At 35.0% G+C, this 91875-nt stretch carries 86 protein-coding genes, 6 tRNA genes, 1 rRNA gene, 2 pseudogenes, 1 riboswitch and 3 other annotated features; of the genes and pseudogenes, 13 read left to right on the forward strand and 82 right to left on the reverse strand.

The window, feature by feature from the left end:
* Positions 1–1280: 1280 nt before the first annotated feature.
* The 9 genes from glnA to ERK18_RS07685 all read right to left on the reverse strand — a co-directional run bounded on the left by glnA (position 1281) and on the right by ERK18_RS07685 (position 9281).
* Positions 1281–2618: a type I glutamate--ammonia ligase gene (glnA, locus tag ERK18_RS07645; protein ID WP_187154965.1), complete on the reverse strand. Its 1338-nt coding sequence runs from the start codon at positions 2616–2618 to the stop codon at positions 1281–1283.
* Between the two features lie 171 nt (positions 2619–2789).
* The gene (locus ERK18_RS07650) at positions 2790–4040 is read right to left on the reverse strand and encodes a methionine gamma-lyase family protein (RefSeq protein ID WP_187154966.1); all 1251 of its coding nucleotides are present in this window, start codon (positions 4038–4040) and stop codon (positions 2790–2792) included.
* Positions 4033–4953, reverse strand: coding sequence for a tRNA (adenosine(37)-N6)-dimethylallyltransferase MiaA (gene miaA, locus ERK18_RS07655; protein WP_187154967.1), 921 nt, complete (start codon positions 4951–4953; stop codon positions 4033–4035). The genes ERK18_RS07650 and miaA overlap by 8 nt, the downstream gene beginning before the upstream one ends.
* Before the next feature lie 67 nt (positions 4954–5020).
* Positions 5021–5425 (reverse strand): rhodanese-like domain-containing protein, encoded by a 405-nt coding sequence (locus tag ERK18_RS07660; RefSeq protein WP_187154968.1) that lies wholly within the window; start codon positions 5423–5425, stop codon positions 5021–5023.
* A gap of 54 nt (positions 5426–5479) precedes the next feature.
* The gene (locus ERK18_RS07665; RefSeq protein ID WP_187154969.1) at positions 5480–5698 is read right to left on the reverse strand and encodes a YqgQ family protein; all 219 of its coding nucleotides are present in this window, start codon (positions 5696–5698) and stop codon (positions 5480–5482) included.
* A complete protein-coding gene (locus ERK18_RS07670) occupies positions 5698–6378 on the reverse strand; it encodes a rhomboid family intramembrane serine protease (protein ID WP_187154970.1) in 681 nt (226 codons plus the stop codon). The genes ERK18_RS07665 and ERK18_RS07670 overlap by 1 nt, the downstream gene beginning before the upstream one ends.
* An 11-nt stretch (positions 6379–6389) precedes the next feature.
* Positions 6390–6968: a 5-formyltetrahydrofolate cyclo-ligase gene (locus ERK18_RS07675; protein ID WP_187154971.1), complete on the reverse strand. Its 579-nt coding sequence runs from the start codon at positions 6966–6968 to the stop codon at positions 6390–6392.
* Between the two features lie 53 nt (positions 6969–7021).
* Positions 7022–7171: a 50S ribosomal protein L33 gene (gene rpmG / locus ERK18_RS07680; protein WP_081945351.1), complete on the reverse strand. Its 150-nt coding sequence runs from the start codon at positions 7169–7171 to the stop codon at positions 7022–7024.
* Positions 7172–7253: 82 nt separating this feature from the next.
* Entirely contained in the window at positions 7254–9281 is a 2028-nt protein-coding gene (locus ERK18_RS07685; RefSeq protein ID WP_390885865.1) for a peptidoglycan D,D-transpeptidase FtsI family protein, read from the reverse strand.
* A gap of 283 nt (positions 9282–9564) precedes the next feature.
* On the opposite strand from ERK18_RS07685, the gene ERK18_RS07690 reads away from it, so the two are divergent.
* A complete protein-coding gene (locus tag ERK18_RS07690) occupies positions 9565–10479 on the forward strand; it encodes an N-acetylglucosamine kinase (RefSeq protein WP_187154973.1) in 915 nt (304 codons plus the stop codon).
* A gap of 107 nt (positions 10480–10586) precedes the next feature.
* Here the strand turns inward: ERK18_RS07690 and greA are convergent, their stop codons facing one another.
* From greA to ERK18_RS07715, 5 genes are all read right to left on the reverse strand, one after another.
* Positions 10587–11063, reverse strand: coding sequence for a transcription elongation factor GreA (gene greA / locus ERK18_RS07695; RefSeq protein WP_034980198.1), 477 nt, complete (start codon positions 11061–11063; stop codon positions 10587–10589).
* A 75-nt stretch (positions 11064–11138) separates the two neighbouring features.
* Complete coding sequence (gene pheT / locus ERK18_RS07700) at positions 11139–13556, reverse strand: phenylalanine--tRNA ligase subunit beta (RefSeq protein ID WP_187154974.1); 2418 nt, start codon at positions 13554–13556, stop codon at positions 11139–11141.
* Positions 13557–14606: a phenylalanine--tRNA ligase subunit alpha gene (pheS, locus tag ERK18_RS07705; RefSeq protein WP_187154975.1), complete on the reverse strand. Its 1050-nt coding sequence runs from the start codon at positions 14604–14606 to the stop codon at positions 13557–13559.
* Between the two features lie 40 nt (positions 14607–14646).
* Positions 14647–14849: a binding site (T-box leader), on the reverse strand.
* A gap of 48 nt (positions 14850–14897) precedes the next feature.
* Positions 14898–15248, reverse strand: coding sequence for a winged helix-turn-helix transcriptional regulator (locus ERK18_RS07710; protein WP_046332312.1), 351 nt, complete (start codon positions 15246–15248; stop codon positions 14898–14900).
* An 80-nt stretch (positions 15249–15328) separates the two neighbouring features.
* A complete protein-coding gene (locus ERK18_RS07715; protein ID WP_187154976.1) occupies positions 15329–16099 on the reverse strand; it encodes a TrmH family RNA methyltransferase in 771 nt (256 codons plus the stop codon).
* Between the two features lie 93 nt (positions 16100–16192).
* On the opposite strand from ERK18_RS07715, the gene ERK18_RS07720 reads away from it, so the two are divergent.
* A complete protein-coding gene (locus ERK18_RS07720; RefSeq protein WP_187154977.1) occupies positions 16193–16525 on the forward strand; it encodes an acylphosphatase in 333 nt (110 codons plus the stop codon).
* A gap of 33 nt (positions 16526–16558) precedes the next feature.
* Positions 16559–17524: a membrane protein insertase YidC gene (gene yidC / locus ERK18_RS07725; protein ID WP_187154978.1), complete on the forward strand. Its 966-nt coding sequence runs from the start codon at positions 16559–16561 to the stop codon at positions 17522–17524.
* Positions 17525–17650: 126 nt separating this feature from the next.
* Here yidC and ERK18_RS07730 read toward each other — a convergent pair whose 3' ends face one another.
* From ERK18_RS07730 to ERK18_RS07885, 32 genes are all read right to left on the reverse strand, one after another.
* Positions 17651–19234 carry a HAMP domain-containing sensor histidine kinase gene (locus ERK18_RS07730; protein WP_187154979.1) on the reverse strand — a complete coding sequence of 528 codons (1584 nt, stop codon included), beginning with the start codon at positions 19232–19234 and terminating at the stop codon, positions 17651–17653.
* A complete protein-coding gene (locus ERK18_RS07735; RefSeq protein WP_045928304.1) occupies positions 19212–19925 on the reverse strand; it encodes a response regulator transcription factor in 714 nt (237 codons plus the stop codon). Before ERK18_RS07735 ends, ERK18_RS07730 begins: the two co-directional genes overlap by 23 nt.
* Positions 19926–20077: 152 nt before the next feature.
* Positions 20078–20632 carry a DUF177 domain-containing protein gene (locus ERK18_RS07740; protein ID WP_187154980.1) on the reverse strand — a complete coding sequence of 185 codons (555 nt, stop codon included), beginning with the start codon at positions 20630–20632 and terminating at the stop codon, positions 20078–20080.
* Positions 20633–21787 (reverse strand): nucleotidyltransferase, encoded by a 1155-nt coding sequence (locus tag ERK18_RS07745; RefSeq protein WP_187154981.1) that lies wholly within the window; start codon positions 21785–21787, stop codon positions 20633–20635.
* 6 nt (positions 21788–21793) lie between these two features.
* A complete protein-coding gene (gene rsfS, locus ERK18_RS07750; RefSeq protein WP_045928307.1) occupies positions 21794–22141 on the reverse strand; it encodes a ribosome silencing factor in 348 nt (115 codons plus the stop codon).
* 9 nt (positions 22142–22150) lie between these two features.
* Positions 22151–22747 (reverse strand): bis(5'-nucleosyl)-tetraphosphatase (symmetrical) YqeK, encoded by a 597-nt coding sequence (yqeK, locus tag ERK18_RS07755; protein WP_187154982.1) that lies wholly within the window; start codon positions 22745–22747, stop codon positions 22151–22153.
* Positions 22740–23381 (reverse strand): nicotinate-nucleotide adenylyltransferase, encoded by a 642-nt coding sequence (locus ERK18_RS07760; RefSeq protein WP_045928309.1) that lies wholly within the window; start codon positions 23379–23381, stop codon positions 22740–22742. Before ERK18_RS07760 ends, yqeK begins: the two co-directional genes overlap by 8 nt.
* A gap of 8 nt (positions 23382–23389) precedes the next feature.
* Entirely contained in the window at positions 23390–24505 is a 1116-nt protein-coding gene (yqeH, locus tag ERK18_RS07765; RefSeq protein WP_187154983.1) for a ribosome biogenesis GTPase YqeH, read from the reverse strand.
* On the reverse strand, positions 24498–25022 hold the full coding sequence (locus ERK18_RS07770; RefSeq protein WP_187154984.1) for a YqeG family HAD IIIA-type phosphatase: 525 nt from the start codon (positions 25020–25022) through the stop codon (positions 24498–24500). Before ERK18_RS07770 ends, yqeH begins: the two co-directional genes overlap by 8 nt.
* 106 nt (positions 25023–25128) lie before the next feature.
* Positions 25129–25485 carry a 50S ribosomal protein L20 gene (rplT, locus tag ERK18_RS07775; protein WP_187154985.1) on the reverse strand — a complete coding sequence of 119 codons (357 nt, stop codon included), beginning with the start codon at positions 25483–25485 and terminating at the stop codon, positions 25129–25131.
* Positions 25486–25521: 36 nt separating this feature from the next.
* Positions 25522–25722 (reverse strand): 50S ribosomal protein L35, encoded by a 201-nt coding sequence (rpmI, locus tag ERK18_RS07780; protein WP_034980158.1) that lies wholly within the window; start codon positions 25720–25722, stop codon positions 25522–25524.
* Positions 25723–25743: 21 nt separating this feature from the next.
* The gene (infC, locus tag ERK18_RS07785) at positions 25744–26256 is read right to left on the reverse strand and encodes a translation initiation factor IF-3 (protein ID WP_034980154.1); all 513 of its coding nucleotides are present in this window, start codon (positions 26254–26256) and stop codon (positions 25744–25746) included.
* Positions 26257–26293: 37 nt separating this feature from the next.
* Positions 26294–26405 (reverse strand) — a sequence feature (ribosomal protein L20 leader region).
* A gap of 63 nt (positions 26406–26468) precedes the next feature.
* A complete protein-coding gene (locus ERK18_RS07790) occupies positions 26469–27122 on the reverse strand; it encodes an amino acid ABC transporter permease (RefSeq protein ID WP_187154986.1) in 654 nt (217 codons plus the stop codon).
* A 12-nt stretch (positions 27123–27134) separates the two neighbouring features.
* Positions 27135–27773 (reverse strand): amino acid ABC transporter permease, encoded by a 639-nt coding sequence (locus ERK18_RS07795; protein ID WP_187154987.1) that lies wholly within the window; start codon positions 27771–27773, stop codon positions 27135–27137.
* Entirely contained in the window at positions 27770–28588 is an 819-nt protein-coding gene (locus ERK18_RS07800) for a transporter substrate-binding domain-containing protein (RefSeq protein WP_187154988.1), read from the reverse strand. The genes ERK18_RS07795 and ERK18_RS07800 overlap by 4 nt, the downstream gene beginning before the upstream one ends.
* A gap of 14 nt (positions 28589–28602) precedes the next feature.
* Positions 28603–29340 carry an amino acid ABC transporter ATP-binding protein gene (locus tag ERK18_RS07805; RefSeq protein WP_045928316.1) on the reverse strand — a complete coding sequence of 246 codons (738 nt, stop codon included), beginning with the start codon at positions 29338–29340 and terminating at the stop codon, positions 28603–28605.
* A 204-nt stretch (positions 29341–29544) separates the two neighbouring features.
* Positions 29545–31479, reverse strand: coding sequence for a threonine--tRNA ligase (gene thrS / locus ERK18_RS07810; protein ID WP_187154989.1), 1935 nt, complete (start codon positions 31477–31479; stop codon positions 29545–29547).
* Positions 31480–31798: 319 nt separating this feature from the next.
* Positions 31799–32698: a primosomal protein DnaI gene (dnaI, locus tag ERK18_RS07815; protein WP_187154990.1), complete on the reverse strand. Its 900-nt coding sequence runs from the start codon at positions 32696–32698 to the stop codon at positions 31799–31801.
* 10 nt (positions 32699–32708) lie between these two features.
* Positions 32709–34070: a DnaD domain protein gene (locus ERK18_RS07820; protein ID WP_187154991.1), complete on the reverse strand. Its 1362-nt coding sequence runs from the start codon at positions 34068–34070 to the stop codon at positions 32709–32711.
* Positions 34071–34072: 2 nt separating this feature from the next.
* Complete coding sequence (gene nrdR, locus ERK18_RS07825; RefSeq protein ID WP_187154992.1) at positions 34073–34540, reverse strand: transcriptional regulator NrdR; 468 nt, start codon at positions 34538–34540, stop codon at positions 34073–34075.
* Entirely contained in the window at positions 34527–35144 is a 618-nt protein-coding gene (gene coaE / locus ERK18_RS07830) for a dephospho-CoA kinase (RefSeq protein ID WP_187154993.1), read from the reverse strand. The genes nrdR and coaE overlap by 14 nt, the downstream gene beginning before the upstream one ends.
* A complete protein-coding gene (gene mutM / locus ERK18_RS07835) occupies positions 35141–35971 on the reverse strand; it encodes a DNA-formamidopyrimidine glycosylase (protein ID WP_187154994.1) in 831 nt (276 codons plus the stop codon). The genes coaE and mutM overlap by 4 nt, the downstream gene beginning before the upstream one ends.
* Before the next feature lie 12 nt (positions 35972–35983).
* On the reverse strand, positions 35984–38662 hold the full coding sequence (polA, locus tag ERK18_RS07840; protein WP_187154995.1) for a DNA polymerase I: 2679 nt from the start codon (positions 38660–38662) through the stop codon (positions 35984–35986).
* 254 nt (positions 38663–38916) lie between these two features.
* Complete coding sequence (locus tag ERK18_RS07845) at positions 38917–39654, reverse strand: DeoR/GlpR family DNA-binding transcription regulator (protein WP_187154996.1); 738 nt, start codon at positions 39652–39654, stop codon at positions 38917–38919.
* A gap of 66 nt (positions 39655–39720) precedes the next feature.
* Positions 39721–41094 carry a PTS transporter subunit EIIC gene (locus ERK18_RS07850; RefSeq protein ID WP_187154997.1) on the reverse strand — a complete coding sequence of 458 codons (1374 nt, stop codon included), beginning with the start codon at positions 41092–41094 and terminating at the stop codon, positions 39721–39723.
* Between the two features lie 38 nt (positions 41095–41132).
* Entirely contained in the window at positions 41133–42062 is a 930-nt protein-coding gene (locus ERK18_RS07855) for a sugar phosphate isomerase/epimerase family protein (RefSeq protein ID WP_187155039.1), read from the reverse strand.
* Between the two features lie 187 nt (positions 42063–42249).
* The gene (gene murC / locus ERK18_RS07860; protein WP_187154998.1) at positions 42250–43560 is read right to left on the reverse strand and encodes a UDP-N-acetylmuramate--L-alanine ligase; all 1311 of its coding nucleotides are present in this window, start codon (positions 43558–43560) and stop codon (positions 42250–42252) included.
* Between the two features lie 156 nt (positions 43561–43716).
* Positions 43717–44364, reverse strand: coding sequence for a YtpR family tRNA-binding protein (gene ytpR / locus ERK18_RS07865; RefSeq protein WP_187154999.1), 648 nt, complete (start codon positions 44362–44364; stop codon positions 43717–43719).
* A gap of 21 nt (positions 44365–44385) precedes the next feature.
* Positions 44386–44706 (reverse strand): thioredoxin family protein, encoded by a 321-nt coding sequence (locus ERK18_RS07870; protein WP_187155000.1) that lies wholly within the window; start codon positions 44704–44706, stop codon positions 44386–44388.
* A gap of 35 nt (positions 44707–44741) precedes the next feature.
* Positions 44742–45401, reverse strand: coding sequence for a tRNA (guanosine(46)-N7)-methyltransferase TrmB (gene trmB, locus ERK18_RS07875; protein ID WP_187155001.1), 660 nt, complete (start codon positions 45399–45401; stop codon positions 44742–44744).
* Between the two features lie 8 nt (positions 45402–45409).
* Positions 45410–46606, reverse strand: coding sequence for an ABC transporter permease (locus ERK18_RS07880; RefSeq protein WP_187155002.1), 1197 nt, complete (start codon positions 46604–46606; stop codon positions 45410–45412).
* Complete coding sequence (locus ERK18_RS07885) at positions 46599–47339, reverse strand: ABC transporter ATP-binding protein (protein ID WP_187155003.1); 741 nt, start codon at positions 47337–47339, stop codon at positions 46599–46601. Before ERK18_RS07885 ends, ERK18_RS07880 begins: the two co-directional genes overlap by 8 nt.
* Before the next feature lie 90 nt (positions 47340–47429).
* Between ERK18_RS07885 and ERK18_RS07890 the strand changes: the two genes are divergently transcribed.
* The 3 genes from ERK18_RS07890 to ERK18_RS07900 all read left to right on the forward strand — a co-directional run bounded on the left by ERK18_RS07890 (position 47430) and on the right by ERK18_RS07900 (position 49226).
* Complete coding sequence (locus ERK18_RS07890; protein WP_045928332.1) at positions 47430–47861, forward strand: HIT family protein; 432 nt, start codon at positions 47430–47432, stop codon at positions 47859–47861.
* Positions 47862–47870: 9 nt separating this feature from the next.
* Positions 47871–48212 carry a hypothetical protein gene (locus ERK18_RS07895; protein ID WP_187155004.1) on the forward strand — a complete coding sequence of 114 codons (342 nt, stop codon included), beginning with the start codon at positions 47871–47873 and terminating at the stop codon, positions 48210–48212.
* A 114-nt stretch (positions 48213–48326) separates the two neighbouring features.
* Positions 48327–49226, forward strand: a complete 900-nt coding sequence (locus ERK18_RS07900; protein WP_187155005.1) for a peptidylprolyl isomerase PrsA — start codon at positions 48327–48329, stop codon at positions 49224–49226.
* A gap of 48 nt (positions 49227–49274) precedes the next feature.
* On the opposite strand, the gene ERK18_RS07905 is transcribed toward ERK18_RS07900, so the two are convergent.
* Genes ERK18_RS07905 through ERK18_RS07925 form a run of 5 tightly spaced genes read right to left on the reverse strand, consistent with a single transcriptional unit; the run spans position 49275 to position 56369 of the window.
* Positions 49275–50252, reverse strand: coding sequence for a 3'-5' exoribonuclease YhaM family protein (locus tag ERK18_RS07905; protein ID WP_187155006.1), 978 nt, complete (start codon positions 50250–50252; stop codon positions 49275–49277).
* Positions 50245–52743 (reverse strand): ATP-binding protein, encoded by a 2499-nt coding sequence (locus ERK18_RS07910; protein WP_187155007.1) that lies wholly within the window; start codon positions 52741–52743, stop codon positions 50245–50247. The genes ERK18_RS07905 and ERK18_RS07910 overlap by 8 nt, the downstream gene beginning before the upstream one ends.
* Positions 52730–53941, reverse strand: a complete 1212-nt coding sequence (locus ERK18_RS07915; RefSeq protein ID WP_187155008.1) for a metallophosphoesterase family protein — start codon at positions 53939–53941, stop codon at positions 52730–52732. The genes ERK18_RS07910 and ERK18_RS07915 overlap by 14 nt, the downstream gene beginning before the upstream one ends.
* 2 nt (positions 53942–53943) lie before the next feature.
* Positions 53944–54297, reverse strand: a complete 354-nt coding sequence (locus ERK18_RS07920; RefSeq protein ID WP_187155009.1) for a YlbF family regulator — start codon at positions 54295–54297, stop codon at positions 53944–53946.
* Positions 54298–54311: 14 nt separating this feature from the next.
* On the reverse strand, positions 54312–56369 hold the full coding sequence (locus tag ERK18_RS07925; RefSeq protein WP_187155010.1) for a PBP1A family penicillin-binding protein: 2058 nt from the start codon (positions 56367–56369) through the stop codon (positions 54312–54314).
* 84 nt (positions 56370–56453) lie between these two features.
* Here ERK18_RS07925 and ERK18_RS07930 point away from each other — a divergent pair, with 84 nt between their 5' ends.
* Complete coding sequence (locus ERK18_RS07930) at positions 56454–57323, forward strand: RluA family pseudouridine synthase (protein ID WP_187155011.1); 870 nt, start codon at positions 56454–56456, stop codon at positions 57321–57323.
* A gap of 180 nt (positions 57324–57503) precedes the next feature.
* Here the strand turns inward: ERK18_RS07930 and ERK18_RS07935 are convergent, their stop codons facing one another.
* Together ERK18_RS07935 and ERK18_RS07940 are read right to left on the reverse strand one after the other, a co-directional pair.
* Positions 57504–58418, reverse strand: coding sequence for a proline-specific peptidase family protein (locus ERK18_RS07935; protein WP_187155012.1), 915 nt, complete (start codon positions 58416–58418; stop codon positions 57504–57506).
* A gap of 19 nt (positions 58419–58437) precedes the next feature.
* Positions 58438–60203 (reverse strand): annotated as a pseudogene (locus tag ERK18_RS07940) (oligopeptide ABC transporter substrate-binding protein).
* 183 nt (positions 60204–60386) lie between these two features.
* Here ERK18_RS07940 and ERK18_RS07945 point away from each other — a divergent pair.
* A complete protein-coding gene (locus tag ERK18_RS07945) occupies positions 60387–61754 on the forward strand; it encodes a serine hydrolase domain-containing protein (protein ID WP_187155013.1) in 1368 nt (455 codons plus the stop codon).
* Positions 61755–61833: 79 nt separating this feature from the next.
* On the opposite strand, the gene ERK18_RS07950 is transcribed toward ERK18_RS07945, so the two are convergent.
* From ERK18_RS07950 to ERK18_RS07985, 8 genes are all read right to left on the reverse strand, one after another.
* Positions 61834–62613 (reverse strand): alpha/beta hydrolase, encoded by a 780-nt coding sequence (locus tag ERK18_RS07950; RefSeq protein WP_187155014.1) that lies wholly within the window; start codon positions 62611–62613, stop codon positions 61834–61836.
* A gap of 171 nt (positions 62614–62784) precedes the next feature.
* Positions 62785–63684, reverse strand: coding sequence for a ketose-bisphosphate aldolase (locus ERK18_RS07955; protein ID WP_187155015.1), 900 nt, complete (start codon positions 63682–63684; stop codon positions 62785–62787).
* A gap of 88 nt (positions 63685–63772) precedes the next feature.
* Positions 63773–64891: a PTS fructose transporter subunit IIC gene (locus ERK18_RS07960; RefSeq protein WP_187155016.1), complete on the reverse strand. Its 1119-nt coding sequence runs from the start codon at positions 64889–64891 to the stop codon at positions 63773–63775.
* 5 nt (positions 64892–64896) lie between these two features.
* On the reverse strand, positions 64897–65226 hold the full coding sequence (locus tag ERK18_RS07965; protein ID WP_046332352.1) for a PTS fructose transporter subunit IIB: 330 nt from the start codon (positions 65224–65226) through the stop codon (positions 64897–64899).
* Positions 65227–65232: 6 nt separating this feature from the next.
* Positions 65233–65709 (reverse strand): PTS sugar transporter subunit IIA, encoded by a 477-nt coding sequence (locus ERK18_RS07970; RefSeq protein WP_187155017.1) that lies wholly within the window; start codon positions 65707–65709, stop codon positions 65233–65235.
* 13 nt (positions 65710–65722) lie between these two features.
* Positions 65723–66160: a PTS sugar transporter subunit IIA gene (locus tag ERK18_RS07975; RefSeq protein ID WP_187155018.1), complete on the reverse strand. Its 438-nt coding sequence runs from the start codon at positions 66158–66160 to the stop codon at positions 65723–65725.
* Positions 66141–67631: a BglG family transcription antiterminator gene (locus tag ERK18_RS07980; protein WP_187155019.1), complete on the reverse strand. Its 1491-nt coding sequence runs from the start codon at positions 67629–67631 to the stop codon at positions 66141–66143. Before ERK18_RS07980 ends, ERK18_RS07975 begins: the two co-directional genes overlap by 20 nt.
* Positions 67632–67960: 329 nt before the next feature.
* Positions 67961–68824 (reverse strand): aldo/keto reductase, encoded by an 864-nt coding sequence (locus ERK18_RS07985; RefSeq protein WP_187155020.1) that lies wholly within the window; start codon positions 68822–68824, stop codon positions 67961–67963.
* 125 nt (positions 68825–68949) lie between these two features.
* Between ERK18_RS07985 and ERK18_RS09635 the strand changes: the two are divergent.
* Positions 68950–69061: pseudogene (locus ERK18_RS09635) on the forward strand (histidine phosphatase family protein); the annotation flags it as partial.
* A 180-nt stretch (positions 69062–69241) separates the two neighbouring features.
* Here the strand turns inward: ERK18_RS09635 and fba are convergent.
* The 5 genes from fba to ERK18_RS08015 all read right to left on the reverse strand — a co-directional run bounded on the left by fba (position 69242) and on the right by ERK18_RS08015 (position 75008).
* On the reverse strand, positions 69242–70156 hold the full coding sequence (fba, locus tag ERK18_RS07995) for a class II fructose-1,6-bisphosphate aldolase (RefSeq protein ID WP_187155022.1): 915 nt from the start codon (positions 70154–70156) through the stop codon (positions 69242–69244).
* Positions 70157–70253: 97 nt separating this feature from the next.
* The gene (argS, locus tag ERK18_RS08000; protein ID WP_187155023.1) at positions 70254–71939 is read right to left on the reverse strand and encodes an arginine--tRNA ligase; all 1686 of its coding nucleotides are present in this window, start codon (positions 71937–71939) and stop codon (positions 70254–70256) included.
* Between the two features lie 255 nt (positions 71940–72194).
* Positions 72195–72842 carry a L,D-transpeptidase gene (locus ERK18_RS08005; RefSeq protein WP_187155024.1) on the reverse strand — a complete coding sequence of 216 codons (648 nt, stop codon included), beginning with the start codon at positions 72840–72842 and terminating at the stop codon, positions 72195–72197.
* A gap of 41 nt (positions 72843–72883) precedes the next feature.
* Positions 72884–73726 (reverse strand): NAD(P)H-hydrate dehydratase, encoded by an 843-nt coding sequence (locus tag ERK18_RS08010; RefSeq protein WP_187155025.1) that lies wholly within the window; start codon positions 73724–73726, stop codon positions 72884–72886.
* 1 nt (position 73727) lies between these two features.
* On the reverse strand, positions 73728–75008 hold the full coding sequence (locus tag ERK18_RS08015) for a serine hydrolase (RefSeq protein ID WP_187155026.1): 1281 nt from the start codon (positions 75006–75008) through the stop codon (positions 73728–73730).
* Between the two features lie 101 nt (positions 75009–75109).
* On the opposite strand from ERK18_RS08015, the gene ERK18_RS08020 reads away from it, so the two are divergent.
* The 3 genes from ERK18_RS08020 (at position 75110) to ERK18_RS08030 (ending at position 77086) form a co-directional block, all read left to right on the forward strand.
* A tRNA-Leu gene (locus ERK18_RS08020) sits at positions 75110–75193 on the forward strand.
* Between the two features lie 408 nt (positions 75194–75601).
* Positions 75602–75826, forward strand: coding sequence for a PspC domain-containing protein (locus ERK18_RS08025; RefSeq protein ID WP_045928355.1), 225 nt, complete (start codon positions 75602–75604; stop codon positions 75824–75826).
* Positions 75827–75982: 156 nt separating this feature from the next.
* On the forward strand, positions 75983–77086 hold the full coding sequence (locus tag ERK18_RS08030; protein WP_187155027.1) for a pyridoxal phosphate-dependent aminotransferase: 1104 nt from the start codon (positions 75983–75985) through the stop codon (positions 77084–77086).
* Positions 77087–77311: 225 nt separating this feature from the next.
* Here the strand turns inward: ERK18_RS08030 and ERK18_RS08035 are convergent, their stop codons facing one another.
* Together ERK18_RS08035 and leuS are read right to left on the reverse strand one after the other, a co-directional pair.
* The gene (locus ERK18_RS08035; protein WP_187155028.1) at positions 77312–78955 is read right to left on the reverse strand and encodes a putative polysaccharide biosynthesis protein; all 1644 of its coding nucleotides are present in this window, start codon (positions 78953–78955) and stop codon (positions 77312–77314) included.
* Positions 78956–79050: 95 nt separating this feature from the next.
* Entirely contained in the window at positions 79051–81465 is a 2415-nt protein-coding gene (gene leuS / locus ERK18_RS08040) for a leucine--tRNA ligase (RefSeq protein WP_187155029.1), read from the reverse strand.
* A 39-nt stretch (positions 81466–81504) separates the two neighbouring features.
* Positions 81505–81695, reverse strand: a binding site (T-box leader).
* 26 nt (positions 81696–81721) lie between these two features.
* Here leuS and ERK18_RS08045 point away from each other — a divergent pair.
* The gene (locus ERK18_RS08045; RefSeq protein WP_187155030.1) at positions 81722–82414 is read left to right on the forward strand and encodes a phosphatase PAP2 family protein; all 693 of its coding nucleotides are present in this window, start codon (positions 81722–81724) and stop codon (positions 82412–82414) included.
* A 59-nt stretch (positions 82415–82473) separates the two neighbouring features.
* Here the strand turns inward: ERK18_RS08045 and ERK18_RS08050 are convergent, their stop codons facing one another.
* The 14 genes from ERK18_RS08050 to rrf form a co-directional block, all read right to left on the reverse strand.
* On the reverse strand, positions 82474–82962 hold the full coding sequence (locus tag ERK18_RS08050) for a cupin domain-containing protein (protein ID WP_187155031.1): 489 nt from the start codon (positions 82960–82962) through the stop codon (positions 82474–82476).
* 230 nt (positions 82963–83192) lie between these two features.
* The gene (locus ERK18_RS08055) at positions 83193–83945 is read right to left on the reverse strand and encodes a tyrosine-protein phosphatase (protein WP_187155032.1); all 753 of its coding nucleotides are present in this window, start codon (positions 83943–83945) and stop codon (positions 83193–83195) included.
* 122 nt (positions 83946–84067) lie between these two features.
* Positions 84068–85522, reverse strand: a complete 1455-nt coding sequence (locus ERK18_RS08060; protein ID WP_187155033.1) for an MDR family MFS transporter — start codon at positions 85520–85522, stop codon at positions 84068–84070.
* A 29-nt stretch (positions 85523–85551) separates the two neighbouring features.
* A complete protein-coding gene (gene metK, locus ERK18_RS08065; protein WP_187155034.1) occupies positions 85552–86751 on the reverse strand; it encodes a methionine adenosyltransferase in 1200 nt (399 codons plus the stop codon).
* Positions 86749–86829: riboswitch (SMK box riboswitch) on the reverse strand. (Overlaps the previous gene by 3 nt.)
* A gap of 83 nt (positions 86830–86912) precedes the next feature.
* A tRNA-Val gene (locus ERK18_RS08070) sits at positions 86913–86985 on the reverse strand.
* A 4-nt stretch (positions 86986–86989) separates the two neighbouring features.
* A tRNA-Glu gene (locus ERK18_RS08075) sits at positions 86990–87061 on the reverse strand.
* A gap of 119 nt (positions 87062–87180) precedes the next feature.
* A tRNA-Val gene (locus ERK18_RS08080) sits at positions 87181–87253 on the reverse strand.
* A gap of 991 nt (positions 87254–88244) precedes the next feature.
* Positions 88245–89198 (reverse strand): hypothetical protein, encoded by a 954-nt coding sequence (locus ERK18_RS08085; RefSeq protein WP_187155035.1) that lies wholly within the window; start codon positions 89196–89198, stop codon positions 88245–88247.
* A gap of 27 nt (positions 89199–89225) precedes the next feature.
* The gene (locus ERK18_RS08090; RefSeq protein ID WP_187155036.1) at positions 89226–89843 is read right to left on the reverse strand and encodes a hypothetical protein; all 618 of its coding nucleotides are present in this window, start codon (positions 89841–89843) and stop codon (positions 89226–89228) included.
* Between the two features lie 3 nt (positions 89844–89846).
* Positions 89847–90335 carry a hypothetical protein gene (locus ERK18_RS08095; RefSeq protein WP_187155037.1) on the reverse strand — a complete coding sequence of 163 codons (489 nt, stop codon included), beginning with the start codon at positions 90333–90335 and terminating at the stop codon, positions 89847–89849.
* A 597-nt stretch (positions 90336–90932) separates the two neighbouring features.
* Positions 90933–91172, reverse strand: coding sequence for a hypothetical protein (locus tag ERK18_RS08100; protein ID WP_187155038.1), 240 nt, complete (start codon positions 91170–91172; stop codon positions 90933–90935).
* 404 nt (positions 91173–91576) lie between these two features.
* Positions 91577–91666, reverse strand: a tRNA-Ser gene (locus ERK18_RS08105).
* Between the two features lie 8 nt (positions 91667–91674).
* Positions 91675–91747 (reverse strand) — tRNA-Asn (locus tag ERK18_RS08110).
* A 10-nt stretch (positions 91748–91757) separates the two neighbouring features.
* Positions 91758–91874: ribosomal RNA gene (gene rrf, locus ERK18_RS08115) — 5S ribosomal RNA — on the reverse strand.
* Between the last annotated feature and the right edge of the window lies 1 nt (position 91875).

Below are 91875 nucleotides of genomic sequence, written 5' to 3' on the forward strand. Positions count from 1 at the left end.
AGCTAAAGAGGTTTGGTGGGATAAGTATTTACTGCAAATTTCCATTTTCAAAGTAGTTGAATATTTAGTCATGAAAAAAGTGCTCCTAATAGTCAGATTAATGTCTAACTATTATGGAGCACTTCAATGGATTTTTGTCCAATCTCGAGGGTTAACTTCATTAAGTTAAAACATGCAATTATATGTGACTAAGAGTTATTTGCATAATATTAGACATTCCTTTTAAAGTTATATGATTTGGCCAAAAAAGGTTGTATGAGAGTTCAGTACAACCTTTAAGCTAGTGTATATGTGATTTTAAGATGTTTATTCATAGAAATTTTATAATTAAATCTACATGCTTGTTATCTTTTTACTTCATTGAAGGTAAAAATTTCACAACAGTAAATTTCTTTCTTTAATATTATTAATTTTAGTAGTGAGTTGAATTTACCATATTTAATTTTTCTCGCTACTAATTTTCTGCGTTAAGAATAAATATAATCTTTAGCATGATGAAATACCTTGTAAATTTATTCATAACTTTTCATCGCGGAAAGCAAATTCAATTGATCACTAAATTGAAGTAGCTTTTTTTATTATATAACATTTCCTTTCTTAAACTATTAATTAAATTTTTTAATTCAAATAACCTAAATTATTTAAAATAACACTACCTCTCTGAAACTATGTCTAATATATGGTTAAATTTATTAGATAATATAATCCTAGTAAATGTAGTCATAAATGTCAATAAATTATTTAATTTTAAAAATAAGTTTTTATTGCAAAAGGTTATAACAGCACTCACATAATATTTAAATAACAAATAATACTATTAATGTGAATAGTTATAAAAAAGCAAAGTATATTTTATAAAGTTTAATTGCATATATTTTTATTATAAATAACGTTAATAATATTATATTTAATTAAAACAATTTAAATAAAGTTATTTATTTTTGAAAGTGCACACAAAAAAACGTATATGTTATTAACTCATATTTTATTTATATTATTTTAGCAATAAAATGAAAAAACAATTACATAGCAACACTTAATAAGTATCTATAATTTGTTATCAAATAAAATATAGTTAGTCCTTTTAAATAGTAAAATTAATTCGTACGGTTAAAATTTTTCTAAAATAAAAAAAGTCAAGCTAATGTGTAGCTTGACATTATAATTATTGGTTACGTACAAGAAAAATAAATCTGTCCGCTCTTTATCAGACTTTACATTATTTCCTTATCAAAAATTTACAGTTTTTAAATTTTACTCTTATCATAAAACAAATTGTTTTAGTAGCCCATATAACGATTTCTTTCCCAAACAGAAACAGTTTGAGTGTATTGCGACCATTCTAACTCTTTAGAATCAATAAAGCTCTGAGTTAAATGTTCTCCTAAAGCATTTTGAATTAATTTATCTTTCTTAAAAGCTTTTAATGCATTGTGCAATGTAGAAGGAAGAGGTTTGATTCCCATTTCATTAAGTTGTTCTTCACTTAAATCAAATAAGTTGCAGGTGACTGGGTCCATAGGCATCTTTTCTTCCTTAATTCCAGCCATCCCTGCACTTAAACATGCGGCTAAAAGTAAATAAGGGTTAGCTGTAGGATCAGCAGAACGCATTTCAAGACGAGTATTTAATTCCCCTGCAGAAGGTACCCTAACCATAGGTGAACGATTCTTTGAAGCCCAAGAAATATATACTGGTGCCTCAAAACCGGGGATTAAGCGCTTATATGAGTTAACAGTTGGATTTCCAACTGCCGTAATTGCTCGTGCATGCTCCAAAATGCCATTTAAAAAGTACAAAGCAGTTTTGGATAAATGATATTTATTATTTTTATCATAAAATGCATTTTTATTACCTTTGAATAAAGACATGTTGGTATGCATTCCGTTGCCAGCTTGACCTTGCAAGGGCTTAGCCATAAATGTAGCAAATAACCCATGTCTTTTAGCTATCTCACGCACAATCATCTTAAAAGTTTGCACACGATCGGCTGTTGACAAAGCGTCGTCAAATCTAAAGTCAATTTCTTGTTGGCCGTCACCAACTTCGTGGTGAGCAGCTTCCACTTCAAAGCCAATGCTTTCCAAAGTTTCAACAATATCTCGGCGGCAACTGGCACTTTCGTCATTAGAAGTGAGATCAAAATAAGATGCATGATCTGGAACTTGAGTTGTCCAATTTCCGTCACTATCAAGTTTGAGCAAATGAAATTCAGCCTCAAACCCAATATCAAATGCAGTGAAACCCATATCCTTCATTTGACCAATGATTCTTTCAAGATTATTACGAGGATCGCCTGCAAAAGGCTTGCCATCTGTAGTATGAACAGAACAGGTTAAGCAGCCGATTTTGCCCCCAGTCTTATCACTCCATGGCAAAACGGACCAAGTGGAAAAATCAGGATATAATACCATATCACTCTCTTCCAAACGCACGAATCCATCAATTGAAGAACCATCAAACCGGACATCATTGCTTAAGACTTTGTCTAACTGGCTATTAGGGACTTCAACTGCTTTCAATGTCCCGTTAATGTCTGTAAAAGCCAGCCTAATAAATCTGACATCTTCTTCTTTGACACTTTTCCTTATGTCATCTGCTGAAATTTTCTTTGTCATGCTTCTCCACCTAAAAAATCATACAATAATTGGTACAGTCTAAACCAAATAATTTTTTCTGGTTTAAAACTAGACTTAAGATTAGCAAATGATTAAAACCTTGTAAAGTGGTCTAACAAAAAATAGCAAAACTTTACCAAACTTTTACTTTACATTTATAAATATCTTTGATTATTTCTGAAAAAATAATTCATTGACTGCATTTGTAATCGCTATTTTCACATGGGCATAAGTCAGACCGCCTTGCATATATAAAGCATACGGTGGTCTAATTGGACCATCTCCTGAAAATTCGATGCTTGCTCCTTCAATGAATGAGCCGTCAGCCATAATTACTTGATCTTCATAACCAGTGTCATTACTTGGAATAGGATCGACAAATGAATTAATCGGTGAGTTTTTCTGTAAAGTTTTGGCAAATCTGATCATTTTGTCCTTATCATGGAAAATTACTGTTTGAATTAAGTCAGTTCGATCTTCATTCCATTTTGGTGAAACCTCTAAGCCCATCTTTTCTAATAATGCCGAGGCATAAACTGCACCTTTAATGGCATTACCAGTCACACTTGGTGATACAAAAAGTCCCTCAAAATAATCAAGATTATTGTTTAAGCTGGCTCCTTCTTCGCGACCTATGCCACCGGCCGTAAGCTTTGCCGCAGTATTTTCAATTAATTCATGTTTGCCAACAACATAGCCACCTATTTTTGCTAAGCCACCACCAGCATTCTTAATTAAAGAACCAGCCATTATGTCCACACCATATTCAGTAGGTTCATGTTGCTCAGAAAATTCTCCATAGCAATTATCAACAAAGACAATGCTCTTAGGTGAAACTTCCCTAATCATTGCAATCATTGGCTTGATTTTTGCCACTGTAAAGCTTGGTCTTGTATTATAGCCTCGTGAACGCTGGATAACTACCATTTTAGGCTGATGTTCTGCCAACAATTTTCGTGCAGAAGCAAAATCAACACTGCCGTCAGACAACAAATCAACATAAGAAAACTTAATGCCATATTGTTTCAAGCTGCCACGACCGTTGCCAGCAATTCCAATCACCTGTTGCAAGGTATCATAAGGCATCCCAGTTAAATAGGTTAGTTCATCACCCGGCAGCAAATTTCCTGCCATTGCAGTGGCTAAAGTATGGGTACCAGAAACAAACTGTGAACGGACTAAGGCATCTTCAGTGTTAAAAATTTGGGCGTAAATACGATCTAGCTTATCTCTACCACTGTCATCAGACCCGTAGCCAGTACTACCAATTAAATCAGATTCAGCAACGGCTTTATCTTTGAATGCCTGTAACACTTTATTTTGATTAAATAAGATATTTTGATCAATTTTTGCTAATTGGGGTGCTATTTGCTTGTCTGTTTCAGCTACTAATTTATTTAATTTTTCTGGCCAATCATTCATTTAACCATTCCTCAACTTTCTGTGTAATTTTATTTAAACAATTCGGATCTTTAAGCGGATCAAACCAAGTAACAGGTAATTGGTGGCGAAAATACGTCAGCTGCCTCTTAGCATATCTTCTTGAAGCTGTTTTTAAATTTGAAACGCAATTTTCAAGGTTATTTTGTTTTGCAAAATAAGGAAAAAACTCTTTATAACCAATAGCCTGCAGGATTGTATATTCTTGAGCACGATTTTGATAAACAAATTTTGCTTCTTCAAGCAAGCCTTGTTCCATCATTTGATCAACACGCTCATTGATCCTACGATAAATTATAGGACGGTCAGAATTGAGTCCAATGATGAGGTAATCATATCTTGCTTCAATGGTTTTTTGCTGTTGAGAAAACTTTTTCCCCGTACGCTCTATAACTGTTAGTGCCCTTAAAACGCGTCGGGTATTATTTAAAGGAATTTTTTGAGCAGCATCTGGATCTCGCTTAGCTAATTCTGCCCATAATTTATTTTTCCCCTGTTCCTGCAAAAATTTTTCCCATTTATCTGTAATCACTGATTTTTGGCGAGTTGGTTCTCCTAATTGCATTTTGTTTAAAAGTGCATTGACATAAAAACCGGTACCACCTACTAAAAGTGGCAGCTTACCTTTGGCAGCGATTTGCTCAATGGCTTTCTCAGCCTGATCAATAAAATCTATCACGGAATAGGGCTCAAAAACTGATTGAGTATCAACAAGGTAATGTCGAATCGTCTTTTGCTCGGTTGGAGTTGCTTTAGCTGTTCCAATTGCCACTTCTTTATAGACCTGCATTGAATCACCCGAAATTATTTCAGCTTTTACTTTTTGAGCGAGCTGAATTGCCAAGGAAGTCTTTCCAATTGCGGTTGGGCCAATGATTGCCAGAACTTTCTGCATCTTTTTCCTCATTCAATTAATAATATAGAAAAAACACGTTTGAAAAATCAACAAACATGTTTTCTAATCAATATTTGGATTTTTTAGTACGTCCGTTCCATTCATCAAAGCCATTTTTTAACCATTTGATAGAAGAAAAGTTTTTTTTCTGTAAAAATCTGGCAGCACGTAAAGTAACTGATAAAGAATCGGAGTATAAATAAACCGGAAGATCAGACCTTAATTCAGTATATTGATACTTAAGCATTGTATAAGGTAAGTTTCTGGCGCCATCAATATGTTTTCTTTTGAAAGGTTCTTTTTCACGTAAATCTACTACCTGTGCTTTACGCATTCCCTTATTAAATTCATCGTTGGACAAGTCTCCACCGCCCAAGCGCTTAGTCTGTATTTTATTCCATAACCAGACTGCCACAAAGGCTAAAATTATTATAATTAAAACTGCATCTAGAATAAATAAAAAAGTTGACATAAATTGTATTTCTCCTACTAAAAGTTTCTAAAAACAATATACTCTTAATATAGCTTAAGAGCCAGGCTTATTGCCATTTCTGCGTTCTTCATATTCGTATTCTCGCCGCAGTATTATTTTTGCAACTAAATAATCATGTTTATCGATTAAATGTGAACGGTTGATGTTATCTAGTTCAAGAGCCATCAGTTCAATGTCCCAAATTCTCTTGCCGACATGGACAAAAATGCCGTATTTTTCCAAAAGTTGTTGCACATCATACAAAGTTTTCATTATAAACTGATTACCATACCCATTCTGACAGCTGCCACACAATAAATTATTAGAGCACATACTGCAACAACACGCATTTTCATTGAATACTTTCTTAAGTTTCTTTCACCCAAAATCACAGCAATTAAAAATCCGGTTATAAAACCGCCAATATGTCCTGGGATATCGATATTAGGAGCAAAAAGGTCAAGGCCTATATTAATCAATGCCAGCCAAAATGATTGTCTGCCGAGATAAACAAGAATAGGGTTCGCACGATTTTGCAATGCAATAGCTGTCATTGCTCCAAAAAGACCAAATAAAGCAGTTGAAGCACCAGCACTAATAGCGTTATCGTTTCCCCAAGCTAGGCTTAAGAGGTTTCCGCCGATGCCTGAAAGCAAATAGATAGCTAAAAAGCGCCAATGACCTATTATTGTTTCCATATAAACTCCCAGATAATAGATCATCACTGCATTTGATATTAAGTGCATAATTCCAATATGCAAAAATTGTGCAGTAAACAGGCGCCACCATTGATTACCTATAACGATAGCATCATTTTTCATAGCTCCTAATTTCATTAGAACATAGATGTTTTCGGAGCCACCTATTGCAGTTTCAATTAAAAAAACCAAAAAAAGAACAACCAATATACTGACAGTTATATAACAATTTTTCAGGTTTTGTCGCTGGTTCATAATAGCCTCAATTATTTCGATAAAATTGATTCAGGAGTGATAATTGTTTGAATTGGAACATCAGTAGATTCTATTTTCCAAGCTGCAGTTTCAAAAATCATCTTTGAATTGACCAAGGCTACTGTCTTTGAACTAGGATGTTTTGCCAAAAAACGATCATAATAGCCTCCGCCAAAGCCCAAACGTTGATGTGAGTCTAAAGCAAAAGCCAGTCCAGGCACAATAATTAAGTCCAGATCATTATTGATCTGAGCGTCAGGTTCACTTACTTCTTCAACACCAAATTTAGACTTAGTTAACTTGGTCATATAACTATAATAAATAAAATCTTGTGAACGTTCACTGTTATCATTAGCCCGTGCTAAAAAAACATCTTTTCCTTGATCCCATAGCTGAGCAATTAGGCCTGAAGTATCTACCTCATAAGTAAGAGAAGAAGTTATCCCAATGCTTTGGCATTTGTCAAGGAGTTCAGAATTCATAATATTTTTGAGCAGAATTTGATCTTCAGTACTTTTTTGAGATGTTTCCGCAAAACTACTTAGTTTTTCTACTTGTTGTTTTCTAATTTCTTTTTTTGCTTTTGTCATGATTCTTCCATATAAAAAATAGCAGGAGCATAGGCTCCTGCCATATTGGTTAATTACTTAGTTTCACGATGAAGAGTAGTATGTCTTTCAACTGGGCAATACTTCTTCAAACTTAAACGTTCCGGATGCTTACGCTTGTTTTTCTTAGATAAGTAACTTCTATCGCCACATTCGGTGCATTCCAAAATGATGTTATCTGCCATTTCTTTCACCACCTACGCTTTTATTCTGACTGTATTATCTTAGCATTTTTCCATTATTATTACCAGTAATATTCACAAAATTCTATTTTTTATGTAATTTGAAGTAGTCCTGTACCATCGCTTTAGTCATTTGCAGAGTGTAGGAACCTTCGAGTTCGGGATCAAGTCCTGGAAATATTACCGCTGTTGCTATTTCAGGATTATTTGATGGCGCATAGCCAACAAAAGTAGCATTAACTAGCTCAGGTGGATTTTTTTGGTTAGTATTATCAGGATCGTAATAAAATGTTTGAGCAGTTCCCGATTTGCCGGAAATAGAAGGCTTTACATTTTTTAGTTTATGCGCTGTACCCCAAGAATTTGTACCATGAACAACGCGCCAAAAACCTTGTTTGACAATATTCAGCTCATCTGATGTCCAGGGTATACGTAACTGAACTTCTGGTTTTTTATTATAATCTACATAAACTTTTTTGCCATTATTTGAAGTTCGTCCAATTGACTGCACCACATAAGGCTGCATTCTATAGCCACCATTTGCAATCGTAGAAACGTACTGAACCATTTGAATTAAAGTATAAGCATCATAGTTACCATAAGACAGGTCTAACACAGAACCCGAAAGAACCAATCCTTGATCATTAAATGATTTGCCCTGAATTCCGGAAATTTCTCCCGGTAAGTCAATGCCAGTTTTTTGACCTAATCCAAACATATTAAAATTATGTCGTAAAGGTTCAAACGCCGTTTGTGGCATATAAATTTTTGTTTTAGGAACATATGAAGCTTTAACCCATTTCATTGCTAAATGCATCATGTAAATATTACTTGAAACTTCAAGTGCCGTTTCTGCATCAAGGGCTCCAAAAGTACCTATTGGATAAACAGACTTTTTAACAGGAGTACTGGGCAAGTAAACCGGTGTATCGGGCATTACATTATTTGTGGGAGTGATTACCTTATTAATCAATCCTCCACCTACCATTGCGCCTTTAACAGCTGACCCCATTACAAAAGACTGATTAATTACCCCTAATGCGTTATTAGTAGTTTTATTCTTCTTTGGGTCACGACTAATACCAGCAATAGCCAAAATCGCACCAGTTTTGGGATTCATGGCAACAGCATAAGCTCCATTTGAATAGCGAGCCGCTCCTGAACCAACAGCTGACGCATAGATATTTTCTAATGAACTTTGAACCTCTTTTTGATATTTAGCATCAAGCGTTAAAACCAAACTTGCACCAGCTTGACCAGAATAAACCGATTTCGATTGTTCAATATCGCCTGAATTTTTAGTCCAAACTTTACTTGTTGCTTTCGTTCCTTTAAGCAGTGGCTCATATTTTTCTTCTAAATATGATGTACCGACTCGATCATTCCTGGAATAGCCGTTAGTTAAATAATATTGTAAATTATCACTAGGCAAGCCGGCTTTTTCAGTTGATACGGAACCAATAATGCTGCGAATTGATGAACCATTAGGATAAGAACGTTGCCAGTCAGTACCAATGCCTACACCGGGCAAATCAGAAAGATGCTCGCCTACTTCCGCAATTTCTTTGTCTGTCAGATGATTATTTTTTATATAAATTGTAGAAAGAGTATAGGCTCCAGAAATCTTGTTGTAAATTAAAGCCGCTGTTTTCTCACGTGCACTTAATTTAACATGTTCAGAACCAACCTGCTCTTGGATTCTTTTATTAATTAAATTATCATCCTGAGTTTCTCTGACAGATTTAGGAACTTTAGCAGCTTCTTTAGCACTATTTTTTTTATTAGCCAAATAGTAATCAATTACTTGCTGCTGTGTCGGTTTTTCATCTTTAATTGTAATATATTGACTAAGAGAATTTGAAATTGCATAAATGTCTTCACTCGTAGTAGAAACACTTTTGGTATAAGTAATAGCATTTTTAGCTTTATTTCCAACCAATACACGTCCCTTGCTGTCATACATCACTCCGCGAGGAACCTGACTAGAAACTACAGCAGAATTAGATTTTTGCACTTCAGCCTTGAAGCGTGAACCATAGCCAATTTGCAAATAAGCCAGTTGCCCAATTAATGTAGCAAAAAGGACAAAAATAATTCCCAAAATTATCTTCATCCTAATTGGAGTAGAAGCCTGTTTTTTGGAATTATTATTTTTCGTCTTCAGTTTTTTCTTAAAAAAATTCAATTAGACTCATCCTCACTAAACTAGTGTAATTTTAGCAAAAACTAGATAACAAATCTATCGAGATGTTAACGTTTTGAAAAAACTTTAATAGATAACGTGTAAATGACAAGCAATAAACTAGTTATAAACACTTTATGAAAAAATCTTCTGTTAGTTATTCATTTGTAATAAAATATTGGTGGGATAAAAATTATAGAAAGAAGACCAAACTATGACACTTAAATTTCAAATTGGAGTTGACGCTGGCGGAACCCATACTATAGCAATTGCTTATGACTTAGAAGGTCAGGAACTGGCACGTGCTAAAGCTGGACCAGGTCAGGTAAATACAAATTATGACAATGCAATAACCAATATTACCAATGCTATAAACAAGTTAATTGATGAAATCGATGGTGATTGCCAACGTATTTTATGCGGAATAGCTGGCTTATCTGTGATTGGTCATGCTCCGGAAATAGCAGCTGAAATTTCGGCAAAAGCTAATAACTTACCGACTAGAGCAATTACTGATTCCCTTTTAGCTCTTTATAATGGTCTTGAAGGTGAAGATGGTGGTTTAGTAATTGCAGGAACTGGTTCTGTTTTTAATGGTTTGCAAAATGGCAGAATTATCACAACGGGTGGATATGGCTCCATTTTAGGTGATGAAGGATCCGGATATGCCATTGCTCTGTCTGCCTTGAAATCAGCTCTGCTTAGTTGGGACAAACGAGAAGAAAATGAACTAATTCCTATGTTCAATAAATTGTTCAATGTTGACAACCTCAACGACGCTACTGCTAAATTTTATAAAACAGCAAACGCTGACTTTGCTTCTATGGCAGTGAATGTAGCTCAATTAGCCGATAACGGCAATCCTTTTGCATTAAAGGTAATTAAGGAGCAAGCAGAACTTCTTGCGCGTGATATTATTATTGGCATGAATCGTTATGAAAACCCTAAACCAATGAAAATTGCATTAACCGGGTCTGTACTAGCTAACAATCACATGCTGCGAGATTTTCTTGAAGATAAAGTTCGGGAAAAATATCCAGACGCACAGTTTTCAATTTCTAACGGTGAGAATGCACGCGGAGTAATCTTTGATAGAAGCAAAGATTACCGCTATTTCACCAGTCACTAAATCTGCCACAAAAAAGACCAGAACTTTACGTTTTTCATTTTAAGAAAACGTATATGCTCTGGTCTTTTTTATCGAAAATAGTAAAACATTTTTGTAAAGACTGCTAACTATTCCTCTACTTTATTGATCACTACATCAAATTTACCACCAGGTGTTGATATAGTTACTGTTTCGCCTTTTTTCTTGCCTAAAATTGCTTGGGCAATTGGCGAATCATTAGAAATTTTACCATTCATCGGATCTGATTCATCGCTACCAACGATAGTATAGGTTTCTGGTTCATCTTCACCAACTTCCGTATAAGTTACTGTTTTACCCACTGCAACTTCATCTGGATCGCTAGAGTTAGCGTCAACCACATGAGCATATTTAAGCATTTCTTCAACAACGCTAATACGATCTTCTAAATGGCTCTGTTCGTCTTTGGCAGCGTCATATTCAGAGTTTTCAGACAAGTCACCGTATGAACGGGCGACCTTAATTCTTTCAATCACTTCAGGGCGTTTCACGACTTTTAGATTTTTTAATTCTGCTTCCAGTTTTTCTTTTCCTTCAGCAGTCATCGGATAAGATTTTTCAGGCATTAAATTTCCACTCCTTAAAGTTAAATTTCTTTTTGCAAAGATCTATGATATTACTTTAACGATTAATGTCAACCATTAGCGTATTTCTGCTTTAAGCTGCTTTGTGAGACTTGAATCAATAGAATTCACTGCCTCGTTAACAACTGAATCAGTTAATGTATCATTTTCATTTAAAAACGTTAGACGATATGCGAAGCTCTTTTTATCATCGGCAATATGAGACCCACGATATACATCAATGATACGCAAAGCATGAAGGTACTTGCCGCCATTTGCTTTGATAACATCTTCAACTGTTTGATTAGTAACATCTTGATCTACTAGGATAGAAAGATCACGCTCAATCGCAGGGAATTTTGGTGCAGTTTGTGCAGTTGTTTGCGGGTTCAATATTAGTGGCACGATAATATCAAGATCTAATTCATAGCCGTAGATCTCATTTCCTTTCATTGTTTTGCTGGTTTCAGTTACTGGGCGACCAATCATTCCAATCATACCCACATAATTGCCTTTAATATAAATACCAGCTGTTCTTGTAGGGTGCATAGCCATTATTATTTCAGCTTTATATTCAACATCATTTAAATCAATGCCCATTGCTAAAAATAAATTTGTCAGTTGACCTTTAACAAAGAAAAAATCAATTTTTTCATTATCGTGTTGCCAATTTTCAAAGAAAGCGTTACCAGTATAAAGTGTAGCCAAATGCTCATGTTCATTATAGGTATTATTGTCGAAATCATAGACGCGTCCTTGCTCAAAAATTGCCAGTTGATTTTGTTTACGAGCCATATTGTAACCAGCAGCATCAACCAAGCCTGTCATTAAATTTTGCCTTAGAGTTGATCGACTTGAATTCAAAGGCATTTGCACTTTAACAAGTTTCTTGGGTTCTTTTGTAAAAGCAATTGCTTTTTCAGGTGATGTTAATGAATATGAAATTGCTTCTATTAGTCCTTGACCACGAACAATATCTTTAATATGCCTGATTGTTTCTTCAGTCTTGGAATAGCCTCCATGGGTCTCAGCTAAAACTGATTGTGTAGACTTGATATTGTCATAGCCATATAAGCGCCCAACTTCTTCAACCAAATCAGCCGGAATAGAAATATCCCAACGCCTTGCAGGAACATCAACAGTTAAGTCATCACTATTAATTTCTGCCTTGAAATTCAAGCGGGAAAAAATTGTAGCAATTTCTGATGAAGAAATATCGGTACCCAAAACTTTATTTATGTAAGAAATAGTTGTTTTAATTTGTATTGGTTGCCTTTTTTCAGAACTTCCCGTAATCACACCCTCATTTATTTTTCCTGAAGCATCGTTACGTAATAAAAAGGCAGCCATATCTAATGCTTTTGTCGTCGCATCCCAGTTAACGCCTTTTTCATAACGACTAGAAGCTTCTGTCCTGTTAGCGTGACGCAGAGCCGCTTTTCTAATTAAGGTTGGATCAAAAATAGCAGACTCTAACAAAACATCAGTAGTATCAGCTTCAATTTCAGAATTAAGACCGCCCATAACTCCGGCCATCATCACAACTTCTTCACCATTTGTTATAACAATGTCATTAGGATCAAGATCAACTTCTTTATTGTTTAAAAGTGTCAATTTCTCGTTCTTATTAGCTTTTCTAACCACTAACTTATTTGTTTTAAAAGCACGAGCATCGTAGCTGTGCATTGGCTGGCCGGTTAAAAGCATAATATAATTTGTTACGTCAACAACATTATTAATGGGTCTAATGCCGGCATTCCAAAGCCGCCTTTGAAGCCAAAGCGGGCTGTCCCCTATTTTCACATTACTGATTTTGCGTAAATAGAACTTAGGTGCAAGCTCAGGATCAACATCTACTGTAAAATCTTGGGTCCAGTCCGGACCATCTTCTTTGAGAGTTATGTCTTCAACTCTGACAGGTGTGTCAATAATAGCACCAACCTCATAAGCTGAGCCTTCCATTGATAACGTATCAGCGCGATTAGGAGTAATGTCAAAGTCAAAAATATAGTCATCCATTCCTAGAGGTTCAAAGGCTGATTGCCCCGGTTTTAAGTCTGCATCTTGCGGAAAAACATAAATACCATTGGCATATTTTTCAGGGACGACATTATCAGGAAATCCTATTTCCTGTAAACCGCAAATCATTCCATTTGATTCAATTCCACGTAATTTACTTTTTTTAATTTTTACATTATTGGCAATCCTGGCTCCAGGTAAAGCCACCACTACATCTTCTCCTGCGGCAACATTTGGTGCACCACAAACAATTTGATGAGTCTCACTTTCACCAACATCAACATGAGTTAAATTTAGATGAGTACCAGCAACAGGTTCACAGTCAATAATATGGCCCACAACCATTTTTTTCATACCTTCTTCAGGATGTTTGACTTCAGCTATTTCAACACCTGTACGTGTTATCTTTTCAGCTAAATCCTTGGGATCTTGGTCTAACTCAATAAAATCTTTTAACCAATTGTATGAAACTAGCATTTATCTTTCCTCCCTGCTGAATTGTTCTAAGAAACGGACATCATTAGTATAGAAATCACGGATATCATCTATACCATATTTAAGAATGGCAAAACGATCTAATCCCACGCCAAAGGCAAAACCGCCATAAACATTAGGATCAACTCCAGCATTTTGCAAAACGTTGGGGTGAACCATTCCAGCACCTAAAACTTCTATCCAACCAGTATATTTACAAATGGAGCAGCCTTTGCCATTGCAATTAAAGCAGGAAACATCCATTTCAACTGATGGCTCAGTAAAAGGAAAGTAGCTGGGACGCAATCGGGTTTCACGATCTTGACCGAAAATATGCTTAGCCATTAACTCTAAAGTTCCCTTTAAATCACCCATTGTAATATTTTTATCAACTACCAGACCTTCCATTTGCATAAACTGATGTGAGTGAGTAGCATCATCGTCATCACGGCGATACACTTTACCTGGTCCTACCATCTTTAAAGGACCCTTGGCAAAGTCATGTTTTTCTAATACACGAGCTTGGTCTCCAGAAGTCTGAGAACGTAATAAATCTTCAGCATCTATATAAAAGGTTTCTTGCATGTCTCTTGCCGGGTGATCTTTTGGTAAATTCATCATTTCAAAGCAGTAGTGGTCTGTTTCAATTTCTGGTCCTTGTACTACTTTATAACCCATACCAATAAAATATTTTTCAAGGTCATCCAAAATAATATTGATGGGATGCTTGGCACCTAAGTGCATTTCCCGTCCAGGTAAAGTGACATCTATTTTTTCTTTTTCCAGCTGCTCTTCGACTAAGGCCTCTACAATCTCAGTTTTAGCATCATCAAGCTTATTGTTAAAAAGATCACGCAGTTTATTAACTCTTTGTCCAACTTCACGGCGATCACTGGGATCAATATCTTTCATGGAATGAAGAATGGTTGTCAATTCACTTTTACGACCAGTTAATTTAACGCGAACGTCATTTAACTTTTCTTCATTTTTAGCCTTATCGATCTCATCAAGACCTTTTTCACGCAGTTCTTTTAACCTGTCAAATAAGTCCATAAAACTTTTCCTTTCAAATCAAACAAAAAAGCTTCATCCCTAAAGGGACGAAGCTTCGCGGTACCACCCTAGTTTGGACTCAGAAAGCCCACACTCATGTTTCGATAACGGTGAATACCGGAATGGATTAGATTCTACTAGTAAGATGAAATTCACAGTTCCGTTTAAACCTTTCTTTCAGCTCAATAAAAAGGTCTCTCTGACTAAATGATCGCTGCTACTAGTCTTACTCTTTGTAATTAGTTAATAGAATATATCTTTTTTAAAAAACATGCAAGAGGATTAGACAAATTAGACCCATTTATCGGCCCAACCATGAATTTGATCAAAAACGGGCTTTAATTCTTCACCCTTTTGTGTCAGACTGTAAGAAATAATCTTTGTTTTACCATCAACTGAACGGTTAACAATATCTTCTTTTTCTAATTCTTTTAATCTTTCAACTAAAACACGGTCAGAGCAAGGCAACACGCATTGTGCTAAGTCTTTAAAGCGCATATAATCTCCGGCACAGAGTGAACTAATAATTAAACCGTTCCACTTTTTACCAATAATTTTAAATGCGTTAATAAAATGTTTACAGTACTCATAATTAGGAGCACCACAACCAGCACAATTTTTGTCCTTAATACCTTGAGGCATGATACTGTCCCTCCCACAAGAAAGTGTCTGTTTCGCCTTTTATTATATTAAATATACTTACTAAAAACAAGCATTAAGAGTTAAGAGAAATAGTAAATAATGATGCCTGCAGCCACAGCAGCGTTTAAAGATTCGGCTTGACCTTTGATGGGAATATATAGTTTCTGATCACAGATTTCTGCTACCTCTGAAGTAACGCCATGTGCTTCGTTACCAATAACAATACCAACTTGCGGTACTTTTTTAAATTCTGGTAATTCCTTGGCGTTTTTATCTAACATACTTGAATAAATTGGTATGGTATTATCTTGCATTTCTTTTATAACTGTTAACAAGCTTTCCGTAATTACATTGATATGGAATTGACTGCCCTGCATTGCGCGCTGAGTTTTGGGATTATAGATGTCAACACTTTCAGGGGATAAAACAACACCATTAAATCCCGCTGCATCTGCAGTTCTAATGATTGTTCCCACATTTCCAGGATCTGCCAGATGATCTAACAATACCCACTTACCAAAATCAAAATGGTAGTTTTGCGGTTGACCAATTTTTAATACCATGAAAATATTTTGAGAATTTTTTGTACTTGCAAGATGGTGAGCAACGGACAAATTGATTATGACGGTTTTTTTGCTGGTCACTAGTTGGGGAAAAATATCTTTGATCTCAGCTAAAGCTTCCTCAGTCCCTAAAAGATACTCGTGGCTTTTTTTGGCTTTGAAAGCCTCTGTAACCAAGTGAAAGCCTTCAATCATATATAAGCCATTTTCTTGTCGATATTTTTTTTGTTTTAATTTAGTTAAATTTTTTATTAGCTTATTATTTACGGAACTTATTTGTTCAGACATCTAAATCTCTTCTTTCATCTTTATCAATATATTATTTTAATTTCAAGCTGATAAAATGTTAAAATCAAGAAAGCAGGACTAGGAAGGATTATTATGGGATTTTTTAACAAGCACAAGAATAAAAGAAAAAGCAATCCGACCAATGATTTAAGAGAAACTTGGCAACTAACCGTTTCAGGTATTGTCCAGGGCGTGGGTTTTCGTTGGAGTGTTTTAAATCTTGCGCAAAAAATGGAAATGACTGGCAATGTTCGTAATAACAATGACGGAACAGTCACAATTACTTTACAAGCTGAATTAAACCGAGTCAATCAATTTTGTGCTGAATTACCCAAAAATATTTCTCAATTTGCGCGCATTTCAAATATTAAAAAAGAAAAACTAACAAAAGTAAGCAAAATGAATGGTTTTCATGTATCATATTAGTTATTGGCAAAAAATAATAATTGGGTGAATTTAATGAAAAAATTTCGCAGATATATCGGATTAATTAGTGTTTGTCTGGCAGTCATGCTGTTTGTGACTGCTTGTGCACAAAATGGTGGAGTTAACAAGCCTCCAACAGGCTTTATATACGGGTCAATCTATAAATTTATCGGTAAACCCATGCAAAACATCATGCTCTACTTCTCAAATATCATAGGTGGAGCTAATGGGGCTGGCTGGGCCATTATCATAATGACATTTGTAGTGAGAATGATTCTCTTGCCCTTAATGCTTAATCAGCAAAAGAAATCAACTACCCAGCAAGAAAAAATGGCGCGCTTGCAACCGCAGATGAAGCTAATCCAGGATACTATGAAGCGCAAAGATCTAAGCCAGGACCAACAAATGACATTGGCTGGCTGGCAACGTGAACTATATTCCAGTAATCACTTGTCATTAACAGGTGGGATGGGGTGTTTGCCATTAATTATCCAGTTTCCAATTATGATTGGAATTTATGATGCAGTGATGTACTCACAAAGCTTAGCTAGTTCTTCATTCTTTGGCATTTCATTAAGTAGCAGATCCATCTCGGTGACTGTTATCGCAACTATTTTTGCATTCTTACAAGGTTACCTTTCACTTGTTGGCATACCGCAGGAGCAAAAAAAGCAAATGCAGTCAATGATGCTCATGAATCCTATTATGACGCTCTTTATTTGCCTCTCGGTTTCTGGATCCGTTGCTTTATATTGGGCAGCTGGTAACGTGTTCTCTGTCATCCAGCAACTGATTGTATCCTTTATCATTATGCCTAAAGTTAAAAAAGAAGTTGATGAGGAATTAAAACGTGAACCTATCAAGGAAGTAGTAACAAAAGAAAAAGTAGACGAGCTTCTTAATGTTAAAACGGCTTCTCCGGTTCAGTCTGAGCAAACAAAAGAATTACACAAAAACTTGCGTAATCGCAACAAAGGAAAGCAGCAAAGACGGCCCTAGTTGTTTTATTGGGTTCCAAAAGCGATCCAACTTTCAGGCTCATATATAAATTAAGAAGTAAAAAGACCTTTTAAGTCTATATTTGATTACAATGAACAAATAATCAATAGACTTAAAAAGGTCTTTTTACTTAGTTTCTTTTTTATCTTCCTTTGCTTTTTCAGCTTGTTCACGGTTATGAAGTTTTTTGGATTGAGCTTTTGTAAGTGCCGGAAATTCCATTATAAACTGACTGCCTTGACCTTCTACGGATTCAACACTGATTTTTCCATGATAACTGGTAACCAATTTTTGAGCAATTGATAAACCTAAACCATTGCCACCTTTTTCTCTTGTTCTGGCTTTATCAACTCTGTAAAATCTGTTGAAGATTTTGCTTTGCTCCTTTTCAGAAATACCTTCACCAAAATCTTGGACTATAATATGTACATCATCTTGTGATAATCCAGCCGAAACGTTCATTTCCTTGCGGTCTGTGGAATATTTAACACCATTATCAATTAAAATAACAAGTAATTGCTCCAGGTGTCCTTGATAAATCTGGATTTCCGTGTCGAGAGGTAAATCGTCCATGTCCAGTCTGATAATAAAATCCTTGTGAACAAGTGACATATCACCGACAACCCGCTTAAGGACATCAGAAACCTTGGTAACAGCATTGGGATACTGCACATTGATTTGTTCTGCACGCGTTAAATCCAGCATTTCTTGAATTAAATGTTGCATTCTTTTAGCTTCTTGTAAAGAGGCATCTATTGATTCTTCCAAAATCTCCGGATCATCTTTACCCCAACGTTTGAGCATGTTTAAATGACCTTCAATTACTGCAACAGGAGTGCGGAGCTCATGAGAAACATCACCCACGAATTCTTTTTGCTGATCAATATAACGTTGCATTCGATCTAACATTTGGTTAAAAGAAACTGCTAATTCTTGCAATTCATCATGACGATGAAAATCCTTGATTCTCACTGTACTATTGGGATCATCATTAACTTCCATAGCAACTCGTGACATTTCTTTCACAGGCTTAACAATGTCCCTAACAATTATATAAGCTACCAAGGTAAAAAATACAATGGCGATTAAAGAAATTCTCACCATCCACTTTAAAAGGTCTTTCATTAACCCATTATAGTAGGTCATTTTATTAGCAACAACAATATATCCTGTCACTTTTCCTGAATGAGCAGCCCTAACCTTTTGATAAGTGATTAATTCTTGTTTATGATTTTTATTAACGCGCGTCATCTCATAGTCACTTTTTATTTTTTTAAAAGGTAAAAGTTTGCCACCATTATCAAAGACATCCTCTTGTCTAAGATTATAAACGACTACGCTCAAATCAGGGTTTGTTAGTGATGACAACAAGTCGTCATTAAAAGCACTGCTTTTGCGTTCGTCAGAACCTATCGGAGGATTGCCTTTTAATACTTCTCTGGTCGATGGTGTTAATGCAGGAACAACGTTTGCAATTTCTAATTGATTTGGAATTCTGTTCAAACTACTATTGAGTTTGCTTACCATCTCATTTGATGTTTCCTTTTGCTGGACCATAGATTGCTGTCCAACAAATGAATATATTATTACGGAAAATACAATAAAAGAGACCATAATCGTCAAGGCAACGACACTTACCCACCGTAATACAAGCGATGAGTGCTTGGTCTCTTTTTGTGATCTCTTTTTACTTCTTTTCATCATCCTCATCTCTTACCATGTAGCCAGTTCCACGAACCGTCTTGATATATGATTGTCTGCCAGGAACGTCTATTTTATTGCGTAAATATCGTACATAAACTTCGACAACGTTAGTTTCGATATTTGAACCGGGTCCCCAAATTTTTGCGAGCAACTGATCACGGCTAACAACGTTGTTCTTATTCTTAATCAAGGTCATGAGCAAGTTATATTCACGCTTAGTTAAATCAACAGCTTTACCATCGCCACGACGAACAATTCTATTAGCAGTTTCGATAGTAAGATCCTTAAATTTTACCACCTTCTTCTCAACGGAATCGTCTGAAGCGTCTTTCTCAATTTTTACTCTGCGTAAAACTGCGCGTAAGCGAGCTAAAAGTTCTTCAATTGCAAATGGCTTAACAATATAATCGTCAGCTCCATGATCAAGACCAGAGACACGGTCAATGACAGAATCGCGTGCAGTCATCATAATGATTGGTGTGCTCTTAACTTGACGGACTCGACGGGCAATTTCTAAACCGTTAAGATCAGGAAGCATAAGATCTAGCAGAATAGCATCAAAATCTTCTTTCAAAGCTAAATCTAAGGCCTTGCGACCATTACTTTCAACCACAGTATCATATTTTTCATGTTTTAATTCCAATTCCACAAAACGCGCCAAATTTTTTTCATCTTCAACAATTAATATTCTTGCCATTTTTCGTCATCCTTTTAAAACTTAATTTTGATTAATTTAATTTAATTCTTGTCAACAAGTAAAGCATACTTTAAAAATGCTTTTAAAACAAGATTAAAAACCAGCATTTCAACAATACTGATTTCTAATTATATTTAATTATTCTTATTTAACTAATTGTGGTTCTCATTATTTTCTTTAAATAAATCTTTTAATTTAGCAAAGGCAGGGTTTATTTGTTCCTTTTCTTTCTTATCAAATTCATCTTCTGAAATCACAGCCCAACCTTTTCCTTCGGGATAAATATTTTGTTCTCTTTCTTCTGCAGTCAAAATTGTAGTTGGGATATGTAGTAAAATATTGTCTTCAATTGCTTTTTGCAAGTTAATAACTTCATTTTTCACTTTTACGATCGGGATGTCACTTTCATCAATTTCTTCTTTAGCCACATCTATATCAGTATAATTTTCACTAAAGTGAAAATTTTCTGTATATTCAACGGGATTCAAACTGCGGCTAGAAGGAACAATCAAACTGGCTTGCACTTGAAAGTCTCCGGTAACATATGGTTGATTGTAAAACGCATCACCTGAGACTATTACATTATCAACTTGATAAACTAAACCGTGACTTCGCTTAATAAATTCCTCTGTTAATTCAAGCTCGCATTCAATATGAGTCAGAGGTTCATTACTATTTTTTATTTGAGTAAAATTTAAAGTTAACATTTAGACCTCCAGCGGACGTTGTCCAAAGTTTTGATCAACCGCCATAAGTTGTTCAAAAAAGCGATCAACACGTAATTGTAATTTCATCGAACCATTTTTAGTATTTTTTTGATCAACCTTCGAAATAATATTTGCGGAAGTCTTTTTTCTGATTTCTTTAAGATATTTTCTCCCGAGTCTGCTGTAGCCTAGAAGTAAAAGCGATTCATGGTTAAAACTGTCAATCATGTCTTCCTGAGTTACATTTAAAAGCGTATACAGGCTTAGACGGCGCAAGCGAGAATACGTATAACGCTTTGACTTAACTCTTCGCAAAAATTCCGTAAAAGTTTGTGCTGCATGAATTTCATGTTTCATTTTATACTCAAGGCCTTCACTCATTTGGTATATTTTTCTCAATTCTGAAACTGAAGAAGATTCCAACTTATACTTCAAGAATGGAAACAACAGATTCCAATTTGGATAATTTTTCTGCTGAAATAAAAGCTGTACCTCTTTTTTAGGAAGCCATTGTTCTAAAGTATAATTAGTTTCATTATGGAGAATCATATTTCGAATTGCACTGGCGCTTTGAACAACTTTATTGCTCTGCAAGACATCATCATGACCGGCACCAATCCGATTAACTGGATGCAAAACTATGGGCGTACCCAAATTATGATTAGCAACAGCATAAGCCAAAGCAAGAATCGCATTGGGCTCACTAACTTCATGACCAACTTCTCTTGCGACCATTTGATTATATTGGGTTGAATAAGTTTGACTGTAATCATTAAAGTCCATGTGACTTTGTGGAATTTCAGCAATCTTACTACCTAAATAAGCATAATTTTGTGTAGCGTCTTCAACACCAAAAATTAAGTCAGTGACGCCGACTTTGACTAATTGGTCGATACTGCCAAGTGCAAACAAATCAGCTGGTTCAACCGAAGTGGAAAATGGCAGTTCAAGTACTACATCAGCACCACTTTCAAGCGCTGCCTGCGCACGAGACCATTTATCCATAATTGCCATTTCTCCACGCTGAACATAATTGCCTGACATGACAACAATGATCGGGTCTTTACTGCCTGCAATATAGCGAGCCTGATTCATTAAAAATTCATGCCCACTATGGAAGGGATTGTATTCCGCAATGATCCCTACTACACTCATGGTTAGCTAATCTTCCTTTAATTCTAATTTTTTGCCGTTAACCCACAGTTTTTCAACATTGTAAAAATCACGTGCATCTTCAGTAAAAACATTTACAACTACATCGCCTAAATCGAGCAGAAGCCAATTTGATTCACTCGTGCCTTCAACGCGATAATCATAATAATTAACCTTATGAGCTTCATCAATGATAGCATTAGCTATAGCATGTAATTGTCTGTTTGAACCAGCACTGGTCACAACATAGTAATCAGCTAAAATACTATGTCCTTGCATATCGTAAGCCGCAGTATCTTCTCCATGCCGATCACTAATTGCCTTTAGAGTAAAAGCCAATATTTCTTTACTAGTCAATTTTTCTCCTTATTCTTTAATACCCCAAACATTATAAGCGTCTAAAGTACGTGGATAAATTTTATTTCTTTTCTCAATTAAAAATTCAAGAGTATGTGCTAATTGATAGCCGACTCCCCTGTCAATATTAGCATAAGTTATTTTACGCGCTTCTTCAACTCCTGGAAACGACCTGCCAGGTTCAATATAATCAGCCATAAAAACAATTTTATCTAAAGTCGTCATTTCAACATCAGCTGTTGTATGCCTGCGTACTGCCGTTAAGATTTCTGTATCAGTAATTTTCAGATCTCTCTGGATAAAATATGTACCTACAATGCCATGCCAAATGCTTCGGTTCCAACTTAACAGATCTTGATCAAAACCCTTCGTTTTAATAACTTCGCGATATTCCTTAACTGAAACTTGTTTTGCATAATCATGTATAAATCCGGCTAATGCAGCTTTATCTGCATCATATTGGTTTAACTCTGCTAATCTTTTAGCAGTTCTGCTAACTCCAATACAATGCTCAAAACGGTCTTCAGTCATATTACTTTTTTCTTTAGCCACAATTTCAGCACTAGATAAAGTTGAATAAGTTTTTTTGAAAAATAAATCATTCATGATATAAGCCTTTTTTCTGGATATAATTTCTTACTGTATCAGGTACCAGGTATCTAATTGAGCCCCCAATCGCAATAGTTTGCCTCACAAGGCTAGAACTAATTGCAATGGCAGGAACATCAACCCAAATCATTGGTAATTTAGCTTTTTGGGGATAGCCAGCTCTTTGAACTCCGACAAGAGTTGCCAGTTGAGCCAATTTAGTAGGCTCTTTCCACTCACCTAAATTATTAACTTGATCGCTGCCCATAATCAAGTAATAATGATTTTCAGGTTGAGATTCACGTAAATATCTTAAAGTATCAACCGTATACGAAACTCCTCCACGATATAATTCAAATAATTTTACTTGAAACCGAGGATTATCCTGAGTACCTAGCTCAAGCATATTTGCACGATCTTGGGCAGAAACTACTGGCCGATCCTTTAATGGAGGAACATTGGTGGGAATAAACCAAACTTCATCAAGATGAAGTTTAGTCAATACTTGCTCCGCTACAATTAAATGACCTAAATGAATTGGATTAAAAGTTCCACCAAAAATACCGATTTGACGCCCCTTTTTAGGCTCTATTTTTTCTTCGGCTACTTCAACAGTTGGCGTTTTTTGATAATTCTTAGCAATAGCAATCATTATATCCTCTAAATTAATGCACGTCTAATACCTAAACCAATTTGATCTGGTGTATATATTCTAACCAAACAATTTGCAGGGATAGTAACAAAACCTATCCCACCAAAAAGCAAATCACTTTTTTCTTTAGTATGATATTCCTTTCCTTTTAAAGGTGGCAACTCATCACTTTGTGATGGTGGAGCAAGTAATTCGCCAAGGTGTTTGGCATAGAAACTATCAGCATTTTCCGTTTTAGTCCTGTGAATATATAATCCCCGTGATGCATAAACCGTAAAACTGGCTTTATCTCCTTTTAAAAAGTCCACTCTGCCTAATCCAGCTAAAAATAAAGTGTTACCTGGATTAAGCTGAAAAGTTACAGGCTTAAGCTGCTTTTGCGGTGAAATCAAACTCAATTCCTGAGCATTCAAACGCGTAGCCAGTTGATTTTCCGTTATTATACCCGGTGTGTCAACTAAAAAATGACCATTTGCCAGAGGAATATCAATCTTATCAAGTGTTGTACCCGGAAAGCGGGAAGTGGTGATTAAATTTTGGATGTCACCCATCTGGTCAATAACTGCATTAAGAAGGGTGGATTTGCCTACATTAGTCGTTCCTACAAAATAAACATCTTGATCATGTGAGTTTTGATCTAAATACGCTATCAGTTCTGGCAAATTAGTCTTGCTTTTTGCACTTACCAGAAATATTTTTTTAGGATATAACCCAATTCGATTGGCTTCTTGCCGCATCCAATCCTTTATTTTGCTTTGACGCGAATTTTGCGGGAAAAGATCGAATTTATTGCCAACAAGAATAAAATCATTCTTTCCAATAAAGCGTTTAATTGCTGAAAGCAAGGAGTTGGTGAAATCAAATAGGTCTACAACATTTACAATTAAGGCTTTCTTCTCTGACAAGGAATTTAATAATTTTAAAAAATCATCATTGTCAGATTCGACTGGCATAATTTCATTATAATGACGCAAGCGAAAACAACGCTGGCAATAGATATCATTGCCCTCATCTTCACTTTCTCTTGCCTGTTTCAAACGGGAAGCGGGTAAAAATCCTGCTTCTTCAGGACTATCTGATTGAAGAACAGCACCGCAACCGATACAAATAATTTGGTCATCCATTTTTTAATGTCTCCTTAAATGTAACTGGGTGTGAAAGACTTAAAAAGAAAAAAATAATTTTCTCAAAAAAACGATTAATACGTGTATTCCACTTATCAGTTTGAATAAGCGGTTTTACTAATACTGATTCTACACCAGCCAAGTTTCCTGCCTGTATATCTGTGATTAACTGATCACCAACCATCATGACCTGGTCTTTTTTTAATCCCATTCTTTTTCTTTTTTTTGTTATAGCAAAGGGCAATGGCTTTTTCGACTTGGCTACAAAGTCAATATGATAAGGATTTAGAACTTTGCCCACTCTTTCAGCATTGTTATTGGAAATCACAACTAACTTAATATTGGCTTGTGCTAATTTTTTATTTAGATTATTCATTTTTGCAGCAGTTTCGAACTCATTCCAAGCTAAAAGAGTATTGTCTAAATCTGAAAAAACAGCTTTGATACCTATTTGCTTTAGCACTTTAATATCTAAATGATAAATCGTGTCAATTGTATAGTGTGGTCTGAATAACATTCAATTTCCTTCTTATCTATCATTGCACTAGTTTAATATACCAAATTATCTACTGCAAGTGCTAAATTTCGACATAAAAAAACGGCGCCATAAGCGCCATTTTTGGTTAATTTAAAGCCTTTTTAGCAGTTTCTGCTAATTTTGCAAAAGTCTTTGAATCGTTATAAGCAATATCAGCTAACATCTTACGGTTAATATCAACACCAGCTAATTTCAAGCCGTGCATTAACTTAGAATATGAAATATCATTTTGTCTTGCTGCAGCATTGATTCTGGCAATCCATAACTTTCTGAAGTCACTCTTGCGTTTTCTTCTGTCACGAAACGCATATCTGTAAGATACAAATAATTGTGTACTTGCAGCTTTAAATTGCATATGCTTTGCGCCACGGTAACCCTTGGCAAGCTTCATAATCTTTTTACGACGTTTACGTGTAACTGTTCCACCCTTAACTCTTGGCATCTAAAATTCCTCCTAAATATCGTTTTATATATTTGATTAACGCATTTGAGAGAGCATCTGTTTGATGCGCTTCAAGTCACTGCGTGAAACCATTGCAGCCTTTCTCAAATGACGACGTTGTTTCTTAGTCTTGCCGTGGAAACGGTGGCCGGTAAAAGCGTGATGACGCTTTAATTGACCAGAAGCAGTTCTCTTAAAACGCTTAGCAGAAGCGCGGTGGGTTTTCATTTTTGGCATTTTCTAATTCCTCCAAATTAACTAATTATTTTTGTCACTCTTCGGAGCGAGCATTAAGAACATTGAACGGCCTTCCATCTTGGGTTTGCTAATTACAGTAGCAATATCAGATGTGGCTTCAGCCATTTTTTCCAACACTTCACGACCTAGTTCCTTATGAGTGATTGCTCGACCTCTGAACCTGATCGAAACGCGGACTTTAGCACCCTCTTTGGTGATAAACTTACGCGCATGTTTTAACTTGGTGTTAAAATCGTTACCCTCAATCGTTGGACTTAAACGGATTTCTTTTACACTAACCGTTTTAGACTTTTTCCGAGATTCTTTAACCTTCTTTTGTTGCTGGAAACGGTATTTACCATAGTCCATGATACGAGCAACAGGTGGCTTGGCATTAGGCGAAATTAGAACTAAATCTAAATTTGCAACACTTGCTTGGCGTAAAGCCTCAGTTTTAGTAACAACACCAACTTGTTCACCATCTTCATTAATTAAACGAACTTCGCGAGCGCGAATTTGATCGTTCAATATCAAATTCCTTGGAATAATTCTTCACCTCCGTGTTAATCTGAGGACAAGAAAAAGACGGGTAAACTTTACCCGCCCTTAATCAACAGAAAATATCGATCAGCCTAGAGGTCAACTTAACTTAGGCGAGAAGCGGGAAGCTTCTTCTTGTTCTCAACTTTCGTAATTATACTCGTCTTTTGCGAATGTGTCAATAAGATAAGTTTTCATACTTTGCTTTATGCTAAACGTTTATTGAGTCTATTACCGATAACGGATAGGGAAAAGCAAACAATAAAGTACAAAAGTGTTAAAGCAGCAAACATTGGTACGATGTAATTGGCATTTTGACCATAAATAACCTGTGCGTGTTGCATTAATTCAGGTACGACAATGATAGTTGCTAATGACGTATCCTTAACCAAAGATACAAACTGACCAATAATAGTAGGTATCATGTGCCGATATGCCTGTGGCAAAACAACGTGCCACAGTGCTTGCACAAATGTCATTCCTGTAGACCTTGCCCCTTCAATTTGACCTACGGCAACTGACTGAATACCTGAACGCACAATTTCGGCGATCATGCTGGATTCAAAGATTGTCATTGCAATAATCGCTGACAAAATTGCTCCAGGTCTCAAACCAATATTGGGCAACCCAAAATAGGTAAAGAAGATAATTAATAATAAGGGTAAGTTTCTAACAATATCTATAAGGAAACCAACAATTGCGGAAATAAATTTAATTTTGGCATAGCGAATTATTCCCAGCACTGATCCGAAAATAAAACTTAATACAATGGCGAAAACTGAAATAAATAATGTGACTGCTAGCCCCTTTAACAGAAAACCGAAGTTTAACCATGATAGGGCATTAATCCATGTTTGCATTTTGTCGCCTCCCTACGCCATTTTCTTTTCTAGGTATTGCATATAATAACTTAACGGCATAGTAATTATTAAATAGAGCACACCGATTACGAAATAACTGTTAATAGTATCAAAAGTCACAGAAGCAATTGCATTAGCTTGATACATTAGATCAAAACCCGCCACAAAAGCTAAAATTGACGAATCTTTGATTAAATTGACAAATTGATTACCTAATGGTGGAATAACAATTTTAAAAGCCTGGGGAAGAACTACATAGCGCATAGCTTGCTTATAAGTCATCCCCGTAGATCTGGCACCTTCCATTTGGCCTTGAGAAACAGACTGAATACCAGAGCGAATTATTTCTGCAATAAATGCTGAGGTATACAAGAATAAGCCAATTGTACCTGCAGTAAAGCCGTCTATTTTGACAAAATATTTTGGAACTATTAAGTAAAAGAACATTACAATAATCAATAATGGAATATTACGAAAAATTTCAACGTAAATTCTACCGATTTTATTTGCCGCTTTATTAGGAATAACCTCTAAAAGGGCTATTAAAACTCCGAAAATCAGGCTAAATATTAATGTTAAGAGGCTTGATAAAATAGTCCAGCCAAAACCTGAAACTAGTTGACTACTAAAATTATTAAAGATACGAATCATTTAATATACATCTCCTTATAGTTAAAACCAGGTACTTGGCCGAACCACTTTTTAATTAAGCGATTGTATTCTCCACTCTTTTGAATTTTATCAATCGCTCGATTTATAGCTCTGTGAAATGGTTCTTGATTTTTATTTACTGCAATACCATAAGGTTCTTTAGTATAAGTTCCTCCAGTTACTTCAAGGCTCCCGGGACTCTGTGCGGCTAAACCATATAAAATCCCATTATCACTAGTCAAAGCATCACCTTGATGCGACTTTAAAGCAGAGACTGCTTGACCATAGTCTTGCATAGCAACAACTTTAGCTCTGGGCGCAACTTTCTTTACTGCCTCAACAGAATTATCGCCAACAATCCCAATTACAGTTTTGCCATTAAGATCACTTGGCTTTTTAATTTTTGATCCTTTAGGGACAAGAAATGATTTACCAGCCTGAAAATACGATTTGGAAAAACTAATTACTTGTGCTCTTTCAGGAGTAATTGTCAGAGTGGCAATTACCGCATCAACGTTACCATTTTTCAATAAAGGTATTCTCGACTGTGAAGTGGCAAGCGTAAAGCGAGCCTGCCCTTTAGAACCTAAAATTTCTCTAGTAATGGCTTTGGCCATATCAATATCAAAGCCCTTTTCTTTATCATCTCTAATATCGATTAGACTAAAAAGTTTTTTGTCACCTTCAACTGCCCAAGTAATGGTATTGGACGAGCGCACATTTTTCAAAGCTGACTGGTCAGTGACACTATTGCCACAAGCAGATAAAAGGAACATTCCCAAAAATAGCGAGATTGAGCAAATTAATTTTTTCATGATATTGCCCCCTCTTAATGCGCTATTATCTTGCTTAAAAATTGTTGCGCCCGCTCTGTTTTCGGCTGTTTAAAGAAGGATGAACTGTCATCATCTTCAACAATTTGACCCTGATCCATAAAGATGACCCGGTTGGCAACTTCTTTGGCAAAACCCATTTCGTGGGTAACGATCAGGGAAGTCATATCACTAGAAGAAGTAATCTTTTTAATTACCTGTAAAACTTCATCAATCATCTCTGGGTCAAGTGCTGAAGTTGGTTCATCAAAAAGCAATAATTTAGGATGCATCGCTAAAGATCGAGCAATCGCCACGCGCTGTTTTTGACCACCAGATATTTGGGCTGGCATATTTTGGGCTTTATCAGCCACTCCAACCATATCAAGTAAATGCATTGCCTGCTTTTTATTTTCAGCTTCAGGCATATGACTGACAATTCGTGGTGCCAGCATCACATTTTCCAAAACATTTTTGTTCTTATAAAGATTAAAGTGTTGGAAAACCATACCGACATCCTGGCGCAACCTATTTGAGTCAGTCTTTGGATTGGACAAATCCTGGTTATTAACTATCAGCTTTCCACCCTGGATTGACTCTAAGCGGTTTATTGTTCTAATAAGCGTACTCTTACCGGAACCGGAAGGTCCGATTAAAACAACAGTTTCGCCTTTATCGATTTGTAAATTAATACTATGCAACGCGTGAAATTTGCCATAAAATTTCTGCACGTCATGAAATTCTACCATTGACATAATATTGCTCCTTTTTAGCAGTCGTAATTTAACTATCCAACTCAATTTTTAGCAATTGATTAATTAATCAAAAGTGCATCCCGTCAACACTACATTTTGTTACTCGACGTGCAAATTTTAGCGGTTTTTACATTTAAGGTCTAAGTTATCAAATTATTCCTGCAATCTATTAAATTAAACTTATCTTTACTATTTTTTACTCGATTATTTTTCACGTGAATATGATTTAACATCCTGTTCAATTTCACGAATAAATTCATCAAAGCTCATGGCTACTTCTTCTTCAGTGCCGTAGCGACGAACATTAACACCATTGTCCTTTAATTCCTTGTCACCTAAAACAAGAGTATATGGTACTTTTTGTGTTTGTGACTCACGAATCTTGTAACCTAATTTTTCATTACGCAGATCTGCTTCGGCTCGAAAACCACGTTTATTAAGTTCATCGCGAACTTTTTTGGCGTAATCTGAATGGGCATCCAAATTTACTGGAATTATTTCTACCTGAACTGGAGCCAGCCAAGTTGGAAAAGCACCCTTGTAAATTTCAATCAGGTAAGCAATGAAACGCTCCATAGTACCTACAATTCCGCGGTGAATCATAACTGGTCTGTGCTCTTCACCATCTTGACCAACATAGGTTAAGTTAAATCTCTCAGGAAGCATGAAATCTAGTTGAATTGTGGACATTGTTTCATCTGCACCTAAAGCAGTCTTAGTTTGAATATCAAGTTTAGGGCCGTAAAAAGCAGCTTCACCTTCTGCTTCAACATAGTCAAGTCCCATGTCATCCATTGCCTTTTTCAGCATTGACTGACTTCTCTCCCACATTTCATCATTGGCAAAATACTTTTTAGTATTCTTCGGATCACGATAGGAAAGTCTGAAGTAGTAATCAGTGATGTCAAAATCTTTGTAAACGTCTAAAATTAGAGTCAAAATCTTTGAGAATTCACTTTGAACTTGATCTAAGGTCACAAATGTATGACCGTCATTTAAAGTCATTTCTCGTACACGTTGCAGTCCTGACAGAGCACCAGATTTTTCATATCTGTGCATCATGCCCAATTCGGCAATTCGAATTGGCAATTCACGGTATGAACGAATGTGATGCTTGTAAATTTGAATATGTGAAGGACAATTCATTGGTCGCAGTTCAAGCATTTCACCGTCACCCATATCCATTGGTGGGAACATGTCGTCACGATAGTGTGCCCAATGTCCAGAAGTCTTATAAGCATCAACATTCATTAAAACTGGGGTATAAACGTGTTGGTATCCGTCAGCGACTTCCTTGTCGATAATGTATCGTTCAACAACGCGGCGAATTGTGGCACCTTTTGGCATCCAGTAAGGTAAACCTGCACCAACTTTGGGATCAACAAAGAATAAATCAAGATCACGACCAATTGTTCTGTGATCACGTTCTTTAATTTCTTCACGCCGTTTAATGTCTGCGTCTAAGTCAGCCTTTTTAAAGAAGGCCGTACCGGAAATTCTTTGGAGCATCGGGTTAGAAGACTGACCTTTCCAGTAGGCACCGGCAACTGACAATAATTTAAATTGCTTAATTTTACCTGTGTTAGGCAGTAATGCGTTAAAGCCAAAGTCGATAAAGTCTCCCAGTTTGTATACTTGAACTTGGTCACCTTTTTCATCTTTAAGCATTTCACTCTTATAAGGATCATCCTTGAATATACCAGCCAACTCGTCTTTAGACATCATGCAGGATGCAATACTTTCTCCCGCTTTAATTACTTTTTTGACCGCTTTTTCCAAGTCAGGTAATTCATTGATTTTTATTTGATTTTCTTTATCAGTGTCAACGTAAAAACCTTCATCGTCAGTTCCATGTTCACCAAAATGAATCTCAGGATAGGCCTTCTTGGCCACAGCTTCAAGAACAAATGCAACAGTATCACGCAGAATTGCTAAACCCTCTTCATCTCTGTCAGTAATAATTGCAACTTCTGCATTTTTATTCAACTTGTGATCTAAAGCAACAATTTGACCATTTACTTTTGCACCAAGAGCTGCTTTTCCTAAAGATGTACCAATACCATGTGCTAAATCAGATATTGAAACAGCATCTGTAAAATCTTTTTTTGAGCCATCAGGCAAAGTAATCGAAAAACTCATTTTTTCCTCCAAAAATTAAAAAAAATAAAAAATCCCAGTGCAATTAAGCACTGGGACGTTAATTAACGTGGTTCCACCCAAAATTTAGTTCAAGAAAATGAACTATCTCGTTATAGATTGCTAACGGAATCTAACCCATTATCAAAATTTAGGTATGAATGAGTGGATTGCAAACACTAATGAAAGCTTTCAGAATAATGCTTTTCTCTCTGAACCGTCTTGCAACATGTTCATTCATTGGACTTAATTATAACCCAATAATTTTTTAATGCAAGCATATTTTCATTAAAAAATTAAATTATTCTGCAGCTTTTATAGCTTAGTGACGCCGATTAGGTCCAGAAATTACTATTTCCGTTGCTAAAGAATGTATTCTTTCCATTATTCTAGCAGCTTTTACTGGTTCAATTGAGCTTTTAGTTTCCTTGAAATGATCTTCCAAATCATTCATAGCAAAGTTGGACGAAAAAAAGGTTGGCAAAATATTGTCCATTCGTGCCTGTAAAATAACTGCTAAGACCTCGTCTCGCGACCATTGACTTAAATTTTCCGCACCGATATCATCCAATATCAACAAGTCAGAATTAGCAATTTTTTGTACTTCAGTTTGTAAACTATTGTCATTAAAATGACTGGATAAACTGGCAATGAATGTAGGTACATGCAGAAAAACAACATATTTTTCCATCGCAGCTACCTGATTTGCCAGTCCTGCTAAAATATGAGTTTTACCAATGCCAAAATTACCGGATAAATAAAGACCCTTTTGGTGGATATCTTGAGAATATTGATATAAAAAACGCTGAATAGCAGTCATTACCTCGGCTCTTTCTGGTGTCATTTCAATTTGACTTAAGCGCACATCATGCAAGCCCTCGGGTAAATTAATTAAACGCAAGTGCTTTTTAATATTAATTTCCTGATCATGAATCAGTTTACTGTCTTCAGGAACAAATTTGAGGCTAATGGCATTTTTATTCATTATCAAATCCGGATAATATCCTTTGGTCACCGGATCTTTTTTATGTTGGCTCAGATAAAATTCAAAAAGACTGGGAAGGCTTTTATCAATTATACTGTCATTAAGTTGTGCTTGATGCTGACTGATAAATTGTTGCACTTTAGGCTCAGCCAAAACTTTTTGCTTAATTTTAGCGGTACTCTCGTCTTCTGCTTTAGCAGTTTGTCCTTTAGCCATAAATTTTTTTATGGGTTGCATTTTATTTCACCTACTTCATGCCGTTCTTATCTTCAAAATTCTTGAAAAATTCTTTTAGCTCCGCGCTTGAGACATCAGTTTTTACTTTTGGCTTTTGTTTGTTCCAATCAGTGCCCTTTTCAACTGTTTTTCTGGGAGCGAACCGGTTATACCGCTTGCTTTGCCTTTGTTCTTGTGCCTTTTTTCTTTTGTCCATGTAATCCAAGGCCTCACTACCAGTTTTAACACCGTGCTGCAACCAATCATGCAAAATTTTATTTGCTAAACGAAATGAGATATTGGGGCCACTTTTTAAACAAGCATATGTCAGAATATTAAGTAATTCCGCTGATATTCCCTTATCGTTATATAGGCTATCCAACACTTGATATTCACTAGCATCAACAAAATCATTTTTCTCAGTTTTTAAATGATATAAAAACTGTGCTGGAGTATCAGTCTGCGCTTTTTGCAATAATTTTTGTTCTTCCTGATTTAATTGGCCATTATTATCAAATTTGTCAGGTATTTTAGCCTTGCTTTGCAAATGTCTGCGCGTATCGCTGCCATGAATGCTGTTAGCAATAGTTTGCTTGATTTCCCTCATACTTAAATGATAGTCACCATGCAAGCAAGGTATTGCCTCGTCAACAAATTCTTGTTCTGAAAGCCCATATATGCGCATGACTGCCCGAATAGCCTCTTTGTTTTGATCAATTTCACTGCCAGCTATTTGATAAATTTCGAATTGCTGTTTCATAAAATCCCAGTCAATCTGATCCTGGTCATTGACAGTAGCAAAATTGTTTGAAGGATAATTATTTTCCTGAGCTGCTTCTTTGACCTCAACTGAAGGATCTATCGCCTCTTGGTCAGATATATGGAAAACATCCATAAAAGAAGCAGAAATGTTAGGTGCCTCTTTGATACCACTTAATTCACTCTTGTTTTGTTTAGTTTCTCTGGCAAACTCATGACTCAATTTGTTAAAAGCAGTTACTCCAACTTTTTCTTTTAATAAACTAGCTAAAAGTGCAGTTGCAAAAAATTCACTGCTTGCTGGAACTCTCTTAAGTTCGAAACACAAAACCTGACCCATGATTTGGTTATCAAGCAGTTTCGTTTGAATCAAACCAACAGCTTCAAGCTTATGCAACGCACCAAATAACTTTTTTATATCACAATCGATCTGTTCTTGCAGTGTATAAATTCCTTTAGCATCAGAAAGCATTGCCTGTGCACTATAATCTTCATTCAGACTTAAATAGACTGCTAAAGCAAGAGAACCAATAAGTGGTTGATATAGTTTAATTAATATGCGCAAATCTTTAGGAAAAATATCCACCCGATTGGTAATGAAAAACGGCTGTTTGGGATTATTTGTCTCAAACATAATTAATTACCCTTTTCCCTTTTTGCAATCATATCTTCCATTGTTTTCATAAAGCTGGACATATCTTTAAATTCACGATAGATGGAAGCAAAACGAATATAGGCAACATCATCAATTTTTGCCAGCTCATCCATTACCAGTTGACCAATCTTTTTCGAAGAAATCTCGCTAATCCCCTGTTGTCTAATTTTGTTTTCTACATGGTCAACTAGTTCTTCAAATTGTGTACTTGATATTGGTCGCTTTTGACCAGCCGCCATCACGCCATGCAAAATTTTTTTACGATTAAAAGGTTCACGAGTACCGTCATTCTTGATCACTAGTAAAGGCGTGGTTTCAACTCGTTCAAACGTGGTAAAACGAAAGCCACAGTTTTCGCATTCACGCCGACGTCTAATTGCTCGATTTTCATCACTTGGACGTGAATCAATGACTTTTGATGCATTTTTATGACAATTAGGACATTCCATATAAGTCCTCCCCTTTTATTTCAAGAAGCAACTGTTCTAATTTGGATTTCAGATCTTGCTTTGTTCCAGTATTATTAATCACAAAATCAGCTAATTTCTCTTTCTGGGACAAGGGCATCTGACTACGAATACGCTTCAAAGCAGCACCTTTACTTAAATTATCCCTTAACATTAACCGCTTCATTTGCAGAGATTCAGGTATTGCAATTAATAAGGTAAAGTCACAATATTTTTGACCATTTGATTCAAACAAAACTGGTGCATCCACAACAACCAAAGAATTTTTGCTCGGGTTGTTTAGCGCAATTTTAGCCTGTATTTCTTGAAAAATCAACGGATGGGTAATTCTATTTAAGCTTTCAAGCTGTTTTTCATCATCAAAAACTATCTGTCCTAACGCTGAACGATTGATAGATTGGTCTGACTTAAGTATGTTCATTCCAAACTGTTTTAATACTAGTTCATAACCTTTTTCACCTTTATTTAAGATATCGTGAGCAATTTGATCGCAGTCTATAACAGGGATTTGCTTTTCTCTAAAAAAAACATCCGCAGTGCTTTTACCACTGGCTATTCCACCGGTTAAGCCTAAAATCTTTGTCATTTATAAATCACCTGACACTTAGGACAAAATGTCGTACCTCGTCCATTTACTTTAATTTTCTCAAGAGGCGTACCACACCGTACACATGGCTCACCTTTATGACCATAAACCTGCAACATTTTTTGAAAGCCACCTGTCTTACCGTTTGCATCCAGGTAAGTATGAACCGTAGTACCTCTTTCAGCAATTGCCAATTCTATTAAAGAATTAATATTATCGTGCAATTCTGCTACCTTTTTTGCTGGAATGCTATTGGCCTGACTTAACGGGTGAATTTTTGTTTCCCACAAAACCTCATCAACATAGATATTGCCCAGACCTGCAACAATAGATTGGTCAAGAAGTGTGTTTTTAATATTTTTCTTTTTGCGGGCTAAACCAGTTTGTAAATAAGAAACAGTAAAAGCTGCTGAGTTGGGTTCAGCACCTAATTTGCCAATGCCAGTTTTTTCTTTTTCGGTTCCCGTTTTAATCAGCTGCATGCGCCCGAACTTACGCACATCATTGTAGCGCAAAGCAGAATTATCGCTAAAAATGATCTGCACGTGATCATGCTTGTCCTTTTTAGTATTTATTTTGACTAAACGATATTTACCTTCCATGCGTAAATGCGACACAATGGTTAAATTGTCACTGAGACGAATAAGCAAATATTTAGCATAACGATCAATTGTTACTATTTTCTTACCTGCCAATTTTCTGGCAAATTCTTTTGCATCGCCAGTTATTATTTTAGGATACCATACAGTTACTTCTTTGATTGTTTTCCCTTTGATAAGAGGAAGAAGAGTCCGCCTGACAGTTTCAACTTCCGGCATTTCAGGCATTAAAATTACTCCTTACTTAGCATCAAACCAGTTATGACCATATCCAGAGTCAGCTACAAGAGGTATATCAAGTCTCACAGCGGATTGCATAACTTCCGGTACAATTTTTTTAATTGTTTCTAATTCATCCTTTGGTACATCAAAAATCAATTCATCATGCACCTGAACCACCATTTTAGTCTTTAAATGCAATTCATCCAACTTTTTCTGCATGTTGATCATCGCAATCTTGATAATATCTGCAGCAGAACCTTGAATTGGCGAATTAATGGCTGTTCTTTCGGCAAATGAACGGACGTTATAATTTTTGGCATGAATATCAGGCAAATAACGTCTTCTATGCATAATTGTTTCGGCATAACCTTTTTCACGGGCTACTTGTACTGCTTTATCCATATAATCTTTAATTTGCGGATATTGCTCAAAGTAATTATCAATAAATTCCTTAGCTTTTTTACGGCTAATATTAAGGTTTTTAGATAGACCATAATCAGAAATACCATATACAATACCGAAATTAACAGCTTTAGCTCTGCGCCGCATTAACGGAGTCACTTCATCGGTTGATTTGAGATGAAAAATGCGCATTGCAGTATGAGCGTGGATATCATAACCCGTTCTGAAAGCTTCCTGCATCTGTTCATCACCGGAAACTTGTGCCAAGACTCGCAATTCAATTTGAGAATAATCACATGAGAAAATATAACCGTCTGGTTCACTAGGCACAAAAGCTTTTCTAATTTGCTTTCCTTCTTCCGTTCTGGTAGGAATATTTTGTAAGTTAGGGTCAACTGAAGACAAACGACCAGTAGCGGTCAAGGTTTGTAAATACCTGGTGTGAACCCGACCATCTTTTTGGATAACATCTAGCAAGCCATTAACATAGGTAGATTGGATTTTAGCAATCTGTCGGTAAGTCAAGATTTGTTCAATAATAGGATTCTCATCCTTTAACTGGTTTAAAACATCAACAGAAGTTGAATAGCCAGTCTTGGTCTTTTTAATTGGCTTCAAGCCCATCTTTTCAAACAAAATATGACCTAATTGCTTAGGTGAATTAATATTAAATTCTTCACCGGCCTCATCATAAATTTGTTGTTCCATTTTTTTAAGGTCAACCGCAAATTCATCTTGCAGCCCAGTTAAAGTATTAGCTTGGACCTTAATACCATTTATTTCCATAACAGATAAAACTCGTGCAACCGGTATTTCAATGTTAGCATAAAGATCATCCTGCTCGTGCTCTTTTAGTTTAGCTAGCAGAGTATCTTTTAAGTTCTCGATTGCAGCTATTTTGCCGGCCAAATGGTTAAACAACACCTTATCGTTCTCTGGAATATGGACGCTTTTACCTTTGCCGTAAACATCATAATCGCTTTTAACTGAATTATCACCGTACATCCGGCATATCTCGCCCATGTCGTCAGAATTATTTTCGTTATTGATTAAATATGAAGCAAGTAGCATATCATAATCAATGTTGCGAGCGTGAATGCCCAATCGGTTCAAACCTACAGTTGTCCGTTTTAGGTCAAACACGTTTTTAGAGACTTTATCACTCTCAAGTAAGTTCTTAAGTTTATCTTCTTTTAACAAGTCAACATTGCGGCTAACATATATTTTCTGATCAATTTTTAAAGCAAAGCCAACAAACTCGGCTAAATGATAGTTAGCACCAAGCATTCCCAGATAAAAAGTAATAGTTTGTCCACCAGTAACAGCAAAATTATTGATATCATTTTCTTTAAGTTCGGTAAAAGCAACTGCTTTAGCATTTGCCTTTTCAGACTGATCTTGTGCTTGACTTTCTCCATCGGGATTTAGTTCACTCAAAAACTTCCGGAAATTCATCTTTTCATAAAATCTACGCAATTTCTGATAGTCAATAGGACTCCTTTTAACATCATCAATCCCAATAGTCAGAGGAGTGTGACGATCAATTGTGGCCAATTTTTTGCCTAAAAGAGCCTTATCTTTATCATTAATCAAATTTTCCTTCATTTTAGAAGGTTTCATTTCATCTATATGATCATAAAGATTTTCTACAGAACCATACTCTTGGATAAGTTGTGAAGCCTTTTTGGGTCCTATTTTAGTTACACCAGGGTAATTATCAGAATTATCACCCATTAATGCTTTCATATCAATAAATTCAGTTGGAGTAACACCGTTAACTTCTTTCATATGCTGTGGTGTATATGACTCTAAATTAAGGACACCAGACTTAGTAACCATAACTGTTGTTTGAGGTGAAGCTAGTTGGGTTAAATCTTTGTCTCCTGTGACCACAGTAATTTTAAAGCCCGCGTTTTCTCCTTCAGTGACAAAAGTGCCAATGATATCATCTGCTTCATAGTTATCAAGTTCGTATGTGGACAAGCCCAAATCATGCAAAAGCTCCTGAATATATGGCAGTTGTTCAGATAATTCTGATGGAGTCTTTTGTCTGCCGCCTTTATAATCGGCATACATCTTGTTTCTAAAAGTAGTTTTGCCTGCATCAAAAGCAACCAAAACATAGTCAGGCTCGACATCGTTTAAGACGACATCAAGCATATTTTTAAATGTATAAATGGCGTTAGTATGCAATCCTTCAGGATTTCTGAAATTTTCAAGTTGGCGGTACAGTGCATAAAAAGCACGAAAGGCAACTGAATTACCATCAATTAAAAGTAATTTTTTATCAGCCATTAGATCTCCTTACAATTAAACCAAATTTCTTTATTCAACTACCATTTTAACAGTTTTTGCACGGATCTTGCACAATACTGTTTTTATAACAAACAGGTTAAGTACCATTTGTCTGCTTTAGATTAATTACTTAGTTTTAGCTTATTACGCTTTTTGTATAGGATTACTCGAACTTTCTTTAAACAAAAACATCAAACTTCTGTTAGGTTTGATGTTTCTACTAAATATAATCTTAATTAACTTTTATGTTTTAGTTACGGACAAATAATCTTTGTTTCTTTAGCAATTTGAGAGTCATTATCATTAGAAATTAGGATTGCGTCTTTTAATTCTAAAGCCTGAACATTTGAAGATACGCCAAACTTGCTTGAATCAGCTAATATAAAAGATTGTGAAGTTCTTTTTGCGATCAGCTGCTTCTTTATTGCTTCATCAAATTGTGGTGTTGTATATCCATTATTAATATCAACACCATTCATGCCAAAAAATGCTTTATCAAAACGGAGTCTGGATAGTAAATCGTTAGTTAACGCGCCAGTAAGTGAAGAAGTGACTCCGTTATAATTGCCACCTATTAAAACTATTTCAGCCTTAAAATTACCAACAATATGGCATACTTGTGTATTCGTAGTATAAATTGTGATCCGTTTATTTTTTATTTTATCAAGCAGCAGAGTACATGTTGTACCTGAATCCACATATATTGCATTGCTATCATGAATCTCTTGGGCAGCTAAAGCAGCAATTTGTTTTTTCTCCTTTTGGTACTTATGTTCCTTTTTAGTGAATTCGACTTCTCCAGAACCGTTACTTAGCCTGACAGCCCCGCCAAATAAATATTCAATTTTTCCTTCATCTTCTAACGTTTTGATATCTCTTCTTAATGTAGAAATAGATACATTTGGTATTTGTTTATGAAGTTCATCCAGTTTGCTCAAATTTTTGTTTTCTAAAATTTTTAAGATTTGATTTTGTCTTTCGATCGGAAGCAATTTATTCTCTTCTCCTTATATACATAAGTGTTTTGCTTCCTTAATTATACCCCATCTAACTTTATTTTAAGCAAGACGCTCATCTTTTTTGGTGACAATAAAACCAAGAATGATTCCGACAATTACAGAAATCCCCAATCCTATCATCGCATTTAAGAAGTTATTGCTATTTTTAGCTACAAAAGCCGGAAAAGTTGTTACCGAACCAAAAACGAATGCGTTTGTAAATACCTTTGTTAGTCCTAGATAAGCTCCGCCAACGGCACCAGCAATCATTTGCGCTGCCCATATTTTTCTGTTTTTTACCAGTAAACCAAATAATGTTGGTTCTATTATTGCAGAAAGGCAAATTGTTATTACTCCAGTTAAAGAAAAGCTTTTTAGCTCTTTATTTCGCGTTTTAAGCCAAACTCCTATAGCAGCTCCGATAACACCAAAATTGCAGGCAAAGGTTAATGGACAAATAAAATCAAAGCCTTGTGTAGCAATATTATTAATCATTATTGGATTTACAGCCCAGTGAATTCCAAAAGATACCAGGAAACTCCATCCACCACCAACAACTACTCCAGCAAGCAGTGGAACATTTTTAATTAACCAATTAACTACATCTGCAACAAATTGACCGCCATATACACCGAGTGGACCAATAACAATTACAGTCAGTGGCACCATAACTAGAAGACAAACTAGTGGCACGACCACAAGCTCCAAATCTTTACTGACGTGTTTATCTAACCACTTATACAAATATGAATAAGCCCAAATAGAAATTAGAATTGGAACTACTGTTGAATTGTAATTCATTAAAACAACTGGAATACCCAAAAATGAAGTCATTGCACCGTTGCCGTGGGTACCCATTAATTGAATGAAATCTGGATATAAAAGTGCGCCGGCAATTAGTGCAGCAATGTAAGGGCTGACTTTAAATCTTCGCGCAGCCGAAAAAGCTAACAGAATTGGCAAAAAATAAAATACGGCTTTTGAAGCAGCAGTCAAGATGACAAAAGTACCACTTTTCTGACTGATCCATCCTATTTGGCTGCAAAACAAAAGTAAGCCATATAAAATTCCCGATCCTGCAAGGGCTGGAAGCAGTGGTGAAAAAATACCAGCAATTGCCGCAAATAAGGCATTGACATATCCTTTAAACCCATGAGGTTTGATTTGCGTACTAACTTCATTATCAGTACTTCCATTGACAAGCTTTTCAAATTCATCAAAAACTTTCGGTACTTCAAGACCAATTAATACCTGATATTGTCCACCACCCTTTGAAACATTAATTACGCCATCTACTGCCTTCACTTTGGCATCATCAATATTTTCATTTTTTAAATTCAATCGTAACCTGGTTGCACAATGTGTCATATTAGAAATATTACTTGGTCCGCCAACGGCAGCCAAAATACCTCGTGCAGTTTCTCTGTAATCCATTTTTTGCCTCCAAAAATACAATTTTTAAATTAAAATAGTTATTTTTTTATAAAATCTAACAATAGATCTCTTGCTTTAATTGCATCATTTTCATTAATCACTTTGTCTATTTTTTCCATGCCTACTTGGTCAAGCAGATTTAAAAAGTATTTCAACATTTCGATATTTTTACTAGTTTCTTGACTAGGGTCTTCGATTACTGGAGCTGTGTCAAAATAGTACATGCCATTAAAATGATATTTTTTCATATAATAGAGAAATTCTAAGGTTTTAAATGGAGTAACGGTACCGACCATTAAGCCGTCATCATGGACACCATAGCCGTCATTAATATGAACCCCAAATAATTCACCACGACTGGCAAAAATTTCTGATCCCATAGCCGGGTTTTCATGTTTCATTAGCATGTGACAATAATCTAAAAGAACGCCAAAGTTTTTACGGTTGATATCTTTTAGAATCATTCCCAAAGTTCCCATGCTGTCCACAAAAGCATAGGCACGGGGCTCATAAGGTTTATATTCAATACTAAATTTAATATCAGGAGCATAATCAGCAATTTCTTGACAGGCTTTGACAATTCTATGCCAAACTTTTAAATAATCAATTTGAAAACTGTAGTCAAAACCATCATGAGCACTCCAGATATTAATCATTGAACCGCCAATCTCTCGGCAATAATCCACTGCCTGCTTACACATTTCAATTGCATCCTGATAGATCTTATCGTTTAAATTCCCGAGATCACCGTTAATGTAATGACCTTCAAATCTCATTTCCATTCCGTTAGGACGCAAACCGTTTTCGTCTAACATTTTCTTCATGTCTCGTGCCGGAATCCCAATAGTCTGTTGAGGGAAATTAATATCTACATAATTAATTCCAACTTTTTTCAGTACACCAAAAACCTTATCAATCTTATTGTCATAATGTGGCAAGTAAGCATTTAACCTTGTTGCAGTTTTTATTTCTTTCATCAATTCGTCCTCTTTTCATTTGTTATCGCTTACATTTTTATTATATTTCATTTAATTTCATTTATCAATCATTATTTTTCGTTTTATTTAATTATATTTCATTAGTTTTCACAAAATATCATAAATTTTGCGCAAAAAAATAGCCTTACTAGAATTTTAGTAAAGCTATAAAGTTAAATTATAGTAACTTTTCTAAAGCATCTTCATATTTCTGGATATCGCCTGCGCCCATAAAGACAATTACACTATTGCGATTTTGAGCAAGATCTGCAATGTTATCAAGATCTATCACTTCAGAACCAGGGATTTTAGCAACTAAATCACTACTTGAAATATCTCCATTTGCCTCTCTTGCTGAAGCATAAATCGGAGTCACATAAGCCTTGTCTACATCACGCAATATTTCTGCAAAATCTTGCGCATATTTCTTCGTTCTGGAAAAAGTATGTGGCTGGAATACGACAACTAATTTCTTTTGTGGGAACTTTTGTCGTGCAGCCTGAATTGTTGCTCTCATTTCAGTTGGATGGTGAGCATAATCATCAATAATATTGATATCACCGAAATCTTTTTCAAAAAAACGACGTTTTGCACCTTGATAAGTAAGTAGACCTTTTTGAATATCAGCTACAGGAATCTTTTCGGTGTAGGCAACAGCAATCACAGCTGTGGTATTTAAAATATTGTGATCACCAAAAAGATGTATTTCAAACTCACCAACTTTTTTACCATGAGTCATAACCGTAAAGGTCGATCCTTCAGTTGTTCTTCTAATATTGACAGCTTGAAAATCATCATTATCTTCAAAACCATAAGTATATTTGAGAACATCAGAATATAAGCTTCTCAATCTTTCATTACCACCCCAGACAAATAGTCCTTTTTTAGTCTGATCTGCTGCAGTTTGAAAAGCTGAAGTATAATCAGCCTGATCCTTAAAATAATCCGGATGATCAAAATCAATGTTAGTCATAATTTGATAATCTGGATGATAGGCTAAGAAATGACGTCGATATTCATCTGCTTCATAGACAAAGAAACGAGAATCCTTAACACCCTTGCCCTCACCGTCACCTATTAAATAGGAAGTGGGTGCAGCTTCACCCAATACATGAGCTAAAAGGCCTGTAGTAGAAGTTTTACCATGAGTTCCCGAAACACCAATGCTTGTATGCATTTTGATAATTTCTTCGACTGTATCAGGATAACTTTGCCAGGTAATGTTCTTATTTTCACAAGTTTTTACTTCTACATTGTCATCTTTAAACGCATTTCCTTTAACGATAATTTGTCCTGAATTTTTAATATTATTCGCGCTAAATTCTTTAACTTCAATACCAGCTTTTTTTAGCGGTTCTTGGGTAAAAGTATACTTTTTAATATCGCTGCCAGCTACATTAAAGCCTAAATCATTTAACACTAAAGCTAAAGAAGCCATTCCAGTTCCTTTAATTCCGATAAACCAAATTTGCTTATTTTTATCTAACATTTACTGAACTCCAAAATTTTATCATTGCAGTTTATTTTACCATTACTGAGTCCAAAAAGCAGGATCATCAAAAAAGCTTTAAAAATTAGCTAAAATACTTTTCACAAATTAATGATACAAAAAGACTTTACCATCAAAATGATAAAGTCCCAAGCGCTATAAAGTAATCTGACCGCTTGCTAAAAGTTCATCACACTTTTCGGAATCAAAGGCCTCTCCAACAGTAAATTCATTAGGAACTACCATAATTCCGCGCTTTTGCGGTGCATGAGCTAAACCCAATTCGCGAGCAGAACAAATCATACCATAGGAATCCACATGACGGAGTTGACCTGGCCAAATCACTTGGCCATTAGGCATCAAAGTACCTGGCAAGGCAACAACCACTTTTTGTCCCTGCGCAATATTAGGTGCACCACAGACAATTTGATGTTCTTCACCATTGCCCACATCAACTTGTGTAACATGCAAATGATCAGAATCGGGATGTTTCTCACAACTTTTGACATAGCCATAAACAAGTGTTGGCTTGCCATAGGCAAGTTTATCAGTAAAACCAACTTCCGCCAGTTTTTCATTTAAAGCAGTTAAATCATCATTTGACAGCTTAACTTGTCCATCTGGTAACTTATCGTAGTCAATTAGTTGATCAACGTTAAAAAAGTTGTAACCGGTAACATTACCCTTTTCATCAGTAATGCGTGTAACATCACCTTTTTCATCATATTCACTTTTACCCTTGTCTTGACCTAAAATTACAATCAAGGTATTAGGATAACTTCTTTTATTAATACTAGTAATCATGAATCAATAATCCTCTTTCACTTAGTCAAGTGACCGTAAAAAGCTTTCAACTTCATCTTTAGTTTTACGATCCTTATTAACTAGTCTACCAATTTCGTGACCATCTTGGTAGACCACAAAGGAAGGAATACCCATGATGTTCATTTCCTTTGCCAGGTCAACTGAGCCATCACGATCAATTTGATAAAATTTGCTATCGGCAAAATCTTTTTCAATTTCTGGCATGAAGGGGTCTAAAAAGCGACAGTCTGGACACCAGCCTGCTGAAAATTCTAAAACTACTCGTCCATTTTTGGTAATCGAGTCTAATTTATCTTTGTTTAGTTCTTTTATTTGTTCCATTTTGAAAAAACCTCTCAATCATCACTCTTACTTAATTATTTTACCCCAAAATCTGCATGCAGAGCATAAATTGGATTGCCCTGAGCCGCAAATTTGTGTTCATATTCAGTTTCGATGTTGGCACTAACTATTTCATCTTTTTCATTATGAAGGTCAACCGAAACAAAATCAAAATTCATCCCAAAATTATTCATACTTTGCACTGAATAAGCAAAAAGGCCTGCATTATCAGTTTTAAATTCTATTTGACCATTTTCCTGCAAGACGGTCTGATATTTTTGTAAAAAGGTCTTGTAGGTTAACCGCCTTTTCTCATGCCTAGTTTTTGGCCAGGGATCACTAAAGTTCAAATAAATTTTACTTGCTCTGTGACTATCAAAAAAAGAAGCGATATTAGCTGCATCAGCACATAAAATTTGTAAATTAGACAAATTTTTTGCTAGTTTCGTCCGCAAAATCATGCCAGCAGCTGTCATTTGCAATTCCAGAGCAACAAAATTTTTTTCAGGATTTTTTTCTGCCATCGTAGTAATAAACTTTCCTTTGCCAGGTCCTACTTCGATCTCTAATGGCCTTGAAACATCAGCAAACCGTTTTGACCAATCAATTTTTTGACTCGGATCCGGTCGATCAATCACACTTTCCGGATGATCTTGCACCAGCTTTACAGCCCACGGCTTGTTACGTAATCTCATCTATTCTACTACTTCCTTTTCTTTACTTTTGCAGGTAAGTATAACCTTAATACGCCCCAGCTGAAAACAACTAAACATCCCATTGCTATAAACAAGTGTAAATTAATTGGTAAAGTAATCAGCCAAGAAATACTGATTATAGCCCATTGAGCTAATAATATTCCTGCTAATGCGGCTACTAAATCTAACCCCCGATTGGTGCGCTCAATTGGATAAACCCGATACATGATATTGCTATCGAATTCATCAACCATCGGTATCAACTGGTAAATAGTTAAAAAAACTACTAAGCATGATAAACATAATGCCCAAACCCAATTTTGAACCAGCCAAGAAATTAAAACTGCAAAAGCGGTCATTCGGAAAACTAAATTAATATTTTCAGGATTTCTAAGCACTGAACGACGATACAAAAATTTATGGGGATTTTCTGACGCTAAATTTTTAGGCAATAAAAAGTCCAAATATTTCCGTCTTTTAATATTAGTCTGTCTTTCTTTAACATCTGTGAACATACTAAAAGCGCTATAAACAACATTTTTGCGCTTTTCCTCTTGCTCCACAGCATATTGCCAGTCAAAAAGGGCTGCATGCAGCGGCTTCAAAACTAAAATAAAAACAGCAGCAGCTAGCAAAATTGCGATTATGATCATGCTCTGTGGTTTAAACATTCCCAAACCAAACAAAAGTAGGAAAAGGATATTTAAAACTAAGATGGAAATTTTACGGTTAAAATATGAATTATATTCCCTAACTTTAAGTTGCACTATTTTGGCCAAAAACACAGCAAAAACAGCGAAAATATAATCTAACGGTTCAACCTTTGCCTTTATCGTTGCAAAAGGAAATATAATTCCCGCCATTAAAGCCAAGCAAATTGTAGGTACAATTAAGCTGTAAATTAACATTGGCTTCAGATATAATACTATATTTTCATCTTCGGGCAGTAAAAATTGTAAATCAGCTGGTTTTAGCAAAGTTACCAGTTTGCCTATTAAAAGTGGTAGCCACAGCAAAATACCAACGAGCGGACGATAGTACCACAGACTTTCAGGCATAGTCTTCATTGTCTGTGCGTACCAGAACATAAGCGCGCCAAAAAGGAAAATCAGAGCTAAGATAAAGAAATCATTAAAAACCAAAACTAGATATTTTAAAGACTGGCGTAAGTTTTCCTGCAGCCTTCTTTTAGCCAAATCACGCATTTTGTTGCTCCTGACTTAAAATTTGATAGATTTGGTCAAATGAATCTGTTTCCTTTAAAGCATAGTGCATGCGAATTTCAGCCAAAGTGCCAGAAGCCGCAATTTTGCCATTGTTTAAGACCGCGTAGCGTGAAACTGCTTGGACACTGTTAGCCAAAATATGTGTTGACATTAACACCATTTTGCCTTGACTAGCAGCATTTTTGATTAATTGTACTAAATTGGCCACTGCCAAAGGATCTAGTCCGGTGAATGGTTCGTCAATTACAAGGAGTTCTGTATTTGCTAAAAAGGCACACACAATCATCACTTTTTGTTTCATGCCCTTTGAAAAATGAATCGGCAACCAATCCAGTTTATCATCCAGCCTAAACATCTGCAGCAATTCATGGGCTTTTGCCCAAGCCTGTTTTTCGTTTAACTGATAGCTGAGAATAGTTAATTGCAGATGTTCCTTCAAAGTCAATTCTGAATATAAAACTGGCGTTTCGGGTATATATGCGACATCTCTTTTAAATTTAGTGGGTTGTGCCGCTAAATCAATGCCATTGAGAGTAATTTTGCCTTTTTGTGGTCGTAATAACCCCAAGATATGTTTAATTGTTGTCGATTTGCCAGCACCATTTAGTCCTATTAGTCCTAGAACCTCGCCTGGAGTGATCTCCAGGTTTATATCTTTAATGACCGGTACACCTGTGTAGCCACCGGTCAAATGCTCAATTTTTAAAGTCATAATTCCTATCTTTCTTTTAATGAATTTACTCATTTAATATGATAGCATGATATTAAAAGAAACTAAATTTTGAAATGAAGAGGTTTTAAAATGGAAGAATTAGACAAAGATTGCTTATTTTGTAAAATTATCACAGGTGAAGCAAACAGCTACACCGTTTTCGAAAACGACGACGTCAAAGCCTTTTTAGACTTGTCTCAAGTAAATCCCGGTCACACTTTAATGGTACCTAAAAAACACATCACTAACTTTTTTGATTATACGCCTGCAGATGCTCAAAGATATTTGCAGTATATTCCAACAATTGCCAATGCAATTAAAAAGTTTGACCCTAGAATTACTGGTATGAATATCAGTAGCAATAACGGCGCCAGTGCCAGCCAAGTAGTAATGCATTCACATATTCACTTTATACCACGCTTTGAAGGAGACGGTTTAAAGATTGCAACGCGCAATAACGCTGAAAAATATACTGAGGAAGATTACCAAAAAGTTGCAGCTGCAATTAGAGCCGAGTTCTAAGGTGACATGATGAAACATTTTAGTTTAGGTTTAGCAGTGGGAGCGGGTTTTGGCTTTGTTCTTTCACTATTTAAAGACCAAAATGGTAATCGTTTATTCCCATCGGTGCAAAAACCAATTAATTCAGTCAAAGAAGACATTAATGATCTTGCCGTATCTAACAAAAAATTAAAGACTGCCAAGCAGGAGTTAAAAGAGTCTTTGCCAGAAGCAAAAAGAGCAATTTCTGAATTACAAAATGAAGTGGAATATTATCAAATAAGCATTAATCGAATTATAGCCAAACTAAAAGGCAAAGCTTCAGCGATTAATCGTAATATTGAAAATGAAACTGATAATTCTAAAAATTAGTAAAGAAACTGGCAATTTTTGGCAAAAAACGAAAAAATAAAAACTAGTTTTGCCAGTTTATGTTATATTAGTTGTCGGTGACTTAATTTATTAAGGATGTGGAGAATTTATTTTATGAAAAAATATATCAGAAAAACAGCAGCTGTGATTGCCGTAGCAAGTATGGCCTTATCAACAGCGGCTTGTTCCAATGGTGGTAAAACCGTTGCTTCTTATAAAGGCGGCAAGATTACTCAGCAAGAATACTATGACGAAATGAAAAAGTCTCAGTCTGGTAAAACCGCCCTGGCAAACATGATTATTAATCGTGTTTTAGAGCAACAATATGGCAACAAGGTTTCAAAAAAGCAAGTTGATAAACAATACAATAACTACAAGAAGCAATATGGTAGTCAATTTGATGCCGTTTTGCAACAAAATGGCATGACTGCTTCAAGTTTCAAGCAAAACTTGAAAACAAACTTGCTTACTGAAGCTGCTTTAAAGGACATCAAGAAGATTTCAAAGAGTCAAGAAGATAAAGTTTGGAAAGATTATCAGCCAAAGGTTAAAGTGCAACATATTTTAGTTTCTAAAAAATCTAAAGCTGAAGAAATTACTAATGAATTAAAGAATGGTAAAAGCTTTAAGAGTTTAGTGAAAAAGTATTCTTTAGATCCAGGAACTAAGAAAAATGAGGGAAAACTACCAGCTTTTGATTCTACCGATTCCAGTTTAGACCCTGCGTTTAAGAAAGCCGCTTTTAAATTAAAGACTGGCGAAACAACGAAGAGCCCAGTTAAATCTCAATCAGGTTATCACGTAATCAAAATGATTAAGCACCCTGCTAAAGGAACTTTTGCTTCACACAAAAAAGAGATTGATGACCAGATCTATCAGACGATGTCACAAGACCAACAAACTATGCATGATGTTCTAGCCAAAGTTATTAAAAAGGCCGGAGTTGACATAAAAGATAAAGATCTAAAAGATGTCTTAGCTTCTTATGTTTCTACATCTACTGATAAAAAATAATTATATTAAAGTATATTAAAAGAGTTCAAGCATGCTTGAACTCTTTTTTTACTCTAATTTATGAGCCTTTCCTAGTGATTCATCTGTTTTGGGTCTATAAAATTTACGGCCGCCTTGACTCATTATATTATCGGTAAAGTTACCAGGACGAGTGTGCTGTAAGGCATTGGTGATAGCATAAACAGATGCGTCCAAATCATCTATGCGGTGCAATAACTCGGCTTCAAGTAAAGCAGGTAACTTAGGTGAGCCATATTCAAATTTACCATGATGAGATAAAACCATATGCCGTAGGAGCAACAAGTCTTCAGATTCTAAATCAATTTTAAGCTGTTGAGCCGCGAGCATGATTTGTTCATCAATTAAAACCAAATGTCCAATCAGGTTACCTTCAGTTGTATATTGAGTCGCAGCCGGACCGGTTAATTCGAGTACTTTGCCCATATCATGGAGAATACAGCCGGCATATAACAAAGAACGGTTAATTTGCGAATAATTATCAGCTAAACCTTTTGCATCACGCAGCATCGATACAGTATGGTAGGCTAATCCACCACGCACTGCATGGTGGTTACTCTTACCAGCAGGAAATTCAAAAAAACGTTTATCCCATTTTTTTAATAAGAATCGTACGATCCTGTTCCAAGTAGGATTCAGTATTTCAAAAACATACTGGTTTATTTCTTCTTTCATATCAACAATTTTTTCGGGAGCTGACTTGATAAATTGCCTAAGATCATACCCTTCTTCTGGGCCCACAACACGTAAGCTATAAATCTTTATTTGTGGCTGACCCTGATATTCTTCGCGCTTGCCGTCAAGCTCAACAATAGTCCCTGCATTAAATGTTGCAGCATCTTGATCATTAGCATCCCAGAAGTTGCCACGAATTTCACCAGAAGAGTCACTAAATGACATTGCTAGATAAAGTTTGCCTTTTTTTGTATGTCGCAATTGAGAATTCTTAATTAGCACAACCAACTCTAGTTCTTCGCCATCATTATAATCCAGCAAACGTTTATACATTTTTAGTTCCTCTCTTAAAAGTTAGCGGTTGTATTCGCAATTTATCAACAAGACTTGTTTGCGCAGTAAAAATTAATACCTGATTGTTTCTAGCAATTGCTTGAAGCAGCTTTTCAATTTCATCAACTCTGTGATCATCAAAATTAACAAAGGAGTCGTCTATTAATATAGGTAAATTTATTTCATCTCGTATTTGTTGAACAAAAGCCAGTTTTAACGCAAAGTATAATTGTTCAGAAGTTCCTCGTGAAAGGTATTGCACTTCTATTTTTTTACCATCAAAACGAGTAACCGTTATTTTTTTACTAATTTCAATATTATTATACCGGTTATCCGTTAATAGTCGCAAATATTCTTTAGCAGTAACCAGCATTTTGGGAAATCGTTCATTCGAAGCTAGATCAAGAGCACGACTGAGCCATTTTGAGGTAAAAAGATCAGCCAAATATTCAACACTCAAGTTTTTCAATTTTGCCTTTAAGTTGGCCAGTTTTTGCTTTTCCTCGAAAACAGCCGTTGAGTTTGCCAAGTTTTCCATCTTGACTTTTATTTCAGCTGCTTTTCCCTGTAAGTGATTAATATTTTCATGAACTGAAGAAATTTTTGACCTTAAATTTGCGAGTTCAGTTTGATTTCCTGTTTTATTTTTGGCATAACTTTTTAACTCACGCAAATCATTTTGCAAATTTGTCTTAAGAGCATCGATCTGATTTTGTATTTCATCTTGTTTTAGCTTTTGTTTTTGTATTTGCTCATACTCACTTAAACTAGTAACTTGAGCCTTTGCCAGAATCATTTTTAGCTTAGTTTCATTTTCAGTTAGTTCATCTTTATTTTCAGCCAAACTGTTTTCTAAGCTAGTTTGCTTTTCACGGCGTAATTTCTCTAAATTTATTTTCTCAGTTAGTTGGTCTAGTGCATTCAATACATCTTCAAAAGTACTTACAGTTTGCTTCAGTTCATCACCTAATTCGACTGCTATCGGTGTTACTAATCCTATTAACTCATTTTTTCGCTGATTATTTCTTTTTAAGTTTTGAATTAATACTTGATATTGTCTCCATTCATTAATTAAATTATTTATATCTATATTAATTGGATTAATACCATAGCGTCTTTCAAAAGACTGTCTTTGTTGCCTTATTTTTTCATTTTGCTCTGTTGCAGTTTCTACTGCATTTTGCGTTTGCTTTTGCTGGTAAGAACCAAATAATACAAGAATTAATCCAATACCAACAGCTAAAAAGCCAAAAGCTCGTGCAATAAACAATAAAATTAAACCGACTATAAAAATAATGCCACCAAAAAGAAGACACTGTTTAGAATTATCACTCTTACTCTGCTCAATCTTCAATTCCTTTTGGGGCAGCTTTTGATAATCTTCTTGCAACTTAATTATTTGCTCTTGATTCATTTTCACAATTTTATTTAAATTTGAATCAAGTGCAATAAGTTGATTTTGCTCATCTTTTATTTGTTCATCTTTTTGTAAACAGTTATGATACTCAGATTGCCATTGCAATATTTCCGGCTTTTTTTGAATAAGCTTTGAAACTGCTGTATTTTCTTCCGGATCATCAGAATATTCATTTAACTTTGCTGTGATTTTTTGTTGTTTTTTTTGCAAAGATTCTGCCTGCATTGTTAAAGTTTGTGCAGATTGAAACTGCTCTGAATCAAAGTTGATCGTTTTAACTTGATTTTGTAAATCTTGTAATTTTTCGTAGCTGGGAACAAGTTTTTGCAACTTTTCTAACTTGTCATACTCTTTTTGTAATTCAAGTTCTTTTTGCTCTTCTTGATGTTGCAAACCTTTTTGCTTCTTAAAATTGTCATTGAGTTCTTGATAAAGGGAAAATTCATTTTCAGAGTTACTGACTTTACTTTCTTCATCTTTAACTTCTAACAGCAATTGATTAATAGGCGGCTTTCTGCCCGTCTTTTTAAATAAACCATCAGCACTTTTAGCAAAATCATCACGTAAAGTTATTAGGCTGTCGCTATTAGCCGCACCCAAATAATAGATACGTTCCATTAAGTCTTTCTGCTTAATCTGATCAACTTTTGCCAGCATATCCTGATTAAAAATAAAACTGTCAGTATAAAATTTACCATCAATATTTTTAATTTGATCAAAAAAAACACTTTCCGGTACTACTTGATTATCACATTTAACAGTCAAAGTACCAGTTTTTGACCCTTTACCCTTTGCATAAAGTCTTTCCAGTTGATAATGCTGACCATTTTCATTTTCAAAAAATAAAGACCCGCCCATTGGACTAACTTGTGCCAAAGGAGTGTAGTCCTCAAAAAAATCTGAACTTTGGTTAGCAAGGTGAAAGCCAAATAAAATCTGTTTAATAAAGGCAACGATGGTACTCTTTCCTGCTTCATTAGCTCCGTAAAAAACATCAATGTTTGAATTTGATAAATCAAAAGTAAAGTTTGAAAATTGACCAAAATTAACTATTTGAAGTTTAATTAATTTCACCATTAACTCCTTTCAATTTACTATTCAACTTGACTTCCGCGAGTTGCTTTACTTCCTGAGCAAATTCAGGATCTTGGGCCAAACTATCAGTATAATCAGTTTTTAAAGCCCAGCTTTTACTGATTTGAGCAAATTGATCAGGACTAAAAACTTCTTTTTCAGCCTGTTTAAAGTATTTTTGATCATTAGAAGCGATTTCTAAATTATCCCCATTAATAAACCTCACATCTACCAATTGTGAATCGTGAGTAAGTTTTCTGGAAATCATTTGCCAAAAATCACTGTCTTGAACCAACTCTTTTTCTTTTTCATTCAAAAAATCAGCACCCTTAATTTGCAGACAAAAATAAGTAGTTGATATTGCGGACAAACAATTAATAACCATATTTTCCAATTCTGTTTTTGTCATTGGCTTTGTTAATTCAATTTCTTTTTTACTCCATGTAATAGAACTAGTCTGCACAAAATGAATCTTAGTTTGTTTTGTTTGCTCGTCAATAGTTCCTAAATAGCAACCTTTGGGACCGGTTTCATTAATGTGACGCCCTTGAATGTTTCCTGGGTATACGATTAATGGGGTCTCGGACAAGACCTGTCTTAAATGAATATGACCCAATGCAAAATAATTATAATTGAGATTTTGTAATTCACTCAAACTAAAAGGCGCATAAACATTTTGTGCACTTGCACCTGCTCTTTCCTGTGCGTGCATAATGCCAAAGGTATAACGATTGCTTTTAGCAGGAAACTTCGCTGCCATGTCTTCATTAATATGATTGGCTAAATATGAAAAACCGGTCACGTCATACTCAAAACCGTTTTTTGTTTTATAAGAGACAGTTTCTACTTTTTCACCATTACCCAATAATTTGAAATAGGGACTTTCAGCGACCAGCAAGTCTTCTTTTGCCATATGATCATGATTACCAAAAATCATAATTACCTGAATCTGCGCATTGACTAGTCGCTCAATTTCATGGGCAAAAAAAATTTGTGCACTGGGAGTTGGCTTGAAACTATCAAAAGTATCCCCAGCAATTAATACTAAATCTACCTTTTCTTTCAGAGCCAGATCAACAATTTTAGTTAAAGATTGCATTGGAGCATTTTGAATCTGCTTAAAACTCTCAGATGGTAAAAAAGATAGCCCCAAAAATGGACTATCTAAATGTGCGTCAGCAAAATGGATAAATTTCATTATTATTTATTCCTAAGACCGTCATAAAGGTCATTAATTGGCTTAGCAATTGCTTTTTGAACATCATCAATAGTTTTATACATACTTTGTTCAGCCTGCAAGAGCTTTAATATTTGGGCATCTTTTTGCACCTTTTCATTTAATTTTTTATAATCCTCTTCTAAGTCCTTAGGAAAATCTCTTCCTTCAGACTGTGAATTAATAATCTTTGCCTGCATCTTATCCATCTGTTTGAACAAAGCTGTACTTTCTTCATTGTTTTTAACCGCAGCAATAGCATCACTTAAAGCCTTAAATTCGTCAAGCTTTTGCAGATCAGTTGCTACTTGATTTGCTGAATCATAAATATTAATCATCTTTTTCCTCCTAATTAATGACCGAAAAGTCCTTTAATGTCATTATACCATTCATTAATTTTTTCTCCTGCTGAACCTATGCCTTTTTCGATTTTATCACCAAAGCCCTTTGTCCAATCAGAACCTGCACCGTTATTTTGAATAATTTGCTTTGGAGCCTGTTCTTTAAATTGATTTTGAGCTGTATATGGCAAAATACTTTCTATTTCAGCCTTATATAGCCTGGTAATACCAGTTTCCGAAACGCCATGCATGAAGTGCTGCTGATTAGTACGGTCAAAGCCAACCCAAGTAGCTACCACAACGTCCGGTGTATAGCCAACAATCCACTGGTCTTTAGTACCAAAGCCATAAGAGTTTGGTACTTCCGTTGACCCAGTTTTACCTGCAACTCGATAGCCGGCTGGTTGAGCGGATGTTCCAGTTCCTCCTGCAAACACTCCTAATAGCATGGTAGTCATTTCTTTAGCAGTATTTTCCGAAATAATGCGGTGTGTGCCAGTATCATGATTTTCAGCAATTACATTCCCACTAGCATCAGTGATCTTAGTGATGAAATAAGAATTATTAGGCAAATTACCTTTATTGGCAAAAGCCGAATATGCTCGCGCCATTTGAATAGGCGAAACACCTGTTGACAGTCCACCTAAAGCTAAAGCAAGATTTTGGTCTTCTTTGGGCACCTTGATACCAAAATTATTAGCAGATTGAACTCCTTTAGATACCCCAATTCGATCTAATAACCAAACCGCGGGAACATTTTTACTTTGCGCCAAGGCAGAATACATTGGGATTTTATCAGAATAACCGTTGTCAACGTTATGCGGCTGATAACCATTCTTACCAAAACGCTGCAGTTTGTTAGAAAGCTGTGAATCATAGTGATAACCTTGTTGCAGCGCTGGAGCATAAGAAACTAGCGGTTTAATCGAAGAGCCCGGCTGTCTCTTCATTTGAGTAGCACGGTTATAACCACGGAAAACATGTTTGCCTCGGCCACCGACTACAGCTCTAACTGCACCAGTTGTGGGATCCATTACCACTGTTGCACCCTGAGGTTTCGTACCATCAGTCGCGTTTTGTGGGAACAGATAGCCTTGGTCAAATTTTTGTTGCAGCTGACTTTGATAATTTTGATTAAGGGTTGTATATATTTTTAACCCTTTATTCATTACATCTTCTTCTTTTAGCCCATAGCGGTTAATTGCCTCGTCCACCACTGCATCAAAGAAATAAGGGTAACGATAGCCATCTTTATTATGATAAGTATCGTGTAAAGTTAAACCAATTTTTTGTTCACTTTTCGCTCTGGAACTTGATAATTTTTTATTATCAACCATTAGATTTAAAATCAGGTTCCTCCGAGACAAAGCGTAGGACATATGATCAATTGGGTTATATTTACTTGGATTACGTAAAATACCGGCTAATGTTGCTCCTTCTCCGATTGTCAACTGACTGGCATTTTTGCCAAAATATTTTTGACTGGCATCTTCAACTCCCCATACACCATTGCCAAAATATGCTTTATTAAGGTACATAGTTAATATGTCTTTTTTGGAATAAACATGATTTATCTCGACAGCAAAAAAAAGTTCCTCAACTTTACGAGAGAATGTTTGTTTTTGCGTTAATAAAGCATTTTTAGCTAATTGTTGCGTAATAGTCGAACCACCACCAGATATCTGACCACGATTAAGAATCAAACCTAAAGCGGCTCTGCCCATGCCTTTGATGCTAAAGCCCGGGTTCGTCCAGAAAGTACGATCTTCCGTAGAAATAACGGCATTTTTTACATTAGGTGAAATTTTGTTATAACCAACATACGTACCTTTTTGTGAGTATAGTGAACCAGATTTTTGGCTTCTATAATCGTAAATACCAGTTGTAGCTGATAATGATGCCTTTAAATTTGAAATATTTGAAGTTTTAACTTTAACGGTATAATAAGTACAAACCAATAACATCACGGTAAGCAAAATCAAAATGATCCAGCGACCGATAAAAAAACGGTTATCAAAACGGTGCCATAGGCCACCTATCCCGTTTTTCTTTGGTTCATTGTTTTCCATTTTATCTGCTCCTTTAGAAACAACTAAAATTGTATCATATTAAAGGAAATTACCTTTATTTTCAAAAAGATTTAACAAATATTTATGAGCTATTATTTTACCTTTACCTTTCCCCAAAATCTCAATCCGTGTTCTGTAAATAATTTATTACGTCTATTACTCATTCCGAGAAAATGGCGTCATTTTTTACGCGTTGAACGAAAAGTACTGATTAATGGCAGATACTATCATTTTAATCAAAAAGTAAAGCCAAAGGATAAAGTTGAACTCTGGCTCAATCACGTTGAAAGTAAGCAACATACTTATCCAGCAAGTGGTAAAAATCCAGAAGTGATTTACGAAGATGACAATCTCTTAATTATAAATAAACCTGCAGGACAAAAGACGCATCCTAATTCAAATGAAACTAATACAGCTTTGAATGATTGTGCCACCTATTTAGGATTTTCCCCTTTTATTGTACATCGGTTAGACATGTTAACCAGTGGTCTGCTACTGGTTGCCAAAAACCCAGCTGTTGTTCCTATTTTGAATCGCGAATTAACCAGTAAACTTTTTCACCGAGAATATTTAGCTGTGATTAATGTTAATGAACCGATAGCTAACAGAGGAACAATCGATTTAGCAATCGGTCATGATCCACTTGATCAGCGCAAACGCAAGATAATAAGCAATGGTCTAAAGTCAATCACACATTATCAGATTTTAAAGTATTTAGACAACAATACTGCTTTAGTTAAATTAGAATTAGAAACAGGAAGAACACACCAAATTCGGGTTCATTTGGCTGCGATTGACTGCCCAATTGTGGGAGATCCACTGTATAACCCCAACTTTAAAAATGAACAGTTTTTACATTTAACTGCGTATCAAATTTCGCTACAAAAACCTTTTACATTAGACAAACTGAAAGTGAAATTACCAGATGTAAATATACCTTTACTGCAAAATTAAAAGACCGTTTATCAAACGATCCACAATCTTCTTTATATAATTAAAATTTCTAAATATAGTTCTTTAAAATTCAAGTTAAATAATTTTGCTAATAAATAATAAAACTATATGCCTCTCCTGCTTGCAGCTTATTAACAAATTTTAATTCAACAAAATCTATTTAATAGGATTTTTTATAATTTAATCACCCACGAAAGTACCGGCTTCAACTTCACGTATAAAGTCTGCTACATGTTTGTAGTAAACATCAGGATTATCAACCATGTGATGATGTCCTGCATTCGGTGTAGTAACTAAGCGTGAATTAGGAATCTCACGTTGCATAATCTTTGCGGTCTCAAGAGGCATAGTATCTTCTTCACCAAAAGTCAAAAGAGTCGGCATTTTTATTTGCTTTAAATACTTTCTAAAATGCCAATCTTTTAATTTACCAGTTACCACAAATTCATTATCACCTTGAAAGGCATGGTACACAGGCAAACCACCGATACGCTTAATATGATATAACTTGCATGGCTGTCGCCGATCAAGAAAGTTAATATTTAATATTTGAATATCCTCTTGATAGCGTTTATTGTCATAGTCGTTGTTTTCTTCACATTCACGCATAAAGTCAATTTCCGCTTGTGGGAAAATTTCTTGCCTACGACGGTTAATTGACTCAATATAGTCATCAGTATCATCAACCATAGAAGAAATTATTGTACCTTTTAAGTGTTGACCATATTTAACCGCATATTCTTGCGCGAGCAAGCCGCCCCAGCTTTGTCCTATCAAGTAGCAATTATCAAGACCAAGCTTAGCGCGAACTTCATCAACTTCGTCGAGAAAGTATTCATAAGTTAAATATTTGGCTGCAATTTCAGGATCATCATAATCCGGTTGATCTGAGTAGAGCGAACCTAATTGATCATACATAGTAACTTGAGCATGTAGTCCCTGCTTTGCTAATTGATCGGCAGTGTCTTCCCAATATTCATGATTTCCTCCAGGACCTCCGTGAAGGGCTAATAAATGAATATCACCTTCACCTTGGGTACTTGTCCACAAATGATAGCCATTATCTAAAGTGATGATTTTTGTTCCAGTTCTCATTAAAATTTACAGCTTCTTTCTATTTAGTAAAACCTACTTCATTCCATAAAGGATGTTTATTGTTTTGTTTTGACGGCTTAAGCGAATAGCCCGAAATCTTATCATTAACAGCAAAGATCTGATAGGAATTATCAACTGGGATAACATAGGCTTCATCATTCATATATCTTTGCCATTCATGAAATTTTTTAACCCGATAATCATGATTAAAAGCCTTTTGAGAATTTATCTCATCCAAAAGCTGATTATTTTTTGCAGTTACAAATCTGGTCATGTTAAACGGTGCTGATTCACTATAATATGGATGTGGCGAAGGTTCAGTAGGTGTTGACCAACCAGCCAGATACATGTCGACGCCTTTATTATCATGTTGTAATTTATCATAGAAAGAATTGTGTTCAATTAAACGACCCGTGGACAATTGTACATTCAGTCCAACTTTATGCCACTGCTGCAAGTAGTTTTGAACTATTGGCTCCTGAGTAGTATCTCCACTCATAGCTGCAAAATGAATTACCAAAGGCTTGCCATTTGGCTGAACGCGCCACTTTCCTTTCTTCTTGTAACCCGCTTTATCCAAAATCTGATTTGCCTTTTTTAAGTCGTAATTATATCCTTTCTCAGTTTTATCAAAGTAGTCACCAAATTTTTCTGGAACCAAAGTTTTTACTCTAAACGTTAAACCATATGTATAACGCTTATTAACCGCATCAACATTCATGGCATAACCTATTGCCTGCCTTAAAGCCTTATTATTCATCTTAGCATTAGGATTCATAACATTCTTGCTCTTTTCAGCATCCCATTTTCCTACTTTAAAGCCTAAATAATGATAAGCAATTGGGATTTGGGCAATGAAGTTCACGTTTTTGGTATTTTTAACTTGTGGCCACTGGGTATTAATTACAGGAATAATATCAAATTTATGACTTTTAATTGCTTGAGAAGCAGAATTAGGAGATACCACTGAAATAACAACTTTATCTAATTTTGGTTTCCCTCTCCAGTAATATTTGTTCGGTACCCAGGTTGCAGATTGCCCTCTAACTAGTTTTTCAATCTTAAACGGTCCGAAAAATAAGGGATTCTTCCTGATCCTATCTGAAGACTTTAATTTAGCAAAAGGAATATCTTTTAAATAATGATAAGGTTCAACTGCTTCCCAAAGCGAACGACTTCCTGCATTTGACATACTTGGATTTAAAGCTGAGCAGTGTAAAACAACTTTACGGCATTTTCTCCATCAGGCATTTCAATTCCAGAAATAGTTTTAGCTTTGCCTTCGTGATATTCTTTTAAGCCCTTTAAGACTTCAAACTGACTGCTATACCGCGGACAAGCTGTATCTTTGTTAGCCAAAATCTCATACGCATATTCGAAATCTTTGGCTACTACTTGCTTACCGTCAGACCATTTAACGCCCTTTTTAATATTGATTGTGATCGTCTTGTTTTTAGGATCTAATTTACGTGTATCTGGACCTTTATCAGTGACACCATATTGATCATCACTATCGAATAAAGTTTCTTGACCGGGAGCTGCAACCATTGAGTCTAGGTCTTCAGAGGAAAGTTCTTGTGAAAAAATACCTGAAAAAGGTGTATCTGTAACAACTGCAACTTTCACAGTTCCACCATCTTTAACATTCTTTTTAGGAGCTTCAACAGGAAATTTTTTCACTGTCTTAGTGTCATCACTATTGTTAGCACTTTTAGCACAGGCTGCCAGTGTTATGGTTGCTAGACTCAAAATGCCAGCAGAAGCAAGCTTACTTCTTTTTTTCATAAAAATCACTAATTTCATTATATTTTACTCATATTATTAATAAGTTTTTCATTTATTTCAAATCGTATAATCAAATATTTTAAAGGAGTATTTAAAAGAATTTTTATTTAGTGTAAAATAACAAATGCTTCTGTATAATTTTAATATGGAAAAAATAAATATAGAAAGAGTTAGAAAGTGAATATGAACAAGCAAAAAATTGCCGATTTAGCTCAAAAAGCTATTAATACTTTTAATTTACCCAGTTTAGGAATTGGTGTTTATCACAAAGGTGAAAGCTATAGTCATGTATATGGTCAAGCTGAGCAAGACAATCTTTATCCTTTAGCTTCAATTTCCAAAACATTTTTTGCTACTGCCGTTTGTCAATTGGCTGATGAAGGTAAGATAAATCTAGATGATCCTTTAAAAAAATCTTGGCCTGAGCTTAAGCTAGAAGATAAATATGCTGAAGATCATTTAACATGGAGGGACGCCCTTAGTCATCAAAGTGGCTTACCAGCTCACGATCTGATGCGTTTTACTAATATGAACAAGCATGACCTTTCTTTAAAAGAAAAAGCTGAACACGTTGGTCATTTAAAGCCTAACCATGAATTACGTTATAAAATGCAATACAGCAACCTGGGCTTTGCTTTAGCCACCTATGCTTTTGAACAAGTAATTGGTGAAGATTACGGTACCTATGAGCACCAGCATTTACTCGAACCCCTTAAGTTAACTAGAACTTATATTAACCATCATGAAGCACCAAGAGAAGATATAGTTAAACCATATATTAGAGACAATGGAATTACAGAAGAAGTTCCTTTTATTGCACCTGGTAAAGTTGGTGGTGCCAGCAGTATGCTCTCATCTATTTCGGATTTGCTTACCTGGGCTGAATACCAGTTAAAATTGCAAAAAGAAAACAAAAACAACGCAATAGCTGAACACTTTTTGCCTCAATCTATTATGGCTCCAAGCCGTGCCTACGGTGGTGCTAATTTTGGTGCTTATGGTTTAGGTATGATGATGGAAGATTACCGCGGACACAAATACTTTTACCATAGTGGTTCATACATTGGTTACTGCTCTTTCATGGGCTTTGTTCCAGATCTTGATTTAGCTTTTGTTTCGACCACAAATATGGATTCAACAGATGCAATTTTTGCATTGGCATATCAAACAATAGATGATACCTTAGGTATTTCGGATACGGATTGGACCAGCAAAATCAAACGGATTGTTGATCAAAAATTAGCAACGCGTGAAGAAAACATTGCCATTCTTAAAGGAAATTCACCCCAAAATGTTGTGGCTAAAGATAATCTTTTAGGAGATTATGAAAACCCAGGCTACGGTTTAATCACTCTAAATGAAAAAGATGGTAATTTAACAGTTACAATTGGCAAGTGGGATTATCCTGTTATTGTTAATGAAAAAGGTAAAATGTATGTGGAAGAAAGACTGTATCAGCATGAGCTTTTACCAATTGAAATTCATCAAAATCAAGTTTTGCTTTGGACAGAGCGCGCACTTAAAGAACCAACTACTTTCACAAAGTTATAATTAAAAAAGCTAAACTTTAATAATTAAAGTTTAGCTCAAAATTGTTTTTAACAGACCAGTCATACAAAAGACTGGTTTTTTATTTTATATGCGAACTAATCCAAGGCACGACCTTACCAATAACTTCATTAAGTTTGGTAAAATCACCAGTTTCAACATTGTAAGTATGGTTCGCATTTTCAACTGTAAACGAATCTACGTTATCCATGTGACAGTTTTTAATAAAATTTAAACTGATATTTGGATCCAAAGTAGGATCGCTGATACATACTTCAACTAAAATTGGATTTTTAAAATTTTTAATGTTGTCATTCAAAGTTGTTTTCAATTCATCAAAGAACCTGCGGTATACCAGTTCAACACCACCGCTACTGGTATGAACAATGCAGTAACCTAAATTATCCATTTGAAATTTATCATATGCCATTTCAAGAGGCTCAGAAGTATTGATAGCGCCATTTAGAGAAACTATAATTTTTGCTGGTAACGTCGAACAAGTAAATACTAAGCGACCACCAAGGCTATGACCTAAAAGTCCAACGTTATTTTCTTCAACATATGGTAAAGACTGCAAATATTTAAAACTCGCTTTAACCTCATCGGTCATCACTTTCATGCCATAATTTTCTCTTGAATAAAGGTTCTCTCCCATGCTGCACAAGTCAATTCTTGCAGCAACGATTCCGGCTTCTACAATTTTTTTGCTAATTCTTGCTAACATATGATTATCATTATTCCTGGAAGACATGAAACCATGGATCATCAATACAGCAGGAAATTTACTACTTTCATCCGGAATATCAATTTGCATTGGCACCTCATGATCAACACATTTTAAAAATCTCAGTTCTTCGCGCAATTTTAATATCACCTCAAAAAATATTTCATTATTCATCCGTTATAAGATACATTATACTGTTACCTCTAAATTTGTACACCAATACAATATATTGAGTGTTGAAATGTATATAAAAAGTCTACAACTACTTTTAAAAGTTGTAGACTTTTTATGTAACAATTTAGTTTTTAGTTAGATTTTATCTGCTCGCCAAGGATCTATACCCTCATATAATTTGGCTTTGCCAATAGAATTAAATAGGTCATTTTTATGATGAATAACCTTTTTTCCTGCTTCAATTGCTTCTGGCAACAAATGATTGGGATCCCAACCGTCATTTTCAGCTAGAATTTCACGAGTCTTTTCAAAGAAGGCGTGTTTATAATCTGAAGAAATATTAACTTTGCTAATACCGTTCTTTACCGCTTCAGCAATCTGTTCGTCTGGATTTGAAGAACCACCGTGCAAAACTAGAGGTGTATCAGGAACTGCCTGAACTATCTTTTGTAAAATGTCAATTCTAATTTTAGGAGTAACATCCGCTGGGTAAATACCGTGACTGGTACCTATTCCTACCGCTAGAGTATCAACACCTGTTTCTTCGACAAATTTTTGAGCTTCTTCGGGTGTGGTATAAATACCCTCTTTTTTATGTCCCTCTATATGAACTCCAGTTTGACCAATAGTACCAACTTCACCTTCAACAGAAACACCAACTCTATGAGCCATTATTACTGTTTCTTTAGTTAGAGCAACATTTGTATCCCAATCTTCAGCCGACATATCAATCATTACTGAACTAAAGCCATCATGAATTGCTCTAGCTGCACTATCCACTGAATCACCATGGTCAAGATGAAGTGCCACAGGAATTTTACTGTCACGAATACGTGTTAAAACATAGCTAATAAAATCATCTTTACAATATCTCAATTCTGTTGGGTGAATCATAATAATTGCTGGTGCATAATCAGCTTCACATTGTTCAATTGACGTTCTCATTAATTCCAAGTTTGAAACATTATATGCTCCTACTGCAAAATTGTTTTTTCTTGCTACCTCAAGCAGCTGATTCATATTTACTAAGGTCATTTTTTCTCCTCATATACTAAATATAATAAATTTAAATATTATTAACTTCTTTTTATAAATTAATTTTGCATCACTTCCTCTAATTTTTTTATTGTAAATTCACTCCTGAGAGATCAACATTCTTTTCTTCATCTTGATTTTCATCTTGAGTTTCATTTACCTCTTTATCAGTCAACGGCTTTTTAATAATTGCCAATAAAATTCCTGTTACTAATGAACCTGCTACTAAAGCAATTACAGCAACCAGCGGCTTAGACATAGCTGGAATTACAAAAATTCCGCCAGAAGGAACTGAGCTCTCATTGCCCCAGCCATAACTAATCATTCCTGTAATGCCACAGCCAATCCAAGTACAAGGCAAAGTCCGTAATAAGTCATTCATTGCAATAGGAATAACACCTTCAGTTATCATGCAACATCCCATCGGAAAGGCTACTTCAATATTTTCAATTTCTCTTTTGGTATAAATATTTTTATGAAATAGTTTGGCAAAAAAGTAAGACATAGTAATTCCAAATGGTGGCACCATGGCCGCTAGGACTTTAATTCCTTCAGGCCCTTTGATTCCATCAAGCAATAAGCCATCACAAATTAGGTTTGGAATTTTACTGATAGCTCCACCAAAATCAGCACAACCAATCCAGCCAATTAAGAAGCCATATAAGGCTCTTTGTGACCGATCTAAGCCAGTAATGAAGTGATTAAGAGCGGTCGTGGCAGCTGTTAATGGTTGACCTAATAAGAAAAACATAATCAGTGCTGTAAAAATTGCAGTAACTGTTGGTACTATTAACATAGGCATCAGTCCGTTAGCCCACCGAGGAACTTTAATTTTTCTAATGCCTAGTGCAATATAGCCAGCAATAAATCCACCAATGATACCGCCAAGAAAACCAGCTCCTAAAAAAGAAGCTATTTGACCTGCTAAAAATCCAGGTGCAATACCGGGTCTATCGGCAATTGAATAACCAATATAACCAGCGATGAACGATGGTAGTAGGCCCATTCCCAACACACCCAAAGTGGTCATACTATTAGGAAAGTTCATTTGAGCAAGGTTCGTTACCTGCTTACCGCCCATCAGATTACCTATAGCAATTAATAATCCTGAAGCCACAACTAATGGCAACATGTATGAAATGGAAGTTAACAGATGCTTTTTGATAGCTGATCCAGCTTTTTTAGCATCTGTGACAAATGTATTCATTTAAATCACTCCTTTTGACTCTTTTTTTCTTTCACTTCTTCTTCAATTTTTTCCAGCAGTTGTTTGGGAGCCTTTACAACAAGAGAAGTACCTACTTTTACTGTCGGAATATTTTTAAAACGCTCGTTGCCAGTAGTTGCAATATCAACAGCCAGCAATGCCACATCTGCCTCAGCAATTTGCTCAGGAGTTAATGCATTTTCTGTACCGATTGTTCCTTGAGTTTCAATGTGAATTTCATCCCCCAATTCTTTGGCTGCTTTTTCCAACTTTGCCTTTGCTAGATAAGTATGGGCAATACCAGATGTGCAAGCACAAACACAAACTATTTTCATAATTAATCATCTCCCTTTGTTTCCACACAAAAGATCAATAACATCTTTCTTATTTTTGGCGGCATGTAGCTTATCAATGAAATCATCATCAGACAGTAAAATTGCCACTCTTTGTAAAAGCTTTAGGTGCAACGTATCCGCATCTTGATCCCTGACTGCAAATAAAATTACGGCTGTAACTGGTTTATCATCTAAAGTTTCCCAAGGTATAGGATGATCACTTAGACCAATCGCTATCATAGTATTTTTGACGGCTTTTGATTTGCCGTGTGGAATTGCCACCCCTTGACCAATTCCAGTTTCCCCTTCTTCTTCACGTAGAAATACGTCATCAATGAAGTCCTGGGTATTTGTAATATCGTCATCCTCTTTCAAAAGAGTACTGAGCTCTTTAATTACATCTTTTTTAGTTTTTCCATTTAAATGAAGGTCAATCAAGTTTAAATTAATGACTTTCGCAATATTAATTTCTTTATCAGCCAAATTTTTTGACCTCCTATCTTTTTAAAATCTGAACAATTTCAGTTGCACTTTCAGCTTTGTTTATTTCTGCAATGACATTGTCGTTGGCCAACTTGTCTATGATCTGAATTATTTTTTTAAAGCTTTTGTTGGATTTTTTTATTATTTTTGGAACTACTAAACAGATAAGCGTATTAACCTTGGATTCATCAAGACAATCCCAATCAACTATCAAAGTTTTTGATTTTAGAATCAATAACCAAGGCGTAAAATCGGATTCTAAAATTATGTGAGGAATGGCAATTCCCTTTACCAAAGCCGTGTTAGCGATTTTTTCTCTCGTTGACAAACTTTTTAAAACTGTTACTTTGCTCACATCCATTTTTGAGGCGACTATACCAGCTATAATTTGAAAAGCCGCTTTTTGATCTGTTACATCAAAATCATAGCTTTCAAGCAAAATTTCGTTCATTAATGATGTTCCTTACTACATTTCTGACTTTCTGCTCATCCTTTTTCGTAAAAAAGGCACTCACTAATTCGACAGGGATCTTTCCGTGATAATTAATCGGAACTGTACTAATTAGCAATTCAATTTCAGGCTCATTTTTGATAATACTTTCAACATCGTAATTTGAAGCTAACCCAACAATTTCAATTTCAGGGATTGAATTTTTTATCTTGGTGGAAATAATTCCGGAAGTCCCAATACCTGTTGTGCAAATAACATAGGCCTTAATCTTCTTATTTGATTTATTATTTTCTTCATAATATTTAGCAAAGTACAAACAGATAAATCCAGTTTCATCATCCGAGATTACCGGTAAATTAAATTTTTGACTTGCTAGGGTTGCAGCTTTTTTGGTAGCGGTGAAAACTTGCGGATATTCTAGTTTGATGTCTTTTAAAAGAGCGTTTGGTAAAGATATCTTCATTTTTAACCTGCTGATCATGGCCAAAACATGATTTCTGATTTCATCTTTTATAGAAGGTGAAAAGCTACAATGCAAATAAGCGGAAACTTTTGAAATAAAAAAGTCGGTAACCTGATCTGCCAAATCGCGATCATCAAGAACAATACCATCAAATGAATTAAAACGAGAAGTTAGCAGATACTTAAACAAGTAATAAACTTCGGAATCTAATTCTTCTCCTTTAAAGCCCAGATACTTTTTCACGTTTGATACAATACTTTTGCAAATGCTAAAAATTTCAGGGTTCATTTTAATTTCTGTTTGCAAACTCGTATCTAAAGAAATTGACTTATCCATTGCCTTAAATTTTTTTGCCCTAATCAAAAGAACATAAATATGTGCAAAGAAATTTATATTATACGGATAAGGTAAAGAGCCATTTAAAACTCGCAGTGCCATTTCGACCTGGCTCAAAGCAAAATTAAAATCCTTTTGATCTAATTGAGAAGTATTTTTTCGCAATGTTTCAATGTCTGTAGACTTATTAATGTGAAGAACTACCTCCATCAAAGCACTTCTGATGTCTTTTTCATTGCCAGTAATCTTTACAGATCTTTGTTTGCTTTCAAGTTTTAAATTCCACTTACTTATTCTTTTACTGATTTGCTTTTCATCATTTCTCAAGACAGGTTCGCTGATATACAAACTGTTAACTAAGTCATAAATTTTAACATCATTGGGGGATGCAAAAAGCAATTTTGCCAGCATGTTCTCCTGTCTTAGTTGTGTTGATGAATCATTATGGACATTGTTATTTGCCACATTTAGATAATTTGAATAGTTTAGCTCATAGCCCCGCCCCCTTTGAGAAATAATTATTGGTTGAGAATATTTTTTATTGATACTATTGATATGGCGAGCAATTGTTTTTTTCGAAACATTTAAACCATTTGATAGTTCCTCAGAAGTAATGAACTTATTGTGAAGCTTGAGATAATCAATAATTTCTTGACTAATTTCTTTATGCACTGGTCATACCTCCTGATATTTTTATTTTGCCATTCATGTAAACGCTTAAATAATTAAAAAGTGTCCATTGTTTGTTTCTACAACGGACATTTATATTAATTGTAAGTAAAAATAAGCTTATCAAAAAGTTACTTTATTAGTTATAAATCGACTTAATTTAAATTTTTTAAATACAAAAAACCTTCTATGCTGAAAGTCAGTCTAGAAGGCAAGTTTGGTATTTGATTGTTTTTATTATCAAGTTAAATCAAGAAATTAACTTTATATTCCGATAACTTATTCGAAAAATTTAAACTATAGTTTACTTTAGAAGATTTGAAGTATTCTTTTTATCTTTTTCCACCAAATACTGGAAAATGACTCGAAGTGCCATAATCAAAATTATGAATATCCTCCAAAGTTTTCATGTCTACATCACTTATTTCAAAATTCAATTCTGAATTTTGTTTCATATGCTCTGGATTAACAGACTTAGGTAAAACTACTGTGTTGAGCTGCCAATCATAACGAATGCACAATTGGGCAACTGAAACTTGATATTTTTCTGCCATACTCTTAATAGTATTATTCGTCAGAGCCTCACCGTGAGCAACTGGCGAAAATGACTCCACAACGATGTCATGTTCTTGACAAAAATTAATCAACTTTTTTGGTGTTGCTCCAATATGACACAAAATTTGATTTACCATTGGTTTAACATCACTGTTGTCAAATAAATTCTGCAAATCCTTCGGCTGAAAACTGGAAACACCAATTGCGCGTAATTTTCCTTCTTTCATAGCATCTGTTAATGCTCGCCAAGTCTCTAGATTGCCTTCAAAATGGCGATCATCTGACTGATTAACTTCCTTCCAAGGTTGAGGATTGTGAATAATCATCATATCTAAATAGTCAAGATCCATGCGAGTAAGGGTTTCATCAATTGACTTTTTAGCTTCTTGATAATTTTTGATTTCAGCCTCTACTTTAGAATTAACAAAGATTTGATCACGGCTAATACCTGAATCTTTAATACCCTGACCAACTCCTTTTTCGTTATGATATGCCTGAGCAGTATCAATATGCCGGTAACCCATTTTTAAGGCATTTTTCACAGGTGCAGCTACTTCATTATCCGGGATTTCCCAGGTTCCTAATGCTAGTTTAGGGATTTTTACCCCATTATTAAGTGTAAATGTTTCTTCAAAAATCATGTTTATCCCTCCATACTTCTTTTCTTGAGTATAACGCTTAAATTAGACTTTAAGTCAATTTATTTCATTTAGATTTTATGATATTTTTGTTTACAATTAAATGTATATATCCGAGAAGGTAAAAAATGAAATATGTTTATCTAATGTGTCCCGGACAAATTTTGTTTAATGTCCAACATAAGATCCAGGGATTTTGTGATTCACCTCTAACTTCTTTAGGAATTAAACAAGCAAAAGAACCGAAAAAAGAATATTTTGAACATGAGAAAGTTAAATTAGAAGAGGCACATTTTTCAGTCTTAAAATATAATTATGAAAATAATGTTTTTCGTTTGCAATCGATTTTTAATCCCAGTTGTTAAAATAAAAAAAGAGACCAATCATTCAGATTGATCTCTAATATTATTAATTATTAAATTATTCTAAGTTCAATGAACTCTTGTCAAAACCAGCTGACTTAATCTTGTCATCAATTGATGGAGTACCAAGCCAAGTGATCATTTCCTTCATTGAAGCTGTAATTGCTTCTGTACCTGGAAGAAGAAGCTTACGAGGGTCATAACCCTTGTTGTCCTTATCTTCATCTTTGTGGGCTTCAAAGTACTTACGAGTAGCAGCTTGGAAAGCTAATTGGAATTCAGTGTTAATGTTAACTTTAGAAATTCCAAGAGAAATAGCCTTCTTAACTTGGTCTTCAGGAATACCTGAACCACCATGCAATACCAACGGAACAGAAACTGCATCAGCGATTTCCTTCAGACGATCAAAGTTTAAGCCTTTCCAGCCTTTTGGGTAAACACCATGGATATTACCAATACCACAAGCAAGTTTGTCAACACCTGCGGCTACGAATGTCTTTGCGTCTTCGACAGATGCAAGCTCACCCCCGTCAGCACCTTGATTTTCACCAATTTTACCAATTTCAGCCTCAACTGAAATGCCACGTTCATGCGCCAACTTAACGATTTCCTTGGTTTGAGCTAAGTTCTCTTCAGTTGGTAAAGCATGACCATCAAACATAACTGATGAATAACCAAGAGCAATACATTCTTTAGCAGCCTCAAAGCTACCATGATCTAAGTTCAATACAACTGGAACAGAGATGTCCATTGCATCAATTTCGTCTTCAACTAAGTCTTTAGCAACTTTATAGCCACCCATGTACTTAGCAGCACCCATTGACACCTGAATTAAAACTGGGGTTCTTGTTTCCTCAGCCGCTTGCAAAATTGCACGTGTCCATTCCAAGTTGTTAGTGTTATAAGCACCTACTGCATAATGGTTTTTACGAGCATCCTTAAAGATTTGATTACCATTATCTAAATATGCCATTAAATATACCTCCTATTAAACTTACAGTCATATTGTATCGTATTAATTAAACATTGAACAATCTTTTATTTGATGTAAACGTTATTATTTAAAATTTTTACATTTCTTTAGGGGCATTTACGCCCAATAAGCGCAAAGCCTCGGTTAAAACAATTGAGGTTGCTTGAACTAAAGCTAATCGAGCATTAATTTGATCATCATCTACTAAGATTTTGACGTTAGCATAATATTTGTTAAATTTTTTAGCTAAATCAAGGGCATACTTAGCGATTACTGACGGTTCAAAATTTTCACTGCTGCGAGCAATAATGCGCGGAAAATCAGCCAGAGATTTGGCAACATTAAAAGCCCAATCATCATCAATATTTATATCTGAGAGTTGTGGTTCATAGCCTTGAGCAGCTGCCTTGCGTAAAACGCTTTGGGCACGAGCATTTGTATACTGCACATATGGACCTGTGTCACCTTCAAAACGAACAACTTCATCAAGGTCAAAGTCAAAGTTTTCAGTTCTTTCATTCTTTAAATCATGAAAAATAACTGCGCCAACTCCAACATCATGAGCTACTTGATCTTTATTGGTCAAATCAGGATTTTTCTGCTCAATTTGCTTTTGTGCCAAATTAACAGCATCCTGTAAAACCTGATCAAGGAAAACCACGTTCCCTTTTCTAGTAGAAAGCTTTTTACCATTTTGAGTAATTAAGCCAAAAGGAACATGATAAATTTCGTCAGCCCAATCATAGCCCATTTTCTTCAGAACGGTTTTTAGCTCCACAAAATGCTGAGCCTGTTCATTGCCGACTACGTAAAGCATTTTAACAAAATGATAAGTCTTCATCCGATAAATTGCAGCTGCCAAATCACGTGTTAAATAGATACTCGTACCATCAGATTTAACAATCAAAGCAGGATTTTCATCTTCACCCATGTCAACCACTTGTGCACCGCGAGATTCATGCAAGAGACCTTTTTCTTTCAGTTCATCAATCACAGGTTGCATTTTATCATTAAAGAAAGCTTCGCCTTTATATGAATCAAAAGTAACTCCGAGTTCTTTATAAATGCGATTAAAATCAGCTAAAGATACATCACGGAACCATTGCCACAATTTAACTGCTTCGGGATCGCCCTCTTCTAGTTTTTTAAACCACGCACGTCCTTCATCATCCAGTTCCGGATGTTTTTCAGCCTCTTTGTGAAATTTTACGTAGTATTTAAATAAATTCATGATGGGGTCTTTTTTCACATCTTCTTCAACGCCCCAATGCTTATAAGCAGCGATTAATTTTCCAAATTGAGTGCCGTAATCACCTAAATAATTAATTTTGATAGGTGAATACCCCACCTTTTTCAAAGTCTTAGCGATTGAATTACCAATCACAGTTGACCTTAAATGACCCATAGACATTGGCTTGGCAATATTAGGACTAGACATGTCAATTGGGACGTTACCCTCTCCTAACTTTTGATCCCCAAAGTGCTTTTTTTGCTGCAAGATTTCTGTGAGAGTTTGTGAAATCAACTTGCTGTGATTGATAGAAAAATTAACGTAGGGTCCGACAGCTTTAATTGAAGCAAAATCACCGCTTTTTAGTTTGTCTGCAATATTTTGCGCAATAACTACCGGATTTTGATGCAGCACTTTTGCCAATGCAAAGGCTGGAAAAGCATAGTCACCCATTTTTTCATTTTTTGGTCTTTCAATTAATGAATTGATTTGATCTTTGGGAAGGTCAACCTGACTAGCGATTAAGTCAACTACCTTATCTTTAAAATCCATTTTTCCTCCTAAATGCCAAAAAAAGTCTCTTCCTCATTATTTGAAGAAGAGACGAGTTATAACCCGCGGTACCACTCTATTTGATACAAAGTATCCGCTTATTAAATTTGCTAAATTATTAGTTAGACACGCCTTCAGTCATTTTTCCAGCTTGACTTTCACCAACTCAAGCTCGCTTTTCTAAAAAAATGCCTACTACTCCTAACCACTTTCACCAAAAGATTATAACAGGAAATGAAAGCTGAGCCAAATTTTTTAGTTATTTTTGATAATTACTTTGGTACCTACTGGAATATTTTCAGCCAACCAGCGTGAATCAGGAACGCTTAACCTGATACAGCCATGAGAGGCAGGCTTGACACCTAGCTTTTCAGCCTCTTTAATATTGTATTTGCCGTTGCCTTTCGTAGGAACGGAATGGAAAAGATAAACATTTTCTTTGTCCCAACTAGTCCAGTTATTAGCACCTTCATTTAATTCAGGATTATAAAAAGCGTCTCCACGACCATTTTTAATTTTATAATTTCCTGTTGGTGTCAATGACTTGCCTTTTTTAAACAAACCAGCACTTGCCAGCATGGTGTACACTCGTTTATTACCCCGCAAGATGTAAACTCGATTACCCTTGAGGGAGACTCTAATTGTTAAGTCATTTTCGAGATGCTTAATTTTAGGATAAGGCTTTGTCTCACTTGGCTTTTTCCAATTAAAAGGAGAACGTAAATCCTTTGGGTCCCGGTACGGTCGATAAGATGCTGCAGTTTTAATAACAGCTGTTTTCTTCGCTTCCTTAGTTGAGTTTTTAGTTTCTGGCTGAGATGGCATTGAAATTCGTGCCAGACTAATAGCACATATTAATAAAACACAAAAAGCAGTAAGAACTTTTAAAAGACTTTTCTTCATGTTATAACCTTTCTCCCAACCAAATTTTTAACGTAAAATATCTAATTAGCATATTGACTCATTAGCTGAGGCAACATTGCACTTATTTCAGTCGGTCGCACCACATAATTATTTTCAGCAATTTTATCGCCTGCTAAAGAATGAATAAAAACTGCGGCCAGAACAGAATCCAAATTATTACCAAATTGAGCTGTAAAGCCACCAATAATACCTGCTAATGTATCTCCCATTCCACCCGTGGCCATGCCAGGGTTGCCTAACGGATTTACAAAAATCTGATTAGCTTTGGTATAAATGTGAGTGTGATTTGATTTTAAAACCAAAACAGCATTTTGTGTAGGAAAAATCTTTTTCAAAGCATTTAAATTCGCACTGTCAGTCTGATATGGGATTCTAATTTGACTCAACCTTTGCCATTCCATCTGATGTGGTGTTATGACCACTAAACCGATTTGAGTTGGAATTTTCTTTGCATCCTGATCAATCATGTCCAAAGCACTTGCATCCAAAATCAATATTTGATTTTGAGAAACATTTTGACATATCGTTGACATTAATTGCCGAGTAAAAGTGCTGGATCCTAAACCTGGTCCACAAACGATAACATCCATTTTTTTCATTAAATTTACCAAATTCCGGTCATGCCAGTCAATAAACATGACCTCAGGATTACGCGCATGCAGTGCATCCAGGTTCACTGCATGGGTAGCCACAGAAATTAGTCCAGCACCACTATTAAGTGCAGCCTCGGCTGCCATGATAATTGCACCACCATAGTTTTCACTGCCACCTATTAATAAGACCCTGCCGTAATTGCCTTTGTGAGAATTACTTGGTCTTTTTTTTATTACTTTAGTCAAAATATCTTCTGTAATTACTGCCATATTAGCCTCCAAATAGCCAGCGCCAAAACCTTACAAAAATGTTTACTCTATTAGTTGATTCTAAAGCATGGGCGGGCAACAATAGGCCATTAGGACTTTGCAGTGAAATAATTTTGTTTTTGCCGGTCTTAAAGTAATAAGAGTTAATTTTTTGCCCTTTTTCTACAGGAGCTTCAACAGTTTCAGCTGTTAAACCCACCTGAAATTTAGAGCCATTTTGTGGTATCCAGATCAGTGTTTTATTTTTGATACCAATATTTATCTGTCTGGCTTGTCCATTGTGAACTGCCATATTCGTGTGACCAATAATTACTTCATTACGCTGAAAAATCAAGGGCTCGTATTTTTGATAAACGTAATTGAGCAGTTTAGCTGTTTGAATAAAACGGGCAGGATCAGTGTTGGTAACATGTTTTGCTCCCATTATTACAGTAATTATTCGCCCACCACGATGAGGTGCAGTCGCAATGAAACAAGCACCTGCAGCATCAGTAGTTCCTGTTTTCAAACCATCTATTTTTAGATTTTTATGATATTGCGGCATCGCTTTTAGCATCCAGTTAAAATTGCTCATTGGCGTTGCCATATTTTGGTCAATAAAGTCCATTTTAGCAATTTTAGTAGTCTTAAGTACTTCAGGATAATCCTGTATTAATTTCTGACCTACAATAGCCATATCCTTGGCAGACAACATGTTCTCATCATTTTTACCTGCCCCAGGATAAGCATCATTACCAACGCTTTTGTTGGGCAATCCGCAGGTTGTATAAATACGAGCATCTTTAATGCCCCATTTTTGCAGCTGCTGTCTCATTTGCTTAACGAACGCAACCTGAGAGCCACTAATTGCTTCTGCTAACATCATTGCGGCTCCGTTAGCGGATTCAATTAAGGTTGCTTGATACAATTGTCTAATCGTATACGTGTGCTTCATACGCAAGGGAACGTTTGAATACTCTCTGTTACTGGCAACGGCAAAAATTTGCCGAGTAGGCGTAACCTTAGTGTTCCAATTGATTTTTTCCTGATCAATTGCCTTTAGGGTTAAATATGCGGTTACCAGTTTTGTCATTGAAGCTATGGGCAATGGCTGATTAATATTTTTGCCATACAATAATTGTCCAGTCATACTGTCAATTGCTATAGCTGCTTTAGCATCGATAGCTACTTTATCTTGATCATAATTACCAGGCAATTTTGAAGCAGCATACACGTCAACTGGAAATGCCAGTAATAAAAAGCTGATAAAAAATAGAATGATGGCTTTTGCTTTCTTTTTCAAGTGTGATTCTCCCTTCCCTGATATTTTTTGGATTATTTTAAGTTTTATGCTTACATTTTACCAAATTTTTGGTATGATTATTACTGTGCTAAAAATAATAAGCCCCGATGGCGGAATTGGCAGACGCGCAGCGTTCAGGTCGCTGTTTAGGTAACTAAGTGAAAGTTCGAATCTTTTTCGGGGCATCACGTTAAACTAGTAAGAGCTGGTCCATTGTGGAACTAGCTCTTTTGCTTTTTCCTAAATATTTATTTAATTCCTCTTGTTCAATTATTTTACGATTTTTGTTTTCTATTTTTCCTTATTTCTAGCGTATTATTCAGAACTTGCTAATTGACAGTCACAATAGTTACTTGAAGCAACAACGATTTAACTAAAAATAAGCAAAAGATAAATGCTTATATTAGTATAAAAATTGCTATACCTGTAAATAGTATCAATGGTATTTCGCGGAGTTTCTGCTAGGCACTTTAATATTTCGCAAGTGATTTTTCAAAAACTTAGACTTGGCTACTTTTATTTTTAAAAATATGTTTTCAATTGTACTTAAATGATTTTTTTGTATTAAAATTATAGTAAAAGGAGGTATAGCCATGCAAAAACGTTTAACAAAATCCGAGGATAAGATTGTCTCCGGTGTCTTTGGCGGAGTCGCAGAATACTTTGGCTGGGATAAAGCGTGGACCAGGATTGGAGGCGGAGCCTTAATATTGTTTTCATTCTTTACAGGATTGCTTTTATATATTATTGCAGCAATTGTTATGCCTGAAAAGGATCACGGTAATGACACTCCTGACGGTGAATTTCACAAGTACTAAATTTTTAAATTTATTTGTCTTACTCAAAAATTCAAGTTTAATTCTAGTGCGATTACATGAAAATTAGACCTGAATTTATTTTTATGCAATTTGACCTTTTTCGAATTAAATAATATGATTTATACAATAATTTACTTAAAGAAAGGTTAATATATTATGAGCTTAGACGTTAATATACTCCCATCAGATTACATTGACTTATCTATTGGGGATTTTCGTTCTGGAATAAACAAAAGAATAATTGACAGACTGGTGAAACGGGTTGAAAAAGAAGGCAATGGATACACTCCGGGTATGGGCCTGCCAAAACTTAGAAAAGAAATTATTTCGTATTACAAAGAGAATTACGGTATAAAAGATATTGATGTAGCTAACATCCAAATCACAGTGTCATGCTTACATGGTGCATTTTTATCCTTAAAGTCAATCATCAAATCTCAAAGTGATGAAATTATAGTTATAGCTCCCTTTTTCCCTTCGTACTTAAATTTAATTGCAGGAGTGGGCGCAACTCCAGTAATTGTTAAATCAGAGGCTCCAGATTTTGCATTACCAAAAGACCAAATCAAAAACGCAGTAAATCGAAATACCAAGGCTATTATCATTAACTATCCTAATAACCCTACTGGTGCAACTATTTCAAAAACAGACCGTAACTTCTTGAATAAACTTTGTGAGGAAAACAATATTTTTATAGTTGATGATCATGTTTATAGTGACTATCCGAGCACCTATAAGTATCAACCAGTCTCAACTGACATTTCTCATCAAATATTAGTCAGCAGCTTTTCCAAGACTTTTGCTATCCCAGGAATACGTCTAGGCTATGTGATTGCTCCTGCCGGTATTATTGAACGGGACGGTTATTATAATGAGGGGATCACTTTCAGTGCCCCAACTATTAGTCAATTCATTGGTGAAATAATTTTAGAAGAACCAGAGAAATATACCTATCACATTGAAGAAATTGGACAAAGAGGTAAAAAACTGACTAAGCTGCTTTCTGCAAGTAAATATTTTGCTTCCTCAAAGTATCTGGGAGGCTTATATATATTTATTAAAATCCCTGATGAAATCCAAGATGTTGATTTGTACTATAAGCTATTAGAAGACCACTTTCATGTAATTGTCGCCAAAGGTAGTGATTTCGAGTATTCTGACAGATACTTTAGAATTTCTTTATCTACCGAAAAAGATGCTTTGTTTAAAGGTATGCAAAAGATTATTGACTGTGTAGACTATACTTTGAATTATAAATAATTGCATGCTTAAAAAGTAGGTCAATAAAATAAATATTACATTTCGGTTTAAATTAATAAACTCTTTGCTTACCGAGTTTTAATTCAGTTAGCAAAGAGTTTTTCATTTAATTTTAAAAAGCTAATATAAGTCGATTAACAAAGTAGTTCTAAATATATTTAGCTCAAAGCAAAAAACTTGATGCCGTTTTTATTACGGTACCAAGTTTTAATATTAGCTTCACACTTATGCATGAATATGCAGTTTTTCTAAGATAGGAATAATTTTATCGCCTAGTATCTTCTGTGCCAGGTCAGATTTGATAGCCGCAAAGCCATAAAACAAGCAACCCACAACTACCGCGACAAAAACAATGACAAGTGACTGTAAACTACTTGCAGGATTCAAAAACAGTTCAAGACCTTTTTCCGCAGCCAAAACCAGCAAAAACATGATCACGGAAAAAGCAGTAATTCCGATAAAACGCCTTCTTGTCCGATTTTCATTGAAATTATAGCCAACCTTAAGATGTTTTAAGGCCATAAAGATAATAACTAGCATTCCCAAATTAGTGGCAATCAATGGTCCAAATACTTTAAACAAGTATATCATTGGATATTGCATCAAAATTTTTATAATCAAGCCTAATACTAAATACTTTATGGCAAGACCATTTTCGGATAATCCCTGTAAAATTGCCATCAATACAGTGAATAAACCTAAACTAATTGCCGTAAATGATGAAAGATATAATACGTTTGAACCTAATTTATCATAACCATAGAAAATGGTATAAACTGGTGTAGAAATTGCTGCCATACCAAAAGAGGCTGGAATCATGACAAATAGAAACAGATCTAAAGTATTACCTATTTGATCAGAAATACCTTTAAAGTCATGCTTGGTATGGGCTGATGATAACAAAGGAATCGCTGTTACAGCCATCGCGCTGGCAAGAGAAACAATAATCATAATCAGCTTATTAGCATTGAGAGCAAATAACGCATACCAAGTCTCAATTGTATTATTAGAGGCATTAATTAAATTACCAATCATAGGATGAAAGGTATATTGATCCACCAGATAAAAAAGCTGGATACCGGCATCAATAATAATAAACGGAATTGCCTGAGCAATAATTTCTGCAAAAAGAGCAGAGGTTGAAACTTGAATTTCATTATTAGAATTTTCAACTAATTTATTAAGCTTATTACGTCTTGAAAGCAAAAACCAGGCTAGAATGGCAATCCCAAAAACTGCTCCGATAGCTGCAGCTAAATTTGACTGCACAACTGCATCAACAAAGTTACCGTGCTGCACCTGCATAATTATATAAGCAGTTAACAACATCCAAATAACTCTTGCCAATTGCTCTACAAACTGAGACATGGCCGATGGCATCATGTCCTCATAGCCCTGAAAATATCCTCTCATAATGCTTAAAACAGGGATAATCAGGATAGCATATGACAGACTACGCATGACTTTTACCTGTCTGGGATCAATTTGCGAACCATTAGATGCCAAAAAAGGCGAAGCAAAGTACATTATTGCAGCTGAAATGATACCCAAAATTACCATTAAAATCAGACCACGATGAAAAAGTTTACGTCCTACACCGTACTCATTAAGCGCATTATATTTTGCCACCTGTTTCGCGACAGCGCCAGGAATTCCTGCTGTAGATATTAAAATAAAAATACTATAGATATTATAACTTCTAGCAGTTAATGCATTGGCAATATTGCCGTAAGGTGACATCCAATAAAACCATGGAATAATATAGAGTGCCCCTAAAATACGTGAAGTAATAGAGCCAAAAGTCATCCATGCACTGCCCTTAATGAAGGTATTTTGTGTATTTTCTTCAGATAAATTATTTTCTCTCATTAATATTCCCTAAATCTAGTTTACTAACTATATTATTGTGAATGAAAAAAGGCAATTAACAACAAATATACTTTGCACTTTAGGAAAAATTAACTTTATTTGGCTACAATATTAACAATCTTATTTGGTACGACGATGACCTTCTTAATATCTTTGCCTTTTAAAAATTTTTGTACATGAGGTAAAGCCAAGGCTTGCTTTTGAATTTCAGCTTTATCTAAATCAACAGCTGCTGTGAAATTTCCGCGCAGTTTGCCATTAACTTGTACCATAATTTCAACTGTTGACACAACTAATTTATCCGGATCATAGGTTGGCCATTTGGCAAAGGTCACAGATTCATTATGACCAAATATCTGCCAGACTTCTTCCATCATGTGTGGAGCAATCGGCGCTAAAAGCGTGATAAAACCTTCCGCATATTTCCTTGGAATAGTTTTAGCTTTCTGTGCGGCATTAACAAAGACCATTAATTGAGAAATCGCGGTATTAAAGTGTAAATCATCAAAATCTTCCGTTACCTTTTTAACAGTTTCATTATAAACTTTATCTAAAGTACCATCGTTGTCCTCCACGATATTTTCTTGAGGAATAGCTTTAAGATCTAAATCGTTGACAAATAAGCGCCAAACCCTATCCAAGAACTTCTTGGTTGAAGCGGGACCATTATCATCCCAGTCAATAGAAGCATCAAGAGGTCCCATGAACATTTCGTACATTCTCAGACTGTCTGCACCATACTCATCGATCACGTCATCCGGGTTAACTACATTGCCTTTTGACTTAGACATTTTATCATGGTCTTTCAGAATTAATCCCTGGTTGAATAATCTTTGGAATGGCTCTTCATTTGGAACAACTCCCAAATCATATAAAACCATATTCCAAAATCTAGCATAAAGCAGGTGACGCACAGCATGCTCTGCACCACCGATATAAAGATCAACCGGCATCCACTTTTTCAGCAATTCGTAATCGGCTAATTTATTATCATTGTGCGGATCAACAAAACGCAGGAAGTACCATGAAGAACCAGCCCAATTAGGCATAGTATTAGTTTCACGTTTACCCTTACGGCCGTTTTTATCAACTACATTAACCCAGTCTTTTAAGTTTACTAAGGGGCTTTCTGGTGTGCCTGACGGCTTAATATCGGTTGCGTGTGGCAAAACTAACGGCAATTCATCTTCAGGAACTAAAGTAGTTTCCCCATCTTCCCAATGAATTACTGGAATTGGCTCACCCCAATAGCGCTGACGACTAAATTCCCAGTCGCGTAATTTGTAATTGACCTTTTTTTCTCCAGCCTGGTGTTCAGTAAGCCAGGCAACAATTTTCTCTTTAGCATCTGCAATATTAAGGCCGTTTAGAAACTCTGATTCAATGTGTGGACCATCACCGGTAAATGCTTCCTGAGCAATATCTCCACCTTTAATAACAGCCTTAATAGGCAAATTGAATTTCCGAGCGAACTCATAATCACGTGTATCGTGGGCAGGAACTGCCATGACCGCACCAGTACCATAACTGCCAAGTACATAGTCAGCAATCCAGATAGGAATTTCTTCATTATTCACAGGATTAATTGCATATGCACCAGTAAAAACGCCAGTCTTAGTTTTATTTAAATCTGTTCTTTCAAGGTCGGACTTAGATTCAATTTGTTTAATATAGGCATTGACTTCATCTTTATGACCATCAGTCATTATTTTCTGGACTAATTTATTTTCAGGCGCTAAAACAGCATAGGTTGCGCCAAACAAAGTATCTGGACGGGTACTAAAAACATCAAAAGTCTCATTAGAGTTTCTTACTTTAAAAGTAATTTGGGCACCTACTGAACGACCAATCCAGTTACGTTGCATTTCCTTAATGTTTTCTGGCCAGTCAAGATTATCCAGGCCTGCAAGAAGACGGTCAGCATATTTGGTAATTCTTAACATCCATTGCTTCATGTTACGACGATATATTGGGTAACCACCACGTTCAGTCTTACCATCAACAATATCTTCGTTAGCAACAACTGTACCTAAATCTGGTGACCAGTTAACCGGTGCTTCTGCCTCATAAGCCAAGCCATTTTTATACATTTGCTCAAAAGTCCATTGCGTCCACTTGTAATATTTTGGATCACAAGTTGCCAATTCTCTGTTCCAGTCGTATGAGAATCCTAGAGTATTGAGCTGTCTTTTAAAATTAGCAATATTTTCAGTAGTAACAACTGCCGGATCTTGTCCCGTTTGAAGAGCATATTGTTCAGTAGGAAGACCAAAAGCATCCCAACCCATTGGGTGAAGGACGTTATAGCCTTGACTGCGCTTCATTCGTGCGACAATATCGGTTGCTGTGTAACCTTCTGGGTGTCCTACATGCAGTCCTTTACCGGATGGAAAAGGAAACATATCTAAAACATAATAATTTTTCTTTTTCGGGTCATTACCGGTTTTAAATGTTTGATTTTTTTCCCAGTAATCCTGCCATTTTTTTTCGACAACTTTGTGATTGTACATATTTTTTACCTCATAAAAAAAGTCCTATGAAATATTTTTTCATAGGACGAATAATCGCGGTACCACCTAAGTTCCGCACCAAAAGTGCGACACTCATGCCCCTTAACGCGGATAGCAAACGTTAGATTTGTTCCAGGCTCAGTTCACAACCTATTTTTCAAGTCTTGCACCTTCCGACTCTTCTCTATAGAAAAACAAAATTGCTACTAGTTCCTGATCTTTATTTTTTGACCAATAATGATTATAATTTACCACAATGAATAAAAAAAACAAGGGGAGAAAGTTTTTGAACAAAACAATTCAGACAAAAAGAGACACAATAGTACCTGCTACAATCTTTTTGATTGCTTATGCAGCGTGGGCAATTTTAGTTGCTTCCGAAAACCAGTTTATCCAAAAATTTGATCAAACTGTCATAAATATTATTTGCAATAACAATCCTGCCACAATCAAGTTTGCAACTACATTTACTAATTTAGGTAATACTAACGTAATTATGCTCGAAACGATCATCTTGGTAATTGTTTTGGCGTTTTGCAGAAAATTTGCTTATGCATTTTTTACTGCTGGAACAATGATTGTGGCTAACGGATACAACTGGATCATCAAACACGCAATAGCTCGTCACAGACCGCTTACCCAACACCTTGTGGCAGCTCACGGTTATAGTTTTCCATCAGGACATTCAGTTGGCAGTGCCACATTATTTGGGATTTTGATTGTTTTAACAATTTTATTAATTAAAAATAAAGCTATAAAAACTGTATTGTGCATCATTTGGGCCTGTTTTCCAATACTAATTGGTTATACAAGGATTTTCAACCACGTTCACTACCCTTCTGATGTGGTTGGTGGTTTTTTAGAAGGAATTGCATTTCTTTTGATTGGTTATTCTTTCTTATACCACTATTATTTAGAAAATCAAAGAGCACAAAAAAATATTTATTAAGTAAAAAGGATTCATTGCTTTGAAAATAAGCTTGAATCCTTTTTTATGTCAAAATTACTCTAATCTAGTGCTAGTCGTTCAATGATGCTTTTATATGCAGGGTACTGTTTTAATAAATCTGCCTTTTTAAGCATCTCAAAGTCATGGTAATCAAATCCTGGTGAAACAACACAACTTACTAAACAAAAACTATTTGGTTTAGTAACTTCTGATGCAAAAATGGTGTGTTTGGGAACTTTGAATTGCATACATTCTCCAGCCGAAACATTTTTGCCTAACTTAACAGCAGTATATTTACCATCTGGAAAAATACAATGAATAGTAATTGTTTCTCCATCGTGGTAATACCACATTTCATCATGGTTCAGTCGGTGAAAGTGAGAACAGCTGGTATCATCAAGCAAAAAGTAAATGGAAGTGTAATAAAAACGATTTCCTTTGCTATCCTTATCATAAAATTCTTCGTCACTAGTATAAACTTGTCTAAACCAGCCGCCTTCTTGGTGAGGTTCAAGATTTAAACTTTTGATATAGTCGTTTCTTTGCATTTTTTCTCCTTAATAAATTTTGAATAATTAAATTCCTTTAATATAAATTTAGCTCACTTTGTCTCTATTGTCAGCTGAATTTTTTGTAGGCAAACAACATCTACCAAAACTAATATTACACATACCTTATATTGGTATGACACTATTATTCAAAATCAGTTGTGAAGGAAGTCAAAAACTAAAAATGATATGATTCCAGAATTCAAGAAACATATCATTTTCTTATTTAATTAATTTTGAACTAAATAAATTTGTCTCATTTTGCTCTTAAAATCACTCGGTAAATTCAGTCCTTTAATCAAATAATTATCAAAATCGCCATAATTTTGCTTAATGGCAGAAAAATACCGTTCCAAATATGACTTTTGAACCGTTAAAGCTATAGCAACATCTTTTAATTGTGAACTAGTTAATTGATCTCTTAAGTAGTCCAAAATTTCTTGATTTTCCTGCTTGCGGGCCGAAATAGTTTTTAGATAATCGGCAAAGATTTGATCGTCACTTACTCCCAGGCTTTTCAAAATTAAAGCTGCTGCCACTCCTGTGCGATCTTTACCCGCAAAGCAATGAAATGCTGTCGGAACAGGATCATCTATGAGCGCCATTAAAAATTGGTGATAGCCATTTTGAGCAGATTTTTGTAAAGCCAGTTCTTCATAGGTGGTAAGCATATCTTCTTCAGCCTGATTATTACCGGAAACAATTTCATCAACACTGGCTTGATTAACTTGCGCATCTTTTAACACATCAATTACAACGTAATCTAATCCGGACCACAAATAATCTGGAAATTGTTTTCTTTCTTCCTCACCCCTAAAATCAAAAACCCTCTTAATTTGATATTTATTTTGGACTTGTTCTTTTTGATAAGACGTCAAATTATACAATTGTCCACATCGAAATAGTAGTCCATCTTTTACTTTTCTTCCTGCAAATCCAGTGTAACCACCTAAGGAACGCCAATTAGTAATTTCCCTTGTCATTTTTAATACCCCAGTTACCTATTAAATTTAATATTAACAATTATAATTTTTTAGAAAAAATATTTCTACTAATAAAAAACCTGCTGGTAAATAAACCAGCAGGTCTGTTATAAATCTAACTACTAATTAGCTTTCTCTTTGCTTTTATAAATACAATTAAAAATAACAGATATTATTATAGCAGCAAGCGAAACGAAGTAAACTCCTTTTAAAGCACTAAACAGTACTTGTCTTAATTGCGGAATTAAGTTTGCAGATAATTCTTGAGCTTTAGCTGATGAAACTATTTTGTTCATCATGCCTGATGTTAAATTCGGATGTTTAGCAAGTTGATGTGCCACCACAGTATTAAAAGTAATACCAAAAATGGAAACCATCATAGTCTGACCCAAATACCTCATTAAAGTGTTAAAGGAAGTAGCAACACCAATATTTTCTTTAGAAACCAAAACCTGAGATCTAACTTGTGAAGCAGTTAAAACACCACCAAACGAAAACCCATTAAGCGTTGCTATTACACAAAATACCCAAAACGGAGTATGGATTGGAACAAGCAGTAACATACAATCAGCCACTAGAAGAACTGTCAGCAACCCAAAGAAGGTTTTTCTTACGCCCCAGCGGCTTAGCATGCCTCCGATCAAGAATGAACCTACGACCCACATAACAGAGCTTGGAGTTACGGCAAAACCTGCAATAGTAGCAGAAGTTCCGTTAATGCCCTGCATCCAGGTTGGAATATAAAACTCAAAGCCAATAACTACTCCAGCGACGAACAGGGTAATCATATTAACAGCCAAGAACTCTCTGCCTTTGAGCATTGACAGCGGCATTATCGGATCATCGGCGCGCTTTTCTTCGTGATAGAAAATTACCGCACTAACAATGATTAAAGCAACCAAAGCGGCTAAAATAAGCGGTTTAATGGTTCCAAGATCTTGTAAAGTAAACATTAAGGTTAAAAGCAAAACAACTAGCCAAAATGTTCCTTTAACGTCAAGCTTAGTCTTTTTCTTATTCTTGGGTTCCTTAAGGAAAAAGATGATCAGCAAAAGAGCAATAATCCCAATTGGCACATTAATGTAGAAAACCCAGTGCCAAGAAAGATTTTGGACAATAAAGCCGCCGAGTAATGGAGCAATGACTGAAGCTACGCCCCAAAAACCAGAGTTGAGACCCAGCATTTTTGTTCTTTTTTCCAAGCTGTATAAGTCTGCAATTATGGTCATAGCAACCGGTTGAACAGCTCCAGAACCTAGTCCTTGGATAACACGGAATAAAATTAATTCAACCATGTTTTGCGCCTGACCACAAAGTGCAGACCCAATAACAAAAAGCGCTATTCCAAATAGAAAAATTGGTTTACGACCAAAGCTGTCTGCTAATTTACCATATAAAGGAGTCGATACAGCAGTCATAAACAAAAATATTGAAACAACCCAATTCATAATTTCTAATCCATTCAGATCGGAAACAATTGTCGGCATTGCAGTAGAAACGATTGTACCTTCAATGGCGGTCATAAATGTCGTCATAAAAATTGCAATCATTACTACTCGTACATTTGTCTTTTTCAAAATTACAACTCCTTTATTAATGAAAAGCTTTACTTATTTTCGTTAACAAAATTCAAAAGATCTTGAACTTTATCAGTTTTCTCCCAAGGTAAATCAATATCTGTTCTGCCAAAGTGACCGTATGCTGCTGTTTGCTCATAAATTGGCCGCCTTAAATTAAGCATTTTTATTATTCCAGCTGGGCGCAAGTCAAAGACCTTACGTACTGCTTTTGTTAAAAGGTCATCACTTACTTTACCAGTTCCGGCTGTATCAACCATAACTGAAACGGGATGAGCAACACCAATTGCGTAAGCTAATTGAACTTCACAGCGATCAGCCAAACCTGCAGCAACAATATTTTTAGCCACATATCTGGCAGCATAACTGGCACTACGGTCAACCTTTGTCGGATCCTTTCCAGAAAAAGCGCCACCACCGTGGCGAGCATAACCACCGTAAGTATCAACAATAATTTTACGTCCAGTCAATCCTGAATCACCTTTAGGTCCACCAATAACAAAGCGACCTGATGGGTTAATTAGAAACTTGGTCTTTTCATCAAGGTATTTAGTAGGTATTACCTTTTTAATTGCCAAATCAATCATAGCCTGGCGAATTTCCTCATTTGAAACCTTATCATCGGTCTGTGTTGAAATAACAACGGTATCTACACGTGTTGGTTTTTGTTTTTCATCATATTCAACAGTCACTTCTGCCTTAGCATCAGGTCTAAGCCAAGTTAAAGTACCGTCTTTACGTAGCTTGGCAACCTGTCTCATCAAGCGATGAGCAAGCGAAATAGGCAAAGGCATTAATTCAGGCGTTTCATTGATTGCAAAACCAAACATTAAGCCTTGATCTCCAGCTCCAATTTGATCAAGCTGATCTTCGTCAGATTGATTTTCACGCGTTTCAAGAGAATGATCAACGCCTTGAGCAATATCAGGTGATTGTTCATCAATATCAATTAAGACAGCGCAATTATTGCCATCAAAACCAAGTTCTGGTTTATCATAGCCAATTCTCAAAACTGTCTTGCGAACAATTCCTTGAATATCAACATAAGCACTAGTTGATATTTCACCAAAGACATAGACAATACCAGTATTGACAATGGTCTCACAAGCTACATGAGCTTGAGGGTCTTTGGCAATAATAGCATCCAAAATTGCATCAGAAATCTGATCAGCAATTTTGTCTGGATGACCTTCAGAAACAGATTCTGAAGTAAACAAACGTTTTTCCATATTAGTCCCCCTATAGACAATAGCTATTCGGTTACAAGGCATCTCCATTTAAGGATCCTCTCAGGACTTGAACCGATTTTTTTAAAAATTTTCGTTCCATGTTCTTATATATTATATTGATAATAAAAAAAGCTACCGCATGTTCGGTAGCCATAGAACGATGGAGGATACAGGGCTCGAACCTGTGACCTCCTGCTTGTAAGGCAGATGCTCTCCCAGCTGAGCTAATCCTCCAAAGTGACCCGTACGGGATTTGAACCCATGTTACCGCCGTGAAAGGGCGATGTCTTAACCACTTGACCAACGGGTCATTATTCTGAATCAAAGCACATTCAATAGTATACCTATTTTGAAAGAAAATGCAAGGATTCAATTTATTAAATCAATAAATAATGGCGGCGCGAACTTCCCTTCACACCACCATCATTATGGAGGATACAGGGCTCGAACCTGTGACCTCCTGCTTGTAAGGCAGATGCTCTCCCAGCTGAGCTAATCCTCCATTTTGTTGTCATCTCTCGACCACTCTTAATAATTTAGCATAAGTTTCTATTTATGTCTACATTTTTTTGGAAAATTCTATATTAATTCCAATAGATATAGAACTTTAAAGTAACCCTCTAATTTTTATAAAATTTTAAACCTGCCATTTTTACAACTAAAATATAACTTAAATTTGTATTTTCAAAAATAAAAGTGTAGAAAATAATAATTTTATTTTTCTGTTTCCTTTATCATTTTGTAACAAGAAAAATAATTAGATTTAAAGACAAAAATTTTTAAATGTAAAAGATTTTATACAATAATTATTATCAAAAGCTCAGCGACAAGACAATGATGTTAACGAAAATAAAAGATAGAAAAATTTTCCTTTTGAAAACAAGAATTACAATAAATATGTTTAAAAATGAACAAATCATAAATAATAATAATATATTTAAGGTAGAAATTAATTTTTCTAATACTTCTTTATTAGATAACTCAAATTTAAAATTAATAGTAAACTTATATCAATAGAGATATTATCACTTTATAATTTCAAACTAGATTAGAAAACAAAAGCAAAATTTCTATATAAAATAAAGAGTTAAGTTAACAGTAAATTTTTAAAAAATATGGAGATTTCTGAAAATGAAATCCATTAACTGGGGACTATATTTAGCTCTATATGTTAAAAAAGCAGAATTTACTAGAAAAATTTTTGCAACTCAATAAGTATACTGGCTCTACACATAATTCAAAATTTATACACAGTGAACCTTGTGATGCAAAAGAAACAACTAAGTCGTATAATAAAAAATCGGTTTTATCTGATTTGATAATTTTGCATGAAAAGTAATACTATATTTAGTACTCAAATTATAATGCTATCTGATTTTGTCACTGATAATACAGATAAAGACTAATACAATCTTACAGTTACACTTTACAAACGAAAATTTATATAAAATTATTTTTATTACATATATTTTCCTAAAAGGACAAAAAATTTATTATTGAGTAAGTTTCGTAATTTTATTTTTTATTTTTTTCTGTAAATTAGTGGCAACTTTTTCCAAAAAATTTTTATGAATTTCTAAATTCCAATTTTTCTCTTCGATTTCCTTTGAATATACATTAATAATATTGGGCAATATAATCAGATAACAAAGTAAGTAAATTTCAGATTCAATAACTAAATCTCTGTCTTCTTTGTCAAGATGAATATTGTCATCTTCAAAAGAACCAGAATAACTTTTAACATTAGTGCCTATGATATTTTTCGAGAAAGTTAGTTCAATATTTTCATGATCCTCATATGCCAAACTAAACTTAATTTGTCTCATATTATTACTTTCAAGCAAAAATGATAGCGTACTTAAAATATTCATAATCGTTTCACCATTTGCTGATACTATGTTAGTGGCATCTTCAGTTTGTCCTCTGAATTCTGTTAAATTATCTATTTTTAAAATTTTCTTTTTTTCTTTTAACTTTATTTTATTCTCTTTGCAGTAGATGCGCTTTATCAGCCAAATAAACATATCACTTTTTAAAACTGGTTGTTCTTTACTAATTTCACCTTTTTCAGAATAATTTAATAAAACTCTTAAAATTTTTAATGCATCGGAATTACGATTAATTATATAGTTTACAATTGATTTACTATCATTAATGTCGGTGTACACGACAACATAACCCGATTTTTTTATTGTTCTCTCTTCGACTGGCAAGGGATTTTGAGAATTATCTTTATTAATCTGATTATAGTTATATCTTATTATATTAAATTCTATTTTTTTATTTTCTATTTTTATTATTTTATTTTTTTTTAAGAGGAGACGTGTCTCTATATCTTTAAATAACATGCGTTTTGAATCATAACTATGTTTAGTATTAGTAATTGTATTTATAATATCTTCAATATTCCTACACTCGTTATCATTCCATCTAGTTACAGAAACCATTTAACCACTCTCCAAAAATTTTAAATACTAATTTACTTTTATTACTAATTTATTTTTACTATTCAAAGTTAACATAAAATCCTTATTTTTTAAAAAGCTTTTTACGGTTGAACTGGCATTATAGTGACCAGATTGAATTACTGCAAGCTCAATTGTAGTAATAAAATCTTGATCAGCATTTTGGTTAGCAATTTCCTTTAAGTTAATAGTCAAACAATTATTTTTAATTTCCCCACAAAAAATTTTTTTTTCTTTTTGTTGCACAGAAACATAATTTGGAAATATAAAATTTAAAGTAGTATTTTTTTTAGAGTTTATATTTCCACTTACCATAATTTGAATCTTGAGTCTTTCATATACTGAACCGCTTATATTCAAAGTACATATGTCTGAAAATAATTCTCTATTCCTTGTATTATAATAAATTACATTTATTTCTTTTCGTCTTTTCTTTAATTTATTTTCTACTTTAGCCAACACTAATGATAAAATAGCTGTGTATATTGTAATATCTACTGTATAATAAGAACTAGTTTTAAAAATTGGAATCATATGAGCTAGTGGCAGCAAGTATTGTAGATAATTACTAATTAACAATATAATTACAGGTTTAATATCTTTATATATTCTTATAGCAATTTCCATAATTTAATAATAAACCTTACTATCTGATACTATATCTAATATCTTTTGAGAATATTTATCAAAATTAGATTTATCAATAAAAAAGATTCCGTTAGCTTGTATTTTAATTTGTGTGCTTTTATGTTCGTACCTTTTTTTTAGATGAATCTTTAATATGTCAATCGATTGTTCATAGGATAGAAGCAGCAACTTGTGTAACAAAAAGATAAAATTCTCTTCATTGTTTATATTATTAACTAAGTTCTGAATTTCATTATCCAGTGTATCATCATCGTTCATAAACTCAACTCGTTCTAAGCAAAACTTGTATTTATCAACTAACGAAAAAATCAATATAATCATTATATTTGAAGTAATAATGACCTGATTTAGTTGACGTTTATTATATTGTTCTGCAATAAAATTAAAATAGTCATCAGTATCTGGATTATAATTTACAAAAGTTAGTTTATTTGAAGTATCTTTGAAAATTTTAGCCTCTTTCAATTTCAAATTCATCACCACAATTCAATCTTATATATGTTAAAAATTTTGCTTTCACTTCAATGATTCTAAAATAATATATAGCTTAAATTAATTTTACACGAAATAATTTATTTAATAAATAAATTTAGTAATAATATTTTTATCAAAATATGAGAATAACAAACTTTTCAACTGATTACTCCTTTTTTAAATGAAAGTATGATTGATAGAAAAGCTAATCTGGAAAATCGAACCTAGGATATCGGCACTTTTATTTTTTCTGACTTTATGGATGAAGAAAAGAATTATTCAACAAGAATAACTTCTTTCAATAATCAATAGCTCACACAACCACATACTTAATGACATTAGGCTAATCATTCATTCTACTATACTCTTGGCAATAACTGTTTAAATTTTAAACTTAGAAGTAAATTTTTTTATAAGGGAAATATTGAAATTTTTTGAATGTAAATCGTGACAGGAATATAACATAAAATATAATCTTTTATTATAAAATCTTACATTATTTTTAATACCTTATTGTTAGTGCATAGATCGAGTTGCATACTGCTAAAAGTTTTAGTCCATAAAAAATAAGTTATACACAGTTGAATCTGATAATTAAATTTCGATGAAAAAGGCAACCATCTTGTGAGCACAGGTAAAATCAGTCGACCTTACGATAGTGACCATGATAGTACTAATTATAAAAAGGTAAACACAATTTTGTGCTATGTTATCAGTATCGTTGTCATTAGTTAAGCTTTCATTTTCACGATTAGACTGGTAACTAGTATCCTCATTATTAATGTATTCAGTGTCACTAAAAAAATCGGATGCACCATATCCTAAACCAGTCAACAATACAAGTGCCCAACTTCTTTTTTAAAGGTTTCTTAGTTGAACTGGTTTTTAAGTTTATGGTCACGTACAGCATATAGAAGATAGAACCGAAAAAGCAAAGGTCTAATATTAATGTTAAAAATATCATTATTCACCACCAAATTATGATTACATATTTATTTTACAAAAAAAGATTAAAAGGGCAATGCTGTAACAGAAGACAAATTTTAATAATCATTGCAATATAAGTCAGTCTTAGTAAAATGCTAGAAATAACCATCGTCTATTAAAAAATAATGTCCTTAATGGATATAATTAAAACTCAAAAATAAGGTTATTAAATAGTTAAAAATTAAGCGAAATTTCTGGCAAACTTAAACACGTAAAAGCCCATAACATCAACTGTTATGGGCTTTTATTTACGGAGTGTGAGAGATTTGAACTCTCGATACAGGATTAACCCATATACATGATTTCCAATCATGCTCCTTAAGCCACTCGGACAACACTCCAATTTAAACTCCGGCTGTCAGACTCGAACTGACGACATCTTGATTAACAGTCAAGCGCTCTACCAACTGAGCTAAGCCGGAATGCTAAAAAGCACGGCAGCGTCCTACCCTCGCAGGCAGTCTCCCACCAACTACTCTCGGCGTGAAGAAGCTTAACTGCTGTGTTCGGCATGGTTACAGGTGTTTCCTTCTTGCTCTTGCCACCGTAC

It is taken from the genome of Lactobacillus kimbladii (genome assembly GCF_014323605.1).
Lineage (GTDB): Bacteria > Bacillota > Bacilli > Lactobacillales > Lactobacillaceae > Lactobacillus > Lactobacillus kimbladii_B.

Coding starts and splice junctions, on each gene's coding strand:
- ERK18_RS08090 (WP_187155036.1), bottom strand. CDS start 89,843: ATGGAAATTGCTATAAGAATATATAAAGATATTAAACCTGTAATTATA.
- ERK18_RS07850 (WP_187154997.1), bottom strand. CDS start 41,094: ATGGATTACAGAGAAACTGCACGAGGTATTTTGGCTGCCGTTGGCGGA.
- ERK18_RS07945 (WP_187155013.1), top strand. CDS start 60,387: ATGAACAAGCAAAAAATTGCCGATTTAGCTCAAAAAGCTATTAATACT.
- ERK18_RS07720 (WP_187154977.1), top strand. CDS start 16,193: ATGGGATTTTTTAACAAGCACAAGAATAAAAGAAAAAGCAATCCGACC.
- yqeK (WP_187154982.1), bottom strand. CDS start 22,747: ATGAATGATTTATTTTTCAAAAAAACTTATTCAACTTTATCTAGTGCT.
- ERK18_RS07760 (WP_045928309.1), bottom strand. CDS start 23,381: ATGATTGCTATTGCTAAGAATTATCAAAAAACGCCAACTGTTGAAGTA.
- ERK18_RS07650 (WP_187154966.1), bottom strand. CDS start 4,040: ATGAATGATTGGCCAGAAAAATTAAATAAATTAGTAGCTGAAACAGAC.
- ERK18_RS07660 (WP_187154968.1), bottom strand. CDS start 5,425: ATGTCAACTTTTTTATTTATTCTAGATGCAGTTTTAATTATAATAATT.
- ERK18_RS07795 (WP_187154987.1), bottom strand. CDS start 27,773: ATGATTCGTATCTTTAATAATTTTAGTAGTCAACTAGTTTCAGGTTTT.
- ERK18_RS07890 (WP_045928332.1), top strand. CDS start 47,430: ATGGAAGAATTAGACAAAGATTGCTTATTTTGTAAAATTATCACAGGT.
- leuS (WP_187155029.1), bottom strand. CDS start 81,465: ATGTACAATCACAAAGTTGTCGAAAAAAAATGGCAGGATTACTGGGAA.
- ERK18_RS07740 (WP_187154980.1), bottom strand. CDS start 20,632: ATGTTAACTTTAAATTTTACTCAAATAAAAAATAGTAATGAACCTCTG.
- ERK18_RS07935 (WP_187155012.1), bottom strand. CDS start 58,418: ATGAGAACTGGAACAAAAATCATCACTTTAGATAATGGCTATCATTTG.
- trmB (WP_187155001.1), bottom strand. CDS start 45,401: ATGAGATTACGTAACAAGCCGTGGGCTGTAAAGCTGGTGCAAGATCAT.
- yidC (WP_187154978.1), top strand. CDS start 16,559: ATGAAAAAATTTCGCAGATATATCGGATTAATTAGTGTTTGTCTGGCA.
- ERK18_RS07735 (WP_045928304.1), bottom strand. CDS start 19,925: ATGGCAAGAATATTAATTGTTGAAGATGAAAAAAATTTGGCGCGTTTT.
- ERK18_RS07820 (WP_187154991.1), bottom strand. CDS start 34,070: ATGTTTGAGACAAATAATCCCAAACAGCCGTTTTTCATTACCAATCGG.
- coaE (WP_187154993.1), bottom strand. CDS start 35,144: ATGACAAAGATTTTAGGCTTAACCGGTGGAATAGCCAGTGGTAAAAGC.
- rplT (WP_187154985.1), bottom strand. CDS start 25,485: ATGCCAAGAGTTAAGGGTGGAACAGTTACACGTAAACGTCGTAAAAAG.
- ERK18_RS07745 (WP_187154981.1), bottom strand. CDS start 21,787: ATGAGTGTAGTAGGGATCATTGCGGAATACAATCCCTTCCATAGTGGG.
- ERK18_RS07670 (WP_187154970.1), bottom strand. CDS start 6,378: ATGAACCAGCGACAAAACCTGAAAAATTGTTATATAACTGTCAGTATA.
- ERK18_RS08025 (WP_045928355.1), top strand. CDS start 75,602: ATGCAAAAACGTTTAACAAAATCCGAGGATAAGATTGTCTCCGGTGTC.
- metK (WP_187155034.1), bottom strand. CDS start 86,751: ATGGAAAAACGTTTGTTTACTTCAGAATCTGTTTCTGAAGGTCATCCA.
- ERK18_RS07930 (WP_187155011.1), top strand. CDS start 56,454: ATGAGCTATTATTTTACCTTTACCTTTCCCCAAAATCTCAATCCGTGT.
- ytpR (WP_187154999.1), bottom strand. CDS start 44,364: ATGATTACTAGTATTAATAAAAGAAGTTATCCTAATACCTTGATTGTA.
- ERK18_RS07800 (WP_187154988.1), bottom strand. CDS start 28,588: ATGAAAAAATTAATTTGCTCAATCTCGCTATTTTTGGGAATGTTCCTT.
- ERK18_RS07730 (WP_187154979.1), bottom strand. CDS start 19,234: ATGAGGATGATGAAAAGAAGTAAAAAGAGATCACAAAAAGAGACCAAG.
- yqeH (WP_187154983.1), bottom strand. CDS start 24,505: ATGGATGACCAAATTATTTGTATCGGTTGCGGTGCTGTTCTTCAATCA.
- ERK18_RS08050 (WP_187155031.1), bottom strand. CDS start 82,962: ATGCAAAGAAACGACTATATCAAAAGTTTAAATCTTGAACCTCACCAA.
- rpmG (WP_081945351.1), bottom strand. CDS start 7,171: ATGGCAGATAACATCATTTTGGAATGCACCGAATGTGGCGATAGAAGT.
- fba (WP_187155022.1), bottom strand. CDS start 70,156: ATGGCATATTTAGATAATGGTAATCAAATCTTTAAGGATGCTCGTAAA.
- ERK18_RS08010 (WP_187155025.1), bottom strand. CDS start 73,726: ATGGCAGTAATTACAGAAGATATTTTGACTAAAGTAATAAAAAAAAGA.
- argS (WP_187155023.1), bottom strand. CDS start 71,939: ATGGATTTTAAAGATAAGGTAGTTGACTTAATCGCTAGTCAGGTTGAC.
- mutM (WP_187154994.1), bottom strand. CDS start 35,971: ATGCCTGAAATGCCGGAAGTTGAAACTGTCAGGCGGACTCTTCTTCCT.
- ERK18_RS08005 (WP_187155024.1), bottom strand. CDS start 72,842: ATGAAGAAAAGTCTTTTAAAAGTTCTTACTGCTTTTTGTGTTTTATTA.
- ERK18_RS08035 (WP_187155028.1), bottom strand. CDS start 78,955: ATGAGAGAAAATAATTTATCTGAAGAAAATACACAAAATACCTTCATT.
- ERK18_RS07770 (WP_187154984.1), bottom strand. CDS start 25,022: ATGTTATTCAGACCACACTATACAATTGACACGATTTATCATTTAGAT.
- thrS (WP_187154989.1), bottom strand. CDS start 31,479: ATGAGTTTTTCGATTACTTTGCCTGATGGCTCAAAAAAAGATTTTACA.
- ERK18_RS08045 (WP_187155030.1), top strand. CDS start 81,722: ATGAATAAAAAAAACAAGGGGAGAAAGTTTTTGAACAAAACAATTCAG.
- nrdR (WP_187154992.1), bottom strand. CDS start 34,540: ATGGAATGTCCTAATTGTCATAAAAATGCATCAAAAGTCATTGATTCA.
- miaA (WP_187154967.1), bottom strand. CDS start 4,953: ATGCAGAAAGTTCTGGCAATCATTGGCCCAACCGCAATTGGAAAGACT.
- ERK18_RS07665 (WP_187154969.1), bottom strand. CDS start 5,698: ATGAAAACTTTGTATGATGTGCAACAACTTTTGGAAAAATACGGCATT.
- ERK18_RS07885 (WP_187155003.1), bottom strand. CDS start 47,339: ATGACTTTAAAAATTGAGCATTTGACCGGTGGCTACACAGGTGTACCG.
- ERK18_RS07960 (WP_187155016.1), bottom strand. CDS start 64,891: ATGAATACATTTGTCACAGATGCTAAAAAAGCTGGATCAGCTATCAAA.
- ERK18_RS07955 (WP_187155015.1), bottom strand. CDS start 63,684: ATGACCTTAGTAAATATGAATCAGCTGCTTGAGGTAGCAAGAAAAAAC.
- ERK18_RS07920 (WP_187155009.1), bottom strand. CDS start 54,297: ATGATTAATATTTATGATTCAGCAAATCAAGTAGCAACTGATCTGCAA.
- ERK18_RS07915 (WP_187155008.1), bottom strand. CDS start 53,941: ATGAAATTTATCCATTTTGCTGACGCACATTTAGATAGTCCATTTTTG.
- ERK18_RS07715 (WP_187154976.1), bottom strand. CDS start 16,099: ATGTCTGAACAAATAAGTTCCGTAAATAATAAGCTAATAAAAAATTTA.
- ERK18_RS08085 (WP_187155035.1), bottom strand. CDS start 89,198: ATGGTTTCTGTAACTAGATGGAATGATAACGAGTGTAGGAATATTGAA.
- polA (WP_187154995.1), bottom strand. CDS start 38,662: ATGGCTGATAAAAAATTACTTTTAATTGATGGTAATTCAGTTGCCTTT.
- ERK18_RS07985 (WP_187155020.1), bottom strand. CDS start 68,824: ATGATTTTTGAAGAAACATTTACACTTAATAATGGGGTAAAAATCCCT.
- ERK18_RS07925 (WP_187155010.1), bottom strand. CDS start 56,369: ATGGAAAACAATGAACCAAAGAAAAACGGGATAGGTGGCCTATGGCAC.
- ERK18_RS07685 (WP_390885865.1), bottom strand. CDS start 9,281: ATGAAGATAATTTTGGGAATTATTTTTGTCCTTTTTGCTACATTAATT.
- glnA (WP_187154965.1), bottom strand. CDS start 2,618: ATGACAAAGAAAATTTCAGCAGATGACATAAGGAAAAGTGTCAAAGAA.
- ERK18_RS07905 (WP_187155006.1), bottom strand. CDS start 50,252: ATGTATAAACGTTTGCTGGATTATAATGATGGCGAAGAACTAGAGTTG.
- rpmI (WP_034980158.1), bottom strand. CDS start 25,722: ATGCCAAAAATGAAAACCCACCGCGCTTCTGCTAAGCGTTTTAAGAGA.
- pheT (WP_187154974.1), bottom strand. CDS start 13,556: ATGCTAGTTTCATACAATTGGTTAAAAGATTTTATTGAGTTAGACCAA.
- dnaI (WP_187154990.1), bottom strand. CDS start 32,698: ATGCAACCCATAAAAAAATTTATGGCTAAAGGACAAACTGCTAAAGCA.
- murC (WP_187154998.1), bottom strand. CDS start 43,560: ATGTTAGATAAAAATAAGCAAATTTGGTTTATCGGAATTAAAGGAACT.
- ERK18_RS07880 (WP_187155002.1), bottom strand. CDS start 46,606: ATGCGTGATTTGGCTAAAAGAAGGCTGCAGGAAAACTTACGCCAGTCT.
- pheS (WP_187154975.1), bottom strand. CDS start 14,606: ATGGACTTATTTGACAGGTTAAAAGAACTGCGTGAAAAAGGTCTTGAT.
- ERK18_RS08055 (WP_187155032.1), bottom strand. CDS start 83,945: ATGACAAGGGAAATTACTAATTGGCGTTCCTTAGGTGGTTACACTGGA.
- ERK18_RS08030 (WP_187155027.1), top strand. CDS start 75,983: ATGAGCTTAGACGTTAATATACTCCCATCAGATTACATTGACTTATCT.
- ERK18_RS07975 (WP_187155018.1), bottom strand. CDS start 66,160: ATGAACGAAATTTTGCTTGAAAGCTATGATTTTGATGTAACAGATCAA.
- ERK18_RS07690 (WP_187154973.1), top strand. CDS start 9,565: ATGACACTTAAATTTCAAATTGGAGTTGACGCTGGCGGAACCCATACT.
- ERK18_RS07710 (WP_046332312.1), bottom strand. CDS start 15,248: ATGCCTCAAGGTATTAAGGACAAAAATTGTGCTGGTTGTGGTGCTCCT.
- ERK18_RS07675 (WP_187154971.1), bottom strand. CDS start 6,968: ATGACAAAAGCAAAAAAAGAAATTAGAAAACAACAAGTAGAAAAACTA.
- ERK18_RS07965 (WP_046332352.1), bottom strand. CDS start 65,226: ATGAAAATAGTTTGTGTTTGTGCTTGCACATCTGGTATTGCCCATACT.
- ERK18_RS07790 (WP_187154986.1), bottom strand. CDS start 27,122: ATGCAAACATGGATTAATGCCCTATCATGGTTAAACTTCGGTTTTCTG.
- ERK18_RS07900 (WP_187155005.1), top strand. CDS start 48,327: ATGAAAAAATATATCAGAAAAACAGCAGCTGTGATTGCCGTAGCAAGT.
- greA (WP_034980198.1), bottom strand. CDS start 11,063: ATGCCTGAAAAATCTTATCCGATGACTGCTGAAGGAAAAGAAAAACTG.
- ERK18_RS07805 (WP_045928316.1), bottom strand. CDS start 29,340: ATGTCAATGGTAGAATTTCATGACGTGCAGAAATTTTATGGCAAATTT.
- ERK18_RS07895 (WP_187155004.1), top strand. CDS start 47,871: ATGAAACATTTTAGTTTAGGTTTAGCAGTGGGAGCGGGTTTTGGCTTT.
- ERK18_RS07870 (WP_187155000.1), bottom strand. CDS start 44,706: ATGGAACAAATAAAAGAACTAAACAAAGATAAATTAGACTCGATTACC.